The organism is Micromonospora sp. WMMD1076 (assembly GCF_029581475.1).
In the GTDB taxonomy this organism is placed as follows: Bacteria; Actinomycetota; Actinomycetes; order Mycobacteriales; family Micromonosporaceae; genus Micromonospora; species Micromonospora aurantiaca.
The window spans coordinates 3160001-3275343 of sequence record NZ_CP120862.1 but is presented as its reverse complement, the minus strand read 5'-3'; the positions used below and the strand labels follow the sequence as shown (position 1 = coordinate 3275343).

Genomic DNA, 115343 nt, shown 5'->3' with positions numbered 1-115343 from the left:
ACTTCGCGGCCAGGTTCACCAACGCGTCCATGGCCAGGAACATGAAGTCCGCCCGGGTGTGCACCACCAGCGGACGCATCCCGTTGGCCGCCGCGCCGATCGCGATGCCGGCGCAGGCGTTCTCCGAGTTCGGCACGTCGACCACCCGTGCCGCGCCGTACCGCTCGAAGGCGGTCTTTGTGGTGCCGAACGTGCCCTTGTGGTCGTCCACCCCCTCCCCCAGCACCAGCACGGTCGGGTCCTCCGCCATGCACTGCACGGTGGCCTCGCTGATCGCCTGCCAGTACGTCAGTTCCCGCATCACGCTCCCCTTCCCCGGCTCAGCGACCGGCGCCGTACGCGCCGTCGACCAGCCTGGACACCGACGGCCAGGCGGCGGACCGTGCCGCCCGGACCGCGTCGCGCACCTCGGCGCGGTACCGCCGCTCCCACTCCCGCACCCAGTCGTCCAGGCCCGGCTGCGTCGGCCGGGCCACCTCGACCGCCCGGCGGATCGGGCACCGCGCCATCCACGCGTCGATCTCCTCCCGGGAGCGGTACCCCTGGTCGTGGTCCCACCCCGGGCCGACGTGCTCGCGCCACCGGTAGGTGTGCAGCTCCAGGAAGGCCGGACCGGCGCCGGTCCGGCACCGCTGCACGGCGGCACGGGCGGCGGCCCGCACCGCGTACACGTCGTTGCCGTCGACCGAGCGGGCCCACAGGCCGTACGCGGCAACCCGGTCGGTGATGGTCGACCCGGCCGGCTGCCGCTGGCCCAGCGGCGACGAGATCGAGTAGAGGTTGTTCTCGCAGAGGAACACCACCGGCACCCGGTGCACCTGGGCGAAGTTGACCGCCTCGTGGAACACCCCCTCCTCGGTGGCGCCGTCGCCGAAGAAGGTCAACGCGACCTGGGGCTTCCCCCGCAGCGCCGCGGACCAGCCGGCGCCCACCGCGACCGAGATCATCTCGCCGAGGATGGCCGCCGAGCCGGCGAACCCGGCCGACCGGTCGACCAGGTGGATCGACCCGCCGCGACCGCGCGCGCAGCCGGACTCCCGGCCGTACAGCTCGGCCACCATGGCCCGCAGGTCACCCCCCATGGCGAGGTACGGGGCGTGCGACCGGTGACCGGTGTAGACCAGGTCGTCCGGCCCGGTCGCGGCGGCGACGCCCACCGCGGTCGCCTCCTGGCCGACCGAGAAGTGGGTGGGTGTCCGCATCTCCTGGTCGTCGCGGTACCGGTCGCAGAGTTCCTCCTCGACGCAGCGGATGCGCACCATGTCCCGGATCAGCGCGGCCTCCGGACCGGCCGGTTCGGAGCCGGTGGGCGCGGCGCCGTCGGCCGGGACGGGCGCCGGCACGGTGTCGGCGGGGGCAGCGGTCATGACTCTCCTCTGTTCGGATGCCGGAGGCTGTGCAGGCAGGCGACCAGGCTGCGGGCCTGGACGTTGAGGTAGTGGCTGTGGCGCAGCAACGCGTCGAGCTGGCGCACCGTCACCCAGCGGTAGTCGGAGTGCGTCGGCACCCCGCGCGGTCCGACCTCCACCACCAGGTAGCGGTTGCGGGTGTGGAAGAACCGCCCGCCCTCCTCGGAGAGCGTGGCCGCGAACCGTACCCGCTCCGGCGGCGCGTCCAACACCTCGTCGAGGTACGGCGGCCGGGCCCCGGCCGGCAGGTCGAGGTAGTTGTCCGGCTGGCACTGCACGGTCGGGGCCAGCTCCACCACGTCGACGAAACCGGGCTCGGCCCGCGCGTGCACGAGCACGTGCAGCACCCCGCCGACGCGGCGGACCAGGAACGCGACGACACCGGTGCCGACCGCCTCGATCATCGGCTGGGTCCAGCCGTCGACCTCCCGGCCCCGGGCGCGTACCGCCACGCCCACCACCTCGAAGAAACGGCCACGGTGGTGCGCGATCCGCCCATCGCGCCACCGCCAGCCGTGGGTCTCCGCCAGCGGCACCCGCCGGGCCTGCATGGCGGTCAGGCTGCGCCGGTCGGTGACCCAGCTCAGCAGTTCCGCCGACAGCGCGGCCGAGGCCGCGCGGGCCGAGCGGCGCAGCGCCGCCCGGAACCGGTCGTCGGTGGGCAGCGAATCGGGCGGTTCGTCCGGTGTCACCCCGGTCAGCGGCAGGCAGGCCAGCACGGTACGGGTGTCCATGTTGACCACGTCGTCCACGGCGAGCAGCCGGTGCAGCTGGTCGAGCGTCAGCCAGCGGAAGCCCGGCCGTACCGGCAGGTCCTCACGCACCTCGACGACCATGTTGCGGTTGCGCTTGCGATGGAACCAGGCCCCCTGCTCGGACTGGCGCACGTCGGCGATCACCCGGTGCCGTTCCCGGTCGCGGAAGTACTCCAGGTAGGGCACCGCCCGGCCGCCGTGCGCGCCGGTGTAGTTGCTCCGGGTCGCCTGCACGGTGGGCGAGATCTGGAGCCCGTTGACGTTTCCGGGCTCCGCCTTTGCCTGCACCAGGAAGTGCAGCACGCCGTCGAACTCCCGGGCCAGCAGGCCGAGCACACCCACCTCGGGCTGGTCGATGACCGGCTGCCGCCAGTGCGGCACCGGACCGTCCGGCACGGTCACGTCGAGGCCGTGGATCCGATAGAACCGGCCGGTGCGGTGCACCAGGTCCCCGCGGCCGGGGACCGCCGACCAGCCCACCAGGTCCTCCAACGGCACCCGCTCGGCGGTGGTCCAGCTCCGCTCGGCGAGGTCGGCGAGCCAGCCGAGGACGGCGGCCACCCCGTCACCGGGGTGGGCGGCCGAGCGGGCGATCCGGTCGGCCGAGGCGGCCCGGTCGGTCGCCTGCCCGCCCGGCACCGGACGGGCGACCAACCGCAGGCGACGCCGCGACGCCGCCATCAACGCCGCTCCCCGCCGGCCGTGACCCGGTGCTCCAGGACCATCTTCTCCAGCACCGGCACCACATCGGCCGGGGTGGGCTGGGCCGTCGCCTCGTCGCGCAGCGCGCGCGCCCCGGCCCGCAGCGCCGGGTCGGTGAGCAGCCGCAGCACGGCGGCCCGGACCGCGTCCACGGTGGCCTCCGCCGCCGGCAGGCACAGGCCGGCGCCCAGCTCCTCGGTGCCGCGCGCCTTGACGAGGGTGTCCCAGCCGTACGCGATCATGAGCTGCGGCACGCCGTGCGTCTCGGCGGCGGCCCGGGTGCCCACGCCGCCGTGGTGCACGATCGCGGCGCACGTCGGCAGCAGGTCGTGCAGCGGCACGAAGTCCACCACCCGGGTGTTGGCCGGCAGCCGGCCCACCTGCTCCCGGTGCGCCGCGCCGAGCGTGGCGACGATCTCCACGTCGAGGTCCGCCATGCCGGCGAGCAGCTCACCGACGGACGCGGCGGACCGGTCCATCTCGCCGGAGACGCCGAGCGTGAGGCAGACCCGCGGCCGCGACGGCGGGACGCGCAGCCAGTCCGGCACCACGGCCGGCCCGTTGTACGGCACGTGCCGCATCCCGACCGTCGTCCGGTCCAGCGGCAGCCGGGTGCCCGGCGGCGTGGTGTCGATGGTGAAGTGGCCGGTGCGCACCGTCTCGTCGTAGCGGGCGCCGTGGCGGGCCAGCACCGCGGACAGCCACTCCGCGGTCGGGTCCTCCCGGTCGGCCGGGTCCCGCCGGGCCGCCAGCCGCAGGAACTCCTGCCGCGCCCGCAGCGTGATGTCCGGGCCGTAGACGAGCCGGGCGTGCGGCACCCCGAGCACCGTCGCGACGACCGCGCCGGCAAGCGTGAACGGCTCCCAGATCACCAGGTCGGGCCCCCACGAGCGGGCGAACGCCACCAGGTCGTCGATCATCGGGTCGGTGTTGAACGAGGCGAACAACGCGCCGATCATCACCTTCTCCAGGCCGAGCAGGCCGGCCCAGTCCCAGCCGGCCGGGTCGGCGCGCGCGAAGTCGAAGTGCTGCACGTGCTCGGAGCCGCCCGCGGCCAGCAGCTCGCCGAGCAGCTCCGGCGCCCACGGGTCGGTGGCGTACCACTCGGCGTCGCCGACCGGCACGGCGGTCAGCCCGCTGCCGGTGACCGCGTCGGTCAGATCGGGCTGGCCGGCCACCCGGACCTCGTGCCCGGCGCTCCGCAGCGCCCAGGCCAGCGGCACCAGCGGAAACCAGTGGGTGGGGTGCGGCATGCAGACGAACAGGACCCGCATCCGGTTCTCCTCTCCTCGGTCTCAGATCACCCGCACCGGGAACCGCACCGCCGTGCCGGTCACCGGCGCGCGGCCAGGGCGCACCGGCGGCCCGTCGGCTCGCAGCCGGGGCGCGGCGGCGGCGAGCCGGGGCAGCAGCGCCTCGGCGTACCACCGGGCGAAGCCGACCGGGCCGGCCCACGGGCCGCCCGGGGTCAGCACCGGCGCGGCCGGGCGGTCCGGGTCGAACCGGTCCGGATCGGCGAACACCGTGCCGTCCCGGTTGGCGGTGGCGAGCACCACCACCATCCGGTCGCCGGGGGCCAGCAGCCCGCGACCCCAACCCGGGGCGGCCTCCACGCGGGCCGGCCACAGCCGCAGCGGCGGCGCGTACCGCCAGGTCTCGGTCACCACCCGGGCCGCGAAGCCCGGCTCGGCGGCCAGCCGGGACCAGCCGCCGGCGCCGAGCAGCGCCGCGACGGCGTTGAGCACCAGGGTGGTGGCCAGTCGCACGCCGGTGGCCGCGAGCAGCGGCCGGTCGGTGCGCTCGGACAGCTCCGCGCCGGCCTCCGCCAGCCGGACGGCCGGCACCGGGGCCGGCGCACGCAGCGCCGCGTCCACCGCCAGCTCCGCGTCCGTCAGCAGCGCCGCCGTGTCGGCGTCCCCGCCCGCCAGCACCCGGACGACGTCGCGTCGGACGACGGCGGCCAGGTCGCCGCGGTCGGGCAGCGTCCCGAGAGCGGGCGCGGGCGGGGTCGGGGCGCCGGGCAGGTCGGCGGGCAGGTCGAACGGCGTGGTGGCCACCACGTGCCCGCCGGCCGTGGCGCGCGCGGCTCCCGCGTGGTCGGTGACCAGCCAGTCGCCGGTGGCGGCCCGCCACAGCGGTCCCCGCTCCCGCAGCCGCTCCGGCTCGCCGCCGGGCAACCCGCACAACAACCGGGCGTACGGGTCGCCTCGGGCGGCGTGCAGCCAGAGCAGTCCTTCGGTGAGCTGGAGCCGGCGCAGGAGCCGCTGGTCCGCCTCGGGTTCGCGTCGCCGTCGTGCCTGCCGCACCCCGCACCCTCCTCGTGTCCGGTGCCGCCGCGGGACGTCGCGGTCGGTCGGTGCCCCACCCTGCCGGTGGCCGCTCGAGAACCGCCCCAGCCCGGCTGGACGCCGCCGGCCGGCGGTCCGATCTGGACCGTCCCTCGAGCCGGGGCGGCAACCGTTGGCGGGCCCTTCGACTGATCGGAGCCGTCATGACCCCTCCACCCGTCACCTCCGGCACGCGCCTGCCGGAGATCTGGAGCGCGCTGCTGACCCCCCGCCCCGACGTCCGCGGCCACTTCGTCGAGGTGTTCCGGGCCAGTACCCTCGCCGCGGCGACCGGCGTCGACCTGCCGGTGACGCAGGCCAGCCTCTCGGTGTCACGCCGGGGGGTGATCCGGGGCGTGCACTACTTCCCGGACGGCCCGGGACAGACCAAGGTGGTGTCCTGCGTGCACGGCGCGGTGCTCGACTGCGTGGTCGACCTGCGCGTCGACTCACCGACGTTCGGCCGGTGGACGGCCACCCGGCTCGACCAGGACACGCCGCACGCCGTGTACGTGCCGCGCGGCTTCGGGCACTCCTTCGTGTCCCTCACCGAGGGCGCGGTGATGCTCTACCTGTGCGACGTCGAGTACGTGCCGGACCGCGAGCTGACCATCCACCCCTTCGACGCCGACCTGAACCTGCCGTGGCCGGCCGAATCGGAGCCGATCGTCTCGGAGCGCGACCTCGCCGCGCCGACGTTGCGCGAGGCACGGCGGGCCGGCCTGCTGCCGACGGTCTGAACACGACCGTGACCCGGCGGCGCGGCTTCCCTACGCACCGCCGGGTCACGGAACCGGTGGGTCAGGTCCGGTCGTCCCGGGTGACCCGGCGGTGCCGGACCAGGAGCTGTCCGTCGGCGCCGCGCACCAGCACGTCGTGCGTGACGCACATGAGGTGCAGGCGCGGCTCACCGTCGCGGGGCGTGGCGATGATCTGCGCGTAGCTGCGGACCGTCAACGACCCGTCGTCCTGCGGCCGGACACTCACCGACAGCAGCAGGTGCCGGTGCTGTTCGCCCTTGCGGCGCAGTTCGGCGTGGGCCTGTTCCGCCCCGGCCGCCAGCGCCTCCCGCCCGACGATCGGCCGAGGGGCCGACGGTGGCGCGAACACGCCGTCCGGGCTGAACGTGTCGGCCCACTCCCGGGCCGCGCCGCTGTCCAGCAGGTGCATGTGCCATGCGTAGAACTGCTGGACCTCGGCGTACACCCGGGCGAAGGCCGTCCGGTCCGGAAGGTTCTCGGTCTGCACGGTCATCGGTGCCGCCCTCTCTCCGCGCCTGCTCAGCGGTGTCGGTGACCGCGATACTTCCCGGTCCCGCTGGAGGACCGCTGGCGGCGTGGACGGGACACGGCCCCGCGCCGCGTCCAGCGGTTCTCCGGCGGCGCTCGATCCGTGGCCAGAAACCTGTGACGCAGCCCAGCCGGCCGGACCGGCCGACGCTTCGCGAGAGGGATCGACGATGAGTCGTGGTGGATTGATGCGCTTCGGCGCGGTGGCCCTGATGTGGGGCTCGACGTACTTCTGGATCAAGATGGCGCTCGGCGGGATGAATCCCACCCAGTTCAGCCTCGTCCGGGTCGCGATCGGCGCGGTGGCCATGCTGGCGATCGTCGTGCTGACCGGCGCGGCGCTGCCCCGGCGCCCCGGCATCTGGCTGCGCCTGCTGCTGGTCGCCTTCCTGGTCAACGCGTTGCCGGTGCTGCTGGTGCAGATCGTGCCGGACGCCACGGGTGAGGACGTCGGCGTGGTGTCGGTGTTCAACGCCAGCGTTCCGCTGTGGGCGCTACTGCTCGCGCCGCTGCTGCGCGAGCGCGCCACCGGCGGGCGGACGGTGGCCGGCGTGCTGATCGGGTTCGCCGGCGTGCTGCTGATGTTCCCGCCGTGGGAGCAGGTCTCCCGCTGGTTCACCTGGAGCTCGCTGATCAACTTCGTGGCCGCGGTGGCGTACGGGTACGCGCTGTTCTACATGGTGCGCGTCATGCGCGAGGAGAACATGCGCCCGCTGGTGCTCTCGGCCACCCAGGCGCTGTTCGGCGTGGCCTGGGCGGCGCTGACGCTGACCTGGCAGGACTGGGGACCGGCGCCCACCTGGTCATCCGAGGTGCTGATCGCGCTGGCGGTGCTCGGCATTCTCAACACCGCCGTGGTCTTCACGATCTTCGTCCGGATGGTCCGCGACGACGGCCCGGTCCTGTCGTCGACCGTGCTCTACCTGGTGCCGGTGGTGCTGCTGCTGGGCAGCGTCTGGCTGGAGGACGCCCCGCTCACCGCGCTCCAGGTGGTCGGCATGCTCGTCGCGGCGGTCGGCGTGCTGGTGGCCCGCCTCGGCGCCGGGACGGACCGACCGGCCGGACCCGCCAAACCGGCCGACGTGGACGCCGAGGCCGCCGGACCGGACGCGCCGGCACGGCCGGTCACGCCGGCCGGCAGCCGGCCCTCCGGCTCCGTCTCCCGCACCGCCGCGCACCGGCGGGCGATCTGATGCCCGCCCGGCCGGCCCACCACGAGTCAGGAGCACCGAGATGTCCACGTCCCTGACCGCCGCGCCGTCGGCGGTTCGCGCTCCGCACCGGTACGGCCTCGCGCTGGCGGTCGTCGTGGCCGGCCAGACGATGATCCTGGTCGACGAGATGATCGTGAACATCGCGCTGCCCGGGATGAGCGCCGACCTGTCCCTCGGCCCGGTGGCACTGTCCTGGGTGATCAACGCCTACCTGCTCACCTACGGCGGCCTGCTGCTGCTCGGTGGCCGGGCCGGAGACATCCTCGGCCGGCGGAAGGTGTTCCTCAGCGGCGTGGCGCTGTTCTCGCTGGCCTGCCTGGCCCGCGGGCTGGCCACCGAACCGTGGATGCTGATCACCGCGCGGGCGGTGCAGGGGGTGGGCGCGGCGCTCACCGCGCCCTGCGTGCTGGCGCTGATCGTGAGCATGTTCGCCGAGGGGCCGCTGCGCCGCCGCGCGATCGCCGTCTACACGGCGGTGGGCGGGCTCGGCGCGGCGCTGGGGCTCCTGCTCGCAGGCACCGTCACCTCGGCCAGCTCCTGGCGGTGGGTGCTCATGCTCAACGTGCCGGTCGGCCTGCTGGTGCTGCTGGCCGCACCGTTCGTGGTCCGGGAGACGCCGCCGCACCCGGGCCGCTTCGACGTGGCCGGCGCGCTCAGCTCGGCGCTCGGCGTCGCGGCGCTGGTCTGGGCGCTGTCCGCGGTGGGCAGCGAGGGCTGGCGCGACGCGACCGTGCAGCTCCTGGTCGCGGCCGGGCTCGCCCTGATCGCCGTCTTCGTCTTCGTCGAACGGCGCGCCCGGCAGCCGATCGTGGTGCCGCGGTTGTTCGCCGACCGGGACCGGGTGTGCGCCTACCTGGCGGTGCTGCTGGTGCAGGGCAGCCAGATCGGCCAGCTGTTCTTCCTCACCCAGTTCCTGCAACAGGGCCTCGGCTACTCGCCGATGCAGGCCGCGCTGGCGTTCCTGCCGGTGACGGCGACGCTGCTGGCCCTCGCCGGCGCGGTGGTCAAGCTGCAACCGAGGATCGGCGCCCGACCGCTCGTGGTCCTCGGCGCGGTGATGCTCATCGGCTCGAACCTGCTGCTGTCCCGGCTGGACCTGGGCACCCGCTACGCGACCGACGTGCTGCCGGCGCTGCTGCTGCTGGGCGCGGGCATCGCCCTGGGCACCATCCCGGCGACCGTGCTGGGCACCTCCGGGGTCGACGACGACGAGACCGGCTCGGCGTCGAGCGTGATCACCGCGACGACCACGCTGGGCGCGTCGCTCGCGCTGGCGGTCCTGGTCACCGCGATGACGGCGGCGAGCACCCGGGCGGCCACCACCCCGCCGGTCGGCCTGCCGGCGGAGGCGGTGCCCGGGTACGCGTTCCTGCACGGCATGTCCGCCGCCTTCGTCGCCGGCGCGGTGTTCGCCGTCGCCACGCTGCTGGTCGCGCTGTTCATCCGCCGTCGGCCGGCCGCTCGCCGGTGAGCGGTACGCCGCAGACGGTGCGGGGGCCGGTGGGACATCCCACCGGCCCCCGTCGCATGCACGGGGCTCAGCGACACCCGGCGCGCATGCTGTGCTCGAGCCAGGTGCGGGTGCGGCCGATCCAGCCCGGCGCGGTGCGGTGCAGGTTGAGCGCGTGGCCGGTCCGGCCGACCACCTCGACCCGTAGCCGCGCGTTCGGGTACCACCGCCGCTCCTGGCGGTACAGCGACGCCGAGCTGGCGCAGTCACTGCCCTCCGGGCCGCAGACCAGCTTGTCGCGCTGGCCGACGACGATGAGCACGGGCACCCGGATCGCCGCGTTCTGATCCGGCGTCGGGTGCTCCTCGGTGTAGACGTCGGCCTGCTTGGTCAGCTCGTCCAGCCGCACTACCCGCGGGTCCGCGCCGGCCCGCTCGTAGAACCAGGTGCCGCGGGCGCCCGGCCGGGTGGTGTAGTAGGCCGGGTCGAGGTCGCGACCGGCGAGAACCGGGTCGTCCGCGGCGGAGTGGATCACCTCCTCCCAGGGGATCTCCACCCGCGCGCTGGCCTCCCCGGTCAGCACCAGCCCGTCGACCCACCGCGGGTGCCGGATGGCCATGGTGCGCGCGAGCGTGGACCCGAAGGAGTGGCCGACGAGCACCACCTTGTCGAACCGGCGGCCGATCACGTCGCCGCGCCGGACGGCCCGGAGCAGTTGCGTCATCACCGCGCTCTGGGTGTCCGGGGCGTACCTCTCGAACGGCGGCGCCGAGCTGGCGCCGGCGCCGAGCCGGTCGACCACCAGCACGGCGTGCCCGGCGGCGGTCATCGTCTCGACGTACGACGGGCGGCGCGGGTCGCCGCGCAGGAACCAGTAGGCCTGGCCGTACGTGCCGCCGGGGATGAGCAGCTGAAGCGTCCGGGCCCGCCCGCGCGGCGGCAGGCAGAGCGTGGCGCTGATCCGCTGGTCGACCGGCCCGCCCGCCGTGAGCGCCACCGGGAAGGTGAGCGCCCGGCACCGCATCGGCAGCAGGCCGGCGGGACGGATGCTCGTCGCCCCCGGCGTGGTGGCCGCGGACGCCGGGACGGCGGTATGGGTCGGACCGGCCGCCCGCGCGGGCGGGGCGAGCGGGATCAGGGCCGTCGCCGCCACCACGGCGACGGTGACGGTGGGCAGGGCTCTGGTGCGCAAGGTCTTCCTCCTCGGGGCTCCCCCGTCCGAACAACGAGCTGCCCCCGCCGACTCCCGTCGGTCGGGGGCAGCTGCGCCCATGGTGCGGCATGCCACTGGCGGACAACTCGTCAGTTGCTCAAGGAGCGGTACTTGCTGAGCGACAGCGGCAGGAAGATCGCGACCAGCACCAGCGGCCACACGACGGCCATCACCGGGTAGTGGGAGACCACCCAGGAGTCGCCGCCCCACCCGGGGTTGTCGAAGAGTTCCCGGATGGCGCCGACGGTGGCCGACAGCGGGTTCCACTCAGCCACCGCACCGAGCCACGCGGGCATGGTGGACGGCGCCACGAACGCGTTGGACAGGAAGCCGAGCGGGAACTCCAGCGTCTGCACGCCGGCGACCGCCTCCTGCCCCTTCATCACCAGGCCCAGGAAGATGCCGACCCAGACCAGGGCGAAGCGCAGCAGCAGGATCAGCCCGAACGCGGCGAGCGTGTCGCCGACTCCGCCGTGCGCCCGCCACCCGACGGCCAGCCCGGCGAGCACCATCACCGCCAGGGTGACCACCGCGAACAGCATGTCGGCCACGGCCCGGCCGATCAGCGGGGCCAGCGGCGACACCGGCATCGACCGGAACCGGTCGGTGACGCCGCGGTCCATGTCGGCGGAGACGGCCAGCGTGGTGAGGCTGATGCCGAACACCATGGTCATGGCGAACATGCCGGGCATCAGGAACTCGCGGTAGCTGCCGCCGCCGGGCACCTGGAGGGCGCCGCCGAACAGGTAGGCGAACATCAGCACCATGACGATGTTGAAGCCCAGCGACGCGATCAGCGGCCCCGGGTTGCGGCGCCAGTGCGCCAGGCTGCGCCGGGTCAGGGTGACGCTGTCGGCAAGCAGGGACGGCCGCCCGGGCACGACGTCCGGGCTGACCGCGGTGGGCAACGTCGCGCTGGTCACGCGGGCACCTCCTCGACGTTCTCCGAGCGCGGCGCGCCCGGCTTCGGCTCGTCGCCGCGCCCCTTGCGCCCCTTGCCCTTCTTGGACTTCTTCGCCTTCTCCTCGGCCGCGCTCTCCTCGACGCTCTGCGGGCGGCGGCCGGTCAGGTGCAGGAACACCTCGTCGAGCGTCGGACGGCGCAGCGCTACGTCCTCCACCGCGACGCCGCTGGCGTCGAGCGCCCGCAGCACCTCGGTGAGCGCGCTGGCCCGGTTGCCGACCTGGGCGCTGACGAAGCGACGGTCGGGGTCCACCTCCGGCTCCGCGCTGGCGACCAGGCGCAGCTGCGCGGCGGCCGCGGCCAGGTCGCCCGCGTCGTGCACCACGAGGTCGATGCGGTCGCCGCCGAGGCGCGACTTCAACTCGTCGGGCGTGCCCTCGGCGATGACCCGCCCGGTGTCGATCACCGAGATCTGGTCGGCGAGCTGGTCGGCCTCGTCGAGGTATTGCGTGGTGAGCAGCACGGTGGTGCCGGAGCGGACCAGCTCGCGGACCGACTCCCAGACCTCGTTGCGGCTGCGCGGGTCCAGGCCGGTGGTCGGCTCGTCGAGGAAGAGCACCGACGGGGTGAGAATCATGCCGGCGGCGAGGTCGAGCCGGCGCCGCATGCCGCCCGAGTAGGTCTTTACCGGCTTGCCGCCGGTGTCGGCCAGGCCGAAGCGCTCCAGCAGCTCGGTGGCGCGCTGCTGGGCCCGCTTCGCGCCGAGGTGGAAGAGCCGACCGAAGATGACCAGGTTCTCGTAGCCGCTGAGCACCTCGTCCACCGCGGCGTTCTGCCCGACCAGACCGATGCGGTAGCGCACCTGGTCGGCCTGGCGGGCGATGTCGAAGCCGGCGACCTCGGCCCGCCCCTGGTCGAACCGCAGCAGGGTGGACAGGATCCGCACCGAGGTGGTCTTGCCGGCGCCGTTCGGGCCGAGCAGTCCGCACACCGTGCCCTGCGGGACCCGCAGGTCGAACCCGTCCAGGGCGTACTTGTCGCCGTACCGCTTGCGCAGCCCCTCCGCGATGATCGCATGATTGCCCGCTGTCACGTCGCGTCCTCCCTCAGCAGTGCCGGCCCTGTCGTCGGCCATAGCGTACATCATACGGTAAGCAATACGATGGAGCCGGGAAGCGCGTGTCGCCGCTGCCCGGACAGCCGTCGCGCCCAGGCCGTCCTGGTGACGGCCCGGGCGCGATCCACCCGGACGGGCGACCGGTCAGCGGGGGGACCGACCGGCCGCCGCGGTCCGGGCGGCGATGAAGACCTCGATGCCGTCGAGCAGGCGCCCGAGCCCGAACTCGAACGCGTGCTCCGGCGAGTAGGAGCCGCCGTGCGCGGCACCCGCCGCGGCCCCGACCCGGGTGGCGGTCGGGAAGACCGAGCCGTCCACGAACGCGCCCAGCAGCGGACCGCAGACCCGCCACCACTGCTCGTCGGTCATGCCGCTCTCCCGCTCCAGGACCGACGCGTCGACGGCCCGCCGGGCCACCCCCTCGGCGTAGTCGGTGACCAGATGCACCACTGAGTCCATCTCCACCTCGGTCAGCCCGGTCCCCTCGACCGCCCGGAGCTCGTACTCGTACTTGGCCAAGGCGTGCGGGCCGAGCGGAGGCCGACCCACCGGGATGCGCAACAGCCAGGGGTGCCGGCGCCGCAGGGACCAGTTGTCCCGCGCCACCCGCTCCAGCCCGGCCCGCCACCCGTCCGACGGCACCGCCGGCCCGACCACCTCGCCGTAGACCGTGTCGACCATCAGGTCGATCAGCTCGGCCTTGCCGGGCACGTAGGTGTAGAGCGACATCACGCCCACGCCGAGCGCCTGGGCGAGCCGACGCATGGACAGCTCACCCAACCCCTCGGCGTCGCACGTCTCGATCGCCACCCGGACGATCCGCTCCAGCCCGAGGTTGGATCTGCTGCGGGCGTCCGGACCGCGCCGGCTCCACAGCAACGCGAGACTCCGGGCCGGGTCGGCCGTGCCCCGACCCCGCTCGTCCGGCCGCATCCGCCCCTCCGTCCGTCGATCCCGTATGGCGTACGATACAAGATACGCGGGGGCGCGTCCTCCCCCTCGGGTCAGGCCACCGACGGCACCGGCGGTCGCCAGTTCACCGCGCGCAGCCAGTCGGCGAACGTGTACAGGCCCGGGAGCCGGGTCCGCAGCGCGGCGATGTCCGCGGCGTAGCCGTCGGTCTGGAACCACTCGAACATCACCGCGATCTCGTGGCTGTACGGGATCCACGGGTTCGCCGCCACCTCGGCCAGCTCCAGCGGCTCGAACCGGGCCGGCATCCCGGCCGCGACGCCGAAGCACCGCGCCATCTCCGGGCCGGTCAGCTCGTCGCCGGCCAGCTCGACCGCGCGCCCCACGAACTCATCCGGCTCGTCGAACGCGGTCGCCGCCAGCCGGCCGATGTCGTCCGCGGCGACGAGTTGCACCCGCGTCGAAGGCGCGAGCGCCAGCCGGACCACCAGCGCGCCGTCGACCACCTCGGGGCCGAAGCCGAGGAAGTTGTCCATGAAGAAGGTCGGGCGCACCACGGTGGTCGGCACCCCCAGCCGGCGCAGGTGCCGTTCGATCGCCCACTTGCTCTCGAAGTGCGGCACCCCGCTGGCCCGGTCCGCGCCGCCGACCGAGCTGTAGACCACGTGGCGTACCCCGGTGGCGGCCGCCGCCTCCGCGACCGCACGCCCCTGGCGGACCTCGGCCCCCAACCCACCGGGGGCCATGAAGGTCTGCACGCTGAACACCCCGTGCACGCCGGCCATGGCGGCGCGCAGCGACGCCGGATCCGACAGGTCGCCGCGCACCAGCGAGACGTTCCCGTCGGCGGCGAACGCGCGGGCGGCCTCACCGTCCGGGTCGCGGACCAACGCGCGCACCGGCCGCCCCCGGGCGAGCAGGGCCCGCACGGTGGCGCCCCCCTGGGTGCCGGTGGCGCCGGTGACGAGGATGGTGCGGTCGTCGGGCATCGACGGCTCCTTTCCGGAGGTGGTCATCGGAACAGGTGGGCGTTCGCGGCGGCCCACTCGCGGAACGTGCGGGGCTTGCGGCCGAGCACCCGCTCCAGGGTGCCGGTGGTGCGTCCCCACGGAACGGCGGGACTGTGCAGCGCGGCCACGTTGGACTCGGCGGCGGGCCTGTCGCCGGTGATGCCGGCGAACATGGCGACGACGTCGTCCGGGCTCGCCACCTCGAAGGCCAGCTCGCGACCCAGTTCGTCGGACAGCACCCGCGCCTGCTCCGCGGAGGTGAGCACCTCCGGGCCGGTCACCTCGTAGCGGCGGCGGGCGTGCCCGTCCCCGGTCAGCGCGGCGACCGCCAACGCGGCCAGGTCGTCCGGGTCCACCGGGGCACCGGGGGTGTTGCCCACCAGACAGCGGACCAGTCCCTGCTCGCGGATCGTCTTCGCCCACCACAACGCGTTGGTGTGGAACGGGCCCGGCCGCAGCAGCGTCGCGTCCGGCGCGGCGGCGCCGATCGCCTCCTCGGCGGCCCGGTGCTCGTCGCCGATCCGGTGCCGCACCGGGTGCAGCACCGCCGACGACGAGAGCAGCACCAGACGCCGGACGCCGCCGACCCGGCGGATCGCCTCGGCGAACGCCCGGGCCTGCGGCTCCACGTCACCCACCAGGCAGACGAACGCCGCGTCCACGCCGGTCAGCGCCGCGGTGGCGGCCTCGACGTCGGCCGGGCTGCCGGGAACGGTCTCGACGTCGGCCGGCAGGCCGGCCCGCGCGGGATCGCGGCTGAGGGCACGGACCGGGTGACCCGCCTCCCGCAGGCGGATCAGCACGTGCCCGCCCACCTTGCCGGTCGCGCCGGTGACAAGGATCATCGGTTGCTCCTTCGCTCGGGACGGAAGCCGCCGGGGACCGGGCGGTCCCCGGCGGCGACGACGTTCAGGGTCAGCGCCGCCAGCCCTCGGCGGTCGGCCAGGGCTCGTCGAGCTGGCGGTAGGTGCCCAGGTAGTCGGGCCAGTCGCGGTGGTCGCGGATCTTGCCGTCGACGAGCTTGATGAGGTGGATCTGCTCGCCGGAGAACCGGCGTCCGGTCGGCTCCATGCCGACCAGGTTCCCCACGTGGCGGCCGTAGAGGACCAGGTACGCGCGCACCCAGTCGCCCCGCTCCTCGTACCGGATCTCCTCCAGGCGCGCCTCCTCGGAGAAGGTCATCCGGAGCCACTTGACCGCCATCGCGAACGCCTCCGGCCCGCGCAAGTCCATGTGCTCCAGCGACGCCGGGTTCAGGTAGTCGGGGTGGATGTACTCGGCCACGTCGTCGGTCTGTCCGGTGTTGTACGCCGACACCATCCGGCGTACCGCGTCGATGTTGCTGCTCATCCGCTGCCTCCTCGGCTTCTCGTGGACGGGTGGTCAGGCCGGGGCCGTCAGGGCCCGGTTGGCGAGTTCGAGCAGTTCCCGCGGCGTCTGCGCCTGGGTGACCGCGTCGTCCTGCAGCGGGGCGCCGAAGCGGCGCTGGATCGCCCCGGCGGTCTCCAGCAGGGCCAGTGAGTCGTAGCCGAGGTCGGCGAAGGGCACGTCGAGGATGTCGCCGCTCAACTCGACGTCCTCGTCCTCACCGGCGCACTCGCGCAGGATGTCGGTCAGGGTCGGCAGGTCCAGGATGGTCATCTGTCCTCCTCGCAGGGGTCGTTCCGGGATCCGGTCAGGCGGTGAGCACGAGCGCGGAGTTGAAGCCGCCCTGCCCGCGGGCGACCACCAGGGCGGTGCGCACCCGCACGACGCGCGGCGCCAGCACCAGGTCCAGCCGGTACGCGGGCGCCGGCGCCGCCACGTTGACGGTCGGCGGGATCACCCCGTCCCGGATGCACAGCAGCGCGGTGGCCACGTCCAGCGCGGCGCCGCCCGCGCCGAGCCGACCGGTGACCGTCTTCGGCGCGGTGACCGGCACCCCGGCCGGACCGAACACGCCGGCCAGCGCCGCTGCCTCCACCGCGTCCGGGTCCGGCAGGCCCACCGCGTCGGCGAACACCACGTCCACGTCGGCCGGGGCCACGCCGGCGTCGTCCAACGCGGCCTCGATCGCCCGCCGCAACGTCGGCTCCCGGCCGGAGCGCGGCGGCGGGTCGAACGTGGCGGCGTAGCCGGCGACGACGCCGTACCGGTGGCGGACGCCCCGCGTCGAGGCGTGCGCCGCGGACTCCACGACGAACAGCGCGCCGCCCTCGCCCGGCACGTAGCCCGCGGCGTCCGGGGAGAACGGCAGGTACGCGCGGGCCGGATCGGTGTGCCGGCTGAGCAGGCCGCTGGCCTGGTGCGCCACCCAGCCCCAGGGGCACAGCCAGCCGTCCACCCCGCCGCTGACCACGGCCGGCAGGTCGGACCGCACGTGCCGGCGGGCCTGCCCGAGCGCGTCGAGGCCGCCCGCCTGCTCGGTGACCAGCACCCCGCTCGGCCCGCGCAGGCCGTGCCGGATCGAGACCTGGCCGGTGTTCACCGCATAGAACCAGGCGAACGACTGGTACGCGCTGACGTGCTCCGGCCCCCGGCTCCACAGCTTCTCCAGCTCCCGGTGGCCGAACTCGAACCCACCGGCGCTGCTGGCGGTCACCACGCCCACTCCGAACCCGCCCGACGCGGCCACCTCGACCCCGCTGTCCAGCAGCGCGGCATCGGCCGCCAGCAGGGCCAGCCGGGTCATGTGGTCGGTCTGCGGCAGGAGCCGCCCGGGCAGGTGGTCGGCGGGGTCGAACGCCGGCACCTGACCGGCGAGGCGACTGCGGTAGCCGGTGGCGTCGAAGCGGGTCAACAGCCCGATCGCGCACCGCCCGGCGAGCAGGCCCGCCCAGTGCGCCTCCGCGTCCAGCCCGGCCGGGCTCACCACGCCCAGGCCGGTGATCACCGCGGCGGTCACGTGCCGGCCCGATCGGGCCGGCGCAGCACCATCGCGCTCTGGAATCCACCGAAGCCGCTGCCGACGCTGAGCACCGTGTCGACCCGCCGCTCGCGGGCCTTCAACGGGGTGTAGTCCAGGTCGCACTCCGGATCCGGCTCGTGCAGGTTGGCCGTCGGCGGCACCAGGCTGTGCTCCATGGCCAGCGCGCACGCCGCGATCTCCAACGAGCCGATCGCGCCGAGCGAGTGGCCGATCATCGACTTGATCGAGCTGACCGGCGTCGCGTACGCGTGCTCACCCAGGCTGCGCTTGACCGCCGCGGTCTCGTGCCTGTCGTTCTGCTTGGTGCCGGAGCCGTGGGCGTTGACGTAGTCCACCTCGGTCGGCCGGGTACGCGCCTGCGCCAGCGCGGCCCGGATCGCCTCGGCCATCTCCACGCCGTCCGGGCGCAGGCCGGTCATGTGGTAGGCGTTGGCCCGGGAGGCGAAACCGGAGACCTCGGCGTACCCGGTGACGCCCCGCCGGCGCGCGTGCCCCACCTCCTCCAGGACGAAGACCGCGCACCCCTCCCCCAGCACGAAGCCGTTGCGGGTGCGGTCGAACGGGCGGGACGCGGTCGCCGGGTCGCCGTTGCGCGGGGTGGTGGCCTTGATGGCGTCGAAGCAGGCCATGGTGATGGGTGAGATGGGCGCGTCGGTCGCCCCGCAGATCATCACATCGGCGGTGCCCTCGGTGACCAGTTCGGCGGCCCGTCCGACCGCGTCCAGCCCGGAGGTGCAGCCGGTCGAGACCAACGACACCGGGCCCTCCGCGCCGACCTCCCAGGCCACCTCCCGGGCGATGGAGCTGGGCACCAGGTAGTCGAACAGGTGCGGCACGGCGTGGTCCTCGTCCACCAGCCACTTGGCGCCGCCGTCGCTGACCACGACGTACTCCCGCTCCAGGCTCATCGTGGCGCCGACCGCGCTGCCGATCACCACGCCCAGCCGCGACGGGTCGGCGACGGCCAGGTCCAGCCCGCTGTCCGCGAGCGCCTTCCGGGCGCCGACCACCGCGAACTGCGCGGCCCGGTCCATCCGCCGCGCCTGCTGGTGCGACAGCCCGTCCCGGACCGGGTCGAAGTCGCACTCGGCGGCCACCTGCGAGCGGAACGGCGTCGGGTCGAAGAAGGAGATCCGCCGGGTGGCGGTGCGGCCGTTGGCCAGCAGGTCCCAGAACGACTTGGTCCCGGTGGCGCCGGGGGCCAGCACGCCGATTCCGGTGATGACCGCGCGTCGGGTCATCGGGTGTCCCCCGCGCCGGCCCGGGCCGCCTCCCGGCGCAGCACCGGCCGGTACAGGTTCGGCTCGCTGGTGGCCAGCGCCCGCAGCGCCGCCGCGTGCGGCGCGAAACCCGGATCGGCCAGCGCCCGCCGGAGCGACTCCTCGTCCCGCCAGTACGCGACGTTCACGTACGCGCCGGGCTGCCCGACGTGCCGGACCAGGGTGTGCGCGACGAAGCCGGGCCGGCCCGCCATGAACTCCGACGTCTCGGAGAAGGTCCGTTCGAAGTCCTCCGCTGGCGCGTGCACCAGGAACCGGTTCACGAAGACAACCCCGTCCCGGTCCGTCGGGTCCGATTCGCCTGCCCGCATGTCCCACTCACTCCCCACGTCCTCGTACCGCGATCCGCGGCTGCCGTGCTCGTGGTGTCGACCGTCCCCGGCCGGGATCGCATCTGCCTTGAACCTCGCTGGAAGTAGGCGTGCGGGCGCCGACGTCGAGAGACCCTCGAGCGGTCACTGGCACGCTCGGCCGCACCGTGCACGTCGACGTGAGGAGACACGGAATGCCAGGGCAGAACGGTGCGGTCGCGCTCGTCACCGGCGCGACGAGCGGGATCGGACTCGCGGTGACCAGGGCGCTCGCCGAGCAGGGGCACCGGGTCTGGATCTGCGCCCGGGACGAGGCGGCGGTCGACCGCACCGCGGGCGAGCTGCGGGACAAGGGCCTCGAGGTACGCGGCGCTGGCTGCGACGTCCGCGACCGCGCGGCGGTGCCGGCGCTGGTCCACGCCGTGGTCGACGCCTGGGGGCCGGTCGGGATCCTGGTGAACAACGCCGGCCGCAGCGGCGGCGGGGCCACCGCCTCGATCGCCGACGAGCTGTGGGACGACGTCGTCGAGACGAACCTGAACAGCGTCTTCCGGCTCACCCGGGAGGTGTTGACCAGCGGCGGGATGCTCGCGGCCGGCTGGGGTCGGGTGGTGAACATCGCCTCGACCGGCGGCAAGCAGGGGGTCGTCTACGGCGCCCCCTACTCGGCGTCGAAGCACGGCGTGGTCGGCTTCACCAAGGCCCTCGGCCTGGAGCTGGCCAAGTCGGGCGTCACCGTCAACGCGGTCTGCCCCGGCTACGTGGAGACCCCGATGGCGCAGCGGGTACGCGACGGCTACGCCGCCTTCTGGGACACCACCACCGACGACGTGCTCCAGCGGTTCGAGGCGAAGATCCCGCTCGGCCGCTACTCCACCCCGGAGGAGGTGGCCGGCCTGGTCGGCTACCTGGTCACCGAGACCGCCGCTCCGATCACCGCGCAGGCGATCAACGTCTGCGGCGGTCTCGGCAACTACTGATCCCGCCCCGCCGACCGAAGGAGACCGCGTGAGCAAGCCGCCCCCGGAACACACCGAGCACCGCGAGCTGGTCGACGCCCCCGCCCGGACCGTCTACGATCTCGTCGCCGACGTGGCCCGCTGGCCACTCGTCTTCCCGCCCACCGTGCACGTGGAACACGTCGAGCAGGGCCCGGGCACGGAGATCATCCGGATCTGGGCCACCGCCAACGAGGCGGTGAAGGGCTGGACGTCCCGCCGTGACCTCGACCCGACGGCCCGCCGGGTGCGCTTCCGCCAGGAGGTCTCCGCGCCGCCGGTGGCCGAGATGGGCGGAGAGTGGATCATCGAGCCGGCCGGCGCCGACCGGTGCCTGGTTCGCCTCACCCACGACTTCCGGGCCGTCGGCGACGACGCGGCGGCCACCGCCTGGATCCACCAGGCGGTGGATCGCAACAGCCGGTCCGAGCTGGCGGCGCTGCGCACGGCCGCCGAGTCGCCGGCGGACGGTGACGGCCGGTTCCTGGACTTCGACGACGTGGTGCACGTCAACGGGGATCCCCGCGACGTCTACGACTTTCTCAACGAGGCCGGCCAGTGGGACCGCCGGCTGCCGCACGTGGCGCGCGTCGCACTGACCGAGGAGACGCCGGGGGTGCAACTGCTCGAGATGGACACCCGCACCGCCGACGGCGCCACCCATGCCACCCGGTCGGTGCGGGTCTGCTTCCCGCACCACCGGATCGTCTACAAGCAGCTCCGCACGCCGGCGCTGATGTCCGTGCACACCGGGCAGTGGCTGGTCGAGGCGTACGAGGACGGCGCGGTGGTCACCTCCACCCACCGGGTGGTGCTGATCCCCGAGGCGGTGCCCGGAGTGCTTTGCGCGCAGGCCACGCTGGGCGACGCCGCCACGTACGTCCGGCGCGCGCTGGGTCGCAACAGCACCGCCACCATGTACGCCGCCAAGGAGTACGCCGAGGGCAGGCGGATGGCCGTCCGGCCGTGAGAGCGCGGCACCCGCGGAGGGCGTGACCGGCACGGGTCACGCCCTCCGGCGTTCGTGAGTCGCCGCCCGGCTCAGGTGACGGACAGCGCGCCGTCGACGGCGACCACCACGCCGTTGGCGTACCGGCCGCCGGCCTCGGTGAGGGTGACCACCCACCAGGCGATGTCCTCGGGCTCGCCGACGCGGCCGGACGGGATGCGCGGCAGCATCGAGGCGAGGAACTCGTCGTACGCCTCGCGGGGCATGCCGGCGCGGACCGCGACCTCGGTGTCGACCAGCCCGGGGGCGACCGCGACCACCCGGATGCCCCGGGGCGCCAGCTCGACGGCCCAGGTGCGGGTGAGGGCGTCCAGGCCCACCTTGGTCGCCGCGTACACGCCGCTGCCGGGCATGGCGCGCAGGCCGAGCGAACCGGCGGAGCTGATGTTGACCACCGTGCCGCCGGCCGCCGCCAGCGGCTCCACCGCCCGCTGGGTGAGCAGGATCGGCGCGAGCAGGTTGGTGGTCACCTCGGCCCGGACCACGGCGGGGTCGAGGCCGCCGAGGGAGTCGAAGCCGGCGGTGGCGGCGTTGTTCACCAGCACGTCGAGCCGCCCGAACTCGCGCACCGCGGTCTCCACGACGGCGTCCGGTGCGGCCGGGTCGGCGAGGTCGACGGGGAGGACGTGGATGCCGTCGCGCCCCTTGGCGGTCTCCGCCAGGGTGTGTTCGGAGCGGCCCACCACGAGCACCTTGTCCCCGCGGTCGGCGAAGGCGTGCGCGGTGGCCCTGCCGATGCCGGTGCCGCCGCCGGTCACCACCACGCCACGGGGCGGGTCCGGACGGTCGGTCGATGCGCTGGAGTCAGTCATGCCGACACGCTAGAGAGCACCGCTCGAGGCCGGCTCGGGCCGGATCAGCGACCAGCCGCCGCGTAACGCCGCTCGGTGGCGGCCTTTTCCGGGCCCCACCACCACTCGTTGCGGCGGTACCAGTCGACGGTGGCGGCCAGGCCGGCATGGAGGTCCGGATGCCGAGGTCGCCAGCCCAGTTCGCGCCGGACCTTCCGGCTGTCGCAGGCGTAGCGCAGGTCGTGGCCGGGACGGTCCGGCACGGTGTCGAAGTCGTCCGCCGGCCGGCCGAGAATCCGCAGGGTCAGCGCCAGCAGGTCCCGGTTGCTCCACTCGGCGCCGGAGCCGACCAGGTACGTCTCGCCGACGACGCCGCCGGCCAGGATCAGCAGCACGGCGTCGTTGTGGTCGTCGACGTGCGTCCACTCCCGCACGTTGGCGCCGGCCCCGTAGAGGCGCGGGCGGCGGCCGCGCAGCACGTTGGTGATCTGCCGCGGCAGGAACTTCTCCACGTTCTGGTAGGGGCCGTAGTTGTTGGCGCAGTGCGAGATCGTCGCCCGCACCCCGTACGACCGGACCCAGGCGCCCACCAGCAGGTCGGACGCCGCCTTGGTGGCCGAGTAAGGGCTGGACGGGTCGAAGCGGCTCAGCTCGGTGAACCGCTGCCCGCCCTCGCCGGGGAGGCTGCCGAAGACCTCGTCGGTGGACACGTGGTGCAGCCGGCGGTCGTGCCGCCGCACCGCCTCCAGCACGCTGAAGGTGCCCTCGACGTTGGTCCGCAGGAACGTGCCCGGGTCGTGCAGCGAGTTGTCGACGTGCGACTCGGCGGCGAAGTGCACGACCGCGTCGGCCTCCCCGACCAGCCGGTCGACGAGGTCCCGGTCGACGACGTCGCCGACCACGAACCGGATCCGGTGCGCCACGTCGCCCAGGCTGGCCCGGTTGCCGGCGTAGGTGAGCGCGTCGAGGACGGTGATCCGCGTCGCGGGGCGGGTCGCGAGCACCCGCCGTACGAAGTTCGCGCCGATGAAGCCCGCGCCGCCGGTGACCAGCAGGTGATCCATGGCGGCGAGGTTAGGTGGACGGGCTCGATCGCCGCTGGAGGACGGATCGTCGTTCGGTCCGGCCGCGACCGCCCGTCGATCCGGCTACCAGGCCGGCGGTCGACAGTGGCCGGGTCCCGCGACGGAGCGCGGGACCCGACCGAGAAGGAGGCCCGACCATGCCGAACGGGAAACCGCTTCGCGGCATCCTGCTGGCGGGCGGCACCGGTAGCCGCCTGTGGCCGATCACCCGCGGGGTGTCGAAGCAACTGGTGCCGATCTTCGACAAGCCGATGGTCTACTACCCGCTGTGCACGCTGGTCATGGCCGGGATCCGGGAGATCCTCGTGATCATCGCCCCGGAAGACCGAGAGCAGTTCGTGCGGCTACTCGGCGACGGCAGCCAGTTCGGGCTGCGCCTGGAGTACGCGGTGCAGGAGCATCCGGGCGGGGTCGCCCAGTCGTTCCTCATTGGCGAGCGGTTCATCGACGGCGGGCCGGTGGCGCTCGTTCTCGGGGACAACATCTTCTACGGCCCCGGCCTGGGCCGCCAGCTGGCCATGCAGCACCGTCCGACCGGGGCGCGGATATTCGCCTATCCGGTGGCCGATCCGCACGAATACGGGGTGGTCGAGTTCGACGAGACCGGGCGGGTGCTGTCGATCGAGGAGAAGCCGGCCCGGCCCCGTTCGCGATATGTCGTGCCGGGTCTGTACTTCTACGACTCCCAGGTGGTGGACATCGCCCAGGAACTCAAGCCGAGTGATCGCGGGGAACTGGAGATCACCGCGGTAAACGAGGCGTACCGGCGGTCGGGAAAGTTGTCGGTCACCGTGCTCGCGCGCGGCACGGCCTGGCTGGACACCGGGAACGTCGAGTCGATGATGCAGGCGGCCGAGTTCGTCCGCGTGATGGAGGCCCGTCAGCGTCTCAAGATCGGCTGCCTGGAGGAGACCGTGTGGCGGGCCGGCCTGATCGACGACGACGGGCTGCGCCGGCTGGCCGAGCCCCTGTTGCGCAGCGGGTACGGCCAGTACCTGCTGCGCCTGCTCGACGGGCTGCCCGGGCCCGTGTGAGCGGGCACGGCCCCGCGCAACCTACCTTCGTGAGGAAGCTTCGTAATTTGGCACACGCCAATGCTTAGCAAATTCTCCGACGGGTGACCCGAACCGGTTCCGGAGTCGGTTGAGCGGCCTTGACCAGCAACCCCGATCCATAGCGACGTCACTTTCCGTCACGGCCCGCCGTAAGCAGCGCCTACAGTTCCCCATGAGATCGACTCGAGTGCCAATGGAAGGTAACTCAAGGTTAGGTACCGCTTGCGCATCGTGTCGGCGTGTGCATACGATGTGTCAAGTTCCGGGCCACGGGGCCTTGAAATGGGGGGTCTATTTTGATTGCCTTCGACAACTTTCCCATAATGCAATTTCGACCCCGTGCGATAGCGCCCTAGGGCCGGCCCACCACGACCGGCGAACCACGCCGGCGACGGAACGACGACGCGGCCCAGCCGCGACAGGTGCAGCTCAAATGGGTGAGAGAGGCCAGGCGCGCCGGTTAGGCGCGGGACCCCGGCCAGCCGTCCGGCACCCGTTCCGCATCCACCGAAAACCGATCTGCCGACCACCCGTGAAATGGGTGCGACGGCCGCCGAGCGGCTTTCCTATTCCCGGATGCCGACTCGGCGGTCGCCGTCCGGAATTCCCGATCGGTTCCGACACGTTTCCTGAGGACGCCCCTCGACGACAAAAACGATCCCGACGAATGACAAGGCGAAATGCCGCTGACGCCGAATTCGCAGGAGAAGGACGGGCACGTGCAGATCAATTTGCTGGGACCACTGTCGGTGTCCATCGACGGGAACAACGCGACTCCCACCGCGCCAAAGACCAGAAGAGTGCTGGCATTGTTGGCCGTGCACGCGAACCGCGTGGTGCCCAATCAGTTGCTCATCGAGGAATTGTGGGAGGACCAGCCACCGCCCAGCGTGACCACGACCCTGCAGACATACGTCTACCAGTTGCGCAAGCACCTCCAGGGCGGCTTCGCGTCGTCGGCCGGCCCGACGCCCAGCGGATGCGCGCCGAAGGAGGTCCTGCGAACGTACGCTGGCGGCTACATGCTCTGCCTGCGTCCCGAGACGCTCGACTCGCTGCGCTTCGAGCAACTGGCCCAGCGGGGCCGGACCGAACTGGAGCGCGGTGACGTGGAGAGCGCGGCCCGGACCCTGCGCGAGGCGCTCGGGCTCTGGCACGGCCCGGCGCTCGTCGACGTCAACCCGGGCCCGCTGCTCCAGGTGGAGGCGCTGCGCCTGGACGAGATCGGCAAGAGCGCGCTGGAGCTGCGCATCGAGGCGGACCTGCGCCTGGGCCGGCACCACGAGCTGCTCGGCGAACTGACCGGGCTCACCGCCCGCCAGCCGACCCACGAGGGATTCCAGAGCAAGCTGATGCTCGCGCTGCACCGCGCCGGCCGGCGGTCCGAGGCGCTCGACGTCTACCAGCGCACCCGCGAGACGCTCGTCGACGAACTCGGCGTGGACCCGTGCGGGGAGCTGCAACAGCTGCACCGCGCGATCCTCGCCGGCGACCCCGCCCTCAACCCGCCCGGCCCCGACGCGCTGACCGGTTCCCGGCGCCACACCACCGTTCCCCTCCCGGCCCGCGAGGCGCGCTGGGCGCAGGCCCGCTCCGCCTGACTCCGCCCGGCCGGCCCGCACGCCCGGGCCGGCCGGGGTGGCCCCGGCGACCCGCCGCCACCGATCCCGACCACCGGGGCACCCAGTCAGGGCAGCGCGCGGTGGTGCTCGAACGCCGCCAGCCAACCCGGCAGGTCGTCGCCGGCCCGCAGCAGCCCGGCGCCGATCAGCAGTCCCTGGTAGCCCGCGCGCAGCAGCCGGGCCGCGCTCGCCGGACCGTCGATCCCACTGGCGCTGACCGCGCAGCGGGTGCCGGTCGCCACCACCTCGTCCACCAGGTCCAGGCCGCGCCGCAGGTCGCCACCGCCGCGCTCACGGTCGCCGATGTCGGCGTTGTTGACCGCGACCACGCACTCGTCGGGCCGGGGCACGGCGCGGATCTCCGGGCGCGTCGCCACCTCCACGAACGGCGTCAGGCCCCGCCGGACGGCGGCGGCCACCAGCGCGTCCAGGGTGGAGCGGGCCAGCAGGCGGGCGGTCAGCAGTACCGCCTGGGCGCCCAGCGCCACCGCCCGGTCCAGGTCCCGCCGACCGGTGATGAAGTCCTTCTGCAGCAGCGGGCGGTCGGTCAGCGACCGCACCTCCCGCAGCAGATCAGGGGTGCCGCCGAACCAGCGCCCGGTGACCACCGACAGGCAGGGCGCCTGCGCCCGCTCGTAGGTGGCGACGATCCGGGCCACCGACCGGCCGCCGAACAGGTCCGCCCCGGCGGCGTCGCGCCGCTTCACCTCCATCACGATCGGCCTTCGCGCGTCCCGCAGGGCGGCACGGAAATCGGTGCCCATCGTCACTCCCCTCGTCCGGCCGGGGCCGGTGCTCACGTTGCCCAGGCGTCCACCAGCGCCGCGATCCGCCGGCTGTCGAACCGGCCGTCGGCGCCACGCGCCGCGCTGTCCACGTCGACCCCGCGGAAGAGCGGATGCGCGACCACCGCGTCGTACGCCCCGCGGTGCTCGGCGGCGATGCCACCGGCCAGCAGGAACGGGCGGCTGCACCGCTCGACCACCGACAGCACGTCCGCCACCCCGATCGTGGTGCCGGTGCTGCCGACGCGACCGTCCGCGCCGAGCGCGTCCAGCAGGAACAGATCGGTGCCCGCCCGCTCGTACGCCGGCACCAGCGGCGCCTCCGGACAGCGGCCGTCCCGCACGTGCAGCACCTTGACCACGGTCGCCTCGGTCTCGGCCTTGAGCCGGCGCACCAACGCGGGAGGTTGCCAGCCGTGCAACTGCACCCAACTCGCGCCGGTACGCCGGAGCACCTCGCCGATCCGGCCCCCGTCGGCGAGTGTGGTGACCAGGACCGGGCGTGGGCCACCCGCGTCGGCACCGCGGCGCACCACCCGGGCCGCCCGCCCGGCCGGCAGGTCGTGCGCGCCGCCGGCCACCCCGCACCAGACCCCCACCAGGTCGACGCCGAGGGCGCGCAGCAGCGCCACCTCCGCCGCCGTGCCCGCCCCGCAGACCTTGACCAGCGGCACCGGTCAGAGCCCCAGCATGGCGGCGATGCGGTTGCGCTGCGTCTCCGAGGTGCCGGAGTAGATGGTGCCGGCGACCGCGTTGCGCAGTTCCTTCTCGATGCCGTACTCCGTGGTGTAGCCGTTGCCGCCGAAGATCTGCACGGCGGCCAGGGCGGACGCGAGGTTCGCCTCGCTGGCCACCACCTTCGCCACGGCGATGTCGGTGGTGACGGTGGCGCCGGCCGCCATCCGGGCGGCCGCACCGAAGAGCAGTGCCCGCGCGGTGCGCACCCCGATCTCCATGTCGACGATCCGGTGCGCGACCGCCTGGAACGTGCCGATCGGCCGGCCGAACTGGGTCCGGCCGCGGGCGTACTCCCGGCAGCGGTCCACCCGGGCCCGCATCTCGCCGGTGTTCACCGCGAAGCCGCAGAGGATCTCCCACTTCATCACGTGGTCGAGCACGAGGAAGCCGCCGCCGACGGATCCGACCACGTTGGCCGCCGGCACCCGTGCGCCGTCGAGGTACAGCTCGCCGAACGGTGAGGTGCGCAGCCCCATCTTGGCCGTGGGCGGACCGACGACCAGTCCCGGCGTGTCCCGCTCCACCAGGAAGGCGGTGACCCCGAGCGGCCCGCCCACCTCGGAGGTGCGGGCGTAGACGACCACGACGTCGGCGACCGGGCCGTTGCTGACGAACGCCTTCTGGCCGGTGAGCACGAAGTGGTCGCCGTCGCGCACCGCCCGGGTCCGCATGGCCAGCGCGTCGGAGCCGCTGTCCGGCTCGGTGATCGCGTGGGCGCCGATCAGCGAGCCCGAGGCGACGTCGGGCAGGTAGCGGTCGCGCAACGCGGGCGAGCCGAAGCGCTGCACCGCGATCCCGGTGCTGACCAGGTGGGTGGTGACGGAGAAGTTGAGCCCGGCGTCCCGGCAGCCCTCGCCGAGCCCCTCCAGGACATACATGGTGGTGGGCAGGTCCTGCCCGAGGCCACCCCAGCGCTCCCCGATCGGAAGGCCGAGCAGCCCGGCCCGACGGACCGCCTCCCACTTGGCGCGGGGGAACTCGGCCCGGGCGTCCAGCTCCACGTGCTCGTCGTTGAGCACGTGGAGCCAGGGCCCCAGACCGTTTCGCAGGGCATCCTGGTCAGCGGTCCATGAGATCACTTGGTGACTCCAACGAGGTCGTGGTCGCTACGCGTGCGCCGCCCGGCGCACGCCGATCAGTACTGCGAGAAGCCGTCCGGATCGATGCTGTGCTGCTCGCCCCCGTGCAACGCCGGGGTGAACACGCACACCAGGCGTAGGTCGGCGTCCGGACCGGCGACCAGGCAGTGCGCGTCGTGCTTGTCCAGCGCGTACATCACACCCGGCCGGATCGGATGGGTGTTGCCGGCCAGGTCGATGACACTGCCTTCGCCCTCGATGCAGTAGCAGGCCTCGAGGTGCCGGCGGTACTGCAGGCGGGCCATCGTGCCGGCCCGCACGGTGGTGTCCGTGATCGTGTAGCCCATGCCGTCCGATTCGAGCAGGAACCGCCGACTGAGACCATTGCCCCAGTCCACCGTGGTCACCTCATCCAGCTCCCGGATGATCATCGGTCTGTCCCCTTCTGTGCGGGTCGGCTGACGATCGCCATTGATCGCAGGAAGGTGTCGAACCCGGCCAGCAGGTTCTGGCCGGTCCGTTCGGTCCGCTCGACGGCCAGCGCCGCGGCGGTTCCGACGACGGCGGCGTCCGCGCCGGCCGCGCCGATCTGCCGCACGTCCGCGGCATTGCGTACGCCGAAGCCGATCGCGATCGGGGCGGAGCCGGCGGCCCGCAGCCCGTCGACGGCGGCGCGCAGCGCGCCGTACCCGCGCTCCGGCGCGGTCCCGCTGCGGCCGTGCGTGGCGACGAGGTAGACGTAGGCGCCGGCGTCGCGGGCGGCGGCGGCGCGCACCGACGCCGACGAGGTGGCGTAGCAGGTGGTGACCACCGGCAGGCCCGCGTCGGCGGCGTGCGCCAGGTGGGCGGCGCGCAGCCGGGGCGGCAGGGCGTGCACCAGCAGCCCGTCCGCGCCGGCGTCGGCGACCCGGCGGACGAAGGCCCGCTCCCCGACCGGGCGCACGGTGTGCCGCCAGTCGGCCAGCAACGCGATCCGCGTCCGGCGCAGCCGCGGGCGGACCCGCGCCACGAACGCGAGCACCTCGTCGGCGTCGGTGCCCCGGTCCAGGGCCCGCCGGGCGGCCCGGCGCAACACCGGCCCGTCGGTGACCGAGTCGGGAAACGGCACCGCCAGCTCCAGACAGTCGACGCCCCGCTCGTCGAGCAGCTCGACCAGCTCGGCCAGGCGGTCGACGGGCGGATCGCCGGCAGTGAGGAACACCGCCAGACCGGGCGCCGCGCCCCGACGGCCGGCGAAGAAGTCAGCCACCGGCGGCCACCGCCCTGCGCCACCCGGGCCGCCCCGCGCGCATCCGGTTGAGCAGGTCCAGCGCGGCCCCCGAGGCCACCGCCTCCCCGGCCGCGGCCAGGGCATCCGCCCAGCGCGTGCCCGGGTCCGCCACCACCCGCATGGCGGCCGCGTTCAGGCAGACCACGTGGGTGGCGACCGGGCCGCGCCGGCCGGCCAGCACGTCGTGGAAGTCCGCCACCGGGTCGGCGCCGGGCGGCGTCGGACGCAGGTCGGCCAGGCTGCCCGTGGTGGCCGGCAGCCCGAGGTCGGCCAGCCGGACGGACGGCCCGCCGGCGGGGTGCAGAACGTCGTCCGCGAAGCCGGTCAGCTCGTCCGCGCCGGCGTCGTTGGTGCAGAACCAGACCCGGGCGCCGCCGCGGCGGACGGCCAGCCGGCGCAGCAGGTCCAGCACTCCGAGGTCGGAGACGCCGGTGAGCTGCGCGGTCGCCGGCGCCGCCGCGAGGACCGGACCCAGCACGTTGACGAAACGGCCGACCTCCCGCAGTTGCAGCGGCACCACGGCGCGGGCCAGCAACGCCACCTCCGCCGGGTAGACGAAGTAGCCGGCGAAGGCCAGGCCGTGGCGGTCCAGCGCCTCGGCCAGCTCGTCGTAGTCGGCGGCGAGCGGAATGCCGAGCAGTTCCAGCAGGTCGAACGCCCCCCGCCCACCGCTGTAGGCGCGGGCGCCCGTCTTCACCACCGGCAGGCCGGTCGCGGCCGCCACGAACGCCGCCGCGGTGGACACGTTGAACGTCCGGGGACCACCGCCGGTGCCGACGACGTTGACGCACCCACCGGGCACCGGCCGCGCCGGCTGGCGCCGCTCGTTCAGGGAGTCCAACAGCGCCTCCGCCGTCTCCGCGTCCGGTGGGCTGGTGGCGAGCGACGCCAGCAGCGCCACCGCCTCGCCGCGCCGCAGCGCGCCGCCGTGCAGCGCGTCCCAGAGGGAGCGCCACGCCGGCAGATCGACCGGCTGGCGCGGCGCGAGCAGCGCGGTGATCGCCGGGTGCACGTCTACTTCGCCTCGGCCGGCTCGGTCCCGGCGCGGGCCAGGAACGCGTCGATCGCGCGGATCGAGCGGAAGTGCTCCGGCGCGAGCTCGACCTGGTCGGCGGCGATGCCGAAGCGCTCCTCCAACCAGGCGATCACCTTGAGCAGGCCGAGGCTGTCGATGACCCCGTTGTCGATCAGGTCGAGGTCGACGTCCAGCTCGGCGGGCGGGACGTCGGGCAGGAACTCCTCGACGATGAACTGGGCGATGACCGGTGCGTGCTGCAACTCAGGCTCCTTCCGGGAGGCCGCTGGTGAGGTGTGCCTGCCGTACCGCGAGGCGGTCGACCTTGCCTGTGGAGGTACGCGGGAACGGGGCGTCGACCACCCGGACTGTCTCCGGGATGGCGCCGCGCGGAAGCAACCCGGCGCAGTGCCGGCGCAGGCCGAGGCTGTTCAGGCCGGTGCCGGGCCGCCGGTGGACCACGGCGTGCAACCGCGACCCGACCAGCGCGTCGGGCACCGCGAGCACCACGGCGTCGGCCGCGTCGGGATGGTCGAGCAGGGTCTGCTCCACCTCGGCCAGGTCGACCCCGACGCCGCGTACCTTCACCCGGTGGTCGTCGCGGCCGACGAGGAACAGCCGCCCGTCGGCGTCCCGGCGGACCAGGTCCCCGCTGCGGTACCAGGCCGGACCCGGCCGGCCGGACGGGTCCGCGCCGAACCGGTCGCCGCCCGCGGCGGCGCCCAGATAGCCACCGCTCTGGAACGGGGTACGCACCCACAGCTCCCCGGCGCCCGGCCCGTCAACGAGCGCGCCGTCCGGGCCGACCACCGCGGCGTCGACGCCGGGCAGCGGCTCGCCCAGCGGCACCGGCCCGTCGAGCGGGCCGGTGCGGTCCACCTCGTGCAGGAAGCTGTCGTTGGTCTCGGTGCAGCCGTACAGGTTGTACAGACGCGCCGACGGGAACGCGGTCGGCAGCCGACGCAGCAACCGCGCCGGCATCGTGTCGCCGGTGAAGATGGCGTGCTCGACGTGCGGGAACACCCGCGCGTCGCCGGGGTCGACGTCGGGGCCGGCGAGGAGACCGAACAGCATCGGCACCGCCTGCACCACCGACACCCGTTCCCGGGCCACCAGGTCGGCCAGCGCCGCCGGCTGCAACGCCTGGTCGGGGTCGACCAGCACCACCGTGCCGCCCCGGCTCAGGGTGGTCCAGACGTCGAGCAGGCAGAGGTCGAAGTTGAGCGGCGCGTAGTTGAGCACCCGGACCCCGGGGCCGATGCCGAACCGGTCCCCGGCCCAGGCGACGAACCGGTCCACGGCCGCGGCGTCGAGCGGGACGACCTTCGGCAGGCCGGTGGAACCGGAGGTGGTCAGCATGAACGAGGTGCCGTGCGGCACCCGCCCGGCCGGCACGTCGGGCAGCCGCAGGGTGTCCCAGGGCGACAGCACCTGCCGGCAGCCGGCCTGGCCGAACAGCTCGCGCAGGGTCGCCGACGGCAGGCTGGCGGCGGGCAGCAGGAACGGCCGGCCGGCGCGCAGCACCCCGAGGATGGTGGCCACGGCCTCCGGCGACTTCTCGGCCAGCACGCCCACCGGCTCGTCGTCGGCCAGGTCGAGCGCCGCCAACCGGTCGGTGGCGGTTGCGGCCAGATCAACCAGGTCGCCGTAGCTGACCGTCCGGTCCCGCCAGACCAGCGCGGTCAGCCAGGGATGGGTACGGGCGGTACGGACGACGCTGTCCACCAGGGCGGAGTGCGCGGTCATCACAGGTCCTCTCCGGGTCGACACGGCGCTCACTCGTCCAGCAGCGCGACGGCCCGGGTCCAGCCGGCCCCCGCGCCCACCAGCCGCACCGGGAAACAGACCACCCGGAATCCGTACGGGGGCAGCGCCTCCAGGTTCGCCAGGCGCTCCACCTGGCAGTACTCGCGGTCCCGCCCGGCGACGTGCGCGGGCCAGAGCACCGCCGGGTCACCGGTGGCCTGCCAGCGCCGCAGGATCGTCGGGAACGGGGCGTCGAGGCTGAACGCGTCCGTGCCGATCACCCGCACACCGGCGTCGAGCAGCAGGTGCACCGCCGGCCCGTCGAGGCCGACGAAGTCGGTGAAGTAGCGGGCGGTGCCGGCCCAGGCACTCGCCCCGGTTCGCAGCAGCACGATGTCCTGCGGCTCCGGCCGGCGGCCGATGCGGGCGAACTCCTTCTCCAGGTCCGCCGCCCCGATCACGCCGGCCTCGTCGCGCGCCACGTCCAGCACCAGCCCCGGCCGGTGGAACCACTCCAGCGGCAACTGGTCGACGTGCCGGGGCACCCCGTCGCCGTAGCCGGCCCGGCTGCCGTAGTGGGAGGGCGCGTCCACGTGGGTGCCGGTGTGGCTGGTCAGCGTGAGCCGGTCCAGGGAAAGGAACTCGCCGTCGGGCAACACGTCCGGGTCGAACTCCAGTCCGAAGTGCTCACGCATTTCCGCGCTCATGTGCAGCGCGCCCTCGCGCGGGCTGAGCACCTCGTGCCCGACCAGGTCCGGCTCGTACGCCGACGCGTCGATCGGGGACGACAGGTCGATGATCCGCACAGTTACCTCCTCGGCTCCCGTCCACCGTCGCGGTGGAGGCTCGAGGAGCGTTGGAAGCCGGCTGGACGGCCGCCCGCGGTCGACGTGCGGGTGGGGTCGCCGTCGGCGGCGGCCCCACCCGCACGCCTCAGAAGCCGGTCAGCCCGGCGCCGTACGGGTAGAGCGGGTTGCCGTAGGTGGTCGCCGGCGGCGCACGGGTACGGGCGTCGGTGGTGTCGCGGGCATGCGAGGCTCCCGGATGGTGTGGTGGGGGCCGTGTGGAGAGAGCGTCGATGCGCAAACCCGACGACACCACCTGGCAGTTCGGCGCCCACGGCTTCGGACCCGATGCCCACACCCTCACCGCCGACATGCTCGACCTCCTCACGGTCTGGGAACACCACCACCGCTACCGCCCCGGCCCGACCATCACCGTGCACCCCACCGGCATGCATCTGTCTGAATCCGATGGACCCCAACTGTTCGTAACCCGCCGCCACACCACGATCACCGTCACCTGGCCCGCCTCCGGAAAGCCGCAATGACCGGCGACCCATCGCGCATCGAACGGTTCTCCCCACAGCTACCGACGCCGGTGACCATCCGGGGCAACTCCGGCAGTGGGAAGACATCCACCGCGCGAGAGGTACGGCGCCGCTACGGACGCGGCACCGCGCTGCTGGAACAGCGGTCAGCCTGCGACAGCTATCCTGCGAGGTCTTCGTGGACCTGCCAGCCAAGACCGCCGGGCGAATCCAGTCCGATCAGGCATTCGAGGCCGCCGCTCTCAGCCGCGACGGCGCCTTCGAGGTAACCACCGCGTATCTCATCTCCCAGCTCGTCGAACACAATCTCGGCGTGGCGATGCTTCCATCCGCCTACACACCGCAGCTCGCCGGCGTGACCACCATCGAGATCAGAGACGCCAGCCCACGTCGAATACGTCATCTGGAGCCGGTTCGACCGCACGCCCGCGGCAAACGCTTCCTCGTCCTCCTCGACAATCCCGCCCGAGATCCTCGCCGATCAGGCAGTCCCGGGTAGGGAACGGATCAGCGCGGAGGGCCGGCGGGCGGAACCGCTCCGTCAGCTCGTCCGGGTCGGTCGCCCGTCGGATCCGCGGGGGTCTCGCAACCCACGGTTCGGGTCAACGTCGTCAGGAGGCGCTCGAACGCTCAGCGATCGTCATCGGCAAGGCCACGAGGGATGGCCGCTTCGTTGTCCAGATGCTCCTCGATGAGCCGGTCGGTCAGGGCCAGACCGGCAGGGGTCAGCCCTACGCGCCTGCCGCGTGCGTCGGCCTGGGAGACCAGGCGCGACACGAGACCCCGAGCGATGAGTCGGTCCACCCGCTTGGTCACACCCCCGGTCGTGACGAGCATCCGATGGCTCAGCTAGCCCGCCGTGAGCGTGTAGGGCTCACCCTCTCGGCGCAACGCCGCGAGCACGTCGAACTCGCCGTTGCCGAGCCCTGCGGCGGGGAACGTGGGGCGCAAGGCGGCGTCGACCGCGTCCGCCAGTCGCTGGATCCGGCCGATGATCAGTAGCGGGCTGAGGTCGAGGTCTGGCCGCTCACGACGCCCCTGGGCGACGATCGCGGCCGATGCGGTCGTCATTCACGGTTGCCTCCGATGTGAGCACGCCGTACCGTTCTGCTTCCGCCGCCACCGCCCACGTGCGCCAGGCTCACAATTCCGCCGCCTTTCTGGACCGCAAGCGGGCAGGCTCGCGGCCACGAGTTGTTCCGTCGCCACGGCTTCAACGCCGTCGTCGGTGACGAGCGGGCAGGCCTGCACATCCTCAACCAGGAGCCAGACCTCGACGGCGTGGAGCTGGCTGAGTTCACCAGCCGGGCCGCTCGGGCGATCGGCCCGGTGGACGCCGAGGATCCCGCTCAGCGCGACGGACACCTCGGCATGCGAACCTGGCGAATACCGGTCATGCTGCGCCAGCCCGGCGCCGTTGCCCGGCCGGCGGCGAGGGTGATCCGGGTCAGGACACCGAGGAGCTGCGAGCGGCTGAGCACACGGTGATCACCCTTCGGACTGACCAGGTGGCAGCCCTACCGGGCCGGTGAGCTGTTTGCCCTGGCCCTGAGGTGACAGCCCGGTGTAGACGTGTGCATCGCCAGCCTGGGCGGCGAGATCACCGGAGCGTGCGTCACCGTCGTGGACGGCGGGTTCGGCAGCCACTACTGCGTCGTAACGCTTCCGGCGTTCCATTCCCGCGGGGTCGGGCGTGCACTCATGCTCGCGCCCCTCGCTCCTTTGGCGGACCTGCCATTCACCCTGACCGCCTCCCGGCTCGGCACGGCGCTGTACGAGTCCCTGAGCTTCATCGCCACGACGACATCGACCTGGTGGTCCTCCCGATCGAAGTCCCGCCGTGCTGGCCGTTGCGCCGCGACGCGGACACCGGGGCTGGGCGGGCCCTGGCGGGGCGCGGTCAGAAGGAGATGGTGAGGACCGTGTCGGTCGGCTGATGTCGCTGGTCTGGGCCGGTCGGGTTCCGGCGCGGTGGGCGGTGACGGTGGGCTGATTGGGGCGGCCCGCCTTGTCTCACTGGTTGAGCAGGGCGGTCAGTTGGGTGGCGAGTTTGTCGGCGTCCGGGCCGTCGGCAATGGCGCCTGGTAGTCCTCGATGTCGAATCTGGTGGCCTGCCGCCGGGTGGTGGAGCGGGCTCGTTGCCGGGGGCAGGTTGATGTTCGTCAGCGGTGCAGCCACCAGGACCAGTTTGCCCCGCGGTCGGCGGGATGTGGATCCTCCGGCGGGCGGTGAGCGGCGCGGAGGGTATCGACAGCTGCGACGCCGTACAGGACGATCGCGGCGGTGGTCGCGGCAGCGAGTGGTGGGGCCTCGATCAGTGGAATGCCGGCGGCGAGAAGTACCCCGATCCCTATCCAGCGGCGCAGGGAGACCCGGGAGAAGACGGCTCGTTCCAGAGCGGCTCGACCGGCCAGGTAGCAGGCTGGCCCGCCGAGGATCAGGGCCAGCCAGGCCGGGTAGGTGCGTTCCAGCGCATGGATCTGGACGAGTTCGTGTCCGATGGCGGTCATCACGATTCCGAAGATCATCACGGTGTGGGTGGACGAGACGAACCGTCCCAAGGCTGCAGGATCCCGGGCCGCGGCAATGGCCTCGCCGAGCACGAACCCCGCCCGGTGGAAGTAGATCCGCCACAACAGCACGGTGGTAACGAATGCTACGGCTAGTCCGACACTTTCGTAGCTGCCGGTACGGCCCGGTCCGCTGGCGTAGGTAGTACCGACGGCGAGGATCGTCTCGCCTAACGCGATCAATGTCAGCTGCTTGTAGCGATCGGCAAGGTGATGAGGGGCGAGCGCCCAGGCCGACGCTCTACCACGGCCCAGACGGGGTACCGGCCATCCCAGCCGCGCGGAGGCAAGGTCGATGACTATTGCCACGCTCCATAGCAGCAGTTGCCCCCGGCCGGGTGCCAATGCGCCGATGATCCAGAGCGGTCCCGACACGGCGAACCAGATCGCGACACGCCAGTAGATCCGGGACAACGGGTGCTTGCGGAGGAGAGTCGCGAAGATCAGAAACCAGGTGATCTGGCTGAGCACGTATGCCAGGGCGAAGGGAAGGGCACCGCCGCCGTCGAACACGTGCGGCACGCTCGTGCCCATGACCATGAGGGCGGCCCCCGTAGTCAGGATCGCCCACTGCGTTCTGGGGGTGTGGGGATCAACTCGGGCGGTCAGAAAGGCCGTCGTCGTCCATGACCAGAACAACGGCATGAACAACAGCAACGTTCTTCCTACCGAGGACCAGCGCCTACCGACATCCGAGGCGTCAAGCCCAGGCTGTTCAAGACCCGTTACCGCAGCTGCCACCAAACGGTTGAGGGCGAACACCATCACCAAATCGAAGAACAACTCCACATACGTGGCCTGCTGCGCACCGCCTGGACGACGCAGCAAACTTGCCGCATGACTCCCACGCGAACATCTCGAAGCTTCCCACATGTGCCTATCGCAACTGATACCGCCTCAGGCTGGGGCAGCAAAGGCAGAATTTCCTGGACAGACTCGATGGCGTTGGTGGAGCAGATGACGGTGCGGACTTCGGCGTCGAAGGACGGCGCGGCACGAACTCCGCCCACGCTTGTGCCCACAACCGGATGATCGTCGGATACTTCCCGCTCCACACCTGGTCATCCGGTCTGGCGTTCGGGTCTTGGCTCATCGGGTACCCGCGACCATGGCGCTTTCGCAGTGTGATCAGTCGGCGCCCAAGGCAGGGTCTGGGGTGCGCCAGCAGTGCCGGGAGGTCCACCGGCGGGTGCAGACGTACTTCATCCTCGCGGTGCAGGCCGGTCTGGCCGCCGCGTTGGCGTGGCTAGCGGCCAGGGGCCTGCTGGGCAAGGAAGACCCGACCTTCGCCCCGGCCGCCGCAGTCGGCGTGATTGCCTCTGCGATCGGCAATCACGCCCGACGCGCCGTGGAGTTGGTCTCCGGGGTAGGGCTCGGCGTCCTCGTGGGTGACCTGTTGATCGGTGCGACGGGCACCGGCGCGTGGCAGACCGGCGTCATCGTCTTCGTGGCGATCGCCATAGCAGCGGCGGTACGCGGCACCGGCGCCCTGATGGTCCAGGCCGGCGGTACGGGCGTGTTGGTAGCCACCGTCAGCCCGACCAACCCCGACCTGGAACTGCCCCGGACGCTCAACGCGCTGATCGGCGGAGCGATCGGGTTGTTGGTCGTGCTCATCATCGTGCCCCTCAATCCGATGCGCACGCTGCGACGCGTCGCCGACCCCGCGCTCGGTACCTTCGCTGCGTATATGACCACCGCGGCGCAGGCCCTGGCCTGCCGTGACGCTTGTGCCGCCGATGAACTGCTCGACGAGATGCGAGCCGCGGAGCCCGAACTCGACCGGCTCGACGAAGTCGTCATCGCCGCCGACGAGGTTGCCCGGCACTCCCCACTGCGCTGGCGCCGCCGCCGGGCGCTGGCGGCCTACAGCCAAGGCGTCGAACACATGGAACGGGCGTTCCGCAACAGCCGTACCCTGGTGCGCCGTCTCGGCACCGCGGTGCGCGAAAAGGAGCCGGTGCCGTTCGAACTGCCCGCCGCCATCGAACTGTACGGCGAAGCGATCCGGATGCTGCACCGCGAATACCTGACCACGAAAGAGCCGGTGGGCGCTCGGGAACGGGTGCTGGCAGCGGTGCGGGAAGCCGGCAAGGCATGCCGCCAGGACATCGGCTTCTGCGGCACCATCGTCGTGTCCCAACTGCGCACCATCGCCAACGACCTGCTCCGCGCTACAGGCGTCCCCCGCAACGAGGCACGCCGAATGGTCCGCCGGGCCGCCGCCGGCTATGGGTGACCCCACAGCCTGAGAAAGCGTTTCCCATGTCTGTCAGTCGGGTGTGCTGAAGATGCGGTGTTGTTGGGGGGTGGCGGGTCCGCCGCGGGCGAGACGGTTAAGCGTGCCGGTGACGGCGGCCCAGCCGATCATGGCTTCCGAGGTGGCGGGGCGGGTTTCGTAGTCGCGGGCCAGCCGGCGGTGGGCGGTGAGCCAGGCCAGGGTGCGTTCTACGACCCAGCGGCGGCGGTGTACGACGACCCCTTGCTGGTCGGCATGTACGTGGCAATCAGGGCGTCCTTCGCGCCATCGCGGTCCTGCACGAGGCGGCCAGGGTCCAGACGATGACCAGCGGCCCAGGGTGTCGGTCACGATGAATTGCTTGCAACCGTCGGTCTTCTTCCCGCTGTCGTGGCCTCGGGTGTCACGATGCACGGTGTCCGCGGCCCGGACCGACTGGGAGTCGTATCCCTACCGTGGGCTGCGGACCGCCGGTCGTGGGCCAGACGGACCTGTCCTGGGCAACTGCGGTGAGGGCGACGTTGGCGGCGCCAGCCGATCCAGGAACGATCGCCGGACGGGCCCGGCTCGAACACTACATGTTCGCCCGAATCTCCCCGGCGCGCTATCTCACTTTGGCGGCGCTGCTGCTGTGTTGTTCCGCCGCGATGCACACCGCGCCGCGCCGCCACAGTGGCCGCGGGGGTCATTCTGTCCGCCGAGGCCATCGCCGGAGTATTTTTCCGATCATGAAGCTTTTCGGACAGTCGTGGACAGCGTTGCGCACGGCGATCGGCGAACTGCGCGACGAGGACTTCGCACAGCCATCAGGCTGTACCGGCTGGCTCGTGCAAGACCTCGCATGCCACCTGATCATCAACGCTCAGGACGTCCTCATTACCCTCGTCACGCCCGCCGACACGGAACCGACCCGCGACGCGGCAAGTTACTGGGAGCTCGCGGACGTGGCACCGACCGGAGAAGACCCCCTCGACACACTGACCGTCCGGCTCGCTGCCGCCTATGTGGATCCCAGCCTGTTGAAGTTCCATCTCGACGACGTCGGCTCCGCCGCCGGGCGCGCCGCCGAGCTGACTGATCTTGCGCGGACGGTTCGCACCCGCGGCCAGGTTCTCACTGTCGAGGACTACCTCGCCGCGTACGTCCTCGAATGGACGCTGCACCACCTCGACCTGACAGCGCATCTTCCGCACGTGCGAACGCCGCCCGCCGACAGCCTCCGGGGGGCGCGTGAGCTGCTTGAGCGCATCGCCGGCTTCGCCTTCCCACAGTCGCTGTCCGACGCGGAGGCGCTGCTGGTCGGCACCGGTCGGCGCACGCCAACTGACAACGAGCGGAAACAACTGGGCGAACGGGCCGTCCACCTGCCGCTGTTTCTGCGGTGACCACCGTCAGCGACACCACGACAGTCTGCCAACCGATGCCCGGCCTGCGGACGGCGGCGGTGCCGGCTGCCCTCAGCGCGCCGAGACGCAGCCCGATGTCGTAGCGCGCGCCAAGGCGGCCACGCTCGTGGACGCCACCGACGTCGGGCTGACGAGAGTTGGCAGCCCTGATGGTTGAGCCCCACTTGCTGGACCGTGTTCGGTGTTTCGGCGACGAAGTGGCTGACGCGCTGCGGACGGCCGTGAAAGTTGGCCCGCCGTCAGCGGGGCCGACGATGTCGTTGGGAAGAATGTCAGACCGGTAGCGGCAGCCCTTCGGTCAAGGGCTTGACGGAGGGCACTGCGGATCGGCCGTCGGGCTCGCTCAGAAACGGATGGTCTGCATACCGGAGTAGCCGGTGGAGGCGCTGATCAGCCCGTCGTTGACACGCAGGATGCCGTACTGGCCCTCTAGTTCGAACTGCCCCGAGTCGCCGGCCGGCACCACCCGCCAGACCTGGGTGGCGTCGTCGACGGCGCACGGAACAAGCTTCAGTGGCGGCGCCTGGGTGGCCGCCACACACTGGTTGCCGAGCGCCTTCGCAACGATCTGCACGCTGTTGATGGCGGTCGTCGGCGCTGGGTAGAGCACCATCTCGGTCGAGTTGTCCTTCGCAGCGCCGGTGAAGTCGACCGTGCCGTCGTCGCGGAACTGCATCCAGTGGTCGCCGCCGTCGTCTGCCACGTCGATCAGCACACCGGCCTGCAGGTCAATGCCGAACCGTTGCAGTTGGGAGAGGTTCGAGGCGACGTTTCCGGTTGGCCGCGGCCCCGGCCTGGAGGTGATGCCCGCCGAAGGGCGCTGCGATGTTCTGGGCGTGGCCGCCGGATCGAGATGGCCGTCGTGGTCGCCGCCGCCGCGGTCCATCGCGAAACCGGCGCCCAGCGCGGTGACTAGGACCACGGCCGACGCCACCCCCGCCGCCTGGTTGCGGCGTCGCCGGGCGGCCCGCCGCCGGATCTCACCGGCCGGCGCGACCGTCGCGTCGCGTTCCACCCAGTCGGCGTACGCGCGCATTCCTTCCTGCAGATAGTCGTCAGGCATCGCGGTGCTCCCGGCCCGTGTCGTAGGTGTCGCTGTCGGTCAGGTGGCCGGCGAGGGCCTTACGTCCTCGTGCCAGCCGTGTGGTGATGGTTCCAGCCGGGATGCCGGTCTCCATGTGTATCTCGGCGACGCTCAGGCCGACGAGATGGTGCAGCACGATCACCTGACGCTGGCCAGCGGGGATCCGGCGCAGCGCCCCGACGATCGCCACGTGGTCGGGGTTGAGCCCGTCCACGTGTTCGTCGGCGGCTGCACGGCGGTGGGCGTGCACCCGGTTCACCGCCTTGCGCCAGGTGCTCACCGCGTGGCGGTACGCCACCTGGCGTACCCATGCCTCGGGGTTGTCGTACTGGCTGATCTTGTGCCATCGGTTCCAGGCGCGCAGGTACGCCTCCGCCACGGAGTCCTCTGCCTCCGCCTGGCTGCCCACCATCATCGAGACGTGGGCCAACACCCGCCGGCAGGAGGCCGTGTAGAAGGAGTCGAAATCCTCTGGGTCGCGCATGGAGATGGTTGTCCTCAGCGTGCGTACGTGATGGTCTGCATGCCCGTGCGCCCCGACTCGCCGGTGGTCAGCCTGCCCTCGCTGACGCGCAGGATGCCGTAGGCGCCGCGCAACTCGAACTGACCCGAGTCACCGGCGGGAATGACCTCCCAGATCTGGGTGGTGCGGCCCTTGACGCACTGCTCGAGGCGCAGTGCCGCGCCGGACGTGTCCGCGACGCAGTAGCCGTCGCTGACCTCCTCGTTCCAGAACGGTGGCTTGAGCAGGATTCGGTTCCGCTCGACAACAGGGGCGGCCTTCAATGCCATCATCGTCGCGTCGGTACGCCCGGTGCCGGTGAAGTCGACAGACCCGCCCTTCCCGACCGCGAGGTAACGGTCGAGGCCGTCGTCCGCCACGTCGATCAGCACGCCCGCGTCGAGGGTGATGCCGAGCTGGCGCAGTTGTGACAGATCAGAAGCGACGGCCTTGCTGGGGGCCTTGGCCACCTTCGTGGCGATGGGCCCGACCGGGGTCTTCGTAGTGGCATCCGCCGTCGCCGGTGAGGTAGTGGCGGACTCGGGGGAAGAGGAGACCGGCACCTCTGCCGAGCCGCCAGTCTGTCCGCCGGCTGCCTGGTCGTCGGGGCTCCCGGCGCATCCAGACAGCAGGGCGACACCGGCCAGGGCGACAACCCCGAGGGTCATGGAACGCATGTCATCTCCTCGGAAGAGGGTTGGGGACGTTTCGCGACAGACACGCTCCACCCCCGAAACTGATTTCGAATCAAAGGTCACGAAGAGGTCACGGCCTCTACGCGTCCGCCGGCATCATCCCTCTACCGCAACTGATGGAGCCTGACCGCCCTGACGCGGTGGCCGACGAGTGAGGATCCGCCGGTTCAGCGGGCCGATCGCGGACGCACCATCAGGGCGCCGCAGCACGTATCCCTCCGAGCAATTCCTACCCATCCGGACGGATTCCGAGTAAACGTGAGATTGCCAGTGCCTTCAGCGACCACTTCCGTGCCGCTGAAACCTACCTAGGTCGGCACATATCTTTGGTTAGGGCCGGGTCCGGCCAGGTGTAGTGATCCCATAGGGGATTGACTGATATGAGTAGTGGTGGCGCCTGCCAGGCGGCGCCGAGCATTTGGAGCGCCGGGTACTCGATTCGGGTATGGTGAATCGGTTCACCAGCAAGAAAGGTGACCAGGATGTCCCGCACGTGGGACTGGTCCAGCAGGTAGCCATGAACACCGAGAAGCTGATAGACCGGGATTCCGGTGTACTCGCCGGGCGGCGCCTCGGCGGCAGTGGTGATGGGCAGAAACGCAACCATCCGCACGCCCGGTACCGGGCACATCATCTGGCTGCGGTAGAAGGGCGCGTCGTCAATTAGCGAGCGGATGAAGGGCTCGTCCGGGCTCTTGCCTGGTCCACCAGCAAGATCGATGAGACTGAAAACCGCCCGTAGCTGCCATCCGGTAACGACACCCCAGCCTTGGTCGTGGTGCGGGGGCGGGTAGTAGGTCCTGCCAGCGCTGATCAAGGGACTGAACAGCGCTGTGCTGTCGACAGCCGGATGCGGATCTCGGGCGAGATAGGTCCGGGCGACCATGGCCCCCTCGCTCTCCCCGATCAGAGCGATCTTCCGACCCGTACGCTGGTGCAACTGATCAACCTGACGCCTGAGAAGCGCGACACTGTCGGTAATCGAGATGGTGGTGTCAGCCGGCTGGTACGGAAGGGGCTGACCGGTTGCGTCGAGCCCTCGATAGGAAAAACGCTGCACCCTTAGGTCCGGTGGCTGCTCACCATCGTAACGGGTGCCATGGCCGGCGAGGACAATCACCGCGTGGGTGACCCCGTTCGGCAAGGGCCGGTCAAGCAGCAACGCTTCGGTCCGCACCAATCTCCCCGGCACCACCGCCACCACGACGGCGACGATCAGCGGCGCGAGAAGGGCCATCACGGTCACGATCGGGGTAGCAGGCACCGAGGAGAATCGCGCACGGGGGACCAGCAGTGCCGCCTTCACGACCTGCTTCCACAACAGTCCGTTAACCATGCCCGCCGCAGCGGCTATCAGCACCATCCACCAACCGGGCACAATCCAGCACACCGCCCCTGCCACGGTCAGCACCACGAAGTTCAGCAAAGACCAGCCCACCAGCCGCTTCGACGGCAGCCCTCGCCACCACGGATCCACCACGGTCGCGCGTTGCAGGAACGGTGCGAGCAGGAACATCGGTAGCAGTGACGCCAGCAGCACCCACGACAGTGACACCACCGACGCCGCCACCGACAGCAACGCCCACGGAGAGACCAAGACCGCGACCAGCAGGGCGACGCCAAGATTACGCCGCACGAGCCACCACCTCGCCGGCCGGTGAACCTGCTTCGGCCAGGCCAACATCACCAGAATCGTGTGGAACAGCCCGCGCGCCACCACCAGTAACCCGAGCCACAGCAGGAAATGCATCACCGAGTCGTGATACACGTACAACCATCTAAGATCGTGGTAGGTGTCGTACGGCCAAACGGCAGCAGCCTGTGGCGCGAGCCCCTCCGCAGCGACAAAGCCCATGCGCAGCAGCACAACAGCCTCAACGGTTGGACTGACACACGTCAACACCAACAGCCCAGCGAGCCTCCGGTCCGCCAACATACAGCCCTCTCACCCGCATGGAACAGTTCCTGCCTGCAGACTCCACCAGCATCGGCACCGACGACGACCAAACCGGCAACTTGCCGATCACGGCCCTGGGGCTGCCTCACTAACGGCACCTATCTATGTCAAGGCGTTGGCAACAGAGAGGCCCCCGTCAGGTCCACACTCCCGACGAAACCAGAACCGGCGGGCCAGGGACGGAGGGTGCAACGGTGGTGTGTCCAACTGCTTCGACGTGCTCCAGCCTTGGGAGGACCGGGTTCCTTCACGATGTGATCGCGGTCGCGGGGACCGCAGGATCCGGTCCAGCAGCAGGCTTGCCGATCCCAGACCGATCCCAGACGGTCAACGTGTACTGATGGAATGAGACGAACACTGGCAGGAACTGCCGCCGCAGTGGTGGTGGGGATGCTCGCAGCGGCTGGCGGCCCGGCCGCCGCCGACCCGGGTTGTGAGCTGAACGACCCACGGCCGATCTGCACCGGAGACCCGGTACCCACCGAGAAGCCGCCGGTAGCCGTGCTGGAATCCCAAGACTTGGTGGCCGGTGGTTCCGGAGAGGCCAGGACGCGGATCTGGCGTGCCAAGGGCTACATGTACGACCCCAACGGCGGACCGGTCTGGTACAAGGTGTGGGTCGACGGCGTCGTGGAGACCTCCGGCTACGCCAACCAGTACCACGCGGCCCGCGGCAAGTACGACGCGTTCGACCTGACAGTCGGGGTGCCCGCCACGCCCGGCAACCACACGATCCGCATCCAGTACTTCAACGTCGCCGACGGCACCGACCCCAACGCCCCACCGCTGTACGCCCTCGCCCCCTACACCTACCAGGTCAAGCCACTTCCCCTGATCGTCGAGACCGCGGCCTTCCCCTCGCCCGGTACCTTCACCTTCACCGTCATCGACCAGTCCAACCACGAGACCGGCTTCCGAGTGGGACTCGCCTACACGGAGACCTTCAGTTACCCGAAACATACTTGGGTAGACAGGACGGTCTCCCTGGACCTTCCGCCGCACCCCGGGACCGGCAGGTTCACCCTGACGGTGCCCCTCGAACGGAACGCTGGCGTCGAACTCACGAGTTACCACATCGTGAGCCTGCGCACCAAGGAGGGTGGCGTCCTGTCCGACGCCGCCACAACCTTCTGGTACTACTGGGACTCGGTCCCCGTCCACACACCAGCGCCGTCAGCCCCATGACCCACCGGATGAGGTGAGCCCAGGTCAGGGCTCACCCTGCTGACCAATCCAACGCGGAACGCGCCCCGCCACCAGCACGGTAGTGGGGCGCTCCGGCGGATCGCCGGGAAGGACCCGTCACGATTGGGACGCGTCCTGGTGAACAAGCTCGCCGACCGCAACGACCTGGGCGGTCCCGGATGCGCCGGATGCCCGGCACCGATCTGTGGCACCTGACCCACCGCGTACGCCACGACTGGCAGGGCAGCTACCACCTCGCCCCGGACGAGGGAACTGAGACCGTGCCGGATCCCGGCCCCGCGCACTGGCGCAGTTTTGCCGCCAACCTGGTCGCCGACCCGTACAACCCCCGAACCCCGCCCCGGTCCCGGCCGCCCCACAAGTCCGTGGCCGCCGCCGCCCAGGCAGGGCCGCGCTGGCGGCAGCCACGGCCGGACGTACCGGCGGGACGCACCGACGTGGCGACCATCGCCACCGGGCGCGGCCCGCGCCGGGCATGGCGGTACCTGCCGCCCGAGCACCGCGCCGAGGACGGGCCATACCCTGACGAGGTGGACGCGGAATGGTTCGCCCGTCGGGTCGCCCTTGCCGACCGCCGGCCGGTGCGCTGGCACGTCGAGGTCGGCCTCGACGAGTGGGTGAACGTGCAGCCCAACCGGCACCTGCGCGACGTGCTGACCGCACGCGGCTATCCCCTGACCTACGCCGAGTTCGCCGGCGGACACGACCGGTTGTGCCGGCACGACCGGCTCGGAGACGCGCTGACCGGACTGCTGCGATGAGGGACCGGCTCGCCACGCAGGCCGACGCCGACGCGGCCCACCTGGCCGGCATCGGTGACGTGATCACCGGCCGCGTCACCGAGCCCGCCTCCGGCGTCCCGGCCGGGCGTCACACCGGCCACCCGTCGCAGGCGGCGGTCGGGGCGTACCGGCCGGCATAGGTGCCGACGGCGTCGCCGCCCGTGTTGTCGGACATCACGTTGCCGCAGACCCGCCCCTGCGGGGTGGCCTGGAACTTGATTCCACCGGCGGCGTTTCCCCTGATCAGGTTCCCGTACGCGTCGTTGTCGACCCCGTCGGCCGCCGTGTCACCGCCGAACCGGATGCCCGCTCCCCGGTTGCCGATCGAGGCGTTCCAGCGGAACGTGTTGCCGGAGCCGCGCGCGTCGAAACCGGCCGAGTTCGGGTCCTGCTGGCCGGTGCACCAGTTGAACTCCACCGTGTTGGCGGTGGAGTTCTCCTTGATGTCGACACACTCGTTACCGCGGGTGTCGATGTGGTTGTGGTGGATCCGGTTGTCCCGGCTCACGTCGGGGCGGGCATCCGGCGCGCCGTTGGCGCCCTGCTGCTCCGGGGCGGTGCCGAGGTAGATGGCCTCGCCGTTCTTGCCGCCGCCGGCGAAGACGAAGTCGTCGACGCCGCACGGCCCGACGTCGTTGAACGCCACCTCGGCGTGGGTGATCAGGTAACGCAGCCGGACGCACTCGCCCCCGGCGTTGGCCAGCCGCATGCCGAGCACCCGCAGCCCGTCGACGCCGTCGCCGGGAGTGGTGCTCATCACGTACAGCAGCTTGTCCCGGTAGCCGTCGCGCTGGTCGGCGGCGCCGTGCAGCCCGTCGACGGTGAAACCGCTGAGGGTGGTGTCGTCGTGCTGGACCTGCATGATCCGGGCCGCGCCGCCACCGCGTACCACCGCGGCGCGCGGGCCGGTGATGGTGACGCCCGGACGGCGGGTCACCGCGTCCTGCCGGTACGTGCCGGCGGCCAGGTGCACGGTCGCGCCGCCGGGCGCCACGTCCAGGGCGTGCTGGATGGTGGCGAACGGGGCACCCCGCGTACCGGCCGCGGTGTCGTCGCCGCCGGGGGCGACGTAGTAGTGCTGGTGGGCCGGCTGCCCGGCCGCCGCCAGGGCGGGGGTGGCGGCCGGCGCGGCGGCGACGGCCGCGAGCATCACAGCGGCGGTGCGGAGTCGTTGAGCGCGCATGTCGTTCTCGTCTCTGCGGTGAGGTGGGCGGGGTCACGGAGCGGTGCGGGACGGTCGGGGTGCGGAGCGGGCTCGTCCGGGGCCGGCGCGAGGCGGTCGGCGAGCCGCTGGCCGAGCAGCAGCGGGAGGGTGGGTCCGAGCAGCAGCGGGCCGAGCGCCGACGGCGAGGTCAGCACCGGCACCGCGATGGCCGCGCCGAGCAGGGCGAGCCCGCGGCCGGGCGAGCCGAACGCGAGGAACAGCGCCTCCCGTGTCCAGCGCCGGAGGTCGCCGCCCGGGCCCCGGCCCGCGACCACGGCGACGGCCAGGTGGTACGGCACGAAAGCGAGGACCAGCCCGACCTGGAGGGCGAGCAGGGCGGCCGGCAGCGGACCGGGCCGTGCGGCGAGGAAGGCGATGTTGCCGACCAGCACGGCACCCGCCACGGTGGAGACCAGCGCGTGCCGCCACAGCGCCCGCCAGTAGCCGCCGAACGCGCGCAGCGTGCCCAGGAACGGGCGGGCCGCGGCCCCATCCCGCCATGCCTGGAGGGCGTACGCGGCGGCGGCCAGCGCCGGCAGCCAGGTCACCACCGGAAGGCAGAGCAGCAGCAGGGCGCACCCGGCGAGAGCGGGGTAGGCGACGAACTCCAGCGCCCGCAGCGCCGTGCCCTCCCAGCCGCCGGCCCGGCGCTCCGGGCCGCCCCGGCCGCGGGGGCGGCTCAGGCCGGCCACGGCAGCACCCCGCTCACCGGCTCGGCACCGTCGAGCAGGGTACGGCCGGCCACCTCGACCCGGGTCGCCGCGACCAGGCCGAGCCGGCCGGGCTGGCCGTCGGCACCGGGGAGCAGGATCACCGCGGCGGCGTCGGCGTCCACACCGCCGCCGTCGATCCGGCGCTCGCCCGGTGACAGCAGCACGGTCTCGCCGGTGCCGAACCGTACCCCGGCGCCGGCCACGCAGGGCACCGTCTCGGCGGTGGCCGGCTCCGGCGCGAGCGCGGAGGTCGACTCGATGGCGGTCAGCAGCCGCTGCCGCCCGCTCGGGCCGACCCGGACGCGGACGGTCCGCAACTCCCGGACGATGCGCAGGCTCGGCGTGCTGGCGGTGGGATTGGCCTCGATCGTGGTGGTCGTGGTCTCCACCGGGGCGTCGGCCGGGGCGAGGCGGCGCACCCAGGCCTGGGCCGGCCCGGAGCGCAGCGCGAGGTCGCCGTCGACCACCTCGGCGGGCCAGTCGGAGTGCAGCAGGAAGGTCCACTCCCGAGGCTGGTCGGCGGCGAGTTCGTCGAGGAGCACGAGCCGCCCGGACGGGGTGAAGACCAGGGTGCGGTCCACCCGCCGCACCCCGAGCGCGGGGTCGAACATGGCGGCCGACTCGCTGGTGGCGTGCACCAGCCCGCCGGTCGCGAGCACGTCGCGCAGCCGCGCCTGCCGCTCGTACGGCAGGTCCTGGTAGACGTGGTAGCGGTCCTCGCCGGCCCAGCCCTGCCCGTCCACGAGCACCAGGTTGTGGTGTGCGGCGCGCTTGCCGTTGCAGTAGCCGTCGTCGACGGCGAGGAACTCCCCGTGCGAGCCGAAGACGAAGGAGCCGGCGTCGGGGTGGTGGTGGCCGGCGTTGAGCGTCTCCCACCCGGACTCCCGGCGCAGCCGGTGCGACGTCTCCCAGGCGGTGTGCCCGCCGCCGGGCGCCGACTTGAAGCTCACGAAGGCCGCCGTGTCGTGCCACCCGGTCCGGGCGGTGACCTGCCCCAGGTCGGGGAAGTAGGCGGTGGTCGCCGCGGTGCCGGCCGGGTCCACCGGAGCCACCCGCGGGTCGTACCAGAGCAGCTCGTAGCCGGCCTCGGGCATCACCCCGGGCCGCACCCCGGAGGCGTACGCCTCACGCCAGAAGTGCTGCCGGGCGACCCGGTCGGCGAGCCAGGCGGCGTGCCCGTCGCGGTAGACGGCGGCGAGCTTGTGGTAGAGGGCGACGCTGTGGCCGGAGCGGCGGTCGTGGCAGTCGCCGTGGTCGACGTTCTCCTCGAAGCCGGGGGCGCACTGGTGCAGCCGCCACGCGAAGGTGTGTCGCAGGAAGCCGCCGCGCTCCCACCAGTCGACGCCTTCGGCGTGCTGGAGCAGGTCGAGGTGGATGGCGAGCCAGGGCACCCCGTAGCGCCAGTAGACGACGCCCTCGGCGTCGGAGCCGTCGGCGGGCAGGAGGTCCAGCACGGTGCCGAGGTTGTCCCGGGCCCGGTCGCTCCACGCCGGCACGTCGAGCGCGTAGCCGGCAGCGGCGAGCCCGGCGTAGCAGATCCAGTTGTGGTTCTGCCAGTAGCTCGACGACCACCAGCTCCCCTCGGTGCGCACCGCGAAGTCGTACATCCGCCCGCCCTGTAGCCGCAGCTTGGCGCCGAGCGCGTCGGCCTCGCCGGCGGGCAGGTCGTCGCGGAGCCAGGAGTACGCCAGCGACAGCCCGTGCAGCAGCCAGCCCGCGTCCAGGTCGTGGTCCGGCATCTTCGCCCTGCCCCAGTGCGGGTAGGACACCGCGGCGCCGATCCACCGCCGCGCCTCCGTCAGATAGCCGGGCTGCCCGGTGAGCCGGTACGCCAGGGCGAGGTTCATGGCGGCCGGGCCGAGCCAGGTGATGCTCGCCAGCGGGTGCTCGGCGGGCGGACTCTGCCCCCGGTACCAGGCGCACTGCTCGTGCAGCCGCCGCCACTGCGCGGTGTGGGTGGTGGTCAGCGCGGCGCGCAGCCGATCGAGCCGGCCGCCGATGAGCAGCGGTTGCATCATGCCCCCAGGCGGTAGACGGAACGGAAGGTGACAGCTGTGGCGTCCTCGACGCTCCAGTCGACCCAGGTGCGGGTGCGCTGCGGGTCGTCGGCGGGGCCCGGGCCGGGCCGGACCACGAGGTCGGCGGCGACCGATGCCTGGTGCCGCCCGCGCAGCACCTGGCGACCGGACCAGACGGTGTCGAACCCGCCGTCGGCGGCGGGGCGCACCGCCAGCTCGACGTCGGGGCGCAGCCCGAGGGTGATCCGGCGCGGCCGGTCGGCGGTGACGACCAACTCGTCCACCAGGGCACCGTCGCGCCGGCTCAGCTCCCGCCGCGCCGACACTCTCGGGTACGCGTCGTCGCAGCCCACCGACACCGACCGCCGGTCGTGGCCGATCAGCCGGCCGGCGCACTCGGCCTGCTCCAGCCCGTCGACCCGGAACGTCGGGTGGGCCACGGTGGAGCGGTAGTGCCGCCGCCACCCGCGGTGGGCGTACGGGACCTGGCCGGGGTCGGGCTGCCAGGGGGTGTCCGCGCCGTAGAGGTAGAGGGAGAGCTTGTCCAGGTGCCCGTGCGAGCCGCCGTGCGGGCCGAAGTCGACAAGGGCGTGCAGCCCGTGACCCCGCAGCAGCGCGTACCCGGCGTCGGGGTAGCAGACCACCGGGTCGGCCGCGGCCGGCACGTCGCCCAGCAGGGGGCGCAGTTCGGCCAGCTCGGCCAGCTCGTGCTCGGCCTCGGGGCGCAGGTACGGTCCGTCGTGCAGCATCGGCAGCAGCCCGCCGGGGGTGGTGATGGTGTCCAGTACCGCGGCCATCGCGACGAGGCGTTCCCGGACCGGCGGCGGCAGCGGCGTCTCGGGCCGTGCGCCCACCGCCAGCAGGTACGCCCGCAGCACGAAGTGGTGGTAGTAGGTGGCGGCCTCCCACTCCCACCCGTCCGGGCGCACCGCCGCGAGGACGTGCGCGTGCAGCCCGTACGGGCCGGTCAGCCACTCCGGTCGGCCGGAGCAGACCGCGCCCGCGGCGATCAGCCAGGCGGTGTAGTTGGAGTCGAAGCGGCCGTCGGCGACGAGTGAGTCGCGGGCCTGCCCGGCGGCGTCGGTGAGCGCCGCCAGCAGCCCGCTCACCTCGGCCGGCAGCGGGTCGCCGGCGGCGCGCAACGCCTGCACCGCCTGCCCGACGGTGACCGCCCAGACGGCCTCGGTCAGCGCCTGGTGGAACAGCCGTCCACGCAGCATCCACTCGGCGGCCTCACCGTGGGCCGCCCCACCGAGCGCGGCATACCGGTCGGCGTACCCGACGAGCAGGCGGGTCGCGGCGGCGCGGTGGCCGGGCCGGGACGAGCGGGCCAGGGCGCGCAGCCGCCGGGCGCACGCCTGGTGGGCCAGCACGGTCCAGGCGTCGCGCACCGCCGGGTCGTCCACCCGGCAGCCGTGCCGGCAGCGCGCGCCGCCGGGCGGGAACACCCCGGTGAGCAGCCCGTCGTGGGCCAGCTCGACGCCGTGGACCGGGCAGACGTACGCGTGCCACCAGCCGCCCCGGCCCGGTGGGAGCACGGGGGCGGCCAGGGACGCGGCCTCGGTCAGCGGAACCATGCTCCACCGTCGATGTCGATGGTGGCCCCGGTGACGTAGCCGGCGGCGTCGGAGGTGAGCCAGAGGACCGCGCCGGCGACGTCGCCGGGGGTGCCGGCGCGGCCCAGCGGCACGCCGGCGACGATGGTCCGCTGCACCTGCGGCGGGGTGAAGGTGTCGTGGAACGCGGTGCCGCCGATGAAGCCGGGTGCCACTGCGTTGACTGTGGTCCCGCTGCCGGCGACCTCCTTGGCCAGGCCCTTGGTCAGCCCGCGCACGGCGGCCTTCGCCGCCGCGTACACGACGGAGCCGGCACCGCCGCCGTTCTCCGCGGCCAGCGACGACATGGTGACCACCCGCCCCCGGTCGCCCGCCTCGCGCAGGTGCGGAATGGCCGCCCGTACGGTCCGGAAGGTGGTGCCGAGGTTGAGGTCGACCACCTGCTGGTAGTGCTCGTCGGTCATCTCGGCGACCGGGCTGCGGCCCACCATCCCGCCGGCGTTGCAGACCAGGATGTCCAGGCCGCCGAGGAACCCGGCGGCCTCGTCGACGAGGGCCTGCGTCTCGTCGGTGCGGGTGAGGTCGGCCTGCCGGACGAGCGTTTTGCGGCCCAGGGCCTCGATCGCCGCGCCGACCTCGCCGGCCGGACCCGCCGAGTGTCCGTGGTGGACGGCGATGTCGGCGCCGGCCCGGGCGAGCGTCACGGCGATCGCGGCGCCGATGCCGTGGCCGGCACCGGTGACCAGGGCGCGACGTCCGGTCAGGTCGAAAGTCATCGAGCTGCTCCTTTGCGTGGTTCTGGTTGGTCACTTGATGCCGGCGGTGGCGAAGCCCTGCACGAAGTACCGCTGGGCGAACAGGAACAGGATGATCATCGGGACGGTGGCGAGGGTCGAACCGGCCATGAGGAAGGCCCACTCGGTCCGCTCCGCCGTCTGGAAGGCGGCGAGCCCGACCTGGATCACCCGCAGGTCGTCGCGGGTGGTGACGAGCAGCGGCCAGAGGAAGTTGTTCCAACTGTTCTCGAAGGTGATCAGGGCGACGGTGGCGACGGCGGGCTTCACCAGCGGGGTCATCACCCGGGCGAAGATGCCGAACTCCCCCATCCCGTCGATCCGGGCGGCCTCCTCCAGTTCGGCCGGGAGGCTGAGGTAGAACTGGCGGAACAGGAAGATGGCGAACGGGGTGAGCGCGCCCGGGATGATCAGCGCCCACCAGGAGTCGAGCCAGCCGTACCCGCCCCGGCCGAGGTAGTCGTTGCCGCCGAAGAACGGCATCCCCTTGGCGATCAGGTACTGCGGCACGATCTTCGTGTAGGTGGGGATCATCATCATGGCGAGCACGCTCATGAAGAGCACCGAGCGGCCCCGGAACGGCACCCGGGCCAGGGCGTAGCCGGCCATCGTCGCGAGGATCACGTTGATCAGCGTGTGTCCGATCGCGATCAGCAGGCTGTTGCGGAAGTACGTCCCGAACGGGGCGTAGGCGAGTGCCTCCCGATAGTTGCTCCAGACCCACTCGGTCGGCAGCAGCCGCGGCGGGTAGCTGGCGATGTCGGCGTGGCTCTTCAGCGACGACAGCACCATCCACGCGAACGGCACGACCATGACGAGCGCGCCGGCGCCGAGGACCAGGTGCAGCAGCACCCGGGACACGAGGTCACGCCGCATCGTCGTCCCTCCCCGTGAGCCGGCGGCCGAGCACGGTCATGACCAGCAGGAAGGCGAAGAGCACGACGCTCTGGGCGCAGGCCGTGGAGATGTGGAACTCACGGAAGGCGGTCCGGTAGATCTCGTAGGTCATCACCGTGGTCGAGTTGGCCGGGCCGCCGTCGGGGGTGAGCACGTAGACCTGGTCGAAAACCTGGAACGCGTCGATCATCGACACCACGAAGACGAAGAAGGTCGCGGGACGCAGCAGTGGCAACGTGATCGCGAAGAACCGTCGCGCGCCGGAGGCGCCGTCGATGTCGGCCGCCTCGTACAGCTCCGACGGGATGTTCTGCAACGCGGCCAGGTAGATCAACATCTTCAGGCCGATCCCCTTCCAGATGCTGACCAGGATCACCGCCGGCATCGCCCAGGACGGGTCGGAGAGCCAGGCCGGTCCGTTGGTCCCGACCTTGCCCAGCAGCAGGTTGAACAGGCCGAGGTTGGGCTCGAACATCCACATCCAGACGAGCGCGATGGCGACCGTCGCGGTGATGTGCGGCATGAAGAACGCGGCGCGGTACCAGGCGCGGGCGCGCAGCCTACGGTTGAGCAGGACCGCGATCACCACGGCGACCGCCATCGCCACCGGCACCGTGAAGAAGGTGTAGACCACGGTGTGCCAGATGGAGAGGTTCCAGCTGTCGTCGGCGAAGATCTCCCGGAAGTTCGCCAGCCCCACCCACTCGACCGTCCCGGCGAGGACGTCGTAGTCGGTGAAGGCCAGGACGAAGGTGGCCACCACCGGCAGTCCGATCCACCAGAGCAGGTGCAGCACCGATGGGGCGAGCATCAGGTACGCGGCACGGCGCCGCTCGGCACCGAGGCGCCCACGGCGCGGCGAGCGCGCCCGGCGCGGCGCCTGCGATCCGGACGCCACGTCGGCACGGTCGAGGGTGCTGGTCATGTCAGCCCTTGTCGATCGCGACCTGGGCCTTGGCCGCCAGCTCGGCGAGGGCCTGCTGCGGGGTCTTCTTCCCGAGCAGCGCCGACTCGATGGCCGCCTTGAAGTCGCCGCGGATCTCCAGCCAGGCCGGCACACCCCCCTCGGAGTACGCCGCGTCCAGGTTCTGCATGGCGAACTGCACCGACTTGTTGCCTGTCACGTACTCGGAGGAGGCGAGTTCCTTGAGCGCCGGCACGTTGCCACGCTGCTGGTTCGCGGCGAGCGACGGCCCCGGCCCGGCCAGGAAGTCCACAAGCGCCTTCGCGGTGCCCGGGTGGCTGGACTTGGCACTCACCGTGGCGAGCGTGCCGCCCTGGAAGATCGCCGGGCGCTCATTGTTGATCATGAAGAACCCGATCTTGTCCTGCTTGATCAGATCCGGCGCGGACTCCTGGATGGACTGCCAGACATTGTTGTGGCCGATCATCATGGCGGCCCGCCCCTGCGCCAGCGGCGGGCCACTGGCGGCGCCGGGCTGGGTGAAGCCGAAGTCCTCGGAGCGGTCGGTGCGGACCACGTCGGTCATGAACTGCAGTGCGCCCACCGCGGCCGGGCTGTCGAACGCGGGCTTGCCGTCGGCGGTGAAGAGGTCGCCACCGTTGGCCCACATCAGCGGCAGGAACGTCTGCCGCAGGTCGTTGGAGAGGATGTCCAGGCCGGCCCGGGTGAGCTTGCCGCTGGCGTCGCGCCTGGTGAGCTTGCGGCCGTACTCCCGCAGCTCGGCGAAGTTGCGCGGCGGCGCGGTGAGGTTCGCCTCGGCGAGGAGGTCCTTGCGGTAGATGCCGAACCGGGTGTCCAGCATGATCGGCAGCCCGTACACCTTGCCGTCGTAGATGCCGGGGTCGACGACCCGCTCGTTGAAGCGCTGACTCAGCTCGTCGCGCCTCACGTCCAGCGGGGCGAGGGCGCCCTTGGCCGCGAACGGCGGAATCCAGCCGATGCCCATGAGCATCACGTCGTAGGGGCGACCGCTGGCGATCGAGGTGGTGAGCTTCTCGTTGAGCTTGCCGTACGAGGTGTAGTCGACCTCCACGGTCACCTTCGGGTGGCTGCTCTTGAACGTCTTGAGCTGCTCTTCGAGGACCTGCTTGCCGTCTGCGCCCTCGAAGATCGGGGTTAGCATCCGGATGGCGCCGGAGTCGCTGTCGCCGTCCGAGCCGGACGGCGCAGGCCCGCCGCAGCCCGAAGCGAAGAGTGCCACGACCAGCCCCGCCGCCAGCGAGAGCCGACCCATTGTCCGTGTCTTGCGCATCCTGGTCTTCCCCTCCGTACCGGCCCCCGGTTTCCGGGACACCGCGTGGTCAACAATGGAGAGCGCCGGTCTATGCATCGATTTACTGGTGAATCGATGCAGCAAGGCTAGGAGCGCCCCTCACGACTGTCAATGGCCTGGACACACGGGCGCAACACGCGCTTAACTGAGGAGCCCGGCAGAGGAATCGGCTCCGATGAACCCATACACTCATGGCTCCCTCAATCCGCCTGACACACAGGAGAACCGAAGCGTGGCCGGTGTGACGATCTACCAGGTTGCCCGCGAGGCCGGTGTCTCGCCCAGCACCGTGTCGAACTTCCTCAACGGCCGGCCGGAGCGGATGCTCCCGCAGACCCGCAGCCGGGTCGCGGCCGCGATCGACAAGCTGGGATACCGGCCGAACCGGGCGGCCCGCCAGCTCCGCACCGGGCGGATCCAGGTCATCGGCCTGGTGGTCCCGAGCGTGGCCAACCCGTTCTGGGGCAACTTCGCCCGGCTGCTGGAGCGGGCCGCCCTGGCCGAGGGCTACCACGTGCTGCTCTGCAACAGCGAACGCGACCCCGAGCGGGAGCGGGGCTACCTCGACGAGCTCTGGGCCGACGGGATCCGGGGCGTGGTGCTCTGCTCCTCGCTGCCCTCGCTGGCACACGTGCTGCCACTGGTCGACGCCGGGCTGGGGCTTGTCGCCTTCGACCGCACCGCCCAGGCCGGCGATCCGGCCGCGCTGGTGAACATCAGCGTCGACAACGTGGTCGGCGCCCACCTCGCGACCGCCCACCTGCTCCAACTCGGACACCGCCGGATCGCGTTCGTCTCCGGCTCCCTGCGCAGCGTCAACCGGCGCGACCGGTTCCGCGGTTTCAGCCAGGCGTTCGAGCAGGCCGGGATCGACCCGGCCGAGGCGATCGTGTGGCCCGGCGGCGCCGAGCAGGAGCCGTACGGCGACCTGGACGCCGCCGAACTCGGCCGCAACGCCGCCCGCGAGCTGCTGGCCTCCCCCGACCGCCCGACCGGGATCGTGGCCATGAACGACATGTGTGCGCTCGGGGTGAGCGCCGGGGTGCGCGACGCCGGCCTCGTGGTGGGTCGGGACGTGTCGGTGGTCGGGTTCGACGACATCGTCCTGGCCGACCTCGCGGCGCCACCGCTGACCACCGTCCGGCAGCCCATCGCCGACATGGCCGCCGCGGCGTTCCAGCACCTCAGGTCCCGGATCGACGACCCCTCCGGCGGGCCGAGCCAGTCCCTGCTGATGCGCCCGGAGCTCGTCGTCCGCGCCTCCACCGGGACCGCACCGCGGACGGAGGGGCGCGGGTCATGACGAGCGGCGGCACGGCGGCCCGGGTGAAGTCCGCCGACCGGACCCTGGAGCTGCTGGAACTGCTCGCCGCGTCGCCGGAGCGGCGCACCCTGGCCGAACTCGCCCGCGACCTGGACATCCCCAAGAGCAGCCTGCACGGGCTGCTGCGCACCCTGGTGCAGCGGGGCTGGCTGGAGGTGGACGGCAACGGCTCGCGCTACGGGCTGGGCGTCCAGGCCCTGCGTACGGGCACCGCGTACCTGCGGACGGACCGCGCGGTCCGGCGCCTGACCCCGGCGGTCGACTGGCTGCACCGGGAGCTTCGCGCCACCGCGCAGCTCGGCCGGCTGGTCGGTGGGCACGTGGTCTGCCTGGTCACGCGGGAACAGGCCGGGGCGCGTCCGGCGAACCCCGCCAGCGGGCACACCCCGGCGCACGCCACGGCGCTGGGCCGGGCGGTGCTCGCCCGGGTCGCCGGCGACGTCGCGTCGCTGGCCGGCGTGCTGCCCGCCGCCGCCACGATGCCCCCGGCGCGCCTCGACGCGCTCGGCACCGAACTCGCCCGCACGGTCGCCCGCGGATACGCCGTCGACTGGGCGCCGGACGACCGGGCCGGGTGCGGCAGCGTCGCGGTCGGCGTACCGCCCGCGCTGGGCCGGTTCGACTCGATCGCGGTGTCGGTGACGGAGCACCCGTTGACCGAGTCGCGCGCCCACGACCTGGCGGCGACCATCGCCACCGCGATCCGCGACAGCCTGACCGGCCGACTCGAAACGGATAGATAATCTTGAAAGAGTCTATTGACGGTTAAGTCACCATCTTCTATGTTCACTCGGCACTAGTGCGATGCAGTTCACATATAGGAACCTCTACCCGAAGGATGCCTAATGCGACGAACCGCAAGTCTCGCGCTACCCGTGGCGCTCGTCATCGCCAGCATCGGGACAACAGCCGGCCCGGCGCACGCGGTCGGCCCCCAGCTCTCGGTCAGCTCGGTGACCGCCAGCGCCGACGACGGCAACGTCCCGGCGAACACCCTCGACGGCAACCTCTCGACCCGCTGGTCCGCCGAGGGCGACGGCGCCTGGATCCGCTACGACCTCGGCTCCAGCGTCACGGTCGGCTCGGTGAGCCTCGCCTGGCACCAGGGCGACACCCGGCGCCAGACCTTCTCCGTCCAGACCTCCACCGACGCCAACTCCTGGACGACGGTCGTCAACCAGAAGCAGACCGCCGGCACCAGCCTCCAGTTGGAGAACCACGACTTCGCCGACCGCAGCGCCCGCTACCTGCGCATCGTCGGCTACGGCAACACCTACAACGACTGGAACAGCATCACCGAGACCCGCATCTACGGCGCCGACGGGGGCGGCGGGGGCGGTGGCTGCACCGTACCCGCCGACGTGCTGAACCTGACCAACTGGAAGATCACGCTGCCGACCGGGTCGTCCGGATCGCCGACGGAGATCAAGCAGCCCGCGCTCGCCAGCTACCAGAACTCGCCCTACTTCGTCACGGCCAACTCCTGCACCGCCGTGCAGTTCCGCGCCCCGGTCAACGGCGTGACCACCAGCGGGTCCAGCTACCCCCGCTCCGAGCTGCGCGAGATGGCCAACAACGGCACGAGCAACGCGAGCTGGTCCTCCACCTCGGGCACCCACACCCTCGTCGTCGACCTGGCCTTCGTCACCCTGCCGTCGACCAAGCCGCACCTGGTCGGGGCGCAGATCCACGACGCCTCCGACGACGTGACCGTGTTCCGGCTGGAGGGCAGCAGCCTCTACATCACCAACGGCGACACCACCCACCACAAGCTGGTCACCAGCAGCTACCAGCTCGGCACCCGCTTCCAGGCGAAGTTCGTGGTCAGCGGCGGCCAGATCAAGGCGTACTACAACGGCACCCTCCAGACCACCATCTCCAAGAGTTTCTCCGGCGGCTACTTCAAGACCGGGGCCTACACCCAGGCCAACTGCGGCAACTCCTCCCCGTGCAGCAGCAGCAACTACGGCCAGACGCTGCTCTACGGCGTCACCGTGACCCACTCCTGAGCAGCCCATCCCGGTACGGTCGAGGCCACCTCTGCGCCGACCACCCTGCGGCGCGCGCCACGCGCTGGCCGCGCCGCAGGGCAGCGCCGCCGCGTGAACTGCCCGGCGCGGCCCCGCGTCCGCTGCGGTCAGCGCTCCCCCGCCGCCGGGACACCGCCGCCCGTGCGGGACTCGCCGGGAAGCGGGGTGCCCGGATGGGCCTCGCCGGAGACCAGGGTGTGCGCGGCGCGTACCTGGTCGGCCGCCCGGCGCAGCGCCACGACGATCCGCTCCTCGAGCCCGGGGTCGTACCGGGTCAACGGGACGGAGAGGCTGATCGCGTCGATGGCCGGGGAGCGCAACGGCACGGCCACCGCGACGCAGACAATGCCCTCGGTGTTCTCCTGCCGGTCGACGGCGTAGCCCCGCTCGCGGATCGTCGCCAGCTCCGCGTGCAGCACCCCGGCATCGGTGACCGTGTACGCGGTCAGCGCCGGCAGCGGCCAGCTCAGCAGCCGGTCCGCTGTGGTGTCGGAGCGCTCGGCGAGCAGGGCCTTGCCCAGCGCGGTGGCGTGCGCCGGCAGCCGCCGGCCGATCGCGCTGTAGAGCCGCAGCGGGTGGACCGACTCCCGCTTGGCCACGTAGACGACGTGGGGACCGTCGAGACGGCCGAGGTGGACCGTCTCGCCGAACTGCCGGGACAGGTCGTCGAGGACGCCGGCCAGCAGGCCGACCGTGTCGTCGGAGTCCAGGTAGGCGGCGCCGACCTGGAGCGCCCGTACGCCGAGCCCGAACCGCAGGCCGGTGTCGTCGGCCTCGACCCAGCCGCGCTGCGCCATCGTGCGCAGGATGCCGTGCAGGCTGCTCTTCGGGATGTCCAGCGCCCGCGCGAGGTCCACGAGCGACCGCCGGCCCTCGGCGGCCAGCGCCTCAAGCACCGTCAACGTCCGGTCCGCGGACTTGACCGGTTGGAACTCATCCCCCGACGTCACGAGATCAATGTAGCGGGATTGACATTCCATCGAACACCACTACGGTCATATACGTGACCAACGTTCCTCTATCTGAACACGATGGCACTGTAACCCACCCCGTCACCGCGGCCGTCGCCCGCCGCCGCCTCCTCCCCGTCGTCGTCCTCCGCGACGCCCGCGCGGCCGAGCCGCTCGCCTCCGCGCTGATCGCCGGGGGCCTGCACACCGCCGAGGTGACCCTGCGGACCGACGCCGCCATCCACGCGATCCGCGCCATGGCAACCCTCCGTGGCTTCCTTGTCGGGGCCGGCACCGTGCTGACCCCGGCCCAGGTCGACCGGGCCGTCGAGGCCGGTGCCCGGTTCGTGGTGAGCCCGGGCTTCAGCCCCGCCGTGGTCCGCCGCTGCCAGGACATCGGCGTACCGGTCTTTCCCGGCGTCGCCACGGCGACCGAGGTGCAGATGGCGCTCGACGCGGGGCTCGACACCGTCAAGTTCTTCCCCGCCGAGCAGCTCGGCGGGGCGGCGATGGTCAGGGCCCTGGCCGCACCCTTCCCGTCGGTGCGCTTCATCCCGACCGGCGGCATCCACAGTGGCAACCTGCCCGCCTACCTGGCCCAGCCGGCGGTTCTCGCGGTCGGCGGCACCTGGATGGTCGCCCCCGACCTGCTGGCACAGGCGGACTGGAACGAGATCACCCGGCTGACGCAGGCGGCCACCTCCGCCGCCGGAGAGGTGTGACCCCGTGACCGCGCTGCACCCACGTCCCGCCGGCGAATGCCGCTACGACCTCGTCGCCCTGGGCGAGGTCATGCTCCGCCTCGACCCCGGGCCCGGCCGGGTCCGCACCACACGCGCCTTCTCGGCCTGGGAGGGCGGCGGCGAGTACAACGTCGCCCGCGGGCTGCATCGCTGCTTCGGGCTGCGCACCGCGATCGTCACCGCGTTCGCCGACAACGACGTCGGACGCCTCATCGAGGACCTGATCATGCAGGGCGGCGTCGACCGCACGTTCGTCCGGTGGCTGCCCAGCGACGGCGTCGGCCGCACCATCCGAAATGGAATCAACTTCACCGAGCGGGGCTTCGGCGTGCGTGGCGCCCGCGGGACATCGGACCGCGGACACACCGCCGCCAGCCAGCTCCGCCCCGAGGACGTCGACTGGGACCACCTCTTCGGCGACCTCGGCGTACGGTGGCTGCACACCGGCGGCGTCTACGCCGCCCTGTCGGAGACCACGCCGGAGACCATCGAGGCGGCCGTCATCGCCGCGCACCGGCACGGCACCATCGTCTCGTACGACCTGAACTACCGGCCCAGCCTGTGGCAGGCGTTCGGCGGCAAACCCCGGGCGCAGGAGGTCAACCGCCGGCTCGCCCGGCACGTCGACGTGATGATCGGCAACGAGGAGGACTTCGGCGCGGCGCTCGGCTTCGAGACGCCCGGGGTCGACGCCGACCTCTCCAACCTGCACGCCGCCAACTTCCGGCGGATGATCGAGGACGTCACGAAGGCGTACGACAACCTCCGGGTCGTCGCCACGACCCTGCGCACCGTACACACCGCGACCGTGAACGACTGGGGCGCGATCGCCTGGGCGGCGGGGCGGTTCGTCGAGGCGACGCACCGGCCAGGACTGGAGATCATGGACCGCGTCGGCGGCGGCGACAGCTTCGCCGCCGGACTGGTCTACGGGCTACTGGAGCGCGGCGACCTGGCCGCCGCCGTGGAGTACGGCGCCGCCCACGGTGCCCTCGCCATGACCACCCCGGGCGACACCTCCATGGCCAGCCTGCCCGAGGTCGAGGCGCTCGTACGCGGCGCCGGCGCTCGCGTGCAGCGCTGAGAGCCGGGTGGGAGCCGATGGGTCGCGTCGGCCCACCGCCGTACCAGCGGCCTCGCCGCATTGTCCTGACGTGCGTAGCTGCTCGCCACGACTTTGCCGGCCCCCTGGCGCGCTCGGCGAGGAGAGGACGAGAACACCTCGGCCACGCCGAGTGCGGGTGATCCGGGACGGGCGGGCGGACCGCGGCCGGTCCGCCCGCCCTCACCGTTGCGCGTGGTCAGGTTACGGAAGCCTCCGCGTCCCCGGTCGATCCGTCAGGCGGGCCCCCCGCCCGCGGTGACCGTCATGCCGACCGACCCGTAGCCCGAGCCGACCTGGTTGTCGCTGTAGAACTTGACGCCGGTCGAGGCCGAGGTGACCTCCATGACCTTGGTCGAGGACCCCACGAACCTGTTGCGGGTGATCGAGACGTTGTCCGGCCCGTCCAGCTTGATGGCCTGGTTCCAGCTGTCGCCGATCTCGTTGTCCGCGACGATCCAGTTCTTCATGCCGTCGGTGTTGCCGCCGGAGTTCCCTCCCCGGCCGTAGTCCTCGACCATCAGCCACTGGTGGATGCTGGGGATGCTGTTCTGGCGGCCCGGGTTCGCCGGTCCGACGGCCTTGTTGTGGCGGATCTGCACGTCGTCGCTGGCGACCGGGTGCGAACTCGACACCCACGTCTGGATGAAGTCGGTGTGGCTGTTGCCCGGGTCGCCGGTCACGAAGTTGATGGCGGTGTTGTAGAGGATCTTGTGCCCGTTGCCGAAGAAGGTGATGGCGTTCAGGTCACCGGGAGCCTTGACGTTCTTGATGTCGTTGTTCTGGATGGTGACGTTGGTGTTGTTGTCCGAGTAGATGCCGTACTGCTGCTGCGCGTCCACCCGGCAGTTCTGCACCACCACGTTGTCGGCGTCGATCACCAGACCGCCACGGATGGTGTTGCCCTGACAGTCGTAGACCTTGGGCGCGGTCGCGGTACCGCCCGAGCGGATCGTGTACTTGGAACCCTGATTCGCCACCAGGACCGCGCCGGGCGGAGTCGCCACACCGCCGACGCCGAGAGTCTGCGTGGGCGTACCGCCACCGCCGTCTGCGCCCAGGACCGTGAGTTCGGAGATGCTCGTCCACGCGTTGTCCGTGTTGCCGTGCCCGACGACCCGGAGGTACCGAGCCGGCCCGTCGGCGAAGTTGTAGTTCTCCGGCCCAGCCGTGCTGCCGCTGCTCGTCGTCCGGGACGACACCGTGGACCAGCTCGACCCGTCCTGGGACAGCTGCACGTCGAACGTCATGCGGCGTACGTCTCCCCGGTACCAGGCGACGGACGTCGAGCCCACCGTCTGCACCGTACCGAGGTCTGCGCGGAGCCACACCCCGTCACCCTCGCCGGACCAGCGCGTGGCCAGATCGCCGTCCACGGCGTTGCCCGGCACATTCCCGTCGTCGGAGCTGGCCGTCACGCCCACGATGGGCAGCGTCGCCGCCGCGAAGGCCGGTGCCCCCGGCACCACCAGCGAACCCATCGCCAGCGTCACGCCGGCGGCGGCCGTCACCACTCGTTTCACACCGATCACCTGTTCCTGCTTCCTCGTCGCCGTCACGACTGGTCGAATGAGGTATGTCGCTCGTGCTGCCGGGGTGCGTCCACTCCGGCCCCGCCGGGGATAGGCGGTCCGTTCGGGCCTCGCCAACTCGTCCGCCCCGACGCCCGTCCGCCACCGCCCGGCCACCCGCGACGAGGGCCGAGCCGCCCGACGACGCGGGCCGACGGCCGGGCCGCCGGAGCCGATCCGGCGCGCCTCACGCCGCATTCGCAGGTCGGCGACCATCACGCCGCCGGCGAGCCCGCCGGTGGCGGAGCCGACCACCCGCGGGTGCCCGCGTGCGTCATGGTTTTCGGCGCGTACAACTCGTTGACGAGCATGACCCGCCAGTCGGCGGTCACCCTCGACGAGCGAGGTGTTGTGGCCCGGGCCACCCGTCGGCGCGCGGGAGCGAGCCCGAAGTGACGACATCTCCGCCGTCGAGCCGGAGTGCCGCCTCGTACCCGGTCCCGGTCAGCCTCTCGTGGTAGTAGTCGTAGGTCTTGTGCCTCCGGCCGTAAGCACCGGCGCCGCCGGTCCTGGCGCCATCGAGGAAGAAGTTGCGGTACGCCTGGTTGCGGTTGCCGGGCCGCAGGGACCGGGCCCCCTGCGAGTTCGTCGCATCAACCGTCCCTTCTGGTGAAGGTTCCTATATGTGAACGACGCTGCACCAGTGCCGGCTGACCATAGAGGGAGACACCAATCCCGTCAATGACGCACGTCAATACGTTTGAGGCGGTGATGACGGCTGCCTGGCCATCGGTCCAGGCGGCCGGGCGACGGGGTGGCGTCCGGGTCGTGGTGCCGACCAGACAGCCCGCTGAGGGCGCGCGATGCGACAGAGCCCCAGCGTCCTTGGAGTCGCCAGCGGCAGGAGGGCATCAAGTGATGCAACGGTGCCGCGGGCTCGGGCGTGGTCGTCCAGTCGGTTGGCGGGCATGGGGGTGATGGGTTGCCAGCGTTGTGTGCCGCCCTTCCCCGACATCCGGATCAGCGCGTGGTCGGTGTCGAGGTCGGTCAGACGTCGCGCGAGTGCGCCGCCGCGTCGGCAGGCCGTTTCGGTTCACAGGCGCAGCAGCAGCGCGTCGAGCACAATGTCCTTGCCACCGCGGCGGTCGGCGGCGGTGATGTCGGACAGTTCGTCGGGGGTGAGGGCACGGCGGGTGTTGGGCAGCCGGCGGGGTTCCCGGATCCGGTGGGCAGGGCTGTCCACGGTGGTGAGGTAGCCGTCGCGGTCGCGCTCCTGGAGGCACACGCCGGTACCGGTGATGCCCGATGGTTCCGCCGGGCGTGTCCTACGCCCGGCGGAACCGCGGTAGTTATCCGAGGACGAATCGGAAGAAGCGGGGGCGGTAGATGCCCGGATCGCGGTAGTGGTCCGCGTCCGGGGAGACGCGGGTGTCCATGCTGTTGACGTTGTAGGAGGCGATGAAGGTGTCACCGGAGCTGAGCGCGGGGTGCACGTGCGCGTTGTAGGAGATGATGTTGGGGTTCCAGTAGCTGCCGTAGGGGCCGGGTTCCGGCATGCGGTAGACCGGGGTCTTCTGGGTGAAGGGGCCGTACGGTGAGCAGGACGTCCAGGCGTTGATCTGTCCGCTGAACGCCTCGGTGCTGTCCTGGCTGAGGAGGAGGAACTGTCCGCCCCAGGGGGTGACGCTGTATTCGTTGGCGATGCCGGTCAGCAGGTTGCGGGAGTTCTGCTCGCGGAGCGTCCAGCCCCACGGCGTGTGGTACTGCCAGGTGCCGTTGGCGAGGTCGCTGCCGTACACCCGGGCGATGCGCATCTGCTTGTTGATCGGGGAGTCGTCGACGCCGTAGACGTAGGTGTAGCCGTCGCCGCTGCGGCTGGCCGGCAGCAGCCCCGAGCCCCAGGCGACCCCGCTGGCGGAGGGCAACTCCCGGACGCTGACCGGGGTCCGCAGGTTGGACAGGGCGAAGTTGGCGACGACGTTGCGGTTGAACCGCCAGTCCCAGGCGCCGGAGCCGAAACGCTCGTACTCCTGGTACACCACTTGAAGTTGTCCGCCCGAGAGGTGGCCGTCGCCGACCCAGTACCACTTTCCGGGCCCGGACGGCGGCATCAACGCCCGAGGCGCCCCGGCGGTGCCGCCCTGGTAGGTGGTGAGGCTGCCGCCGTTCTGCACGACGAAGGTGTTGTTGACCAGGGGGGGCGCTCACCGGGCGGGTGCCGTCGCTGTTGAGCGGGCCCATCCAGGTGTCGGAGAACAGCCAGACGATCCGGCCGTCGGGCAGCTTCACCGAGTACGTGGAGTCGCCACCGGTCCAGCCGTCCGGCGTGCTGGCGGCGTATCTGTTGAACGTGCCCTCCGGCTCGACCGTGGTCTCGACGCTGCGCACCGAGAGCGGGCGCAGCACGCACGAGCGGGCCGTGAGTGGCAGCACGCTCTCCACATTCGTGGTGAACGTCTTCGGGCTGCTGTCCGCGTCGGCGGAGTGGATGTCCAGTTCGGTCCAGGTGGTCACCAGAGTGGCCACTATGGGGTACGCGAAGTCCGGCACCGTGATCAGTCCACCCGCGTCGGGATGGCGCACGGTGTGGATGCTCGGGTACTTCGCCAGCGTGCCGGTGTTTCCCGTCGGCGACCAGACGACGACGGCGGATCTGCGGTTGGCGTCCCTGGTGGTGTCCACCATCAGTGTCGAGCAGTATCCGCAGCTCGCGTCGCCGGAGTTCTTGACCGCGCGGAAGTCGTGGTAGACAGCACCGCCCTTACGCAGGATGTCCTGGTACTCCGCCTGGACGCCGGCGGGCGTCGAGTGACTCTTGCGGGCCGGTCTGGCGCCCCCGAGGGTGTCGCCGCTCGTCCCGCTCGCGCCGGTGAGGTTGCTGCGCCACAGGCTCGCGTCGGAGTCGGAGTAGCCGTAGATGCGCCAGGCGTCCACGTTCGGGGCGGGCGCGGCGTTCGCCTTGGCCAGTCGATAGTTGGCGATGTGGTAGTTGAGGAGCATGTCCGCGAAGTTCAGGCCGTAGCCCTCAGCGGTGTGCCGGATCGCCTCGATCGGCAGATGGTCGTGGTCCCGGATGCTCTCCCACGTGCGTCGTACGAAGGAGGCGTCGACCTGCTCGGTGAGGTAGGTCGGCAGCAGGAACGCGCCATACTGCGGACCGCCGCCCAGCCCGCCCCAGGAGTTGAGTGCCGCCCCGGGCTTGCTGAGCACGTCGTAGACGTTGCGGGCGTACAGCTTCTCCTCGCCGGGGATGGGCACGTACGGCGCCCGGGCGTAGGTCTGGCGGGTCGCCCACTCCGCGGTGGCCTCCATCCACCAGTTCATCGAGCCGAACTCCTTGCCGCCCACGAAGAGGGCCAGGTAGTCCAGGCCGACGTCGGACCGATCCCAGTACTGGTACTGCATGACGTGGAACAGCTCATGCCGCGGCAGGTAGTCCCAGTCGTCCTGCCCGTTGGGCACCAGCATGGTCGCCTGCTGGTTCAAGCCGAACGGCAGGACGAACGGCGCGTCGATCGGCAGGCCGGCCCCGCCGAGGAGCGGAATCTCATCGACGCCGTAGACCAGCACCCAGGGCTTGCCGTCCCGCACGGGCAGCGGGTAGCCCATCTCGCGATACTCGTCGACGGCGATCGAGAGCGCGTTCAGCAGATGCTGCACCGCCTTCGCCCGGCCGTTCGGGTTGGCGTCCGCCGGGATGCCCGGCCTGCCTCCACCGGCGATGTTGTAGAGGACGAGGAATTCGCCGGCCGACGCCCGGCAGCGATAGGTGACCCCGAGGTAGTCGTACGGTTCGGCGGCGCAGCCGTCGTAGCCGGCGGTCGTGGCGGCGCCGGCAGGCACCGCGACATCTGGCGCGATCGTCCGCGCCGCCTCCGGATCGGCGCTCGCCGCCAACATCGACAGGTATGTCAGATATCGCTGCGGGTCGTGGATGGCCCCGGTCGGTCGAAGGTGCGCCGGCACCGACCGGGGCGAGCGCACCGCGCCCAGGCCATACCGCACCGCGTCGTCGCGGGAGAGCTTCCCCCGATGGTACGCCGAGAGCACGCGTTCTCCGGGGCCGAAGTCGGGCGGGGCGGCCGTCCGGCCGGTGGCGGTGCTGAGCGGCGCCTCCTTGAACGGCGTCGGTTGCGGGACCGGCGGGGCGGCGACTCGCGGTTCGGTGTGCGGCGGTGCGACGGCTCCCACGGCGGCTGGCGCCGCGGCCGAATCGGGCGCCGCCTGCGCGGCCCCACTGGTCAACACGGCCGCTGCCAGCACAACTGTCGCGCTGAGCAGGGCCAGGGGGTCTCTCATCGCACTCCCTCTATTGGATGACCGGCCGGTGCCGGTGCCGTCCGGGGGACGGCGCGTCCGGCCGGTGGATCGTCGTGCTCGGCCAGCAGGCATCGCACCCCGGCGATGCGGAGAACATCGCCTCGGCGAGCGAGGTGCCGAGGCCGTGCGACACGGTGTCCACCGATCTTCGAAGCCCGCCACGTCACCGGCGGCTGCCTCTCCCCCAAGGCCGTCGCCCAGTCGATGCGTCGATCGTCGCCCCCCGGATAGCGCACCGGACTCTGCGCACCCCTCGTCGTACGCGGCCACCCCCGTGCTGGCCGCGCCGCGAAGCGCACGCTCGTACCGCCCGCTCACTGTCAGCGGGCTCGACCATAATCAGGGCCGGCGCATGCAGCGATCTTGCAAAAAGCTTGCAGCGGAGTCGCGCCGGCCCGCACACGCAGCGACGGCAGGGAAGTGCACATGGAGTTTCGGGTCCTCGGGCCGGTGGAGATCTGGTCCGAGGGTGTCCGTGTCGCCATCGGAGGACGACAGCCCCGGCTGCTCCTGGCGGTGCTCGTCCTGGAGGCCAATCGACCGGTACCTGCGGACCGGCTCATCGACCTGATCTGGGCGCAGGCGCCCCCACCCAGCGCACGAGCGACGGTGCAGGCCATGGTCTCGCGCCTACGGGCCACCTTCCGGCAGATCGGTGCATCCGCGCAGCTGCTGAGCGAGCGCGGCGCCTACCGGCTGCACACCGATCCGGCGACAGTCGACGCACACCGCTTCTCCGCCCTCGTCCAGCAGGCCGCAGGCTCTTCCGACGATCTCACCACAGTGGAGTTGCTGGACCAGGCGTTGGACCTGTGGCGAGGTGAGCCACTGCTCGACGTCGTCGACGATTCCGGACGCCAACTGCTCTGTTCGGGTCTCATCGAGGCCCGCTGGACGGCTGCGGAGGACCGGGCGGACGCGCTGCTGCGGCTGGGCCGCACGAGGAGAGTGGTGCGCGAGGTGTCCGACCAGGTGGCCGGACAGCCCTATCGGCATCGCCTCGTCGGTCAGCTCATGACAGCCCTGTATCTCGAGGGCCGGGCCGATCGAGCATCGGAGGTCTACCGCAATCTCCGCACCCGGCTACACGACGATCTCGGCCTGGAACCGTCACGCGAACTCAGCCGCCTGCACCGGCTCATCCTCAGGGGCGAGCCGGTGCTGCCGGCGGAACGCGACGACGCACTGTCGAGCGTCCCGCACCGTCCGGAAGAGCTGCCACAGGACGTACCAGGATTCATCGGCAGAACCGACGAGATGACCCATCTCGACCAGCTGTCGGGCGGACCCAGCGCCACGACGGTCTGGGTTCTCAGCGGAATCCCCGGAGTCGGAAAGACGGCGCTGGCGGTGCGCTGGGCGCATCGGGTACGTGACGCCTTCCCCGACGGTCAGATGTTCATCGACCTGCGCGGCTTCGACGTCGAGCGCCCACCCGTCACACCGTCCGCCGCGCTCGGACAGCTACTTGGTGGGCTTGGTGTCGACCCCCGCGTCGTTCCGGACGATCAGGACGGCCGGGTCTCGCTGTTCCGCTCGACGATGACCGGCCGCAGGATTCTGCTGGTGCTGGACAACGCCCGTGACGCTGACCAGGTGATACCGCTGATCCCGCCCAGCGGCACCGTTCTGATCACCAGCCGTCGTCGGCTCGGTGAGCTGGTCGTCCGGGCCGGCGCCCGATCTCTGCTGCTGGGCGTGCTCAGCCCGACGGACTCCGTACGGCTGCTGGCGGCGATGCTCGGCGACGAGGCCGTCCGGGTCGAGGCCGGCGCCGCGGCCCGCCTCGCCCACCTCTGCGGGCACCTGCCACTGGCACTGCGGATAGCGGCAGCGAACCTACAGACGAGCGGCCATCCCCACATCGCCGGACTGGCCGAGGAACTCGACGAGGGCGGTCCTCTCACCAGCCTGACCGTCGACGGTGCCGACGAGGGCGCGGTCACGAAGGCCTTCGCGATGTCGTATCGGGCCCTGCCCACCGCTCAGCAACGCATGTTCCGTCACATCGGGCTGGTCCCCGGTGGCAGCTTCACCGCCCACGTCGCCGCCGCGATCGAGGGGGTCGCGCCCCCCATCGCGACGAGGACACTCCGCGCCCTCGCCTCCGCGCACCTGATCGAGCATCAGGGAGGCGACAGATACCGGTTTCACGACCTGCTCCGCCAGTACGCCGTGGACCGGCTCGTCACGGAGGACGACGACACCACCCGTCACGACGCCCGGCAGCGTCTGCTTGAGCACTATCGCAGCAGGGCCGACGCCGCCGGACGTCAACTCATCCCCCACTTCCTCAGGCTCCCCGGGCCGGTCCCGCAACAATCGTTTCCCGATGCCGACGAGGCGTCGGCGTGGCTGGACGCAGAGGCAGCCAATGTCATCGCGGCGATCAACCACGCCGCCGACCACGGGCATGCACGCTTTGTCTGGCAGCTCACCGACGCCCTACGCGCCTGGTTCCACCAGCGTGGACGCCGCGCCGAGTGGCTGTCCGCAGCCACCGCTGGGTTGGCCGCCGCGGAGGCCGCGAACGACCTGACAGCCCAGGCCAGCATGCACCTGAGCATCGCCCTCGCCCACGTCACCGCCGGCCGATACGAGGAAGCCCGCCAACACCTCCTCGACGGCCTCCGCATCAACGCCCATGACCGGTGGCCGGAGGGACGCACGGCCCTGTTGAACAATCTCAGCGCGGTGCACCAGCGCCTCGGCAACCCCCGAGCCGCAATCGACTGCGCCCAACAATCCCTGGAGCTCAACCGGCAATACCGCAACGACGGCGGCGAGGCCATGTCCCTCGCCAACCTCGGCTTCGCACACTGGCAGCTCGGCGCGCTGTCACAGGCGGACCAGCACATCCGGGACGCACTAGCCTGCGCAGAACGGAGCGGCTCACGGTACAACGAAGCGGTACTTCTGGTTGACCTCGCGGGCATCCGCCGCGACCGTGGAGACCGGGAAGCCGCCGAGGAGTTGTACGACCGGGCGCTGGTCGCCAACCGCGATCTGGGCTATCGGTACGGCGAGGCGACGGCGCTCAGCGGACGTGCGTTGTTGTGGTCGATGACCGACCGCGCACCACGCGCCTGCGCCGACGCGCGACATGCAGTGGCGTTGACGCAGGAGATCGGCGACGCCGGCACCGAGGCGTGGGCACGCGAAGCTTACGGCCGCGTGTTGCTGGCCGCTGAACGGCCAGCAGAGGCAGCCGAGGAACACCGCCTGGCGCTCGACCTGGCCCGGCAGACCCGGTTCGTGTGGTGCGAGGCGAGTGCGCTGGTGGGGCTGGCGGCGGTGGGGCTGGCCACCGAGCAGCCCGAGGTCGCTCGCGAGCACGCCGAGGCCGCGCTGCGCATGGCGAACGAAGCCGGTTACCGGCTGATCGAGTCGCGCACGCTTGGACTGTTGAAGGCGCTCGACGACTGAGTCGTCGTAACCGGGCCCAACACGGCTCTCCCCCAACAACGTCCGCCGTCAGTGGCGCCAGGCCCGCGCCGAAGCCGACCTCGACTGGGTCACCCCGCACACCTTCCGAAAGACCGTCGCCACCCTGACCAAGGAGGAGATCGATACCAAGAGCGCGGCAGCGCAGCTGGGGGCACTCCAGCGAGGAGGTCACCGACACGTACTACATCGCCAAGCCGGTACAGGTCCCAGACGTGTCCGGCATCCTCGAACGGCTCGGCAGCCACCCGAGCCCCCAGGGCCCCGGCAAAGTCGTTAGGTGATGCCGAGGAGGGCCAGTGTCCGGCTGCTGTCGCGGGCGTGGTGCCGGCTGGCGGCGGCGATGTTGGTGACTCCGGCGAGGCGTAGGGCGCCGATGGCGGCGTTGCGTAGGGCGGCCATGACCTGCGGTCCGGTGCCGGTTCGGATCTGGCTGCGGTCTTCGTCGTAGGTGACGTCGCGGACCCAGTGGAGCCTGTTCTCGATGGACCAGTGGCCGATCCACGCGGCCAGTTGATCCGGTTTCGCTTGGTGGACTTGCAGATCGGTGATGGCGTAGACGGTCTCGATGGTGAAGCGTTTCGGCTCATCGAGGCGTCGTCGCCGCCGGCGGACCTGGATGGCCTGGGCCGCGTGCGGGAAGTCGATACCGGTGGAGATCGTCAGGATCTTGCACGTGCGAATCTCGCGGCGACCGTGCCCGCGATCGTCGTGGCGGGTGGCGTCGGGAACGGCCCGCCAAGATAGGCTGGCGAGTTGGGTGTGCAGGTTGGGCTGGTTGGCTTTGACGGTCAGGATCCAGTGCGCGCCGCGTTCGGCGAGGTAGGCAACGTGGTCGCGCTGGCAGTGCAGCGCGTCGACGGTGATCACCGTGTCGCGCAGGTCGCCGATCTGGTCAAGCAACGGCTGGAAGCGGGTGATCTCGTTGGTCTTGCCGTCGACGTCGGTGCTGGCCAGGACCACACCTGTGCCCTGATCACAGGCGGCCATCACATGATCGGCGGCGGCGACGGCGGTGCGGTGCAGGGCTGCGCGCATCTGCCCGACAGCCGGATCCGACGGGTTACCGGGGTAGGCGCGGCGGTAGACGGCGAGGGTGCGGATGAGGAGCTGCTGCGCCTGGTCGCAGATGTCGGCGTCGCCGAGGACACCGGCGCGCCCTTTCGGCTTGCGCGAGGTTCAGCCGACGGCCAGCCTGGCGGTCGGGCGGGTGGCTGCGGCGTCGCGGTGCCGCAGCACGAGGTCGGCGGCGGCGGTGACCCCGCCGGCCTGGCGCATCCGCCGGCTCCACAGCCGCGCCCGCGCCCGGAACGTCTCCTCGCCCAGCAGTCGTCCGAGCTTGGCCAGGACGTCCTCGACGTTCGGCGAATCGGCGCGCTCGACGGCGAGCGCCACCCCGCTGTCGACCGCCCGCACCGCGCCGTCGGGGCAGTCCAGCCAGAACGGCATCACCAGCTGCGGTACGGCGAAGTGGACGGCCTCGTGGATGGCGTTCGCGGCGCCGTGGTTGAAGAAGACCCGCACGTGCGGGTGGGCCAGCACCCGCAGCTGCGACGGCAGCCACGCCTCCACCCGCAGGTTGGCCGGCAGCCGTCGCTCCGGCGGGAGGAGGTGCCGTTGGCGTGCCGGCACCTTCCACAGCACGGCGTGTCCGGGCCCGAGCCGCTCGGCGACCTCGACGATCGCGTCCACCTGCCCCTGCGACAGTCGCATGATGGTGCCGAACCCGACGTAGACCACCGAGGGGTGCTCGTCGAGCCACCCCATCAGCTCGTCGTCGTCGGCCGGCGACAGCTCGCGGGGCACCACGGGGCCGAGCATCCGCAGCTTCTCCGGTGCGGTGGCGAACGGGTACTCGAAGCCGAACACCGTGTACGCCATGAGGGCCTCGGCGGCCTCGACGTAGCCCGCCGGGCGCATCTCCGGGTTGGGGATGCCGGCCGCCCGCCGGCTGGCCACGGCGGCGAGGCTGCGGCGCAGCCGCTGCGGTTCCATCAGCGCCCGCACCAGCCGGTTACGGAAGCCGGTGTTGGCCGCCTGCTGCCGGGGCGTCATCTGCTGCGGCAGTCCCGAGAACGGAGCGGGGTAGCGCGGCGGCAGCTGCTCCTGGAGGAAGTTGGAGGGCGGCAGCGAGATGCTGACCACGTAGGGCAGCCGCCGCGTCTGTGCGGCGTCCATGGCCCAGCTGGCGAGGCTGTCGACCACGGCCACCGCCGGGCCGACCTCGTCGATGATGTCCAGGCAGCGCCGGTAGAGCTGCCGCACGTGGTCGTAGTCGGTGCTGACGTCGAGGTAGCGGGCGAAGCTGGTCGCACGGTCGCCGGTGGTCAGCGCCCGGTACGTGGCGTCGTCCCAGGTGTCCGGTGACGACTGTGGCCGGGCCGGGCCGAGCGAGACGAAGGTGACCTCACCCGGCCCGCGCAGCCCCTCGACGTCCGCCCGGCGATCCAAGGTCGACGCGAACCAGACGTTCCCGACTCCCCGGGCCTTCAACTCGCCCACGATGGTGAGCAACGGGTTGAACATCCCCGCGCTGTTGTAGGCGACGACCAGCACCGCTCGGTCGCTGTCGTTTCCGGTCATGTGCACCGTCCGCCACTCCTTCCCGCCTGTACGGCGACCTGCGCCGTCCGACCCTGGAGTGCACCGCGCCGACGAGCCGCTCGGGGGAGCGACCGTCAGCGGCAGGGGTTCGTCCGGCCATTGAGTTACGACAATATAGTGCGGCGCTAGATGGACAAGGACGTTACTCCATGAAAGCCAGCACTGCAGCGATCACCGCCTATAGATTGCCACAACCGGCGTGGATCGTCTTGCTTAATGTGTCGGTTCTCTCGGTTGGCTGGGAGGGCGGTGCGCCCAGCTGCCGAACTCCCGCTAAGGGACGTCTCGTAACCGGGTGGAGGCGTTGCCCGGTGCCGGGTCGGTGGTCAGCCGGCGAGGATGATGTTGTGGAGGTTGGCAATGCCGGAAGCGGCGTCGGTCAATGTGTGGGCGGCGCGGCGGTAGTCGCGCAGGATCTTGAAGTACTTCATCCTGGCCAGCTTCTGGTCGATGCCGCTGGTGCGGTAGACGATGGCGTCGTTGCGGTTTCCGGGCTGCGGTTCGCCGAGCACTGAGCCGCCTAGACCTGGCCACTGCCCACCTGCACGCCAGCGACACCGATCCGGAGCAGGCCGCTGCGCTGCTGCCCACACCGCACCACCGCAATCGTGCAGACCATCCTCGTCCTGCACCACGTCGAAGCGAACCATTGACCGTAACAGAGCCGAGCAATCGGGAGCCAGAACGCTCAGCGAAATCGGTCGATGGTAACGGGGATCAGTCCCTGCTGCCGCATCTGCGTCGTCAGACCGCGCAGCAGCACGCCGACCGCCTCGTCACGTTCCCCCACCAGATCGCACGTCACGTCCAGCCCCCACGCGGCACCTGCGGCCACCCGGCGCAGATCCCAGCGGAAGGCGTCGCCGGCAACCTGGCGGCGCACCGCACCCAAAATACGCACCTCGGGATCCGCGAGGTCGCCGGTGACCGGCATCTGCCACTCCTCGCTGAGTGCCGCGAGGGCGTCCTGGGTCAACTCATCGGTGAGAAGAATCCGATAGATGCGCGTCTCTCGAAATCCGCGCCTGGCCTCGGGACCGCTCAGCCGCAAGGCAGACGGCGCCTGCGGGGCATGGTCACCGAAGCACGCCCGGAGTGCAGGCTCGTCCAGCAGATCGGCACCGCAAAGATCCCAGTAGGACGCCGCCGCCGCTGCCCGGCCCACGGGCGTCACTCGGGCCCGCAGCGCAGCGTCGACGCGTAGGCGCCGACTGGTGGCCGATGCGTCGCGCCACTGGCGCTCCTCTCGATTCCAGCCGCCGCTCACCAGCCCCGCCGAGGAGTAGTCCGCCGCGAGCAGGAACTCCTCAACCAGCAGGCCCTCCGGCTCGTCGGCGCCATCGTGAGTTACGTAGTAGTGCAGGGCAGGTGAGTTGTCGGCCGCCTGCCGCGCAACAAAGGTCTCCGTCACCCGTGAATTTTCGCCACGACGGCGCACGGCCACGCACGGCTCGCCGGAGGCCCCCAGGCTGGAGCCGGTGAACTCGCCCCTGCACGTTGTGCTCCCCAATCCCGCCGCAAGCCGACAGTGGTCACCAGCCACCAGCGCCGCCCGGGTGGAAAAGGCTCATTGATGGGCGCCTGGATACGCGTTATGACGATGTTGTGACAGGCGGGAAGTGTGCACTCTGGTGATCGCGCCGGGGCGCGGTCGCCTGACGCCGGTCGCCGTCGGCGGGGCACGGGTGGCCCCCGGTGGGGCGCGGGGCGGTCGGGCCACCCCACGCTCCGCAGGTCATTTGTAGACGCGCACGTAGTCGACGAGCATCCGCGCCGGGAACGGCGTCGACGCGTCCGGCGGGCCGGGCCAGTCGCCGCCCATCATCCAGAACGCCGGCCACCGGTTGGGCCCTCCCCCAGCGTGGCATCGAACCTGCTCAATCGACAAGGGTTGGTCAGGCGCCGATCCGCCGGTGCGAGGCGGTCAGCCAGGTGGTCGTAGCCGCGCAGCATGAGCGCGCGTCGCTCGCCGGGCGCGGCGGCGAGCGTCACCGCCGGGAAGCGCGCCGGCACGCGGGGCAGGACCAGCCGGCCCTCCGTCCGGGCCGGCGCATCGAGCGGCGGGCGATCTCCAGCACTGCGTCGAACGTGCGCACCTGGTCGCCGGGCGCGGCGTCCTCCTCGTGGAGCATCGACGCGCGGCGACCGTGGACTTACCGTGACCGATGCGTCCACGGCCTCACGGCGCGGCGGTCACCGGCGGTGGCTCCTGGCCGCGGACGGCGAGGATCTGGCCGCCGTACTCCTCCTTGGTCGCCTCGAACGCGTCGCGGAAGGCACGGAACCGCCGCGTCAGCTCGCGGGCGGGAAGCGGCCCGTCCGACTCGCTGTGGAACACGCGCAGCGTCTTCTGCAGCCGGACCGCCTCCTGGTGCCCGAGCAGCGACTGCTCCCAGTCCCGCAGAAGCTGCTGCCCGAGCTGCCCGGCGGCGGCCACGAACCCGAGCACCGCCGGCACCCAGGTCGGCGCCGCGACCGCGAGCGCCAACGGGACCGCCAGCGCCGACAGCCCGGACGTGAACGCCAGGCACCGGTGCCGGATCGCCCGGACGCGCGCCGTGCGCACGACCCACGCGATGTGACCCTGCGCCCAGTCCAGGTAGTCGCGTTCGGCGCGGCTCAGGTCCCCCGGCGACTCGTAGCGCCGGAACGCACGCGGATCGGGGCGGCTCTCCTCGGTCAGCAGGGTGCGGACCACGGTCAGGACCGCCGCCAGGGTCAGCAGCGGCACGGCCCGCCTCGGTCGCGGCATGCGCACCTCCAGACATTCGAACCTGCAAAGTAGGACACGCGCGCCATCGACCTACCTCCCCGTGTCGCACGGTGGATCGATGTCCGACACGGTGGAGCGCATCCGGCGGGCCTGCCTGGCGCTGCGCGAGGTCAGCGAGCGGCTCAACCACGGCACCCGACCTGGTTCGTCCGGGGAAAGAAGTCGTTCACCACCGTCTGGCTCGACGGCCACCACCACGACGAGTTCCTCCACCTGTGGCACGCCGTGCCGACTGGCGCGGCCACCGAACTGGTCGCGGCGAACGCGCGCACCTCCTTCCACCCGCCCTATGTCGGGGGTCGCGGCTGGGTCGGCGTCCGCCTGCCGTGCCAGCCCGTCAGGTGGTCGCCATCGCTCAAACGGCTGCCGTCGTCGCCGGCCTCACCCAGCCCTGGAGCTAAGGCCCAGTCGAAAGCCAGGTCAACCGCATCAAGACGATCACACGACAGATGTACGGCCGCGCGAACCTCGACCTCCTTCGCCAACGAGTCCTCGCCACACCATGGACGCCGCCATGATCAATCACGAAATGTGCGCCAGAGCCAGTTTTCAGGCGGAGCCGACAGCGCGGCACGAGTTCGCGGACCGGAGCTTCGCTGTAGGCGCAGGCACTGCCGATGCCCGTCCAGTTCGCGACCTCATTGCCTCTCGGAAATCGGAGAGTCGCTGTGGCACGGCCGGGCCAATAACGGACGTACATCTTCGACACCAGGAAGGAAGCCCGGGCGGAGTACGCCCGGATCAAGCACGAGACCGACCGCGGCACTGAGGTTCCCCCGGTTCGCCGGAGGGTTGGTTACCTGGCACCGCTGGGCTCAGGCTGAACGATAGTTGGCTCGTGGTGCTGTGCCTGGTGGGTGTGCCAGGCGGTTTCGTATTCGTCTGGGGATCGCCAGCCGAGGTCTTTCTGGATGCGGTGGGTGTTGTACCAGCCGTCGATGTAGCTGAAGATCGCGTTTTCGGCTTCGTCGCGGGTCCGCCAGGAGTTGCGGTAAACCAGCTCGATCTTCAACGTCGACCAGAAGTTCTCCATCAGCGCGTTGTCGAACGAGTCGCCGACCGATCCCATCGAGGGCAGGATGCCGTTGTCGGCCAGGCGTTGCGCGAAGCGGAACGACGTGTAGTTCGACCCGCGGTCTGAGTGGTGGATCAACTGGCCGTCGCGGATGTCGCGGGACCAGATGCCGTATTCGAGGGCGCCGAGGATCAGGTCGGTGTCGCAGCGGTCGGAGCACCGCCAGCCCACGATGCGGTTGGAGAACACGTCCCGCACCGCGGCGAGCCAGAACACGCTCTGCCCGCAGGGGATCCGGGTGGCGTCGGCGACCCACAGCCGGTTCGGCGCCGCCGCCGTGAACTGCCGTTTGACCAGATCCGGAGCCGGTGTCGCCTTCGGGTTCGACCGGGTCGACGGGATGCGCCATTTCTTGCGCAGGAACGCGCCCTGCAGACCGTGTTCGCGCATCAACCGCTCGACCCGCTTGCGGCCCACCCAGCGGCCTTGCCGGCACAGCATGGCGTGCACCCGTGGGCTGCCGTAGGTGCCGCCCGAGACATCGTGGATCTCCGCGATCTCCACCGCCAGCTCGGCGTCCTTGCGTCGGCGAGCGGAGGGGTTGGCGGCCTGGGTGAGCCAGCCGTAGTAGGTGGAGGCGGCCACGCCGATGACCCGGAAAACGGGCTCAACCCCGAAGCGATCGCGTAGCTCGTCGACGAGCGTCACGACCGTCGCCGGGTCGGGTCGAGTTCCGAGGCGAAAAAAGCCGAGGCAGCCCTGAGGATCTCGTTGGCCCGCTTCAACTCGGCGTTCTCCCGCCGCAGCCGACGCAACTCCTCCAACTCCCCGCTGGTCGACCGGTCGTCACGCTGACCTCGGTCGGCTTCGTCTTGGCGGATCCAGTTGCGCAACGCCTCGTGATGCACGCCAAGCTGGCGGGCCAATTGCGGATCACGGGCTTCGGGTCCGACTCCCGATACAAACGCACCGCACGTTCACGCAGCTCATCGGGGTACTTCTTCGGTGCTGCCACGGATGACTCCCTTCAGCTCCATCAGAGCATGATCGAAAGCCTCCGACCTACCGGGGGAACCTCAGTTGACCGTCGTCCCGCATCCCTACGGGCACCAACGGGCACGGCGGGACCGGGCCGGCTGTGCTCGCACCGTCAGTTTGGGAGAGCATGGTCAACCGGTCGTGATGCCCGAAACGCCTGCGGCCGGTGGCAGAGCCAAATGCCGCTGGCGCCCGGTCATGACCGCTGCGCGCCACGGTTACTGGCCCACGGATGGCCAATGCCGGACACGACCAGCCATCTACGCGCCCTTGACTCCCATCCCTCTCGTCCGCCTGAGAGACGGCTACCCACCGAGCACCTTCTGCCGCGCCGACAGCTCCTGCCGAAGCCGTCTCACCTTTTCAGGAGGGGTGTCCGGGAAACTGGGTACTCCTTCAGCGATTTCCTCCATCGCCTCCTCGCCGATTACCTGGCTGACGGCATCCCACAGGACCGCTCGCGCCCGAGACGCTTGAGGGCCGATCAGCCACTCGGTGATGAACCGGTCGAGGGTCTCGTCGTCTGCCGTCCCGCTCGCCTCCCGTGAACCGATCCGGTCAATCGAGCGGGTGAGGCACTCAAGAAAGCGAGCTACCTCGATCGCCCGGTCAAGCGGGACGGTCACCGTTGATTCGCCGCTGTTCACGTTGTCCAAGGCCGCCCCTCTGGATCAACATGCTGTCGTAGACCGTCCAGGTCCTCGGGCGGATAGCCGCCAGTCTGCCCCGGTCCCCCGGATAGGTGCCAGGCATGCCGACGCGCAGCGCCCTTGGCGCCGGGCGGGTGGCGCAGAGGATCGGGCACCCAGGGCAACGGGTCAGGCCCTGGTCCTCACCGCCGTTGAACCGCGGGCGGCGACCAACGAGAGGCCGCGGGCAAGCAGCTCCGCTGCGCGGCAGCCGATCGCCCCAACCTCAACGGGGAGCAAGCCCGACGGCGATCGTCCCGCCTCAGCCCTTGTGCCCTTGGTGGTTCCGTCAGCGTGGCCGGCCGGCCCGGCCGATGCCGGCGCTTGCGCCGCCAGCAGGCCGAGGCCGAGCCGGCGCGGCCCGCTTGCAGGCCGCCTTGATCCAGAGAACGAGCAATTCGGCAAATGACCCAGGTAGGCACCTGAAACTTGACCAGCGGTCAAGGAGCGCTACCGGGCGGCGCACTTGACCGGTGTGGTCCCCAGAACGCCGGAAAGGGCCGACCCGATATCCGGATCAGCCCTCTGACCTGCGTCGGGACGGCCGGATTCGAACCGACGACCCCTTGACCCCCAAGCAACCAGCACCGCCACGTGAGCTGCTGTTCCCTGGCCCTTGACCTGCGGGCGCGGTCCGCCACCGTCGGTACTTGTCCACTGGGGTCCGCACCGATCGTCACTCGGTTAGTCACCCCAGCCGGGCCGAGCTGGTGTGGCAGACCAACGTCACGGTTTCGGTCGATCACTGCACGTCACCCTGACAAGTGTTCGGCGTCGATCGCCATCTAGCATCACCTCATGGTTCCAACTAGCACGAACTCAGCCCGCGGGCTGCCGCCTCGCCGTCTCCCACTGGGAGCCAACATCGCAAGCACATTGTTGATTCTTCAGGCGTCGTTGCTGATATTCGCGGCGATTTCCGCCGCATATGCCAAAGGGGGCATCGACGCTGCCGTAAACGATGCAGCGGGTCGCTCCAGCGTCCCGGTAGACAGCAGCTCGGTCGCACTCAAGGCGTCCTACTTCCATTTCGAAGCTCGGCTTACCCTGTGGTATGCACTTTTCTTCGCGCCCATATTGGTTGGCGTTGCGTGGTGGGTCAGGACGGGTCAGCAGAGTGCGCGAGTAGTCACCCTCGCAACGAGCCTGCTTAGCGTGCTTTGCTGTTGCGGGTCCGGGGGGTGGCTATGGCTATCTGACGAACCAACGGGGATTGATGAAGCACTTCCGGCCGCATTCGGTCGAATACATCCAGCATGGGTCGAACTGGGCCAGCTCGGGCTGGCAGCGTCCTTTGTGCCCGCATTTATCGCGGCCGCACTGGTCTACAGCGAGCGTACCGTTGCCCGCACCTCCCGAGGATCGAACCAGTGACCTCTTCGGTGTGAAGGAACTACAAGCGGTCGACAGGCGGCACCGTTAGTGCGACTGATCCGCCCGAACGGTCCATCGGTGCAGCAGACCCCAGGGCCGGCCCGAGCGCTACCGCCCGCTTGCTTTTACCCTTCGGCGCCTTCTCCACCACCCCGTTGCTGGTGGTGGTGCGTTGCCAGTGCAGCAGCACGCCACGGTCAAGGTCGACACGCGGCCACTTGAGACCGGCCAGTTCCCCTCGCCGGGCACCGACCACGATTGCCAGCACCCACGCGGCACGCAGCCGGTGGTCGGCGTGGTGCTTCAGGAACTTCGCCGACTGCGCTGGCGTCCAGACGCCCTTACGCCCCATCGTCTCCCGCTCGGCCTGCCGGGGCTGCCGTACACCGTCGACGTTGACTCCGAGGTCGCCCAACGCCTTTCATCAGGATCCGGTGGACGATGCGGACGGTGGTCGGCGACAGCGGCCCACCGTTCTTGCCGCCACTCTTCAGTAGCTTCTTGTAGAGGTCGTGGATGACCCGCTTGTCGAGTGCATAGAGCTGCCGGCCGCCGATGTGCGGCACCATGTAGCAACGAATGACGTCCCGGTAGTTGCTGAGCGTCGTCTCCTGAACGTCCAACTCGCGCTCGTTGACCCAGCTCTCCAACTCCGCGGCGACGCTGCCGTCGGCGCCGAGATCCGCTCCGCCGTACGCGGCGCGCGCTTCGTCCTCCGCCTTCAACGCGGCGGCCTGGTTGGGGAACCCTTGCCGCTTGTGCTGGCGACGGCGCCCGTTGGTGTCGGGCGGAAGGTCGATGATGAAGAACCAGCGGGCTTGGCCGTTGGCGAGGCGGTAGCTGTAGACAGCCATGCGGCTGCACCTCCGCAGTAACGGGATCGAGGGATGCAGCCCACGTTAAGCGATCTCCGTTACCGCCAGCGTTACCGCAAGATCACAGACGATCTTCTATATCCGCTGGTGAATACCAGTCGGGACGGCCGGATTCGAACCGACGACCCCTTGACCCCCAGTCAAGTGCGCTACCAAGCTGCGCCACGTCCCGATGCCTCCGCCAGGTCTCCCCCGCGGCAGCCGATACAGCTTAGCGCAGGATCTTCGCACCGTGCGCAGAGGCCCCTCCCGCGCCGCACGCCACACCCTCTAAAGCGTCCTAGGAGGGTGGGGGCGGCGGCGACGAGAGACAAGGCTGCAACCGGAGGGTCAGCCGTGGGCTTTGCCCCGGCCGCCGGTGCCGAGCTTCTTGCGCGGGCGTACCGAGATCTCGATCGGGCTGCCCTCGTAGCCGAACTCCTCGCGGAGCTTGCGCTCCACGAAGCGCTGGTAGCCGGCGTCCAGCGGGCCGGTGGTGAACAGCACGAAGCGCGGCGGGGCCGCCCCGGCCTGGGTGGCGAACAGGATGCGCGGTGCGCGTCCGCCGCGTACCGGGTGCGGGGTGGCCTGGACCAGCGCGGTGAGCCACTGGTTGAGCTGCGCGGTCGGGATGCGCGTCTCCCAGCTCGCGAGCACCTTGCGCAGGGCGGGCGCGAGCTTGTCGACCGCGCGGCCGGTCTTGGCGGACAGGTTCAGCCGGATCGCCCAGGGAATGCGCCGCAGCTCCCGGTCGATCTCCTTGTCCAGGTAGTAGCGGCGGTCGCCGTCGACCAGGTCCCACTTGTTGAAGGCGATGACCAGCGCCCGGCCGGACTCGACGACCATGGTGAGGATCCGCTGGTCCTGCTCGCTGATCACCTCGCTGGAGTCGATCAGCACCACGGCGACCTCGGCCGCCTCGATCGCCGAGGCGGTGCGCAGGCTGGCGTAGTACTCGGTGCCGCTGGCCTTGCCGACCCGCTTGCGCAGACCGGCGGTGTCGACCAGCTGCCACGTCTCGCCGCCGATCTCGACCAGGCTGTCGACCGGGTCGACTGTGGTGCCCGCGACCGAGTCGACCACCGCCCGCTCCTCGCCGGAGAAGCGGTTGAGCAGGCTGGACTTGCCGACGTTGGGACGGCCGACCAGTGCTACCCGGCGCGGGCCGCGCGGCCGGTTCTCCACGATCTTCGGTGCCTCTGGTAGCGCGTCCAGGATGGCGTCGAGCAGGTCGCCGGAGCCGCGGCCGTGCAGCGCCGAGACCGGGAACGGCTCACCGAGACCGAGCGACCACAGCGCGGTCGCCTCCATCTCGATGGTGGTGTTGTCGGCCTTGTTGGCGACCAGGATGACCGGCTTGGCGCTGCGGCGCAGCATCTTCACCGCGGCCTCGTCCACGTCGGTCGAGCCGACCATGGCGTCCACCACGAACAGCACCACGTCGGCGGTGACCACCGCGATCTCGGCCTGGGCGGCGATGGCCGCGGTCCGGTCCTTCGCGTCGGGTTCCCAGCCGCCGGTGTCCACCACGGTGAACGCCCGGCCGTTCCACTGCGCGTCGTAGGGCACCCGGTCCCGGGTCACGCCGGGGATGTCCTCCACGACCGCCTGCCGGCGGCCGATGATGCGGTTGACCAGCGTGGACTTGCCGACGTTGGGACGGCCGACCACTGCCACCACCGGCTGCGGGCCGGACGGCTCACCGGAGTCGGCCTCCGGCTCGCGCAGCTCCACCCAGCCACCGAAATCGTCGTCACTCATGCCGAGCCGCCCTTCGTTCGCGACTGCGGGGCTCGCACAACCCGCTCACTCCTCGCACTCACGCGATGCCGCCCTTCGTTCGCGACTGCGGGGCTCGCACAACCCACTCACTCCTCGCACTCACGCGATGCCGCCCTTCAATCGCGACTGCGGGGCTCGCACAACCCACTCACTCCTCGCACTCACGCGATGCCGCCCTTCAATCGCGACTGCGGGGCTCGCACAACCCGCTCACTCCTCGCACTCACGCGGCACCCCGCTCCGTGAGCATGTCCCGCAGACGCGCCACGACCTCGTCGATGCCCAGCTCGGTGGTGTCCAGCACCACCGCGTCGGGGGCCTGCTGCAGCGGGTTGACCTTGCGGGTCGAGTCGAGCCGGTCCCGGCGGGCCAGGTCGGCGGCGGTCGCCGCGACGTCGGCGGCGTCCTCGGCGCTGCGCCGCTTCGCGCGCGCCGCCTCGGAGGCGGTCAGGTACACCTTCAGGTCCGCGTCCGGCGCGACCACCGAACCGATGTCCCGGCCTTCGACCACGATCCGGCCCGCGTCGGCGATCACCCGCAGCTGCCGGTCGACGAGCAGTTCGCGTACGGCGGCGACGGCGGCGACCGCGGACACCGCCTTGGTCACCTCGGCGCCGCGGATGGCGGTGGACACGTCGGTGCCGTCGACCGTCACGGCGTACCCGTGGGGGTCGGTGCCGATGCGGAGGTCGGCCTCGGCGGCGACCTTGGCCACCGACTCGGCGTCGGTGAGTTCCACGCCGGAGCGCAGGACCGCCCAGGTCAGCGCCCGGTACATGGCGCCGGTGTCGAGGTAGCGGGCGCCGAGGCCCGTCGCCAGTCGCCGCGACACGGTGGACTTCCCCGAACCGGACGGCCCGTCCACAGCGACCACGCATCGCCCGGCCGGTACGTTTTCCTCCACCGTTGTCCTCCTCAGCCCGTACCTCGCAGGTCGCCCGGTGGGTCGGGCGCCGTTGAGCGGATGGTTCTGTCGTCAATTCTGCCCGCGCCGCGCGGGCGTCCCGCCGGGCCGGCGTGTGCCGGCCCGCGGACCGCGTCGAAGCCTACCGGGAGCCGTACCCGGATCGGCGGGTCAGTCACCCACCGCCTTGAACAGGGCGGCGACCTCCGCGTTGGTCAGCCGCCGCAGCCGCCCGGTACGCAGGTCGCCGAGCTTGATCGGACCGATCGAGGTACGGATCAGACGGGACACCGGGTGTCCCGCCTCGGCCATCAGGCGCCGGACGATGTGCTTGCGCCCCTCGTGCAGGGTCAGCTCCACCTGGGCGGTTTTGCCCAGTGTGTCGACCACCTTGAAACCGTGCACCTTCACCGGACCGTCCTCCAGTTCGATGCCGGCGGTCAGCCGCTTGCCCAGGCTGCGCGGGATCGGCCCGGCCACCTCGGCGAGGTAGGTCTTGAGTACCTGGTACGACGGGTGCATGAGCTTGTGGGCGAGGGTGCCGTCGTTGGTGAGCAGGAGCAGGCCCTCGCTGTCGGCGTCCAGTCGCCCGACGTGGTAGACCCGCTGCTCCAGCCGCGCGCCGATGAAGTCGGCGAGTTCGGTGCGGCCCTTCTCGTCAGCCATGGTGGTGACCACCCCGCGGGGTTTGTTCATCGCCACGTAGACCAGGCGGACGTCGGCCTGGAGCCGCTCCCCGTCGACGACGATCACGTCGCGGGCCGGGTCGGCCTTGTCGCCGAGCTGTGCCACCCGACCGTTGACGGTGACCCGGCGGCGGAAGATCAGGTCTTCACAGGCGCGCCGGGAACCCACCCCCGCGGCGGCGAGCACCTTCTGGAGGCGCTCGGCGCCCTCGTACACGGGGGCGTCGGGCTTCGGGGCACGGTCATCGCGTCGCATCGGCAAGCTCTTCTACGTCGTCGGGAAGGAACGGGGCGAGCGGCGGCAGGTCGTCCACCGAGTTCAGCCCCAGCTTCTCCAGGAACATCGTGGTGGTCCGGTAGAGGTAGGCGCCGCTGTCCGCTTCGGTGCCGCACTCCTCGACCAGGCCGCGACCCACCAGGGTACGGAGCACCCCGTCGCAGTTGACACCCCGGATGGCCGAGATGCGGGAACGGGTCACCGGCTGCCGGTAGGCGACCACGGCCAGGGTCTCCAGCGCGGCCTGGGTCAGCCGCACCGACTGCCCGTCCAGTACGAACCGCTCCACGTACGTCGCGTATTCCGGCCGGGTGTAGAGACGCCAGCCACCCGCCGCCCGGCGCAGGTCGAACCCGTGCCCTACTGCTGTGTATCCGGCCGCGATCTCGTCGAGCATCGCGCCGACCCGTTCCGGCGCCTGTTCGAGCACCTCGGCCAGGACCAGCTCGCTGACCGGCTGGTCCACCACGAGCAGGATCGCCTCCAGGGCGCCGCGCAGCTCCGCGTCGTCCAGGACGGGCGCGGGCACCGGTTCCGGCACGGCCCGCCGCCGTCCCCGCTTGTGCGGTACGCCCTCAGCACCCCCTCCCCCGTCCGCCCGCTGCGCCGCGTCCCGCGCCGTCGTGCCGACGTCGTCCCCCACCCCGCTCTCTCCCGAGATCTTGGTACGGTCCCGCCCCTCGGCGGGCGCCCCCGTACCAAGATCCGGCATGGCCGGGAGAGCTGCGGCGATCCTGGAAGGAGTCGGCTCCGCTGAGGGTTCCTCGTTTCCACGATTGGGCGGTTCCGGTGTCGCGTCGAGATCTGCTTCTCGGGAACCGGCGGTGTCCGCGATCTCGATTTCCGGCTGCTCCGCGGGCGGGTCGGAGTCGTCCGGGGCGGGCTTGGACGGTGCGGGGCGCTCCCACGGGGGCACCCAGGCGGCGGCCTGGTCCGCCAGGGAGTCGCGGCGTTCCTGGTCGCTCATCCGTTCACTCCTGCGTCGGTGCGGGTTCGCCCGCCGTCTCGGCGGGCACGGCGGCGTCGGATGCGGCGTCGTCGGCGGGCGCGGCGGGGACGGACGTGGTCGTGGGCTCGGGGGTGCCGGCGTACTCGTCGACTGTCAGCTCGGCATCGCCGTCGGCCGGGCCGGTCCAGCGGACGGTCAGTTCCTCCAGCGCCTGCTCCTGCACGAACGCGACGAGCCCCTGCCGGTACAGCTCCAGCAGCGCCAGGAACCGCGCCACCACCTCGAGCGTCATCTCGCAGTCGGCGCAGAGCAGCGAGAACGTGGCGACCCCGGCCCGGCGCAGCCGGTCGGCGATGATGCCGGCGTGTTCCCGGACGCTGACCCGGACCATGTGCACGTGCGCGATGGAGACCTCGGGCACCGGTTTCGGGCTCATCGCCTTGACCGCGAGCGTGCGCAGCCGCTCCGGACCGATGCCGAGCACCAGGTCGGGCAGCGCCTCGGCGTACCGCGGTTCGAGTGTGACCGCCCGCGGGTAGCGCCGGCCGCCGACCCCCTCCAGTTCGGCGATGTGCGCGGCGGCCTCCTTGTACGCCTTGTACTGCAACAGCCGGGCGAACAGCAGGTCCCGCGCCTCCAGCAGTGCCAGGTCCTCCTCGTCCTCGACCTCGGCCGAGGGCAGCAGCCGGGCCGCCTTCAGGTCGAGCAGTGTCGCGGCGACGAGCAGGAACTCGCTCGTCTCGTCCAGGTCCCACTGGTCGCCCATGGCGCGCAGGTACGCGATGAACTCGTCGGTCACCCGGTGCAGCGCGACCTCGGTGACGTCCAGCTTGTGCTTGCTGATCAGCTGGAGCAGCAGGTCGAACGGGCCGGTGAAGTTGTCCAGCCGGACCGTGAAGCCACTGACCTCCGAGCCGGCGGACACCCCGCCGTCGACCTCGGTGGCAGCGGCGGGGGTGCCGGTGCCGTGCGGCGGGTCGAGGGGCGGTGCGGTCACCGGGAAACCGTAGACGACGCGGCGGGCGGCCGGCGTGCGCCCTACCGGTCCGTCTGGGCGGCGATGACCTCCCGGGCGAGCTGCCGGTAGTTGCGCGCGCCGGAGGAGGCCGGGTCGAGGGTGGTGATCGGGGCACCGGCCACCGTGGACTCGGGGAACTTCACCGTCTTGGTGATGACGGTCTGGTAGACCTTGTCGCCGAACGCCTCGACCACCCGCTGCAGCACCTGGCGGCAGTGGGTGGTGCGGCTGTCGTACATGGTGGCGAGGATGCCTTCGAGTTCCAGGTCGAAGTTGAGCCGCTCGCGTACCTTGTCGATGGTGTCCAGCAGCAGCGCCACACCGCGCAGGCTGAAGAACTCGCACTCCAGCGGAATGAGCACGCCGTGCGCGACGGTGAGCGCGTTGATCGCCAGCAGGCCCAGCGAGGGCTGGCAGTCGATCAGGATGAAGTCGTACTCCTTGCGGATGGTGCGCAGCACCCGCGCCAGGGCCATCTCCCGGGCGACCTCGTTGACCAGTTGGATCTCGGCGGCGGAGAGGTCGATGTTGGCGGGCAGCAGGTGCAGGCCGGCCACGTCGGTCTTGATCAGGACGTCCTCGGCGGTGACGTCGTCCTGCATCAGCAGGTTGTAGACCGACAGGTCCAGGTTGTGCGGGTTGACGCCCAGCCCGACGGAGAGGGCGCCCTGCGGGTCGAAGTCGACGAGCAGCACCTTGCGGCCGTACTCGGCCAGGGCCGCGCCCAGGTTGATTGTGGTAGTGGTCTTGCCGACGCCGCCCTTCTGGTTGGCCATCGCGATGATCCGCGCCGGGCCGTGCCGGTCGGTCGGCATGGGTTCGGGGATCGGCTTGCGCATGGTGTACGCGGCCGGGTCGGCGGGGCCGAGATCGGCACCGAGCGTCGCCTGCTGCTCACGGAGCTCCGACGTCCAGGTCTCGGCACGGTCACCGTTTCCTGCCATGTCCTCGTTGCCCCCTCCCGACGACCACCCGGCGTCGGAGCCGTCCGACGTCCCTCGCGGCGCCGCTGCGCACCCCCGGTCCGTCGCACCTGGAGGCCCGCGCCGATGCCGACTGTACGCCACCGGCCAGCAGCGCGTTCGGTAGCGGGTCGGCGTGTCGGCCGCCCGTCAACCGGGCTCACCACGCCGGCGCTCAGCGGGCGCGCGGATGCGCTGTCGCGTACACCTCGCGCAGCCGCTCCACAGTCACCAGCGTGTAGACCTGGGTGGTGGTCACCGACGCGTGGCCGAGCAGTTCCTGCACCACTCGCACGTCCGCGCCGCCGTCGAGCAGGTGGGTGGCGTACGAGTGGCGCAGCGTGTGCGGGGAGACCGCGTCGGGCCCGTCGACCGGCAGGCCGGCGCGTGCGGCGGCGGTGCGCAGCACGGTCCACGCGCCCTGCCGGGTGAGCGGGCCGCCGCGGGCGTTGACGAACACCGCGTGGGTGCCGCGCCCGGCGGCGAGCAGCGCCGGCCGGCCCCGGACCAGCCAGGCGCGCAGCGCGTCGGCCGCGTACCCGCCGACCGGGACCAGCCGGGTGCGGCCGCCCTTGCCGCGCAGCAGCACGGCGCCGGCGTCCAGGTCGAGGTCGTCGACGGCGGCGCCGACCGCCTCGGAGATACGCGCGCCGGTGCCGTACAGGAATTCCAGCAACGCCCGGTCGCGCAGCGCGCGGGCGGCGGCGTCGCCGGTGGCGCCGGGCAGGTCGGCGGCCTCCAGCAGCCGCAGGACCGCGTCGACGGGCAGCGCGCGGGGCAGCCGGCGCGGCGGCGCGGGCGGGCGGACGTCGCGGCTGGGGTCGGCGCCGGCGAGTCCCTCGCGCAGCGCGAAGCGGTGCAGGCCGCGGACCGCGCTGGCCGCGCGGGCGGCGGAGGAGACGGCGAGCGGCGGGTGGTCGTCGTCGCCCGCGCGCAGCCGGGCCAGGTGGGCCTCGACCTGCGCGGGCCCGGCGGCGGCCAGGTCGTCCACCCCGGCCGCGGCCAATGTGGCGAGGTAGCGGTCCAGGTCCCGGCGGTACGAGGCGAGCGTGTTCGCGGACAGCCCGCGTTCGACCGTGAGGTGGTCCAGGTAGGTCCGGACCGCACGGCGCAGGGCCGGAGCGGGTTCCGCGCCGGCCCTGCGCACAGCGGCGTCGGTCAGTTCAGCACCTCGTCCAGCGGCAGCACGTCCATGCCGTGCGCCTCGGCGACCGGGCCGTAGACGACCTTGCCGGCGTGGGTGTTCAGGCCCAGGGCCAGCGCCGGGTCGTTGCGCAGCGCCTGCTGCCAGCCCTGGTTGGCCAGTTCGAGGGCGTACGGCAGGGTGACGTTCGTCAGCGCGTAGGTGCTGGTGTTCGGCACCGCGCCGGGCATGTTCGCCACACAGTAGAAGATCGACTCGTGGACCTTGTAGACCGGGTCGGCGTGCGTGGTCGGGCGCGAGTCCTCGAAGCAGCCGCCCTGGTCGATGGCGATGTCGACGAGCACGCTGCCCGGCTTCATCCGGGAGACCAGCTCGTTGGAGATGAGCTTCGGGGCCTTCGCGCCGGGCACCAGCACCGCGCCGATGACCAGGTCCGCGTCGAGCACGGCCCGCTCGATCTCGTACGCGTTGGAGGCGACGGTCTGCAGGTGGCCCCGGTAGATGGCGTCGGCCTGGCGCAGCCGGGCCACGTTCTTGTCGAGCAGCAGCACCTCGGACTGCAGGCCGAGCGCGATGGCGGCGGCGTTCAGGCCGGACACGCCCGCGCCGATGACCACGGTCTTGGCCGCGTACACGCCGGAGACGCCGCCGGGCAGCACGCCCCGCCCGCCGCCGGTACGCATCATGTAGAAGGCGCCCACCTGCGGGGCGAGGCGGCCGGCCACCTCGGACATGGGGGCGAGCAGCGGCAGCGAGCGGTCGGGCAGCTCGACCGTCTCGTACGCGATGCCGGTGACCTTGCGGTCGACCAGCGCGTCGGTGCAGTCGCGGGACGCGGCCAGGTGCAGGTAGGTGAACAGCACCTGCCCCTCGCGCATCCGGTGGTACTCCTCGGCGATCGGCTCCTTGACCTTGAGCACCAGGTCGGCGGTGTCCCAGACCTCGTCGGCGGTGGCCAGGATCTTCGCGCCGGCGGCGGCGAACTCGTCGTCGGTGATGCTGGAGCCGACGCCGGCGCCGGCCTCGACGAAGACCTCGTGGCCGTGGCGGGTGAACTCGTTGACTCCGGCGGGCGTGATCGCCACCCGGTACTCGTGGTTCTTGACCTCGCGGGGGATTCCGACCTTCACGATGCAGACACCTTCCTCCGGGGCGGCTCACCCCCGACTGCGCGGCCGCGCCGGCTCCGTTGCCGGCGCGGTCCTCCTGTCCCGCCGGCGGCAGTCTAGGCCCGTGGGAAGCCCACTGACGGCGACACTGTGACATCCGGTGCCCGCCGGTCCTGACGGTGTGTCAGGCATGCCTCGGACTGCCCGGTGGAGACGCCATCCGCCGAGAGGACAAACTTCGATGACATCTTCCCATCGGCTGAGCGGCGAGGCCGACAGGACGTGAACCGATCACTATTGTGTCCGCTCATGACCACTCCTTATCAGCAGTACCCGCAGGGCGTCTCGGACAAGAGCAAGGTCGTCGCGGGTGTGCTTCAGATCCTGCTCGGCGGCTTCGGCATCGGCCGGTTCTACATGGGCGACACCAAGACCGGTGTCATCCAGCTCATCGTCACGCTCGTGACGTGCGGTCTCGGCGCGATCTGGGGCCTCGTCGACGGCATCCTGATCCTCGTCAACGGCGGTGTCGACGGGCAGGGACGCCCGCTGCGCGACTGACCACAGGCGCAGGAAGGGGCCGCCCGGCGCAGTGCGCCGGGCGGCCCCTCGTCGTTGCGGATCAGCGCGGCAGCGGCGCCTGCGGGCGGCGCAGCCCGGTGAAGCCGGTGTCGCGGGCGCGGGCGGCGGCGAGCAGACCGGCCACGCAGGACGCGTTGGTGATCTCGCCGGCCAGCACCATCCGCACCGCCTCGTCCAGGTCCACGCGGACCACCCGGAGGTCGGCCTCCTCGTCGTGCCGGTCGTGCCGCTGATCGGCCGGCACGTCGGCGAGGTCGCGGGCCAGGAAGACCCGGACCACCTCGTCGGCGAAGCCGGGCGAGCTGTGCAGGTCGACGAGCACGTCGACGCGGCCCGCTGTCAGGTCCGCCTCCTCGGCCAGCTCCCGAAGCGCGGCGGCGGCCAGGTCCTCGCCGTCGACGTCCATCAGCCCGGCGGGCAGCTCCCACAGGTACCGGCCGACCGGGTGCCGGTACTGGCGGATCAGCACCACCTGACCGGCGTCGTCCAGCGCCACCACGGCGACCGCGCCGACGTGCCGCACGTAGTCGCGGGTCGCGCTGCCGCCGCCGGGCATGGTGACGTCGTCGCTGACCACGGAGAAGATCCGGCCGGACCAGATCTCCCGGCGGCCGGTCACCTCGTAACGGTGCTCGACGCCGCTCACGCCGCCTCCCCGCGCGTTCGCGCGGACCGGCCGCTCACTTCGCCGACGCCTTGGCGCCACCGCCGCGGCCGGCCCTCTTCGACGCGCCGTCCAGGTCCACCGGCAGCTGGTCGGCCTGCGAGTACGCCACGGCGGCGCCGACGAACGCGGCGAACAGCGGGTGCGGCCGGGTGGGGCGGCTCTTGAGCTCCGGGTGCGCCTGGGTGGCCACGAAGAAGGGGTGCAGGTTGCGGTCCAGCTCGACGAACTCGACCAGCCGCCCGTCCGGCGAGGTGCCGGAGATGGTCAGGCCGGCCTTGGTGAGCTGGTCGCGGTAGGCGTTGTTCACCTCGTACCGGTGCCGGTGCCGCTCGCTGACCTCGGTGCTGCCGTACGCCTCGGCGACGATCGAGCCCTCGGCCAGCTTCGCCGGGTACGCCCCGAGCCGCATGGTGCCGCCCAGGTCGCCGCGCCCGGCGACGATGTCCTCCTGGTCGGCCATGGTGGCGATGACCGGGTGCACGGCCTCCTCGTCGAACTCCAGCGAGTTCGCCCCGTCGAGGTTGGCCAGGTGGCGGGCCACCTCGATGGTCATGCACTGGAGGCCGAGGCAGAGGCCCAGCAGCGGGATGCCGTTCTCCCGCGCGTACCGGGCGGTGCCGACCTTGCCCTCGATGCCGCGGACGCCGAAGCCGCCGGGGATCACGATGCCGTCGACGCCGGACAGCGCGGCGGCGGCGCCGGCCGCTGTGACGCAGTCGTCGCTGGGCACCCACTTGAGCTGCACCCGGGCGCGGTGGCCGAACCCGGCGGCCCGGATCGCCTCGCTGACCGACAGGTACGCGTCGGGCAGGTCGACGTACTTGCCGACGAGCGCGACGGTGATCGTGTGCCGGGGCTGGTGCACCCGCTCCAGCAGGTCGTCCCAGCGGGTCCAGTCCACGTCGCGGAACGACAGGCCGAGCCGGCGCACCACGTACGCGTCGAGGCCCTCGCGGTGCAGCACCTTCGGGATGTCGTAGATGCTCGGCGCGTCCGGCGCGGCGGTGACCGCCTCCCGGTCGACGTCGCAGTACAGCGACAGCTTCTCCTTGACCTTCTCCGGGATCTCCCGGTCGCAGCGCAGCACCAGCGCGTCGGGCTGGATGCCGATGCTGCGCAGCTGCGCCACCGAGTGCTGGGTCGGCTTGGTCTTCAGCTCGCCGGACGGCGCCAGGTACGGCACCAGCGACACGTGCAGGTAGAAGCAGTTGTCCCGGCCCAGGTCGTGGCGGATCTGCCGGATCGACTCCAGGAACGGCAGCGACTCGATGTCGCCGACGGTGCCGCCGACCTCGGTGATCACCACATCGGGCACCTGGCCGTCGGCGTCCGGGTCGGCCATGCCGCGGATCCGGGCCTTGATCTCGTTGGTGATGTGCGGGATGACCTGCACCGTGTCGCCGAGGTACTCCCCGCGCCGCTCCTTGGCGATCACCGCCGAGTAGATCTGGCCGGTGGTGACGTTCGCCTTGCCGGAGAGATCCCGGTCGAGGAACCGCTCGTAGTGCCCGACGTCGAGGTCGGTCTCGGCGCCGTCCTCGGTGACGAAGACCTCGCCGTGCTGGAACGGGTTCATCGTCCCGGGGTCGACGTTCAGGTACGGGTCGAGCTTCTGCATCACCACGCGCAGTCCGCGCGCGGTCAGCAGACTGCCGAGGCTGGAGGCGGTGAGGCCCTTACCCAGCGAGGAGGCGACGCCCCCGGTGACGAAAATGTGCCTGGTCGTCCGTGCTGTAGGGGCCAAGGCCTGCTCCCGTGTCGTCCGTAGCGGTCGTGCGAACCGCCGTGCCGATCAGCAGAGTGATCACGCGATCCACGGGATTCCACGGTAACACCATCCGGACCGTGAGCCGGCGTCGCACCCGCTGTCGGCGCACGTGAGGCCGGTGCCGGCCCTCCCCCGCCGCTCCGCCGGGCCGGGTCCGGGCCCTTGATCGACACCAGCTCGCCGAAGTGGCGCCCTCCGCCGGGCCTCGACCCCGCCACCTCCCCGGCCCGGCGGGGCCGGGGACGGACCTACCGGGCCGCCCGGTGGGACCGCGCCCGTCTCGCCGCCGCCACGCCCGCTGTCGGGCACCGTACGGTCGGTGGAGTGGTCCAGCACCCGCAGCGCCGCGAGGGCCGCCATCGGCACCACGAGGGCCGCCGCCGCGCCGGCCACGTCCAGCGCCGCCCCACCGAGGAGGCCGCCCAGCCCGACGGCCACGCCGGTGCCGGCCATCGCCGCCCGGATCGCCGGGTAGATGCCGAACAGCCGCATCAGCCCGCCCCAGGGCTGGAGCAACGCGAGCCAGACCAGCGCCGCCCCGGCCAGGGCCAGCACTGTGAGCGGGCTGTTCACCAGTGTCTGGATGTTGGAGCTGCTGGACCGGTGCACGGTCAGCCCGCCGGTGCCGTCGCCCACAGCGGCCAGGAACCGGCCCAGGCTGCCCCGCTCGTCCGCCGGACGGCCGAGGTCGACCAGGGCGAAGCCGACGGTGACCGCCAGCGCGGCCATGGTCGCCCAGGCCAGCCGGCTCACCGTCAGCCAGCCGCCGCTGCAGATCGCGGCCGCGACGCTGACCCCGGCGGTGAGCGCGATCGCGCCGATCGAGTCGGCCCCCAGGTACGGGCTGCCCACGATCACCACTGCGAGCCCGCCGACAGTCACCATCACGATCGGCCGCCAGCCCTTGCGGAACCGCTGGGCGAGCCAGCCGCCGGACAGCAGCGCCCCGGCGATGAACACGCCCAGCCCGACGGTGCCGAGCCCGGCGTACCGGCCGCCCTCCAGCGCCGAGTAGCCGACCACGCCGTTGAGCTGCAACCGGGAGCCGGTGAGCACGTCCACGCCGACGACGAGCGTGGCCAGCCCGGCGACCGCCCCGAGCGGGCCGAGCGTGCGCTCGTGCCCGGGACTGAACCGGACCGCGGCGGTGCCGCCGACGATGAGCAGCGCGGTCACCGAGGCGTACCAGAGGCCCGCGTGGTCGCCGCGCCACCAGGGCACGGCGTCGGCGAGCAGCGCCGCCGGCACTGCCAGCGCGGCGGCGATCAGCAGCAGCTCCACCACAGCGACGATCCGCCGGGACACCGGTTCCGGCCCGTGCGGTCCGGCGAGCCGGCGGGCGCGGCGCAGCAGCGGCAGCACCGCCACCGCCAGGGCGAGCTGGGCAGCGGCGAGCAGCGTGAAGAACCAGCCAGCGACGCGGCGCTGGGCGGCCGCCTCCCGGTCCGCGTCGGCCGGCGCCTCGATCGCGGCCCGCAGGTCGTCCGGCCGGTCCTCGGCAGTCACCGCGGGCCGGCCGAGGAACGCCCGTTCCGGCATCGGCTTGTCGAGCACGGCGAGCACTGTCGGGGCCAGGTCGATCAGTTGCAGGTAGCCGGACCGGGCGGTGCTGGGCGAGGTCAGCCAGCCGCCCTCCCAGCCGGGTCCGTCGGCGATCGCGACGTGCAGCCGCGCCGGGGAGTCGGTGTCGGACACGCCCGCGACGAGCACCAGCGAGCGCGGCGGCCGGGCGGCGAGCACCCGGGCCAGCCGGGCGTCGGCCTGCCGAGCCTGGGCGGCCCGTACGGCCGGGTCGTCGTCGTCGACGGTGCCGACGTCGACGATGCTCAGCACGCAGGAGCCGAGCAGTTCCGCCGGATTCTCGGGGAGCGTGGGCGCGTACCTGTCGACCCGGCCGAACGGGCGGGCGGCGGCCACGGCGGCGCCCGGGCCGACCGCCACCGAGCAGCGCACCGACTCGGCCAGCGCGCCGGGTGTGGCGCCCCAGGAGAGCTGCTCCTGGTTGTGCGCCACCGCGCTGGGCTGGTCGGGCAGGTTCGCGCCGATGCCGTCGGGCCGCTCCACTGTCACACCGGCGGCCGGGCAGCCACCGCCCGGACGGGCGCCGGGCCAGGCGGCGAAGTTCCCCGCGCCGAGCGTGAGCCAGCCGTCGACCGGGCAGGTGGGGCGGTGCGCGGAGCGTACCGAGAGCGATCCGATCGCGCCCTGCTCGGACATCCGCCACAGCGTCGGCGTGTTCTCCGGGTCGACGTCGTCCCACCGCAGGCCCGCCGCGCCGACGAGCACCACGAAGTCGGCCCCGGGCCGGGTCGCACCCTCGTCCGGGCGGGCGGAGAGCGCGGTGATGCCCAGCGCCACCACGACCAGCGTCAGCAGCACCGGGGTCAGTCTGCGCAGCATCAGCGGTTCCCGGTGGAGAGCTGGGGTGTCAGCTCGGCGTAGAGGCCGGCGAGCGCGGCCACGGTGTCCGCCTCGGTGGGCCAGGTCGCGGCCCGGGCCAGGCCGCGACGGCCCAGATCGGCCCGGCGTACGGGGTCGTCGAGCAGGTCGCGCACGGCCGCGTTGACGGCGTCCACGTCGCCGGGCGGCACCAGCACCGCCGCGTCGCCGACCAGGTCCGGCAGCCCGCCGACGGCGGTCGCGACGAGCGGTACGCCCGCCCGCAGCACCTCCTGCGCGAACAGCTGGCGGGCCTCCCAGTCGCTCGTCACCACCGCCAGGTCGGCTGCGCCCAGCAGGTCCGCCACGTCGGTACGGTGCCCGAGCAGCGTCACCGGCGCACGGGCGGCCGAGATCCGGGCGGCCAGCGGCAGGTACGCCGGACCACTGCCGGCGATCACCACGAGCGGGGCGGGAGTACGGGTCCGCCAGCGGGCGGCGGCGTCGATCAGCACGTCGTACCGCTTCTGCGGGTGCAGCCGGCCCACCGACAGGATCAGCGGGCGGGCGGCGGCGACGGCGAACTCGGCGCGTACCGCCGTGCGGCGGCGCCGCGGCGCGGGCAGCGCCGGCGCGGCGACCGGGGCCAGGCGGGCGTCGGCGGCGCCGAGCGCGGCGGCGCGGTCGACCAGGTCGGCGGAGGCGCCCAGGGCGACCCGCACGGACCGGGCGACGACCCGCTCGACCAGCCGGGACACCGCGCCGCGCAGGCCACCGGCGAGGACCGCGTTGTGCCAGGTGACGACCAGCGGCGCGGCGGGGCGGGCGAGCGCGGCGACCAGGCCGGCGCGCAGCCCGTGCGCGTGCACCACGTCGACGGGTGCGTCAGCGAGCGCCCGGCGCAGCGCGGTGACCGCGCGCGCGTCGCCCGGCGTGGGGCTGGCCGGGATCTCCACCGGCGTGAACCGGGCCCCGGCGCCGGTGAAGCCGAACTGTTCCTCGGTGGCGGCCGGGCCGCAGACCAGCACGGACGCGCCGGCCTCGGTCAGCCCTCGGGTGATCGAGCGCACGTGCTGCCCGACCCCGCCGGTGCTGGAGGCGAGCACCAGGGCCACCGACCCGGGCCAGCGCGGTGCCGGCGAGGCGTCCGTCATGAGGAAACGGTCTCCCTTCCGTCACCCCGCTCGCCGGGGTGCTGCTTCGCCGGCGGGCCGTCGTCCCCGCCGGCCGGGCGTCGCCGGCGCAGCCGGCGGGTCACGGTCGCGAGCAGCGGCCGCAGGTCGCGGGCGTCGGTCAGCCAGGCGACGGCGAGGAACAGGACACCGACCACGACCCCGGACAGCATGCCCTGCGCGAGGGCCCACGGTGTCGTCGGGGTGCCGTCACCGAGCCCGGCGAGTCCCGCCGCGACGGCCGCCCCGCCGGCTCCGGCGACGACTGCGGCGAGCAGCCCGGCGGCACCGGCCCGGCCGATCCCGGCGAGCGCCTCGGCACCGGCGGCCCGCCGGACCGCGGCGATCAGCAGCACGCCGAGCAGCAGCATGCCGGCCGACGTCGCCAGCGTGACCGCGAGCACCCGGTCGGCCAGCGGCGCCACCTGGGCGGAGACCACGGCGAGCGCGGGCACGCTGAGCCAGCCGAGTGCGGTGGCGACGGTGGCCGCGCGGGTCTCGCCGCGGGCGTACAGCGCGCGGGTGAGGACCGCGAACAGGCCGTAGCCGACCAGGCCGGGCGCGAACCCGGCGATCCCGGCCGCCGCGGTACGCGCATCGAGCGGGTCGGCGAAGAAGAAGTGGCCGACCGGGATCGCGGTGCCGACGAGCGCGGCGGCGCCGAGCAGGCTGAGCAGCACGACGCCGCGTACCGCCGGGGCCAGCGTCGCCCGGTAGGCGCGCTCGTCGCCGGTGGCCCGGGCCGCGACGAGCGTCGGGTACGCGGCCACCGCGAGCGGCACCGCCAGCACCGCCCAGGGCAGGAAGTAGACGGTCTGGGCGAGGTTGTAGACGCCGACGTCGGCGGTCCGGCCGTAGGTGACCTGGTTGAGCGCGACCACCAGGGCGATCTGCTGCGCGGTCACGGTGACCACCCCGGCGACCACCAGGCCGCCGACCCGGGCCCGGGCGTCGGCCGGGAACCGGTAGCCCGGCCGGATCCGCAGCCGCAGCCGGCGCAGCGGGATCAGCAGCGACAGCGAGAGCACCACCACGCCGAGCGTGGTGCCGGCGGACAGCAGCAGCTCGCCGCCGCGTCCGGTCTCCCCGATCGTGGCCAGCCGCCCCTCGGCGGCGGTGAACCCGAGGTAGACGGCGATGACCGTGACGCTGGACAGCAGCGGTGCGATCACCGGCCAGGCGAAGCGGCGGTGCGCCTGGAGCACGCCGGTCAGCACGATGCCCACGCCGTACAGCGGCAGCTGCGGCGCGAAGACCCGCAGCATCCGCGCCCCTGATGCCTGCTGGGCCTCGCTGAGACCGTTCCCGATCAGGCCCGGCAACGGGTCGGCGAAGACCGCCAGCAGCACCGCCAGCGGGACCAGCAGGCTCAGCGTCCAGGTCAGCAGCGCGCCGGTGGTGGCGGCCACCGCGCGCCGGTCACCGGCCTCGACGGCGCCGGCCAGCAACGGTACGACGAGACTGGCGAGCGCCCCACCGGCGACGATCTCGAAGATGAAGTTCGGGACGTAGTTCGCCACCAGGTAGGCGCCGCCGAGATCGGTGGGGCCCAGCATCCAGGTGAACACGGCGGTGCGGCCGAAGCCGGCGAGCCGGCTGAGGACGGTGAGGACGGCGATGAGGGCGGCCGCCCCGGCGACCCGGCCGGCGGCGGCGAGAGGAGCCGGTTTCGTCACGTCAGTCCGGGAGCCGGCCCAGCTCGTCGAGGTGCCGCAGTCCCGGGGTCCGCGCGATGACCTGGGTGAAGCTGACCTTCTCGCTGGCCGCGGTGAGCGCGGCGAGCACGGCCAGCACGCCGGCCCGGCCCAGCGGCCCGGTACGCGCGGCGAGGCTCACCCCGAGCAGCGCGCCGAGCGCGTTGGCGCCGCTGTCGCCCACCATGACGCGCTCGCCGAGGTCGTCGCCGACCAGGGCGGCCGACGCGCCCACAGCGCCCGCCGCGAGGCCGCCGTACGGGCCGGTGGTCAGCGGCGCGCCGAGCAGCATGCCGGACTTCAGCGCCCGGCCGGGCCGCAGGTCGAGCAGGTTGACCAGGTTGGCGGTGCCGGCCACCACGCCGGCGCCGAGCAGCACGTCGAGCCCGCGGCCGAACGCTCCGGCCCGCCGGCGGCGCGGGTGCGCGGCGACCCGCCGGTCGGCGGCGAGCAGCGCGGCGGCGCCCAGCCCGGCCACGCCCACCCCGGCGACCTTGACCATCCCGGCGGTGACCTGACCCTCGCGCAGCGCGGCGAGATGCCCGGCGAACCCCTTCGCGGCCTTCTGTTCGGGGCGGGCGCCGACCACGTCGTCGTAGAGGCCGACAGCGCCCGCGCCGAGCCCGGCGACGAGCGCGGCGGCGCCGGCCGGGGCGCTACCGGCGCCCAGCGCGGCTCCGGTGGCCGCGCCGACGGCCAGGGCCGGACCGGCGGCCAGGGTCACCGTGCGGCCCCGGTAGTTGGTGCGCTCCAGCGCCGGGCCGCCGGGCGACGTGTGCGTCTGACGCAGCACGTAGCGGGCGGCCAGCGCTCCCGCGCCCACTGCGAGCAGCCGACCCAGTCTCACGGGACCTCCTCGATCCGGACTTCGAACGCGACGCGGGCACGGACCGGGCGGCCCGGAGCGGTCACCGGGGCAGTGTAGGCACCCGGGCGGCGGCGTTGTCGCCCACGCCGTACTGGCCGGTCTTCTTCTCGGTGAGCTGCTGCGCCAGGGCGAGGCTGCTGACCAGCTGGCCCTGCACGGTGTTGGCGTTGTCGACGGTGGAGATGGTCTGCGACAGCACCGGGTCGCCGCGGACCACGGAGACCAGGTTGCCGCCGGTCGAGCCCATGCCGGCGACCACCAGCGCGCCGGCCCTGTCGAACTGCTCGGCGATCTTCACCACCGACTCGTCCTTCTTCGCCGAGTCCTTGTCGACGTACGGCTGGCCGGTGACCATCACCACCGCCTCGGCGGCGGTGGAGATCCGGTCCGCCGGGGTGAGGTATCCGGCGGTGGCGTACTGCTCCAGCACGGCACGCCGGTCGGCGTCGCTGACCGGCGGGCTCCCGGCCGGGTGGTCCACCAGCACGTTGGCCAGCAGCGCGCTGGAGGTCTCCACGCCGTGCCCGTTGCCGGGCAGGTTACCGGTGGGGGCGCTGTTCGGCCGGGCCGCGGTGACAGCCAGTTCCAGCAGGTTGTTGTTGCTGTCCGGGTTGACGAACTTGTCCTGCACGTCGATCCGGCCGGCGACGTCGGCGCCGGCGGTCTGGAGCATCTTCGTCACCCCCTCGGCCTGGTCGCGGCCGCTGGGCAGGGTGAGCACCAGCACCCGGCGGCCGGTCAGCTTGCCGGGCAGCACGAGCTGGGCCATCTCGGCGGCGAAGTCCTCCTCGGTCTCCAGCTGCTTCTGCATGCTGTTGACCGACTGGCGCATCAGCGAGTTGTCCTTGCGCAGGCCGTTGACGTTCTCCCGGAGCGAGTCGGCGACCGGGCCGTTGAGGGCGGCCGTGCCGACCACCAGGCCGATCGCCAGCGCCAGGAACACCGCGGTCAGGGACACCACGTGGTAGCGAAAGTTGATCACGCTTGCAGCCTCTTGATCGTCGGGGAGCTAGAAGAGCTGGCCGAGCTGGAACACGAAATTGTCCCACCATTCGGAGACCACGCCCAGATACGCCTTCCCGACGGTGGAGACCGCCACCGCGGAGGCCATCGCGGCCACCGCCGCCAGGACCAGCAGCAGCAGCGACGACCCGGAGATGCTCTGCCGGTAGAGCCGGCTGACGCCCTTGGCGTCGACCAGCTTGCCACCCACCTTCAGCCGGGTCAGGAACGTCGACGCCATGCCGCCGCGCCCCTTGTCGAGGAACTCCACCAGGGTGGCGTGCGTGCCGACCGCCACCAGCAGCGAGGCGCCCTTCTCGTCGGCCAGCAGCATGGCCAGGTCCTCGCTGGTGGCCGCCGCCGGAAAGGTGATCGCCGGTACGCCGAGCCCGTTGACCCGGGCCAGGCCCGGCGCCCGCCCGTCCGGGTAGGCGTGCACGATCACCTCGGCGCCGCAGCGCAGCACGTCGTCGGTGACCGAGTCCATGTCCCCGATGATCATGTCCGGCGTGTAGCCCGCCTCGACCAGCGCGTCGGCGCCACCGTCCACGCCGATCAGCACCGGCTTGAACTCCCGGATGTACGGGCGCAGCACGTCCAGGTCGGCCTTGTAGTCGTAGCCACGGACCACGATCAGGCAGTGCCGGCCCCGGATCTGGGTCTGGATCTCCGGCACGCCGACGCCGTCGAGCAGCAGGTCGCGTTCCTGGCGCAGGTAGTCCATCGTGTTGGCGGCGAACGCCTCCAACTGCACCGACAGGCCCTCCCGGGCGTCGGCCATCGACTTGGCCACTGTCTCGGCGTCCTGCAGCGAACCGTGCGCGACCGGCTCGTCGCCGACGAAGACGGTGTTGCCCTCGATGCGGACCCGGTCGCCCTCGCGGACCTGCTCGAAGACGCTCTCGCCGAGGTCGTCCAGCAGCGGGATACCGGCCGAGACCAGCACCTCCGGGCCGAGGTTGGGATAGCGGCCGGAGACCGACGGCTTGGCGTTGAGGACCGCCGCCACACCCACCGCGACGAGCGAGTCGGCCGCCACCCGGTCCAGGTCGACGTGGTCGATGACCGCGATGTCGCCGGGTCGCAGCCGCCCGACCAGCCGTTTCGTCCGCCGGTCGAGGCGCGCGGTGCCGACGATGGAGCCCGGCTCCGGGTTCCGGCTCCGGCGCAGTGTGGGTAGACGCATCGTGACCATCCTGGCATGTGAGGCAGGTTTTGCTGTCGCGACATGCCTGAGCAGGGCCGCCTACCCAGGGAAGCACACCGGAACCCGCGCCGGTGTGCTTGCGCTCACAATCGGGGTATCACGGACGCCTTTCCTTGGCCGCCACGGCCAGGAGCTCCTCGGCATGGGCGATACCCAGATCCGAGTCCGGCAAACCGGCGAGCATCCGGGCCAGTTCCCGGGCGCGCTCGGTGTCCTCCACCACGCGTACCCCGCTCGTGGTGACCGCTCCCCCGGTGTCCTTGGCCACCACCAGGTGCCGGTCGGCGAACGCCGCGACCTGCGGCAGGTGCGTGACCACGAGCACCTGGTGGCTGCGGGCCAGCCGGGCCAGCCGGCGGCCGATCTCCACCGCCGCCTGACCGCCGACACCGGCGTCGACCTCGTCGAACACCAGCGTGGGCGGGCCGCCGGAACCGGCGAAGACCACCTCGATGGCGAGCATCACCCGGGACAGCTCACCGCCGGAGGCGCCCTTCTGCAACGGCAGCGCCGGCGCGCCCGGATGCGCCAGCAGCCGCAGCTCCACCTCGTCCGCGCCGTCAGCGCCGACGCCGGTCTCGACGCCGTTGACGGGCAGGCTCGGCTCGGACCGGCCCGCCGGACGCGGCAGCACCGCCACCTCGATCCGGGCGTGCGGCATGGCCAGCCCGGCCAGCTCGACTGTCACCTCGTCGGCGAAGCGGACCGCCGCCTCCCGCCGGGACGCCGAGACCCGCCCGGCGAGGTCGGCCACCTCACCGGCGAGCCGGGTCGCCTCGCGGTCCAGCTCGTCCAGCAGCTCGTCGGAGGTGTCCAGATCGGACAGCCGGGTCCGGGCCCGCTCGGCCCACGCCACCACGCCGTCGACGTCGTCGGCGTACTTGCGGGTGAGCGCGCGCAGCGCGGCCCGCCGCTCGTAGACGGTCTGCAGGCGGGCCGGATCGGCGTCCAGCGCGGCCAGGTAGGCCGACAGCTCCGCGGCCACGTCGGTGACGAGCGTCGCCGCCTCCTCCAGCCGGGCCGCCAGCTCACCCAGCGCCGGGTCGGTGCCGGTCTGCACCTCCAGCGTGCGCCGCGCGGTGCCGAGCAGCGCCGTCGCGTCCGGCGTCTCGTCGGTCGCCTCGACGCCGCCGGCCACGCACTGCTGCGCCACCCGCGCGGCGGTACGCAGCCCCTCGGCGTGCTCCAGCCGCTGCGCCTCGGCCTTCAGCTCGTCGTCCTCCCCCGGCTGCGGGTCGACCCGGGTGATCTCGTCCAGGCCCAGGCGCAGCAGGTCGGCCTCCTGGTTGCGCTCGCGGGCGTTGCGCCGCCGGTCGGCCAGGTCGTCGACGACCGTGCGCCACCGGGCGTACGTCTCGCGCAGCGCGTCGAGCAGCTTCTCGTGCTCCGGCCCGGCGAACCGGTCGAGCGAGGCGCGCTGCTCGGCCGGGCGCAGCAGCCGCAGCTGGTCGGACTGACCGTGCACTGCGAGCACCTGCTCGCCGACCTCGCCGAGCGTGGACACCGGCATGGCGCGCCCGCCCAGGTGCGCCCGGGAGCGGCCCTCGATGGTCACGGTGCGGCTGAGCAGCAGCGAGCCGTCCTCGTCGGGCTCGCCACCGGCGTCGAGGATGCGGGCGTGCACCGCCTCGGCCACCCGTCCGCTCAGGCGAAGCCGGCCCTCCACCGCGGCGCGGCCCGGCTGGGCGCGCACCCGGCCGGCGTCGGCACGGCCGCCGAAGAGCAGGCCGAGGCCGGTCACCACCATGGTCTTGCCGGCGCCGGTCTCGCCGGTGATGACGTTCATCCCCGCGGCCAGCGGCAGCGTCGTGTCCTCGATGACGCCCAGTCCGGTGATGCGCAGCTCTTCCAGCACAGCACCCGACAGTAGCCCCGCCGTGTGACAGTTGACCAGCCGGCAGGGCGAGCCGCTGGCACCCGTACAGTTCAGCCCCGTGCTGGAGGAGATCGGCCTGACCCCGGACGAGGAGGTGCTCTGGTTCTGCCGGGCGAACCCGCTGGCGATGCCCGGACCGGAGAACGTCGAGGAGTTCGACGCGCTCGCCCGCGGGGTGCGGTACCGGGCCATCTACGAACGGGCGATGCTGCTGGAGCCGGGCGCGCTCGCGGACGTGGAGCGGGGGGTACGCGCCGGGGAGCAGGCCCGGGTGCTGGACCGGCTGCCGGTGCGACTGGCCGTGGTGGACGGTCGTACCGCGGTGTGCCCGCTGGTGCCCGACCGCGACGGCGGGGAGCCGACAGCCGCGGTGATCGGCCGCAGCCAACTGCTGGACGCGTTGCTGGCGCTGTTCGAGAGCCACTGGCTGATGGCCACGCCGCTCGGCGCGACTGCCGACCGGACGGCCACCGGCTACCAGCCCGACGGCGACGAGGCGCGGCTGCTGTCGCTGTTCGTCGCCGGGGTGCCGGACAAGTCGATCGCGTCACAGCTCGGGGTGAGCCGGCGTACCGTGCAGCAGCGGCCGGCCGACCTGATGGCCGCCGCCGGTGTGGACACCCGGCCCGGACTGGCGTTCCAGGCCGCCCGGCGCGGCTGGATCTGACCGGGGCCGGGGCGGGACGGCCCCAGGACCGCCCCGCCCCGGCGTCTCACCGCAGCCCGTACGCGTCGATCACGGTCTGCGTCACGGTGCTGCCGGACCGGTCCCGCGCCGAGACGCGCAGCGACACCGTGCCGCGCCCGGCCGGCACCTCGGCGGTGAACCGGGTGCCGGAGCCGCGTACGGGCGCCGTGCGCCAGGTGCGTCCGCCGTCGAGACACCTCGGCGCGTACCGTCGTGCCGGCCGGCGCGGGCAGCCCGGCCGGGTGGCGCAGCGTCAGCCCGACTGCGTGCTTCCGCCTGCCGGGCACCTCGCCGCGCAGGTCGGCCGGCACCCGGTAGTCGACCTGGAGCAGCGGCAGCGGCCGGGCCGCGTCACCGGACGGGCGGGCCGAGGTGAACTCCGACGCCGTCTCGGTGCGGGTCGCCCACCGCCACTGGGCCGACGACCGCGCCGTCGTCACGTCGAGGCGGTAGCGGGCCGGACCGGCGGTGGTGGGCACCGGCGCCCAGCCGGCGGACAGGTCGGCGATCGGCTGCCCGTCGCGGCTGACCCGGCGGGTCACCGTGTCCTGCTCCTCGGACCGGTTGTCCACGCCGGCGTGACCGTCCGCGTCGACGAACTCGGCCACCCGCAGGTCGAGCGTGTCAGCGGTCCGGCTCGGCGCGGCCGCACCGGCCGCCACGGCGGGGCGTACCAGCGGCGTGTGCCACGACTCGGTGGTCCGGTCGGTGGCCGCGTAGCGCCGGGGCCGGTCGGACAGGCCGCCGGTCAGCGTCCCCATGCCGCCGCACCGGCGACATGTCGCCAGGTGGACACGAGCACGACGGAGTGGAGGCCGGGACGCCGGAGACCGTGTCGCCCAGCTCGCGTGCCGCCGCTTCCTCCGGCGGCGGCCCTGCGACCTGTCGGCCCGGCCGGGGTCGACACCCGACCGGACACGGCGTGCCGGTCCGCCCGCCGCGGCCGGCTACGACGCTCCGGCGTCCCGACCGTCGCGGCCCCGACCACCCCCTGGCCGAGCCCGCGACAGGTGGGCCGCATCCGGAAAGCGGCGGGCCTCACCGCCGCGCCCGGACTCACCTCTTCGCGGCCCGTACGCCCACCGTAACGCGCGCGAGGGCCGGGACCGGTGGGCCGAACGGAGAATTCCGCTGAGCCGCTGGTCAGCGACGGTTGCCCCGCCAGCCCTGGACGGGAAGGTCGAACTTGGCCACCAGCCGGTCGGTGAACGGGCGGGCCCGCAGCCGCACGATGCGCACCGGCAACGTGCCCCGGCGCACCGTCACCCGGGCGCCCGGCGGCAGGTCGTAGACGCGCCGCCCGTCGCAGCACAGCACGGCCAGTGTGGTGAACGGGTCGACGGTGATGACGAACGTCGACGTGGGCGCGGTCACCAGCGGGCGGCTGAACAACGCGTGCGCGCTGATCGGCACCAGCAGCAGCGCCTCCACCTCGGGCCAGACCACCGGCCCGCCGCCGGAGAACGCGTACGCCGTCGAGCCGGTCGGGGTCGCGCAGATCACCCCGTCGCAGCCGTACCGGGACAGCGGCCGGCCGTCCACGTCGACGAGCAGCTCCAGCATCTGGGCGCGTTCACCCTTCTCCACGCTGATCTCGTTGAGCGCCCACGACTCGATGGTCGGCCCGCCCTCGAACTCGGCGGTGACATCCAGGGTGAGCCGTTCGTCCACCGTGTAGTTGCGGTCGACCACGTCACGGACGGCGGTGTCCAGGTCGTCGATCTCCGCCTCGGCGAGGAAACCGACCTTGCCCAGGTTGATACCGAGCAGCGGCACCTTGCTCGGGCGGGCCAGCTCGGCGGCGCGCAGGAACGTGCCGTCCCCGCCGAGCGCGAACACGATCTCGGCGCCCTCGGCTGCCTCCGGGCCGGTCACCGGCACCACCCCCGGCAGGTCCAGGTCGTCGGCCTCCTCGGCCACCACCCGCACCTCGAAGCCGGCGGCGATCAGGTCGGCGGCCACCGCGCGGGCGTGCTCGGTGCTGCGTCGACGGCCGGTGTGCGTGACCAGCAGCGCGGTACGGCTCACCCGGACACCTCCTCGGTCGTGGCCCCCGTCGTGACGGCGCCCTGCGGACCGGCGGCCACCACCGCGCGGACCCGCTCCGGATCCGCGGCGGGCGCGTCCCCGCGCAACCATACGAAGAACTCGACGTTGCCGCTCGGCCCGGGCAGCGGGCTGGCCGCCACGCCGGCCAGGCCGAGGCCCAGCCCGGCAGCCGCAGCGGCCACGTCGAGCACCGCCTCGGCCCGCAGCGCCGGGTCGCGGACCACACCGCCGGCACCGACGCGCTCCTTGCCGACCTCGAACTGCGGCTTGACCATCAGCGCCAGGTCACCGCCGGGCCCGGTGCACGCGGCCAGCGCGGGCAGCACCAGCCGCAGCGAGATGAACGACAGGTCGGCCACCGTCAGGTCGACCGGGCCGCCGATCGCCTCCGGCGTGAGGGTACGCACGTTCGTGCGCTCGAACACCCGCACCCGCTCGTCGGTCCGCAGCGACCAGGCGAGCTGCCCGTAGCCGACGTCCACGGCGACCACCTCGGCGGCACCGCCGCGCAGCAGCACGTCGGTGAACCCACCTGTCGACGCGCCGGCGTCCAGGCAGCGACGGCCGGTGACGATCAGCCCGCCCGGGGCGAACGCGGCGAGCGCGCCCGCCAGCTTGTGGCCGCCCCGGGAGACGTACTCCTGCGCCGGGTCCTCGCCGGTGACCAGCAGCGGGTCGGCCGGGTCGACCATCGCCGCTGGCTTGCGCGCCCGCACTCCACGCAGCTGGACGCGACCGGCGTCCACCAGCGCGGCGGCCTGCTCCCGGGAGCGGGCCAGCCCGCGCCGGACCAGTTCGGCGTCCAGCCGGGTACGACGAGCCATCAGGTGTGTCTCCGCCTCTGCTCAGGCCTGGTCGATGGTGGCGAGGGTCTCGCGCAGCGTCTCGTACGCCGCCTCGTACTGGGCGATCTGGTCGGCCGGGGCGAGCGCCTCGGCGTTGGCCATGCCGAGTACGGCGGCGTCCACCGCCGGGTGCCGCGCCTCGCCGACCTCCTCGACCGGCGCGGGGCGTACCCCCGGGGGCGGCCCGGGCCGCGGACCCGGCGGCGGGCCGGGCCGGGGCGCGGTCACGAGCCGGCCGCCCGGCGCCCGGTGGCCTTCTTCGCCGGCCGCGCGGGCGCGGCGGGCGAGCCGTCGGCGGGGGTACGGGCCACGGTGGCCGACGGCTTCTTCGCGATCGCCTTCTTGGCCACCGTCTTCTTCGCCACCACCTTCGTCGGCGTCGTCGCGGGGGCCTTGGCCGGCGTCGTCGCGGGGGTCTCGGCGGCGGGCGCCGCGGTGTTCGGCTGCCCGGCCTCGGACGGCTCGGTCTTCGGTGCGGTCGCGCCTGAGGGCGCGGCGGCTGTCCCGCTCGGTGCTGCGGCGGCGGGCTCGGACGCGCCGGCGGACGGCGTGTCTCCCGGCCCGAGGTGGCCGCGCGCCTCGCGCAGCTGCCGCTCCAGGTCGTGCACCCGGCGGGTCAGCTCGGCGACCTCGTCGGCGGTGGCCAGCCCGACCGCGCCCAGCGCCCGGTCCACTTCGAAGCGGACCAGCTTGGTCAGCGACTCCCGGTTCGCCAGGCCGGTCGCGACCAGTTCCTCGGCGAGCGTCTGGAGCTGGGCGGCGGTCGCGCCGCCCTGGCCGACGACGCGCACGACCGCGTCCTGTGCCTTCTTCCGGGGCGCCTCCGTCAGGCCCATGGCCAGCTCGAGGTAGGCGCGCCACGCGTCCTGCATGCCTGAGTCCTTCCGCGGGGCGAGGTGTGCAGGTGCCACGCTACCGGGCACCCCGGACGTCCCATTGCGGTACGGTGCCGGGAAACGGCGTGGTTCGTGGTGAGGAGACGATGTGGCCAGCGTGGACGAGTGCCGGCAGGCGTTGCAGGACCTGGCCGTGCGGCTGGACCGGAACGCCGAGGCACAGGGACGCATCGACCTCGACCGCACCCTGGCCTGCCGGATCACCGACCTCGGCACCGCGTTCCACGGGCGGCTGGAGGGCGGCCGGCTGGTCGACCTGGCCGACGGCGACGACCCGAAGGCGAAGATCGCGCTGAGCACCGGCAGCGACGACCTGGTCGCGCTGGTGCACGGCCGGCTCGACGTCATGGCGGCGGTGGCCTCCCGGCGGGTCTCGATCAAGGCGAACCCGTTCGACCTGATGAAGCTCCGCAAGCTGCTCTGAGCGGCCCGGCGCCTCAGCCGTCGAGACCGAACGCGGCGAGCGCCTCCTCCGCCGCCGGGGACTGCGCTCGCACGCGCGGCCCGGCACCGGTCGACCAGGCCACCGCGCAGAGCGCCGCCAGCGCCTCCAGCGGCGGTCCCGCGCCGTCGAGCACGAGGTCCGCGCCGGCCTCCGTCACCGACCAGCCGCCGTCGGTCGCCCCGCCCGGCACCGCCACCACAGCGGCCGGGTCGAACAGGCCCGCCAGGTCGAACGAGACGTACGCGGGGCGGCGCTCCTCGGGTGCGGCCAGCAGCTCGGCGGCGTCGCTGACCCCGGTGAGCACCAGCAGGCTGTCCAGCCCGGCCCGGCGGGCGCCCTCGATGTCGGTGTCCAGCCGGTCGCCCACCACGAGCGTGCGCCCGGTCCCGGCCCGCCGCGCGGCGGTGGTGAACAGCGCCGGCTCCGGCTTGCCCACCACCACGTCCGGGTCGCGGCCGAGCGCGGTCCGCAGCACCGCGACGAGCGAGCCGTTACCCGGCAGCGGGCCGCGCGGGCTGGGCAGCGTGCGGTCGGTGTTGGTGGCGTACCAGGGGGCGCCCGCCCGTACCGCCAGGGACGCCTCGGCCAGGTCGGACCAGCCGACCTGCGGGCCGTAGCCCTGGGCCACCGCGGCGGGCTCCTCGTCAGCGGTTGACACCGGCCGCAGGCCCACCGCGCGCAGCTCGGCGCGCAGCGCCTCCGCGCCGACCACGAGCACGGGCGCGCCCTCGGGCAGCCGGTCGCGGAGCAGTTCGGCGGTGGCCGCCGCGGAGGTGAGCACCTCCGCCGGCCGGGCCGCGACGCCCATGCCGGTGAGCAGGTCGGCCACCTCGCTGGAGCGACGGGAGGCGTTGTTAGTCGCGTACGCGACAGCGCGCCCCTCGGCGTGCAGCCGGCCGACCGCCTCGACCGCGCCGGGAATGGGCTTGTCGATCAGGTAGATGACCCCGTCCAGGTCGAAGACGACGAGCGAGTACGCGTCGACCAGCCGACCGTCCGCCCCGGCGCGGTCGGGTTCGCCCCGATCCGCGCCGGAGGCGGTGTCACCGGTGTACCCGGTCATCGGCGGTCCGCCGCCTCGCCCTCGCCGTCCACGGCGTCACCCGGTGCCGGCCGGTCACCGTCGGCCTTGCCGTCCGGGGTGACGTCGGCGGCCGGCGCCTGGGCGTCCACGGCTGCGGTGGCCGGATCCTCGGGCGTGGTGGTGGTCGGGGTGTCGGCGGCGAGCGAGCCGGCCTCGGTGCCGGTCAGCTCGTCGTCGGTTAGGTCGCCGGCGTCCCGGTCCCGGTAACCGGCCCGAGCCGCGTCACCGCCGTCGCCGCTCAGCCGAGCCTCGTCATCCCGGTCGTCGTCGTCGTCGTCATCGTCGTCATCGTCGTCATCGTCGTCGCGGACGTCATCGGCCGACGCCTCGGACGCGTCGTCGTCCTCCGGCTCGTCGTCGCCCTCGATGACCACGCCGTCCAGCTCCAGCAGCCGCTCGGCGGAGTCCGTCTCCCCCTCGGAGTCGACGTCGGCGGCCCGGGAGAACCACTCCCGCGCCTCCTCGCGCCGGTCCACCGCCAGCAGGGCGTCCGCGTACGCGTAGCGCAGCCGCGCCGCCCACGGCTCGGCCGAGTCGCCGGTCAGCTCGCGGACCTGGAGCATCGCTACCGCGGCGTCCTTCTGGCCGAGGTCACCGCGCGCCCCGGCAGCCACGATCAGCAGCTCGATCGCCACAGCCTGGTCGAGCTTGTCCCGATCCGCGCCGCGGAACAGGTCGATGGCCCGCTCGGGCCGGCCCAGCGCCCGCTCACAGTCCGCCAGCACCGCCAGGTGGCTCTGCAGGCCGCTCATCCGGTGGTACGTCCGCAGCTCGGCGATGGCGCTCTGCCACTCACCCGCGTGGTACGCGGCCAGCCCGACGGCCTCCCGCACGGCGGCGATCCGCGACGCGAGCCTGCGGGCCGCCATGGCGTGCGCCAGCGCCAGCGCCGGGTCCTCGTCGATCAGCAGACCCGTGGCGACCAGGTGCCGGGCGACAGTCTCCGCGACCGGCTTGGCGAGGGAGAGAAGCTCCGCCCGGACGGCCGAGTCGAGGTCGCTCGCGACGACGTCGTCCGGCAGCTCCGGCGCGTCACCGGTACGCCCCTCACCACGCTCGTCCTGGCGCTCCCGCTGCGGGCCGTAGTTGCCGGTCCGGCGGTCCTCGCCGCCCGGCCGGTCGCCGTAGCCCCGGCGCTCACCGTCCCGCTCGCCCCGGTAGCCGCCCGGCCGCCGGTCATCGCGACGGTCGTCGCGCCGGACGCCACGGTCGCGGTCGGCGCCGCGGAAGCCGCCGTCGCGGCGCTCGCCGCCGGCGTAGCTCTCCCGGCGGTTGTCGCCGCCCTGGTAACCGCCTTCGCGGCGGTCACCGCCCCGGAAACCGCCGTCGCGGGCGCCGCCTTCACGACGATCCCCACCACGGAAGCCACCCTCGCGACGATCGCCACCGCGGAAACCGCCCTCACGACGGTCGCCGCCCCGGAAACCACCCTCGCGGGCGCCGCCCTCACGACGATCCCCACCACGGAAACCACCCTCGCGGGCGCCACCTTCACGACGGTCGCCGCCCCGGAAACCACCGTCGCGGTCACCACCCCGGAAACCACCCTCACGACGGTCACCGCCACGGAAACCACCCTCGCGGGCGCCACCTTCACGACGGTCGCCGCCCCGGAAACCACCGTCGCGGTCACCACCCCGGAAACCACCCTCACGACGGTCACCGCCACGGAAACCACCCTCGCGGGCGCCGCCTTCACGACGATCCCCACCACGGAAGCCGCCTTCACGACGGTCGCCGCCACGGAAACCACCGTCGCGGTCACCACCCCGGAAACCGCCCTCGCGACGGTCGCCGCCACGGAAACCACCGTCGCGGTCGCCACCACGGAAGCCGCCCTCACGACGATCCCCACCACGGAAACCGCCCTCACGACGGTCACCACCGCCGAAGCCGCCCTCGCGACGGTCACCACCCCGGAAGCCGCCGTCGCGGGTGCCGCCCTCGCGACGGTCCCCGCCACGGAAACCACCCTCGCGGGCGCCGCCCTCACGACGATCCCCACCACGGAAACCGCCCTCACGACGGTCACCACCGCCGAAGCCGCCCTCACGGCGGTCACCACTGCGGGAGCTGCCGTCGCGGGTGCCGGCTTCGCGGCGGTCGCCGCCACGGAAGCCACCCTCGCGACGCTCACCGCCACGGAAACCGCCGTCACGGTCGCCGCCCCGGAACCCGCCTTCGCGACGGTCGCCGCCCGGACGGCTTCCACTCCGGAAACCGCCCTCACGACGGTCACCACCGCCGAAACCGCCCTCACGACGGTCACCGCCACGGAAGCCACCCTCACGGCGCTCGCCACCACGGAAACCGCCCTCACGACGGTCGCCACCGCCGAAACCGCCCTCACGACGGTCACCGCCACGGAAGCCACCCTCGCGACGATCGCCACCGCGGAAACCGCCTTCACGACGGTCACCGCCACGGGCGCCACTGTCACGGTCGCCACCACGGAAGCCGCCCGAGCGGTCGTCGCGGCCGCCCCGGTACGAGGGACGGTCATCGCGACGGCCGTCACGGCCGGCGTCACCACGCCCCTGGCCGCGGTCGGCGCGATCCTCGTAACGACGGGGGCGGTCCCCGCCCTGGGGTCCTGAGCTCACAGGTACATCCTTCCTGATGGCGTTTCCGCCGAGAACGCTAACGCAGTCGAGGGCCGCCCCTGCTGGGGCGGCCCTCGACTGGAAGATTGTCCGGCGGTGTCCTACTCTCCCACACCCTCCCGAGTGCAGTACCATCGGCGCTGGAGGGCTTAGCTTCCGGGTTCGGAATGTGACCGGGCGTTTCCCCTCCGCCATGACCGCCGTAACTCTATGAACATGTCAACCAACCCAACAACATGGGTGGTGGTTTGTTCAGAGTTGCACAGTGGACGCGTAGCAGCTTGGTAGTCAAGTCCTCGGCCTATTAGTACCGGTCAACTGAACCCGTTACCGGGCTTACATTTCCGGCCTATCAACCCAGTCGTCTAGCTGGGGGCCTTACCCCACAAATGTGGGTGGGATACCTCATCTTGAAGCGAGCTTCCCGCTTAGATGCTTTCAGCGGTTATCCCTTCCGAACGTAGCTAACCAGCCGTGCCCCTGGCGGGACAACTGGCACACCAGAGGTTCGTCCGTCCCGGTCCTCTCGTACTAGGGACAGCCCTTCTCAAGTATCCTACGCGCACGGCGGATAGGGACCGAACTGTCTCACGACGTTCTAAACCCAGCTCGCGTACCGCTTTAATGGGCGAACAGCCCAACCCTTGGGACCTGCTACAGCCCCAGGATGCGACGAGCCGACATCGAGGTGCCAAACCATCCCGTCGATATGGACTCTTGGGGAAGATCAGCCTGTTATCCCCGGGGTACCTTTTATCCGTTGAGCGACACCGCTTCCACATGCCAGTGCCGGATCACTAGTCCCGACTTTCGTCCCTGCTCGACCTGTCAGTCTCACAGTCAAGCTCCCTTGTGCACTTGCACTCAACACCTGATTGCCAACCAGGCTGAGGGAACCTTTGGGCGCCTCCGTTACCCTTTAGGAGGCAACCGCCCCAGTTAAACTACCCACCAGACACTGTCCCTGAACCGGATAACGGTCCGAAGTTAGATACCCGAATCAACCAGAGTGGTATTTCAAGATTGCCTCCACCCATACTGGCGTATGGACTTCACCGGCTCCCACCTATCCTACACAAGCTAATTCAGATACCAATGTCAAGCTATAGTAAAGGTCCCGGGGTCTTTCCGTCCTGCCGCGCGTAACGAGCATCTTTACTCGTAATGCAATTTCGCCGGGCCTGTGGTTGAGACAGTGGGGAAGTCGTTACGCCATTCGTGCAGGTCGGAACTTACCCGACAAGGAATTTCGCTACCTTAGGATGGTTATAGTTACCACCGCCGTTTACTGGCGCTTAAGTTCTCCGCTTCGCCCCGAAGAGCTAACAGGTCCCCTTAACGTTCCAGCACCGGGCAGGCGTCAGTCCATATACATCGAATTACTTCTTCGCATGGACCTGTGTTTTTAGTAAACAGTCGCTTCCCCCTGCTCTCTGCGGCCATACAACGCTCCACCCGCGCGGGGCTTCACGTCTCCGGCCCCCCTTCTCCCTAAGTTACGGGGGCAATTTGCCGAGTTCCTTAACCACAGTTCGCCCGATCGCCTCGGTATTCTCTACCTGACCACCTGTGTCGGTTTGGGGTACGGGCCGCTAAGAACTCGCTAGAGGCTTTTCTCGGCAGCATAGGATCACTGACTTCACCTGAATCGGCTCGGCATCACGTCTCAGCCCCATGGCGTGCGGATTTGCCTACACACCGGCCTACACGCTTACCCCGGCACAACCACCGGCCGGGCTCAGCTACCTTCCTGCGTCACCCCATCGCTTGACTACTACCCGCCAGGTTCCCACGCTCCCCACCCTCAACCCGAAGGTCTTGGATGGATCGGATGGTTAGCACAACGAGGTTCGTCAGGGACGCTCTTTCGCGGGTACGGGAATATCAACCCGTTGTCCATCGACTACGCCTCTCGGCCTCGCCTTAGGTCCCGACTCACCCAGGGCGGATTAGCCTGGCCCTGGAACCCTTGGTCATCCGGCGGAAGGGTTTCTCACCCTTCTTTCGCTACTCATGCCTGCATTCTCACTCGTGCCGCGTCCACAACTGGGTCACCCCGCTGCTTCACCCCCGGCACGACGCTCCCCTACCCACCCACACACCTGCATACCCCATCAAGGAGGCACGAAGTTCATGTGTGAATGCCACAGCTTCGGCGGTGTGCTTGAGCCCCGCTACATTGTCGGCGCGGAACCACTTGACCAGTGAGCTATTACGCACTCTTTAAAGGGTGGCTGCTTCTAAGCCAACCTCCTGGTTGTCTATGCGACCCCACATCCTTTTCCACTTAGCACACGCTTAGGGGCCTTAGCTGGTGATCTGGGCTGTTTCCCTCTCGACTACGAAGCTTATCCCCCGCAGTCTCACTGCCGCGCTCTCACTTACCGGCATTCGGAGTTTGGCTGATTTCGGTAAGCTTGTGGGCCCCCTAGACCATCCAGTGCTCTACCTCCGGCAAGAAACACGCGACGCTGCACCTAAATGCATTTCGGGGAGAACCAGCTATCACGGAGTTTGATTGGCCTTTCACCCCTAACCACAGGTCATCCCCCAACTTTTCAACGTTGGTGGGTTCGGCCCTCCACGCGGTCTTACCCGCGCTTCAGCCTGCCCATGGCTAGATCACTCCGCTTCGGGTCTAGAGCATGCGACTCAAACGCCCTATTCAGACTCGCTTTCGCTACGGCTCCCCCACACGGGTTAACCTCGCCACATGCCACTAACTCGCAGGCTCATTCTTCAAAAGGCACGCCGTCACCCCGCAAGGCTCCGACGGATTGTAGGCGAACGGTTTCAGGTACTATTTCACTCCCCTCCCGGGGTACTTTTCACCATTCCCTCACGGTACTCGTCCGCTATCGGTCACCAGGAAGTATTTAGGCTTACCAGGTGGTCCTGGCAGATTCACGGCAGATTTCAGGAGTCCGCCGCTACTCGGGAACACCCACAGAAGACCAGCAGCTTTCACCTACCGGACTATCACCGTCTACGGTCAGCCATTCCAGACTGTTCGACTAACCACTGGCTTTGTAACTTCTCCAACAGATGTCAGTCTGTTGAGCAGGGTCCCACAACCCCGACCACGCAACCCCTGACAGGTATCACACGCCGCCGGTTTAGCCTCAATCCGCTTTCGCTCGCCACTACTCACGGAATCACTAAATTTGTTTTCTCTTCCTACGGGTACTGAGATGTTTCACTTCCCCGCGTTCCCCCCACACACCCTATGTGTTCAGGTGCGGGTGACATCACATGACTGATGCCGGGTTTCCCCATTCGGACACCCTGGGATCACAGCTTGGTTGACAGCTCCCCCAGGCCTATCGCGGCCTCCCACGTCCTTCATCGGCTCCTGGTGCCAAGGCATCCACCGTTCGCCCTTGACAACTTGACCACAAAGATGCTCGCGTCCACTGTGCAATTCTCAACAAACAACCAACCCACAACCCACAGCCCCACACCAAACCCGGCAACCGCCAGCGGTATGCGAGACCAGGCCGCGCCTGGCGCCTCCACCCCCCGGGAACACCATCCCCACAGGGCATCTCAAGGCACTGAAACAACAACCACACGGGTTGTTCCTTCAGGACCCAACAGGGTGCCTACATCCTTCACCAGCCGCACCAGATCCCCGTTCCCACCACCCACAGGTAGCTGTACCAGAGGAACCCGGCCGTTGCCGACGCCGAACTTGCCAGTGTCTCCGCCATCTGAGCACCCCACCACCACGTTC

At 71.8% G+C, this 115343-nt stretch carries 107 protein-coding genes, 1 tRNA gene, 2 rRNA genes and 4 pseudogenes (1 of these 114 cut by a window edge); 27 read left to right on the top strand and 87 right to left on the bottom strand.

The features are described 5' to 3' along the window. The 5 genes in view from O7622_RS15795 to O7622_RS15775 are tightly spaced (at most 21 nt apart) and all read right to left on the bottom strand, a layout consistent with a single transcriptional unit that may run on beyond the window. Nucleotides 1–301, bottom strand: partial view of a transketolase C-terminal domain-containing protein gene (locus O7622_RS15795; protein WP_282308929.1) — the 5' end (the start) only. 734 nt of this gene lie to the left of the window's left edge; the window shows 301 of its 1035 coding nt (coding positions 1–301); the start codon lies at nt 299–301; its stop codon lies beyond the left edge, outside the window. 19 nt (nt 302–320) lie between these two features. Beyond that, nucleotides 321–1367 carry a thiamine pyrophosphate-dependent dehydrogenase E1 component subunit alpha gene (locus tag O7622_RS15790; RefSeq protein WP_282308928.1) on the bottom strand — a complete coding sequence of 349 codons (1047 nt, stop codon included), beginning with the start codon at nt 1365–1367 and terminating at the stop codon, nt 321–323. Continuing rightward, on the bottom strand, nt 1364–2845 hold the full coding sequence (locus O7622_RS15785; protein ID WP_282308927.1) for an NDP-hexose 2,3-dehydratase family protein: 1482 nt from the start codon (nt 2843–2845) through the stop codon (nt 1364–1366). Before O7622_RS15785 ends, O7622_RS15790 begins: the two co-directional genes overlap by 4 nt. Beyond that, nucleotides 2845–4140 (bottom strand): activator-dependent family glycosyltransferase, encoded by a 1296-nt coding sequence (locus O7622_RS15780; protein ID WP_282308926.1) that lies wholly within the window; start codon nt 4138–4140, stop codon nt 2845–2847. The genes O7622_RS15785 and O7622_RS15780 overlap by 1 nt, the downstream gene beginning before the upstream one ends. 21 nt (nt 4141–4161) lie before the next feature. After that, the gene (locus O7622_RS15775; RefSeq protein WP_282308925.1) at nt 4162–5172 is read right to left on the bottom strand and encodes a hypothetical protein; all 1011 of its coding nucleotides are present in this window, start codon (nt 5170–5172) and stop codon (nt 4162–4164) included. A 185-nt stretch (nt 5173–5357) separates the two neighbouring features. Here O7622_RS15775 and rfbC point away from each other — a divergent pair, with 185 nt between their 5' ends. Continuing rightward, nucleotides 5358–5933 (top strand): dTDP-4-dehydrorhamnose 3,5-epimerase, encoded by a 576-nt coding sequence (rfbC, locus tag O7622_RS15770; RefSeq protein ID WP_282308924.1) that lies wholly within the window; start codon nt 5358–5360, stop codon nt 5931–5933. A gap of 61 nt (nt 5934–5994) precedes the next feature. Here rfbC and O7622_RS15765 read toward each other — a convergent pair whose 3' ends face one another. After that, nucleotides 5995–6447, bottom strand: a complete 453-nt coding sequence (locus O7622_RS15765) for a nuclear transport factor 2 family protein (protein WP_282308923.1) — start codon at nt 6445–6447, stop codon at nt 5995–5997. Between the two features lie 205 nt (nt 6448–6652). Here O7622_RS15765 and O7622_RS15760 point away from each other — a divergent pair, with 205 nt between their 5' ends. Further along, nucleotides 6653–7675: a DMT family transporter gene (locus O7622_RS15760; protein ID WP_282308922.1), complete on the top strand. Its 1023-nt coding sequence runs from the start codon at nt 6653–6655 to the stop codon at nt 7673–7675. 40 nt (nt 7676–7715) lie between these two features. Further along, the gene (locus tag O7622_RS15755; protein ID WP_282308921.1) at nt 7716–9167 is read left to right on the top strand and encodes an MFS transporter; all 1452 of its coding nucleotides are present in this window, start codon (nt 7716–7718) and stop codon (nt 9165–9167) included. Nucleotides 9168–9234: 67 nt separating this feature from the next. Here O7622_RS15755 and O7622_RS15750 read toward each other — a convergent pair whose 3' ends face one another. The 11 genes from O7622_RS15750 to O7622_RS15700 form a co-directional block, all read right to left on the bottom strand. Continuing rightward, nucleotides 9235–10338: an alpha/beta fold hydrolase gene (locus tag O7622_RS15750; RefSeq protein ID WP_282308920.1), complete on the bottom strand. Its 1104-nt coding sequence runs from the start codon at nt 10336–10338 to the stop codon at nt 9235–9237. Nucleotides 10339–10448: 110 nt separating this feature from the next. Then, nucleotides 10449–11282, bottom strand: a complete 834-nt coding sequence (locus O7622_RS15745; protein WP_181569134.1) for an ABC transporter permease — start codon at nt 11280–11282, stop codon at nt 10449–10451. Then, a complete protein-coding gene (locus O7622_RS15740; RefSeq protein ID WP_282314152.1) occupies nt 11279–12355 on the bottom strand; it encodes an ATP-binding cassette domain-containing protein in 1077 nt (358 codons plus the stop codon). Before O7622_RS15740 ends, O7622_RS15745 begins: the two co-directional genes overlap by 4 nt. Before the next feature lie 168 nt (nt 12356–12523). Next, on the bottom strand, nt 12524–13312 hold the full coding sequence (locus tag O7622_RS15735) for a TetR/AcrR family transcriptional regulator (protein ID WP_282308919.1): 789 nt from the start codon (nt 13310–13312) through the stop codon (nt 12524–12526). 71 nt (nt 13313–13383) lie between these two features. Next, the gene (locus O7622_RS15730; protein WP_282308918.1) at nt 13384–14280 is read right to left on the bottom strand and encodes an NmrA/HSCARG family protein; all 897 of its coding nucleotides are present in this window, start codon (nt 14278–14280) and stop codon (nt 13384–13386) included. A gap of 23 nt (nt 14281–14303) precedes the next feature. Further along, on the bottom strand, nt 14304–15146 hold the full coding sequence (locus O7622_RS15725) for an NAD(P)H-binding protein (RefSeq protein WP_282308917.1): 843 nt from the start codon (nt 15144–15146) through the stop codon (nt 14304–14306). A 70-nt stretch (nt 15147–15216) separates the two neighbouring features. Then, a complete protein-coding gene (locus tag O7622_RS15720) occupies nt 15217–15651 on the bottom strand; it encodes an ester cyclase (protein WP_282308916.1) in 435 nt (144 codons plus the stop codon). Nucleotides 15652–15684: 33 nt separating this feature from the next. Further along, a complete protein-coding gene (locus O7622_RS15715) occupies nt 15685–15942 on the bottom strand; it encodes an acyl carrier protein (protein WP_181569140.1) in 258 nt (85 codons plus the stop codon). A 34-nt stretch (nt 15943–15976) separates the two neighbouring features. Next, entirely contained in the window at nt 15977–17185 is a 1209-nt protein-coding gene (locus tag O7622_RS15710) for a ketosynthase chain-length factor (RefSeq protein WP_282308915.1), read from the bottom strand. Next, complete coding sequence (locus O7622_RS15705; protein ID WP_282308914.1) at nt 17182–18450, bottom strand: beta-ketoacyl-[acyl-carrier-protein] synthase family protein; 1269 nt, start codon at nt 18448–18450, stop codon at nt 17182–17184. The genes O7622_RS15710 and O7622_RS15705 overlap by 4 nt, the downstream gene beginning before the upstream one ends. After that, complete coding sequence (locus tag O7622_RS15700) at nt 18447–18752, bottom strand: antibiotic biosynthesis monooxygenase family protein (protein ID WP_282308913.1); 306 nt, start codon at nt 18750–18752, stop codon at nt 18447–18449. Before O7622_RS15700 ends, O7622_RS15705 begins: the two co-directional genes overlap by 4 nt. A 242-nt stretch (nt 18753–18994) precedes the next feature. On the opposite strand from O7622_RS15700, the gene fabG reads away from it, so the two are divergent. Both fabG and O7622_RS15690 read left to right on the top strand, forming a co-directional pair. Continuing rightward, entirely contained in the window at nt 18995–19780 is a 786-nt protein-coding gene (gene fabG / locus O7622_RS15695) for a 3-oxoacyl-ACP reductase FabG (RefSeq protein ID WP_282308912.1), read from the top strand. 28 nt (nt 19781–19808) lie between these two features. Further along, nucleotides 19809–20768 carry an aromatase/cyclase gene (locus O7622_RS15690; protein ID WP_282308911.1) on the top strand — a complete coding sequence of 320 codons (960 nt, stop codon included), beginning with the start codon at nt 19809–19811 and terminating at the stop codon, nt 20766–20768. Nucleotides 20769–20839: 71 nt separating this feature from the next. On the opposite strand, the gene O7622_RS15685 is transcribed toward O7622_RS15690, so the two are convergent. Continuing rightward, on the bottom strand, nt 20840–21619 hold the full coding sequence (locus O7622_RS15685) for an SDR family oxidoreductase (RefSeq protein WP_282308910.1): 780 nt from the start codon (nt 21617–21619) through the stop codon (nt 20840–20842). A 44-nt stretch (nt 21620–21663) separates the two neighbouring features. Next, nucleotides 21664–22662, bottom strand: a complete 999-nt coding sequence (rfbB, locus tag O7622_RS15680) for a dTDP-glucose 4,6-dehydratase (RefSeq protein WP_282308909.1) — start codon at nt 22660–22662, stop codon at nt 21664–21666. 158 nt (nt 22663–22820) lie between these two features. Between rfbB and rfbA the strand changes: the two genes are divergently transcribed. Further along, complete coding sequence (rfbA, locus tag O7622_RS15675; protein ID WP_282308908.1) at nt 22821–23717, top strand: glucose-1-phosphate thymidylyltransferase RfbA; 897 nt, start codon at nt 22821–22823, stop codon at nt 23715–23717. 701 nt (nt 23718–24418) lie between these two features. Further along, a complete protein-coding gene (locus O7622_RS15670) occupies nt 24419–25339 on the top strand; it encodes an AfsR/SARP family transcriptional regulator (protein ID WP_282308907.1) in 921 nt (306 codons plus the stop codon). Nucleotides 25340–25425: 86 nt separating this feature from the next. Here O7622_RS15670 and O7622_RS15665 read toward each other — a convergent pair whose 3' ends face one another. The 10 genes from O7622_RS15665 to O7622_RS15620 all read right to left on the bottom strand — a co-directional run bounded on the left by O7622_RS15665 (nt 25426) and on the right by O7622_RS15620 (nt 33079). Then, nucleotides 25426–26124, bottom strand: coding sequence for a hypothetical protein (locus O7622_RS15665; protein ID WP_282308906.1), 699 nt, complete (start codon nt 26122–26124; stop codon nt 25426–25428). Between the two features lie 32 nt (nt 26125–26156). Continuing rightward, a complete protein-coding gene (locus tag O7622_RS15660; protein WP_282308905.1) occupies nt 26157–26819 on the bottom strand; it encodes a hypothetical protein in 663 nt (220 codons plus the stop codon). A 3-nt stretch (nt 26820–26822) separates the two neighbouring features. Beyond that, on the bottom strand, nt 26823–27902 hold the full coding sequence (locus O7622_RS15655) for an acyl-CoA dehydrogenase family protein (protein ID WP_282308904.1): 1080 nt from the start codon (nt 27900–27902) through the stop codon (nt 26823–26825). Between the two features lie 116 nt (nt 27903–28018). Next, entirely contained in the window at nt 28019–28393 is a 375-nt protein-coding gene (locus tag O7622_RS15650) for an ectoine synthase (RefSeq protein ID WP_181569149.1), read from the bottom strand. Then, a complete protein-coding gene (gene trpA, locus O7622_RS15645; protein ID WP_282308902.1) occupies nt 28390–29211 on the bottom strand; it encodes a tryptophan synthase subunit alpha in 822 nt (273 codons plus the stop codon). The genes O7622_RS15650 and trpA overlap by 4 nt, the downstream gene beginning before the upstream one ends. After that, nucleotides 29204–30244 (bottom strand): hypothetical protein, encoded by a 1041-nt coding sequence (locus O7622_RS15640; RefSeq protein WP_282308901.1) that lies wholly within the window; start codon nt 30242–30244, stop codon nt 29204–29206. The genes trpA and O7622_RS15640 overlap by 8 nt, the downstream gene beginning before the upstream one ends. A gap of 2 nt (nt 30245–30246) precedes the next feature. Further along, a complete protein-coding gene (locus tag O7622_RS15635; protein ID WP_181569152.1) occupies nt 30247–30510 on the bottom strand; it encodes an acyl carrier protein in 264 nt (87 codons plus the stop codon). 1 nt (nt 30511) lies between these two features. After that, nucleotides 30512–31993: an AMP-binding protein gene (locus O7622_RS15630; RefSeq protein ID WP_282308900.1), complete on the bottom strand. Its 1482-nt coding sequence runs from the start codon at nt 31991–31993 to the stop codon at nt 30512–30514. A gap of 29 nt (nt 31994–32022) precedes the next feature. Continuing rightward, nucleotides 32023–32799 (bottom strand): cyclase family protein, encoded by a 777-nt coding sequence (locus tag O7622_RS15625; protein WP_282308899.1) that lies wholly within the window; start codon nt 32797–32799, stop codon nt 32023–32025. Between the two features lie 127 nt (nt 32800–32926). Further along, nucleotides 32927–33079, bottom strand: coding sequence for a hypothetical protein (locus O7622_RS15620; protein ID WP_282308898.1), 153 nt, complete (start codon nt 33077–33079; stop codon nt 32927–32929). Between O7622_RS15620 and O7622_RS15615 the strand changes: the two genes are divergently transcribed. From O7622_RS15615 to O7622_RS15605, 3 genes and pseudogenes are all read left to right on the top strand, one after another. Continuing rightward, on the top strand, nt 33072–33323 hold the full coding sequence (locus O7622_RS15615) for a hypothetical protein (RefSeq protein ID WP_282308897.1): 252 nt from the start codon (nt 33072–33074) through the stop codon (nt 33321–33323). The two genes, O7622_RS15620 and O7622_RS15615, sit on opposite strands and share 8 nt — an antisense overlap. Further along, a pseudogene (locus tag O7622_RS15610) lies at nt 33320–33466 on the top strand (kinase); the annotation flags it as partial. The gene O7622_RS15615 and the pseudogene O7622_RS15610, both read left to right, overlap by 4 nt. 35 nt (nt 33467–33501) lie before the next feature. Further along, nucleotides 33502–33822 (top strand): hypothetical protein, encoded by a 321-nt coding sequence (locus O7622_RS15605; RefSeq protein ID WP_282308896.1) that lies wholly within the window; start codon nt 33502–33504, stop codon nt 33820–33822. Nucleotides 33823–33953: 131 nt separating this feature from the next. Here the strand turns inward: O7622_RS15605 and O7622_RS15600 are convergent, their stop codons facing one another. Further along, complete coding sequence (locus tag O7622_RS15600) at nt 33954–34160, bottom strand: hypothetical protein (RefSeq protein WP_282308895.1); 207 nt, start codon at nt 34158–34160, stop codon at nt 33954–33956. A gap of 12 nt (nt 34161–34172) precedes the next feature. Next, nucleotides 34173–34394, bottom strand: a complete 222-nt coding sequence (locus tag O7622_RS15595) for a hypothetical protein (RefSeq protein WP_282308894.1) — start codon at nt 34392–34394, stop codon at nt 34173–34175. A gap of 123 nt (nt 34395–34517) precedes the next feature. On the opposite strand from O7622_RS15595, the gene O7622_RS15590 reads away from it, so the two are divergent. After that, nucleotides 34518–34811 carry a hypothetical protein gene (locus tag O7622_RS15590; protein WP_282308893.1) on the top strand — a complete coding sequence of 98 codons (294 nt, stop codon included), beginning with the start codon at nt 34518–34520 and terminating at the stop codon, nt 34809–34811. 525 nt (nt 34812–35336) lie between these two features. On the opposite strand, the gene O7622_RS15585 is transcribed toward O7622_RS15590, so the two are convergent. Both O7622_RS15585 and O7622_RS15580 read right to left on the bottom strand, forming a co-directional pair. Next, a complete protein-coding gene (locus O7622_RS15585) occupies nt 35337–35501 on the bottom strand; it encodes a hypothetical protein (RefSeq protein WP_282308892.1) in 165 nt (54 codons plus the stop codon). Continuing rightward, entirely contained in the window at nt 35486–36682 is a 1197-nt protein-coding gene (locus O7622_RS15580; protein ID WP_282308891.1) for a low temperature requirement protein A, read from the bottom strand. Before O7622_RS15580 ends, O7622_RS15585 begins: the two co-directional genes overlap by 16 nt. A gap of 400 nt (nt 36683–37082) precedes the next feature. On the opposite strand from O7622_RS15580, the gene O7622_RS15575 reads away from it, so the two are divergent. Then, complete coding sequence (locus O7622_RS15575) at nt 37083–38132, top strand: FUSC family protein (protein ID WP_282308890.1); 1050 nt, start codon at nt 37083–37085, stop codon at nt 38130–38132. Nucleotides 38133–38165: 33 nt separating this feature from the next. On the opposite strand, the pseudogene O7622_RS15570 reads toward O7622_RS15575, so the two are convergent. Further along, a pseudogene (locus O7622_RS15570) lies at nt 38166–38378 on the bottom strand (transposase); the annotation flags it as partial. 230 nt (nt 38379–38608) lie between these two features. Between O7622_RS15570 and O7622_RS15565 the strand changes: the two are divergent. Continuing rightward, nucleotides 38609–39517 carry a maleylpyruvate isomerase N-terminal domain-containing protein gene (locus O7622_RS15565; protein ID WP_282308889.1) on the top strand — a complete coding sequence of 303 codons (909 nt, stop codon included), beginning with the start codon at nt 38609–38611 and terminating at the stop codon, nt 39515–39517. A 364-nt stretch (nt 39518–39881) separates the two neighbouring features. Here the strand turns inward: O7622_RS15565 and O7622_RS15560 are convergent, their stop codons facing one another. The 4 genes from O7622_RS15560 to O7622_RS15545 form a co-directional block, all read right to left on the bottom strand. Then, nucleotides 39882–40601, bottom strand: a complete 720-nt coding sequence (locus O7622_RS15560) for a hypothetical protein (RefSeq protein WP_282308888.1) — start codon at nt 40599–40601, stop codon at nt 39882–39884. Further along, on the bottom strand, nt 40594–41106 hold the full coding sequence (locus O7622_RS15555; RefSeq protein ID WP_282308887.1) for a SigE family RNA polymerase sigma factor: 513 nt from the start codon (nt 41104–41106) through the stop codon (nt 40594–40596). The genes O7622_RS15560 and O7622_RS15555 overlap by 8 nt, the downstream gene beginning before the upstream one ends. 14 nt (nt 41107–41120) lie before the next feature. Beyond that, nucleotides 41121–41801, bottom strand: a complete 681-nt coding sequence (locus O7622_RS15550; RefSeq protein WP_282308886.1) for a hypothetical protein — start codon at nt 41799–41801, stop codon at nt 41121–41123. 322 nt (nt 41802–42123) lie between these two features. Beyond that, nucleotides 42124–43686 (bottom strand): hypothetical protein, encoded by a 1563-nt coding sequence (locus O7622_RS15545; protein WP_282308885.1) that lies wholly within the window; start codon nt 43684–43686, stop codon nt 42124–42126. A gap of 435 nt (nt 43687–44121) precedes the next feature. On the opposite strand from O7622_RS15545, the gene O7622_RS15540 reads away from it, so the two are divergent. From O7622_RS15540 to O7622_RS15530, 3 genes are all read left to right on the top strand, one after another. Further along, entirely contained in the window at nt 44122–44961 is an 840-nt protein-coding gene (locus tag O7622_RS15540; protein WP_282308884.1) for a hypothetical protein, read from the top strand. Nucleotides 44962–45083: 122 nt separating this feature from the next. After that, a complete protein-coding gene (locus tag O7622_RS15535) occupies nt 45084–45743 on the top strand; it encodes an enterochelin esterase domain-containing protein (protein ID WP_348774079.1) in 660 nt (219 codons plus the stop codon). Then, entirely contained in the window at nt 45740–45904 is a 165-nt protein-coding gene (locus tag O7622_RS15530; protein WP_282308882.1) for a hypothetical protein, read from the top strand. The genes O7622_RS15535 and O7622_RS15530 overlap by 4 nt, the downstream gene beginning before the upstream one ends. Here O7622_RS15530 and O7622_RS15525 read toward each other — a convergent pair. Genes O7622_RS15525 through O7622_RS15490 form a run of 8 tightly spaced genes read right to left on the bottom strand, consistent with a single transcriptional unit; the run spans nt 45853 to nt 55162 of the window. Continuing rightward, nucleotides 45853–46947 (bottom strand): DUF1565 domain-containing protein, encoded by a 1095-nt coding sequence (locus tag O7622_RS15525; RefSeq protein ID WP_282308881.1) that lies wholly within the window; start codon nt 46945–46947, stop codon nt 45853–45855. The two genes, O7622_RS15530 and O7622_RS15525, sit on opposite strands and share 52 nt — an antisense overlap. After that, nucleotides 46914–47660: a hypothetical protein gene (locus O7622_RS15520; protein ID WP_282308880.1), complete on the bottom strand. Its 747-nt coding sequence runs from the start codon at nt 47658–47660 to the stop codon at nt 46914–46916. Before O7622_RS15520 ends, O7622_RS15525 begins: the two co-directional genes overlap by 34 nt. Then, nucleotides 47648–49699: a heparinase II/III family protein gene (locus tag O7622_RS15515; RefSeq protein WP_282308879.1), complete on the bottom strand. Its 2052-nt coding sequence runs from the start codon at nt 49697–49699 to the stop codon at nt 47648–47650. The genes O7622_RS15520 and O7622_RS15515 overlap by 13 nt, the downstream gene beginning before the upstream one ends. Continuing rightward, entirely contained in the window at nt 49696–51276 is a 1581-nt protein-coding gene (locus O7622_RS15510; protein WP_282308878.1) for a heparinase II/III family protein, read from the bottom strand. The genes O7622_RS15515 and O7622_RS15510 overlap by 4 nt, the downstream gene beginning before the upstream one ends. Beyond that, entirely contained in the window at nt 51264–52031 is a 768-nt protein-coding gene (locus tag O7622_RS15505) for an SDR family NAD(P)-dependent oxidoreductase (RefSeq protein ID WP_282308877.1), read from the bottom strand. Before O7622_RS15505 ends, O7622_RS15510 begins: the two co-directional genes overlap by 13 nt. A gap of 30 nt (nt 52032–52061) precedes the next feature. Further along, nucleotides 52062–52925: a carbohydrate ABC transporter permease gene (locus O7622_RS15500; protein WP_282313995.1), complete on the bottom strand. Its 864-nt coding sequence runs from the start codon at nt 52923–52925 to the stop codon at nt 52062–52064. Beyond that, nucleotides 52915–53871 carry a sugar ABC transporter permease gene (locus O7622_RS15495; RefSeq protein ID WP_282313994.1) on the bottom strand — a complete coding sequence of 319 codons (957 nt, stop codon included), beginning with the start codon at nt 53869–53871 and terminating at the stop codon, nt 52915–52917. The genes O7622_RS15500 and O7622_RS15495 overlap by 11 nt, the downstream gene beginning before the upstream one ends. A gap of 1 nt (nt 53872) precedes the next feature. Beyond that, the gene (locus tag O7622_RS15490) at nt 53873–55162 is read right to left on the bottom strand and encodes an ABC transporter substrate-binding protein (protein ID WP_282313993.1); all 1290 of its coding nucleotides are present in this window, start codon (nt 55160–55162) and stop codon (nt 53873–53875) included. Nucleotides 55163–55415: 253 nt separating this feature from the next. Here O7622_RS15490 and O7622_RS15485 point away from each other — a divergent pair, with 253 nt between their 5' ends. The 3 genes from O7622_RS15485 to O7622_RS15475 all read left to right on the top strand — a co-directional run bounded on the left by O7622_RS15485 (nt 55416) and on the right by O7622_RS15475 (nt 58516). Beyond that, complete coding sequence (locus O7622_RS15485; protein WP_282313992.1) at nt 55416–56486, top strand: LacI family DNA-binding transcriptional regulator; 1071 nt, start codon at nt 55416–55418, stop codon at nt 56484–56486. After that, on the top strand, nt 56483–57250 hold the full coding sequence (locus O7622_RS15480; protein ID WP_282313991.1) for a helix-turn-helix domain-containing protein: 768 nt from the start codon (nt 56483–56485) through the stop codon (nt 57248–57250). The genes O7622_RS15485 and O7622_RS15480 overlap by 4 nt, the downstream gene beginning before the upstream one ends. 102 nt (nt 57251–57352) lie before the next feature. Next, nucleotides 57353–58516, top strand: coding sequence for a polysaccharide lyase family 7 protein (locus O7622_RS15475; protein WP_282313990.1), 1164 nt, complete (start codon nt 57353–57355; stop codon nt 58514–58516). A gap of 128 nt (nt 58517–58644) precedes the next feature. Here O7622_RS15475 and O7622_RS15470 read toward each other — a convergent pair whose 3' ends face one another. Further along, a complete protein-coding gene (locus O7622_RS15470) occupies nt 58645–59487 on the bottom strand; it encodes an IclR family transcriptional regulator (RefSeq protein WP_282313989.1) in 843 nt (280 codons plus the stop codon). A 53-nt stretch (nt 59488–59540) separates the two neighbouring features. Here O7622_RS15470 and eda point away from each other — a divergent pair, with 53 nt between their 5' ends. Next, nucleotides 59541–60209 (top strand): bifunctional 4-hydroxy-2-oxoglutarate aldolase/2-dehydro-3-deoxy-phosphogluconate aldolase, encoded by a 669-nt coding sequence (gene eda, locus O7622_RS15465; RefSeq protein WP_282313988.1) that lies wholly within the window; start codon nt 59541–59543, stop codon nt 60207–60209. A gap of 4 nt (nt 60210–60213) precedes the next feature. Next, entirely contained in the window at nt 60214–61314 is a 1101-nt protein-coding gene (locus tag O7622_RS15460; RefSeq protein WP_282313987.1) for a sugar kinase, read from the top strand. A 254-nt stretch (nt 61315–61568) separates the two neighbouring features. On the opposite strand, the gene O7622_RS15455 is transcribed toward O7622_RS15460, so the two are convergent. The 3 genes from O7622_RS15455 to O7622_RS15445 form a co-directional block, all read right to left on the bottom strand. Beyond that, nucleotides 61569–62855, bottom strand: coding sequence for a discoidin domain-containing protein (locus tag O7622_RS15455; RefSeq protein WP_282313986.1), 1287 nt, complete (start codon nt 62853–62855; stop codon nt 61569–61571). A gap of 1081 nt (nt 62856–63936) precedes the next feature. After that, entirely contained in the window at nt 63937–64128 is a 192-nt protein-coding gene (locus O7622_RS15450) for a hypothetical protein (protein ID WP_282313985.1), read from the bottom strand. 64 nt (nt 64129–64192) lie between these two features. After that, nucleotides 64193–65017 carry a DUF4185 domain-containing protein gene (locus O7622_RS15445; protein ID WP_282313984.1) on the bottom strand — a complete coding sequence of 275 codons (825 nt, stop codon included), beginning with the start codon at nt 65015–65017 and terminating at the stop codon, nt 64193–64195. Between the two features lie 53 nt (nt 65018–65070). On the opposite strand from O7622_RS15445, the gene O7622_RS15440 reads away from it, so the two are divergent. From O7622_RS15440 to O7622_RS15430, 3 genes and pseudogenes are all read left to right on the top strand, one after another. Further along, nucleotides 65071–65592, top strand: coding sequence for a hypothetical protein (locus tag O7622_RS15440; RefSeq protein WP_282313983.1), 522 nt, complete (start codon nt 65071–65073; stop codon nt 65590–65592). Nucleotides 65593–67589: 1997 nt separating this feature from the next. Further along, nucleotides 67590–70589 (top strand): BTAD domain-containing putative transcriptional regulator, encoded by a 3000-nt coding sequence (locus O7622_RS15435; protein WP_282313982.1) that lies wholly within the window; start codon nt 67590–67592, stop codon nt 70587–70589. Between the two features lie 25 nt (nt 70590–70614). Continuing rightward, nucleotides 70615–70891: pseudogene (locus O7622_RS15430) on the top strand (tyrosine-type recombinase/integrase); the annotation flags it as partial. Here the strand turns inward: O7622_RS15430 and O7622_RS15425 are convergent. The 19 genes and pseudogenes from O7622_RS15425 to ald form a co-directional block, all read right to left on the bottom strand. Continuing rightward, entirely contained in the window at nt 70884–71645 is a 762-nt protein-coding gene (locus O7622_RS15425) for an ISAs1 family transposase (protein ID WP_282313981.1), read from the bottom strand. The pseudogene O7622_RS15430 and the gene O7622_RS15425 overlap by 8 nt on opposite strands. Before the next feature lie 141 nt (nt 71646–71786). Continuing rightward, nucleotides 71787–73190 (bottom strand): glycosyltransferase, encoded by a 1404-nt coding sequence (locus O7622_RS15420; RefSeq protein ID WP_282313980.1) that lies wholly within the window; start codon nt 73188–73190, stop codon nt 71787–71789. 347 nt (nt 73191–73537) lie between these two features. Beyond that, nucleotides 73538–73720, bottom strand: a pseudogene (locus O7622_RS15415) (IS5/IS1182 family transposase); the annotation flags it as partial. A 179-nt stretch (nt 73721–73899) separates the two neighbouring features. Beyond that, the gene (locus O7622_RS15410; RefSeq protein ID WP_282313979.1) at nt 73900–74622 is read right to left on the bottom strand and encodes a hypothetical protein; all 723 of its coding nucleotides are present in this window, start codon (nt 74620–74622) and stop codon (nt 73900–73902) included. Between the two features lie 577 nt (nt 74623–75199). Next, nucleotides 75200–75343: a hypothetical protein gene (locus O7622_RS15405; protein ID WP_282313978.1), complete on the bottom strand. Its 144-nt coding sequence runs from the start codon at nt 75341–75343 to the stop codon at nt 75200–75202. Between the two features lie 47 nt (nt 75344–75390). Then, complete coding sequence (locus O7622_RS15400) at nt 75391–75963, bottom strand: hypothetical protein (protein WP_282313977.1); 573 nt, start codon at nt 75961–75963, stop codon at nt 75391–75393. Between the two features lie 817 nt (nt 75964–76780). Continuing rightward, nucleotides 76781–77707, bottom strand: coding sequence for an IS3 family transposase (locus tag O7622_RS15395; RefSeq protein WP_282313976.1), 927 nt, complete (start codon nt 77705–77707; stop codon nt 76781–76783). After that, nucleotides 77704–77925, bottom strand: a complete 222-nt coding sequence (locus O7622_RS15390) for a transposase (RefSeq protein WP_282313975.1) — start codon at nt 77923–77925, stop codon at nt 77704–77706. The genes O7622_RS15395 and O7622_RS15390 overlap by 4 nt, the downstream gene beginning before the upstream one ends. A 417-nt stretch (nt 77926–78342) precedes the next feature. After that, nucleotides 78343–78684 carry a hypothetical protein gene (locus tag O7622_RS15385; protein WP_282314151.1) on the bottom strand — a complete coding sequence of 114 codons (342 nt, stop codon included), beginning with the start codon at nt 78682–78684 and terminating at the stop codon, nt 78343–78345. 1757 nt (nt 78685–80441) lie between these two features. Next, a complete protein-coding gene (locus O7622_RS15380; RefSeq protein WP_282313974.1) occupies nt 80442–80954 on the bottom strand; it encodes a hypothetical protein in 513 nt (170 codons plus the stop codon). Between the two features lie 119 nt (nt 80955–81073). Further along, nucleotides 81074–81147: transfer RNA gene (locus O7622_RS15375), tRNA-Pro, on the bottom strand. A gap of 158 nt (nt 81148–81305) precedes the next feature. After that, nucleotides 81306–82715 (bottom strand): ribosome biogenesis GTPase Der, encoded by a 1410-nt coding sequence (gene der / locus O7622_RS15370; protein WP_282313973.1) that lies wholly within the window; start codon nt 82713–82715, stop codon nt 81306–81308. 244 nt (nt 82716–82959) lie between these two features. Next, nucleotides 82960–83640 carry a (d)CMP kinase gene (gene cmk, locus O7622_RS15365; RefSeq protein WP_282313972.1) on the bottom strand — a complete coding sequence of 227 codons (681 nt, stop codon included), beginning with the start codon at nt 83638–83640 and terminating at the stop codon, nt 82960–82962. A 171-nt stretch (nt 83641–83811) separates the two neighbouring features. Next, nucleotides 83812–84582 carry a pseudouridine synthase gene (locus O7622_RS15360; RefSeq protein ID WP_282313971.1) on the bottom strand — a complete coding sequence of 257 codons (771 nt, stop codon included), beginning with the start codon at nt 84580–84582 and terminating at the stop codon, nt 83812–83814. Continuing rightward, complete coding sequence (gene scpB, locus O7622_RS15355) at nt 84569–85570, bottom strand: SMC-Scp complex subunit ScpB (RefSeq protein ID WP_282313970.1); 1002 nt, start codon at nt 85568–85570, stop codon at nt 84569–84571. The genes O7622_RS15360 and scpB overlap by 14 nt, the downstream gene beginning before the upstream one ends. A gap of 4 nt (nt 85571–85574) precedes the next feature. Beyond that, complete coding sequence (locus tag O7622_RS15350) at nt 85575–86549, bottom strand: ScpA family protein (RefSeq protein ID WP_282313969.1); 975 nt, start codon at nt 86547–86549, stop codon at nt 85575–85577. Between the two features lie 41 nt (nt 86550–86590). Next, nucleotides 86591–87514: an AAA family ATPase gene (locus O7622_RS15345; RefSeq protein ID WP_282281611.1), complete on the bottom strand. Its 924-nt coding sequence runs from the start codon at nt 87512–87514 to the stop codon at nt 86591–86593. Nucleotides 87515–87707: 193 nt separating this feature from the next. Then, complete coding sequence (locus O7622_RS15340) at nt 87708–88679, bottom strand: site-specific tyrosine recombinase XerD (protein WP_282313968.1); 972 nt, start codon at nt 88677–88679, stop codon at nt 87708–87710. Nucleotides 88680–88690: 11 nt separating this feature from the next. Further along, nucleotides 88691–89806: an alanine dehydrogenase gene (gene ald, locus O7622_RS15335; RefSeq protein WP_282313967.1), complete on the bottom strand. Its 1116-nt coding sequence runs from the start codon at nt 89804–89806 to the stop codon at nt 88691–88693. A gap of 225 nt (nt 89807–90031) precedes the next feature. On the opposite strand from ald, the gene O7622_RS15330 reads away from it, so the two are divergent. Continuing rightward, complete coding sequence (locus O7622_RS15330) at nt 90032–90346, top strand: TM2 domain-containing protein (RefSeq protein ID WP_282314150.1); 315 nt, start codon at nt 90032–90034, stop codon at nt 90344–90346. A gap of 61 nt (nt 90347–90407) precedes the next feature. On the opposite strand, the gene O7622_RS15325 is transcribed toward O7622_RS15330, so the two are convergent. The 14 genes from O7622_RS15325 to O7622_RS15260 all read right to left on the bottom strand — a co-directional run bounded on the left by O7622_RS15325 (nt 90408) and on the right by O7622_RS15260 (nt 107454). Further along, nucleotides 90408–91013 carry an NUDIX hydrolase gene (locus tag O7622_RS15325; protein WP_282313966.1) on the bottom strand — a complete coding sequence of 202 codons (606 nt, stop codon included), beginning with the start codon at nt 91011–91013 and terminating at the stop codon, nt 90408–90410. Between the two features lie 34 nt (nt 91014–91047). Further along, the gene (locus O7622_RS15320; RefSeq protein WP_282313965.1) at nt 91048–92778 is read right to left on the bottom strand and encodes a CTP synthase; all 1731 of its coding nucleotides are present in this window, start codon (nt 92776–92778) and stop codon (nt 91048–91050) included. 60 nt (nt 92779–92838) lie between these two features. Further along, nucleotides 92839–95202, bottom strand: coding sequence for a hypothetical protein (locus O7622_RS15315; RefSeq protein WP_282313964.1), 2364 nt, complete (start codon nt 95200–95202; stop codon nt 92839–92841). After that, the gene (locus tag O7622_RS15310) at nt 95202–96335 is read right to left on the bottom strand and encodes a glycosyltransferase family 4 protein (protein ID WP_282313963.1); all 1134 of its coding nucleotides are present in this window, start codon (nt 96333–96335) and stop codon (nt 95202–95204) included. The genes O7622_RS15315 and O7622_RS15310 overlap by 1 nt, the downstream gene beginning before the upstream one ends. Next, nucleotides 96332–98029 (bottom strand): lipid II flippase MurJ, encoded by a 1698-nt coding sequence (locus O7622_RS15305; protein WP_282313962.1) that lies wholly within the window; start codon nt 98027–98029, stop codon nt 96332–96334. The genes O7622_RS15310 and O7622_RS15305 overlap by 4 nt, the downstream gene beginning before the upstream one ends. 1 nt (nt 98030) lies before the next feature. Beyond that, nucleotides 98031–98894 carry a hypothetical protein gene (locus O7622_RS15300; RefSeq protein WP_282313961.1) on the bottom strand — a complete coding sequence of 288 codons (864 nt, stop codon included), beginning with the start codon at nt 98892–98894 and terminating at the stop codon, nt 98031–98033. A gap of 61 nt (nt 98895–98955) precedes the next feature. Next, entirely contained in the window at nt 98956–99897 is a 942-nt protein-coding gene (locus O7622_RS15295; RefSeq protein ID WP_282313960.1) for a copper transporter, read from the bottom strand. 27 nt (nt 99898–99924) lie between these two features. Further along, nucleotides 99925–101103, bottom strand: a complete 1179-nt coding sequence (gene steA, locus O7622_RS15290; RefSeq protein WP_282313959.1) for a putative cytokinetic ring protein SteA — start codon at nt 101101–101103, stop codon at nt 99925–99927. 118 nt (nt 101104–101221) lie between these two features. Beyond that, nucleotides 101222–102979, bottom strand: coding sequence for a DNA repair protein RecN (recN, locus tag O7622_RS15285; RefSeq protein ID WP_282313958.1), 1758 nt, complete (start codon nt 102977–102979; stop codon nt 101222–101224). Nucleotides 102980–103474: 495 nt separating this feature from the next. Beyond that, complete coding sequence (locus O7622_RS15280; protein WP_282313957.1) at nt 103475–104449, bottom strand: hypothetical protein; 975 nt, start codon at nt 104447–104449, stop codon at nt 103475–103477. Between the two features lie 382 nt (nt 104450–104831). Next, on the bottom strand, nt 104832–105716 hold the full coding sequence (locus O7622_RS15275; RefSeq protein WP_282313956.1) for an NAD kinase: 885 nt from the start codon (nt 105714–105716) through the stop codon (nt 104832–104834). Then, nucleotides 105713–106561 carry a TlyA family RNA methyltransferase gene (locus O7622_RS15270; RefSeq protein WP_282313955.1) on the bottom strand — a complete coding sequence of 283 codons (849 nt, stop codon included), beginning with the start codon at nt 106559–106561 and terminating at the stop codon, nt 105713–105715. Before O7622_RS15270 ends, O7622_RS15275 begins: the two co-directional genes overlap by 4 nt. Nucleotides 106562–106582: 21 nt before the next feature. Continuing rightward, nucleotides 106583–106810, bottom strand: a complete 228-nt coding sequence (locus O7622_RS15265; protein ID WP_073831637.1) for a hypothetical protein — start codon at nt 106808–106810, stop codon at nt 106583–106585. Continuing rightward, nucleotides 106807–107454, bottom strand: coding sequence for a hypothetical protein (locus O7622_RS15260; RefSeq protein WP_282313954.1), 648 nt, complete (start codon nt 107452–107454; stop codon nt 106807–106809). Before O7622_RS15260 ends, O7622_RS15265 begins: the two co-directional genes overlap by 4 nt. A gap of 112 nt (nt 107455–107566) precedes the next feature. Here O7622_RS15260 and O7622_RS15255 point away from each other — a divergent pair, with 112 nt between their 5' ends. Beyond that, a complete protein-coding gene (locus O7622_RS15255; RefSeq protein WP_282313953.1) occupies nt 107567–107902 on the top strand; it encodes an SCP2 sterol-binding domain-containing protein in 336 nt (111 codons plus the stop codon). 13 nt (nt 107903–107915) lie between these two features. Here the strand turns inward: O7622_RS15255 and O7622_RS15250 are convergent, their stop codons facing one another. Beyond that, nucleotides 107916–108986, bottom strand: a complete 1071-nt coding sequence (locus O7622_RS15250; protein ID WP_282313952.1) for an HAD-IIA family hydrolase — start codon at nt 108984–108986, stop codon at nt 107916–107918. After that, on the bottom strand, nt 108983–109876 hold the full coding sequence (locus O7622_RS15245) for a Replicase polyprotein 1ab (protein ID WP_282313951.1): 894 nt from the start codon (nt 109874–109876) through the stop codon (nt 108983–108985). Before O7622_RS15245 ends, O7622_RS15250 begins: the two co-directional genes overlap by 4 nt. Before the next feature lie 3 nt (nt 109877–109879). Here O7622_RS15245 and O7622_RS15240 point away from each other — a divergent pair, with 3 nt between their 5' ends. Then, nucleotides 109880–111604 carry a hypothetical protein gene (locus tag O7622_RS15240; RefSeq protein ID WP_282313950.1) on the top strand — a complete coding sequence of 575 codons (1725 nt, stop codon included), beginning with the start codon at nt 109880–109882 and terminating at the stop codon, nt 111602–111604. Nucleotides 111605–111698: 94 nt separating this feature from the next. Here the strand turns inward: O7622_RS15240 and rrf are convergent. Together rrf and O7622_RS15230 are read right to left on the bottom strand one after the other, a co-directional pair. After that, nucleotides 111699–111815 (bottom strand): 5S ribosomal RNA (gene rrf / locus O7622_RS15235). A 79-nt stretch (nt 111816–111894) separates the two neighbouring features. Further along, nucleotides 111895–115004: ribosomal RNA gene (locus O7622_RS15230) — 23S ribosomal RNA — on the bottom strand. Nucleotides 115005–115343: the final 339 nt, after the last annotated feature.

Bases quoted from the DNA above. Each gene is read 5' to 3' on its own strand.
- O7622_RS15360 (WP_282313971.1), bottom strand. From the start codon at position 84,582: ATGCGACGCGATGACCGTGCCCCGAAGCCCGACGCCCCCGTGTACGAG.
- O7622_RS15525 (WP_282308881.1), bottom strand. From the start codon at position 46,947: ATGCGCGCTCAACGACTCCGCACCGCCGCTGTGATGCTCGCGGCCGTC.
- O7622_RS15500 (WP_282313995.1), bottom strand. From the start codon at position 52,925: ATGCGGCGTGACCTCGTGTCCCGGGTGCTGCTGCACCTGGTCCTCGGC.
- O7622_RS15405 (WP_282313978.1), bottom strand. From the start codon at position 75,343: ATGCTCCACGAGGAGGACGCCGCGCCCGGCGACCAGGTGCGCACGTTC.
- O7622_RS15540 (WP_282308884.1), top strand. From the start codon at position 44,122: ATGAGACGAACACTGGCAGGAACTGCCGCCGCAGTGGTGGTGGGGATG.
- O7622_RS15345 (WP_282281611.1), bottom strand. From the start codon at position 87,514: ATGGCAGGAAACGGTGACCGTGCCGAGACCTGGACGTCGGAGCTCCGT.
- rfbC (WP_282308924.1), top strand. From the start codon at position 5,358: ATGACCCCTCCACCCGTCACCTCCGGCACGCGCCTGCCGGAGATCTGG.
- O7622_RS15760 (WP_282308922.1), top strand. From the start codon at position 6,653: ATGAGTCGTGGTGGATTGATGCGCTTCGGCGCGGTGGCCCTGATGTGG.
- O7622_RS15530 (WP_282308882.1), top strand. From the start codon at position 45,740: ATGAGGGACCGGCTCGCCACGCAGGCCGACGCCGACGCGGCCCACCTG.
- O7622_RS15510 (WP_282308878.1), bottom strand. From the start codon at position 51,276: ATGGTTCCGCTGACCGAGGCCGCGTCCCTGGCCGCCCCCGTGCTCCCA.
- O7622_RS15260 (WP_282313954.1), bottom strand. From the start codon at position 107,454: ATGCAGGACGCGTGGCGCGCCTACCTCGAGCTGGCCATGGGCCTGACG.
- O7622_RS15715 (WP_181569140.1), bottom strand. From the start codon at position 15,942: ATGACCATCCTGGACCTGCCGACCCTGACCGACATCCTGCGCGAGTGC.
- scpB (WP_282313970.1), bottom strand. From the start codon at position 85,570: ATGAGCGACCAGGAACGCCGCGACTCCCTGGCGGACCAGGCCGCCGCC.
- O7622_RS15310 (WP_282313963.1), bottom strand. From the start codon at position 96,335: ATGACGGACGCCTCGCCGGCACCGCGCTGGCCCGGGTCGGTGGCCCTG.
- rfbB (WP_282308909.1), bottom strand. From the start codon at position 22,662: ATGGATCACCTGCTGGTCACCGGCGGCGCGGGCTTCATCGGCGCGAAC.
- O7622_RS15435 (WP_282313982.1), top strand. From the start codon at position 67,590: ATGGAGTTTCGGGTCCTCGGGCCGGTGGAGATCTGGTCCGAGGGTGTC.
- O7622_RS15425 (WP_282313981.1), bottom strand. From the start codon at position 71,645: ATGCGCGCAGCCCTGCACCGCACCGCCGTCGCCGCCGCCGATCATGTG.
- der (WP_282313973.1), bottom strand. From the start codon at position 82,715: ATGAGTGACGACGATTTCGGTGGCTGGGTGGAGCTGCGCGAGCCGGAG.
- O7622_RS15755 (WP_282308921.1), top strand. From the start codon at position 7,716: ATGTCCACGTCCCTGACCGCCGCGCCGTCGGCGGTTCGCGCTCCGCAC.
- O7622_RS15595 (WP_282308894.1), bottom strand. From the start codon at position 34,394: ATGACGACCGCATCGGCCGCGATCGTCGCCCAGGGGCGTCGTGAGCGG.
- O7622_RS15705 (WP_282308914.1), bottom strand. From the start codon at position 18,450: ATGACCCGACGCGCGGTCATCACCGGAATCGGCGTGCTGGCCCCCGGC.
- O7622_RS15245 (WP_282313951.1), bottom strand. From the start codon at position 109,876: ATGGCGGCCCGCAGGCTCGCGTCGCGGATCGCCGCCGTGCGGGAGGCC.
- O7622_RS15550 (WP_282308886.1), bottom strand. From the start codon at position 41,801: ATGCGTTCCATGACCCTCGGGGTTGTCGCCCTGGCCGGTGTCGCCCTG.
- O7622_RS15475 (WP_282313990.1), top strand. From the start codon at position 57,353: ATGCGACGAACCGCAAGTCTCGCGCTACCCGTGGCGCTCGTCATCGCC.
- O7622_RS15665 (WP_282308906.1), bottom strand. From the start codon at position 26,124: ATGGGCACCGATTTCCGTGCCGCCCTGCGGGACGCGCGAAGGCCGATC.
- O7622_RS15735 (WP_282308919.1), bottom strand. From the start codon at position 13,312: ATGCGGCCGGACGAGCGGGGTCGGGGCACGGCCGACCCGGCCCGGAGT.
- O7622_RS15600 (WP_282308895.1), bottom strand. From the start codon at position 34,160: ATGCTCGTCACGACCGGGGGTGTGACCAAGCGGGTGGACCGACTCATC.
- O7622_RS15670 (WP_282308907.1), top strand. From the start codon at position 24,419: ATGCCGCTGACGCCGAATTCGCAGGAGAAGGACGGGCACGTGCAGATC.
- O7622_RS15380 (WP_282313974.1), bottom strand. From the start codon at position 80,954: ATGGCTGTCTACAGCTACCGCCTCGCCAACGGCCAAGCCCGCTGGTTC.
- O7622_RS15270 (WP_282313955.1), bottom strand. From the start codon at position 106,561: ATGGCTCGTCGTACCCGGCTGGACGCCGAACTGGTCCGGCGCGGGCTG.
- O7622_RS15280 (WP_282313957.1), bottom strand. From the start codon at position 104,449: ATGGGGACGCTGACCGGCGGCCTGTCCGACCGGCCCCGGCGCTACGCG.
- O7622_RS15725 (WP_282308917.1), bottom strand. From the start codon at position 15,146: ATGATCCTTGTCACCGGCGCGACCGGCAAGGTGGGCGGGCACGTGCTG.
- fabG (WP_282308912.1), top strand. From the start codon at position 18,995: ATGCCAGGGCAGAACGGTGCGGTCGCGCTCGTCACCGGCGCGACGAGC.
- O7622_RS15505 (WP_282308877.1), bottom strand. From the start codon at position 52,031: ATGACTTTCGACCTGACCGGACGTCGCGCCCTGGTCACCGGTGCCGGC.
- O7622_RS15315 (WP_282313964.1), bottom strand. From the start codon at position 95,202: ATGCTGCGCAGACTGACCCCGGTGCTGCTGACGCTGGTCGTGGTGGCG.
- O7622_RS15730 (WP_282308918.1), bottom strand. From the start codon at position 14,280: ATGCCCGACGACCGCACCATCCTCGTCACCGGCGCCACCGGCACCCAG.
- O7622_RS15615 (WP_282308897.1), top strand. From the start codon at position 33,072: ATGCGCAAACCCGACGACACCACCTGGCAGTTCGGCGCCCACGGCTTC.
- O7622_RS15765 (WP_282308923.1), bottom strand. From the start codon at position 6,447: ATGACCGTGCAGACCGAGAACCTTCCGGACCGGACGGCCTTCGCCCGG.
- O7622_RS15555 (WP_282308887.1), bottom strand. From the start codon at position 41,106: ATGCGCGACCCAGAGGATTTCGACTCCTTCTACACGGCCTCCTGCCGG.
- O7622_RS15250 (WP_282313952.1), bottom strand. From the start codon at position 108,986: ATGACCGGGTACACCGGTGACACCGCCTCCGGCGCGGATCGGGGCGAA.
- O7622_RS15515 (WP_282308879.1), bottom strand. From the start codon at position 49,699: ATGATGCAACCGCTGCTCATCGGCGGCCGGCTCGATCGGCTGCGCGCC.
- O7622_RS15630 (WP_282308900.1), bottom strand. From the start codon at position 31,993: ATGACCGCGCACTCCGCCCTGGTGGACAGCGTCGTCCGTACCGCCCGT.
- O7622_RS15495 (WP_282313994.1), bottom strand. From the start codon at position 53,871: ATGACCAGCACCCTCGACCGTGCCGACGTGGCGTCCGGATCGCAGGCG.
- O7622_RS15560 (WP_282308888.1), bottom strand. From the start codon at position 40,601: ATGCCTGACGACTATCTGCAGGAAGGAATGCGCGCGTACGCCGACTGG.
- O7622_RS15490 (WP_282313993.1), bottom strand. From the start codon at position 55,162: ATGCGCAAGACACGGACAATGGGTCGGCTCTCGCTGGCGGCGGGGCTG.
- O7622_RS15480 (WP_282313991.1), top strand. From the start codon at position 56,483: ATGACGAGCGGCGGCACGGCGGCCCGGGTGAAGTCCGCCGACCGGACC.
- O7622_RS15685 (WP_282308910.1), bottom strand. From the start codon at position 21,619: ATGACTGACTCCAGCGCATCGACCGACCGTCCGGACCCGCCCCGTGGC.
- O7622_RS15650 (WP_181569149.1), bottom strand. From the start codon at position 28,393: ATGATCATCCGGGAGCTGGATGAGGTGACCACGGTGGACTGGGGCAAT.
- O7622_RS15720 (WP_282308916.1), bottom strand. From the start codon at position 15,651: ATGAGCAGCAACATCGACGCGGTACGCCGGATGGTGTCGGCGTACAAC.
- O7622_RS15780 (WP_282308926.1), bottom strand. From the start codon at position 4,140: ATGCGGGTCCTGTTCGTCTGCATGCCGCACCCCACCCACTGGTTTCCG.
- steA (WP_282313959.1), bottom strand. From the start codon at position 101,103: ATGCGTCTACCCACACTGCGCCGGAGCCGGAACCCGGAGCCGGGCTCC.
- O7622_RS15400 (WP_282313977.1), bottom strand. From the start codon at position 75,963: ATGCCGCGACCGAGGCGGGCCGTGCCGCTGCTGACCCTGGCGGCGGTC.
- O7622_RS15785 (WP_282308927.1), bottom strand. From the start codon at position 2,845: ATGGCGGCGTCGCGGCGTCGCCTGCGGTTGGTCGCCCGTCCGGTGCCG.
- O7622_RS15420 (WP_282313980.1), bottom strand. From the start codon at position 73,190: ATGACCGGAAACGACAGCGACCGAGCGGTGCTGGTCGTCGCCTACAAC.
- rfbA (WP_282308908.1), top strand. From the start codon at position 22,821: ATGCCGAACGGGAAACCGCTTCGCGGCATCCTGCTGGCGGGCGGCACC.
- O7622_RS15790 (WP_282308928.1), bottom strand. From the start codon at position 1,367: ATGACCGCTGCCCCCGCCGACACCGTGCCGGCGCCCGTCCCGGCCGAC.